Genomic DNA, 113,308 nt, shown 5'->3' with positions numbered 1-113,308 from the left:
AAGACCGCCCCCGGACAAAATCGATTGCCGGCGAAATCAGACGTTTCGCCCGTGGAGACGTTGAGAGATATGAACAAGGTCGATCGTGACATCGCCAACCTGCCCGACACGACGGTGTCGGTGAAGGAGAAATTCGGCTTCGAGTCCAAGATGGTGGTGCCGGCCTATTCGGTGACATCGGAGCATGTGCCGGACATCGATCCGGACTATCTGTTCGACAAGAACACGACGATGGCGATCCTTGCGGGCTTTGCCTACAACCGCCGCGTCATGGTGTCGGGCTATCACGGCACCGGCAAGTCGACCCATATCGAACAGGTCGCCGCCCGCCTCAACTGGCCTTGCGTGCGCGTCAACCTCGACAGCCATGTCAGCCGTATCGATCTCGTCGGCAAGGACGCGATCGTCGTCAAGGACGGTTTGCAGATCACCGAATTCCGCGACGGCATCCTGCCCTGGGCCTACCAGCACAATGTCGCGCTGTGCTTCGACGAGTACGATGCCGGGCGTCCGGATGTGATGTTCGTCATCCAGCGCGTGCTGGAATCGTCGGGCCGGCTGACGCTGCTCGACCAGAGCCGGGTCATCCGCCCGCATCCGGCCTTCCGGCTGTTCTCGACCGCCAACACGGTTGGCCTCGGCGACACCACCGGCCTCTATCACGGCACCCAGCAGATCAACCAGGCGCAGATGGACCGCTGGTCGATCGTCACCACGCTGAACTATTTGCCGCACGACAACGAAGTCGCCATCGTGCTGGCCAAGGCCAAGCACTATCGCGATGGCAAGGGCAAGGACATCGTCAACAAGATGGTGCGCGTCGCCGACATGACGCGCTCGGCCTTCATCAACGGCGATCTGTCGACCGTGATGAGCCCGCGCACGGTGATCACATGGGCCGAGAATGCCGAGATATTCGGCAATATCGGCATGGCGTTCCGGCTGACCTTCCTCAACAAATGCGACGAACTGGAGCGCTCGGTGGTGGCCGAGTTCTATCAGCGCGCCTTCGGCGAGGATCTGCCCGAGAGCGCCGCCAACGTGGTGCTGGGGTAAGCACAGTCTCGATGGCGGGTCCGGGCGACAACACGCGCAACAAGTCGAAGACGGGGTCTGAAGCCGACAGCTTCAAGCGCGCCGTCGCCGTCTGCATGCGCGCTATTGCCGGCGACAAGGAACTGGAGGTCGGTTTCGCCAAGGACCGGCCGGCGCTCGCCGGCAGCCGCGCGCGCTTGCCGGAGCTGCCCAAGAAGGCATCGAAGACCGATATTGCGATCACCCGCGGCCTCGGCGATTCCATGGCGCTGAAGCGCGCCTGCCATGATGTGCGCATCCACACCAAGCTGGCGCCGGAAGGCAAGGCGGCCCGCGCCATCTATGACGCGGTCGAGCAGGCTCGCGTCGAGGCGATAGGCTCACGCGCCATGCAGGGCGTCGCCGACAATATCGGCTCGATGCTGGAGGACAAATACGCCAAGGCCAACCTCGTCGACATCAAGGACAAGGCCGACGCGCCGATCGAGGAAGCTCTTGCCCTGATGGTGCGCGAGAAGCTGACCGGCCGCCCGGTCCCGAAAAGCGGCGAGCGGCTGGTCGAACTCTGGCGCCCCTGGGTCGAGGAGAAGGCCAAGGCCGACCTCGACGGATTGTCGGCCAAGCTCGGCGACCAGCAGGCGTTCGCCCGGGTCGTGCGCGAGATGCTCGCCTCCATGGAGATGGCCGAGGAACTTGGCGACGACCAGGAGACGGAAGATTCCGAGGACAATGACGACAACCAGCCGCAAGGCGAGGAGCAGAGCGAGGAGGGCGGCGAAGAGGATTCCGGCTCCGAGCAGTCGCAGTCCGAGGACGCCGAAGCTTCCGCCGATGACGAACAGTCGGCCGAGACGGAAGCCTCCGACGCCACCGCCGACGATCTGTCCGACGATGACGACGCCGATGCCGAAACACCCGGCGAGGCGCGCCGTAACGACAATCCCTTCACCAATCTGCCGAAGGAAATCGACTACAAGGTCTTCACCACCGCTTTCGACGAGACGGTCGGCGCCGAGGAGCTGTGCGAAGAGGAAGAACTCGACCGGCTGCGCGCCTTCCTCGACAAGCAGCTGGCCAATCTGTCCGGCGTCGTTGGGCGGCTGGCCAACCGGCTACAGCGCCGGCTGATGGCGCAGCAGAACCGCTCCTGGGATTTCGACCTGGAAGAAGGTTACCTCGACCCGGCAAGGCTGGTGCGGGTCGTCATCGACCCGATGCAGCCGCTGTCGTTCAAGCAGGAGCGCGACACCAAATTTCGCGACACGGTGGTGACGCTGGTGCTCGACAATTCCGGCTCCATGCGCGGCCGGCCGATCACGGTCGCGGCAACCTGCGCCGACATATTGGCGCGCACGCTGGAGCGTTGCGGCGTCTCGGTCGAGATTCTTGGTTTCACCACACGGGCCTGGAAGGGCGGGCAGGCGCGCGAGAAATGGCTGAAGGACGGCAAGCCGCCGAATCCTGGCCGGCTCAACGATCTGCGCCACATCATCTACAAGTCCGCCGACCATCCGTGGCGGCGGGCGCGGCGCAATCTCGGCCTGATGATGCGCGAAGGCCTGCTCAAGGAAAATATCGACGGCGAGGCGCTGCTGTGGGCGCACAACCGGCTGATCGCCCGGCCCGAGCAGCGCAAGATCCTGATGATGATCTCGGACGGCGCGCCGGTCGACGATTCAACGCTGTCGGTCAATCCGGGCAATTATCTCGAGCGCCATCTGCGCGCCGTCATCGAGCTGATCGAGACGCGTTCGCCGGTGGAACTGCTGGCCATCGGCATCGGCCACGACGTCACGCGCTACTACCGCCGCGCTGTCACCATCGTCGATGCCGAGGAGCTGGCCGGCGCCATGACCGAGCAGCTGGCTTCGCTGTTCGCCGAGGAAAGCGCGAAGGATACGCGACGCGGCGGTGGTATGCGGCGCGCCGGATGATTTCCAGGCGCGGCGGGTTTCGGCAGACGCTTTTCGCCGCCATCGTCCTGCTTTCCGGCGTGGCTTCGGCAGCAGCCGGTTCGGCTGACTCTGGTTCTGTCGAACCGGTTGAAATCTCGGCCCGCCCGATCACCCAATTTCAAGTTGGCCGTACCGACAAGCAGTTCGGCCCTTTCGAATTCGTCGGCGGGCTGGAGATGACCTCGCCGACACGCGATTTCGGCGCGCTATCGGCCTTCCGCTTCCTGAAAGCCGGCGGTGATTTCATCGGCGTTGCCGACACCGGCTTCTGGTTCTTCGGCACGGTGGTCCGCGACGCGGAAAAGCGACCCTCCGGCATCCAGAATTTCCGCATGCAGCAGATGGTCGACCAGACCGGCCGGCCGATCGACAGGAAATGGGAGGTCGATGCGGAAGGTCTCGCGGTCAAGGACGGCATCGCCACCGTCGGCTTCGAGCGCAGCCACCGCGTCGCCCAGTTCAAGATCGACCCCAACGACATGAAGGCGCCGTTCAAGCCGCTGGATTTCGTCGTGCCGGCCCGCGAGCTGCGCCAGAATCGCGGCTTCGAGACCGTCACCCACGCCAATGCCAACGGCCAGCATGAGGGCGGCCTGGTCGTGGTCTCCGAGAAGAGCCTGGACAAGGCCGGCAACATCTATGCCGCCATCATCGAAGGGCCGCACAAGGGCGTCTTCACCGTCAAGCGCAATGGCGATTTCGACATCACCGACGGCGCCTTCCTGCCCGATGGTGATCTGTTGCTTCTGGAGCGCAGTTTCTCGATGGCCAGCGGTCAAGATGCGGCTGCGGCGCATCTACGGCGAAAGCGTCGAGAAGGGCGCGGTCGCCGACGGGCCGGTGCTGCTGGAGGCCGACATGGACTACCAGATCGACAATATGGAAGGGCTCGACGTCTGGAGCCGCGACGACGGCGCGCTGATGGTGTCGCTGATCTCCGACGACAACCACTCGATCCTGCAGCGCAACCTCTATCTGGAATTCATTCTCCACCAGGATTGACCCGCCGGCTTTACGTCCTGGTGGCGATCCAGATGACATGGCGGGCGCCGCGCTTGCCGTTGGCGCGCGTACTGACCTCTTCGACCGCGAAGCCTGCCTGCTTCAGCCGCCGCGTGAAGCCGCTGTCGGGGCCTTGCGACCACACCGCCAGCACGCCGCCGGGTTTCAGGGCGCTGCGTGCGGCTGCGAGGCCTTGCACGCTGTAAAGTGCGTCGTTGGATTTGTGGACGATGCCTTCCGGGCCGTTGTCGACATCGAGCAGGATGGCGTCCCAGGCCGCGGGCCGCGACCGGATCAACTGCCCGACATCGGTTTCCTGGATGGTGACGCGAGGATCGTCGAGACAGCCGTCAAAGATTTCGGCCATCGGGCCACGTGCCCAGGCGACGACGGCGGGCACCAGTTCGGCGACGACAATTCCGGCATCATTGACCAATTCTGTGAGTGCGGCGCGCAAGGTAAAACCCATGCCAAGCCCACCGATCAGGATTGTGGGCCGGCTATGGCCGGCAATCCGCTCACAGGACAGTTTTGCCAGCGCTTCCTCGGAACCGCTGAGGCGGCTGTTCATGAGCTCGTTGGTGCCCAGCATGATCGAGAATTCGGTGCCGCGCCGCTTGAGGCGAAGTTCTTGTCCGCCGTCCGGGGTCTTTGCCGAATCGAGCTGAACCCACGGGATCATGATCTTTGTCCGACCATGATCTTTTCCGAAAATCGGGTCCCACTTTTCGGGATCATGGTTTAAGCCGCAACCGCGGGCTGGCTCCAGCGGGCCGCGAGCAGACGGTAGGGGATCAACGCCACCACGGCGATGATCAGCTTCACGCTGAGGTCGCCCAGCGCCCAGGAGATCCAACGCATCGCGTCGACATGGAAGACGCCCATCAAGGGTGCGTTTTCCAACGCAAAGCCGTCGCTGGGACCAGCGAAGGCAAAGGCGGCCGAGAACGCGACGGTGAAGAACACGGCTGTGTCGAACACCGACCCGACCAGCGTGCCGACGATCGGCGCCCGCCACCAGCTCTGGCGGCGCAGCCGGTTGAAGACAGTCACATCGAGCAATTGCGCGCTGAGGAACGCCGCTCCGGACGCGGCCGCGATGCGGACCAGCCGGTCGGCGGCGGTCTCGAATTCGATCAGGCCGTGACGGAACAGGAAGGGCGGGACAAGGATCGAGCAGATCACCGCCGTCATGAAGCCGACAAAGACGATCCGGCGCGCCACAGTGGGGCCGTAACGGCGGTTGGCGAGGTCGGTGACCAGAAACGAGAAGGGATAGGTGAAGGCCCCCCAGGTCAGAAGGTCGGCCAGCGAGAGGCCGCCGATCTGGCCCTGCATCGGGAATTGCACGAGAATGTTCGATGCCACGACGACAAGCGTCATGGCGGCCACGAAGGGCAAGTATCGCGAGAAGAAAGTCATTTTTTTATCCTGGGTAATGGAACCAGCGGAACGTATTCCTAAATCGGATTACGCTAGCTTCGGAATTTGAGCATCGGATTGCCGAAACCTTGCGGCTTCGATCCGATGCCTAGGCCAACAAGAAGTTGGCCAGAGGCCAACAACAAGAGGTTGGCCAGGGCGGTCGTCCCCCGCCTTTGAACTGTTTTAAGCGGCAGCCTGTTCGGCGGTCTTCTTGGCGATCTGCTTCTTCAGCAAACGGGCGCGCTGCGACAATTCCTTGACGTCGGCCTTGGCCAGGAAGGCGTCGAGGCCGCCGCGATGTTCGACCGAACGCAGCGCGTTGGCCGAAATGCGAAGACGCACGTTCTGGTTCAGCGCTTCCGAAATCAGCGTCACATTGACGAGGTTCGGCAGGAAGCGACGCTTGGTCTTGTTGTTGGCGTGGCTCACATTGTTGCCGGACATGACTGCCTTGGCAGTGAGTTCGCAGGTGCGGGACATTGTTCTAACCTTCAGTTCTCGGGGTCTGCCAAACACTCAAGCCCACGCCGGGTGGCGCGCGGTTCTGGTAAGGCGGCCTTATGGAAAAAGTTGGCGTTCCATAGTTGCATTTCGCCGAGGCGTCAAGCTCCAGCTTGCCTGCGGACACGCCCGGCATTTCATATTAAGGCCGGAATTCATCCTATAAGCGGTTCCATAGGGACATGCCAGACCGGAGTCGCCCGCCTCCGGCCGAAAATCAAGGACCCAATCCCGCCATGCTTCGTTCGCCACATGCCCTTGTTGCCATGCTTGCCATAGCTTTGCCGTCCGCCGCGTCTGCTGCCTCGCCGCAGTCGTTCAAGGGCGAGTACACGGTGTCGTTCCTCGGCCTTTCGATAGCGAAATCAACGTTTTCCAGCCGCTATGAGAACGGCGCCTACGCCATCCAAGGCAGTGTCACCGCAGCCGGCCTCGCCAAGCTGTTCGACGATACGCGCGGCACGATCTCATCCAAAGGCACGATTGCGGGCAAGAAGATGGTGCCGCAGGCATTCCGCGCCGATTACACCTCCGGCAAGAAAGCATCGGTGGTCGATATCCGCTTTGCCAATGGCAGGGTCACCTCGACGAAGGTCGTACCGGCACCGGGCAAACGCGACCCCAAGAACTGGGTGCCGCTCGGTGCCGGCGACCTGACATCGGTGCTCGATCCCATGGCCGCCACCGTCATTCATGCCGACAGTCTCGACCAGGTCTGCGGCCGCACGGTGAAGTTCTATGACGGCGAGATGCGTGCCGACCTGACGTTGACCTACGCGTCGAAAGGCACGATCTCGGTCCCGGGCTACAAGGGCGACACCGTCACCTGCCAGATGGGCTTCGAGCCGGTGGCGGGTTATCGCAAGGGCCGCAAGGCGCTCAACTATCTCAAGAACAAAAGCCGCATGATGGTGACGTTTGCACCGCTCGGCCAAACCGGCGTATATGCGCCGATCCGTGCCACGGTGGGCACGCAGATCGGCACCTTGACCATCAGCGCCGGGCGTTTCGAAGCAGTACAATAGCCAGGCGCGGAATTGGCGCGCCACTGGAGACAGAATGGGGCGCGCAACACTGATCGGCTTTTCGGCGGTCGCCATGTGGGCGCTGCTCGCACTGCTCACCGATGCGTCGGGCCAGGTGCCGCCGTTCCTCTTGTCGGCGATCACCTTCTCGATCGGCACCGGGGTCGGGCTCATCGCGCGGCTGTTCATGCCGGCACCCGACAAGAGCCAGAAGACGCCGCCGCAGGTGTGGCTGATCGGCATTGCCGGCCTGTTCGGCTACCACTTCTTCTATTTCACCGCGCTGCGCAATGCGCCGGCGGTGGAGGCGAGCCTGATCGCTTATCTGTGGCCGCTGCTGATCGTGCTCGGCTCGGCGCTGATGCCGGGCGAAAAACTGGCGTGGAACCATGTCGTCGGCGCGCTGCTCGGCCTTGCCGGCACCGTGCTGATCGTCACCAAGGGTGGCGGGCTGGCCTTCGACGCGCGCTATTCCTTCGGCTATGCCATGGCTGCCGTCTGCGCCGTCTTGTGGTCGTCCTATTCGTTGTTGTCGCGGCGCTTCCCGTCGGTGCCGACCAGCATCGTCACCTGGTTCTGTGCTGCCACCGCGGTGCTGTCGCTCGCCTGCCACCTGGCGCTGGAACAGACCGTTCTGCCCGTCGGCGCCGGCCAGTGGCTGGCGGTGCTTGGTCTTGGCCTGATGCCGGTGGGCGCTGCCTTCTATGCCTGGGACATCGGCGTCAAGCGCGGCAACATCCAGGTGTTGGGTGCCGCAAGCTACGCCGCACCGCTGTTGTCGACGCTGGTGCTGATCGCGGCCGGCGTCGCCGAGCCGTCGCTGCGCATCCTCGCCGCCTGCGTGCTCATCACCGGTGGCGCGGCGCTCGCCGCAAAATCCCTGTTCCTGCGCAAGCCTGCCGCGACCGAGAGCCGAGCCGGGTCATCCGAAGGCGGAGCCCGGGGCATCCAAAGGCGGAGCCGGGCATGACGATGCCGTTTGCGGGCGGCATCGACGCCAATGCCAATGCGACACTGATTTTTTCGCTGGCGGCGGCGATGATCTATGCGTTCACGCTAGGCATGCCGTCGACGCTCGCCCGCTCGGCGGCAAAGACGCTTGCCGTGGCGATGCTTGCCGTTCTGGCCGGGCTGCAGGGCGGCCCGCTGCTGCTGGTCGCCGCGCTCGCCCTCAGCGCCGCTGGCGACGCATTCCTGTCGCGCGACGGTGAAAAGGCGTTTCTCGGCGGTCTGGCCAGTTTTCTCGTCGCCCACATCGTCTATGTCGCGCTGTTCCTGCGCAGCGGTGGCGGATTGGGAGTGCTTGGTGCCGAGCCGTGGCGCGGTGCGATCGCGCTCGCCATGGCGCTGTTCGTGGTCATCATGCTGGCGGCGCTGTGGCGTCGCGTCGGTCCCAGCCTGCGTATCCCGATCACCGTCTATATCGCCGCGATCCTGGCAATGGGCATCTCGGCGCTGACAACAAGCAATATGTGGGCGATCGGTGGCGCCGTGCTGTTCATGGTATCGGACGGGCTGCTCGCCACCGAGAAATTCCTTGTCGCCGCCATCTCGCCCCACCGCGCCTGGATGCGCTTCGCCGTCTGGGCGCTGTACTACGCCGCGCAACTCGCGACGACACTTGGGTTCCTGCTAAATTTGGGTTCTTATTGAGTTAGGGTTGTTTCGGCTGCCAGCCGGGTTCGGCCAGCTCAAAGGCGGCAAACTCGAAGCCCGGCGCGACGGTGCAGCCGACCAGCGTCCATTCGCCCAGGCTGCGCGCCGACTGCCACCAGCCTGCGGGCACGACGATCTGAGGCCGCTCACCGGCTGCGAGATCGATGCCGAGGACTTGCTCCATAACGGCGCTGCCTTCCTCCCACATCGCCAGCGCCAGCGGGGCGCCGGCGTGGAAATGCCAGACCTCGGCGGCATCCTTGACCCGGTGCCAGGCCGAAACCTGCTGCTCCTCAAGCAGGAAATAGATGGCAGTCGAATGGCCGCGCGCGCCGCCGGTGCCATCGCGAAAGGTCTCGGCATACCAGCCGCCTTCCGGATGCGGCTTCAGCCCGAGCGTCGCGATAATTTCTGCGGAGCTGGTCATGGCGACGATACCACCGGGCCTAGAAATTGTCCTTGCGCTTGCGGATTTCGGCAAAGACCTCGGCGTCCGAAGCTTTCTCCAGCCCCAGATGCTTGCGGATCGCCGGATCGTGCCAGCGCAGGAAGGGATTGGTCGACAGCTCCTCGCCGATCGTCGTCGGCAGCGTCGGCTTGTCGGCGGCGCGCAGCTTTTCGATCCTGGCGGCGCGTTCCTTCAATGCCGAATTGGTCGGATCGACGGTCAGCGCGAAACGGGCGTTGGAGAGCGTATATTCGTGGCCGCAATAGATGGCCGTTTCAGCCGGAAGTGCAGCCAGCTTCTTCAGCGATTCATACATCACCGGCGGCTTGCATTCGAACAGCCGTCCGCAACCCAGCGCAAACAGCGTGTCGGCGGTGAACGCCACACCCGAAGCCGGCAAATAGTAGGAAACGTGGCCGGCGGTGTGGCCGGGCGTGGCGATGACTTCGATCTTTTCATCGCCAAGATGGAGAACCGAGCCGTCTTCGACGGTCTCGTCGATGCCGGGGATCTTGGCCTTTTCCGCTTCCGGGCCGACGATGCGCAGCTTGAAGCGCTCCTTCAGCGCCAGATTGGCCTCGACGTGATCCATGTGATGATGCGTGGTCAGGATCATCGTCGGCGTCCAGCCGGTGCGCTTTATCGCGGCCAGGATAGGCGCTTCCTCGGGCGCGTCGATGATCGCGGTCTGGCCGCTTTTGGGATCATGCACCAGCACGCCGAAATTGTCGCTGCGGCACATGAACTGTTCGATTTCGACCGGCATCGCATCTCTCCGTTTATGGCCGCAGACATAGGGCGCCGGCGCGTGGATGTCATCCCGGATGTCGAATGACATCTCGGAATGTCGGATGTCGCGGCCTTTTGTTGAAACCCGCCGATATCACGGCTACATCCCTGCCATGCATTCCGACATCGTCGATCTTCGCTCCTTCTATTCGACAACACTCGGCCGTTTCGCCGAGCGTTCGATCACCATGGCGTTGTCGTCGATATGGGCGGCCGTGCCCAACGAGCGGCTGGTTGGTCTGGGCTACACCTTGCCGTGGCTGGAGCGGTTCGGCTCCGACGCCGAGCGGGTCTTCGCCTTCATGCCGGCGACGCAGGGCGCCGTCGTCTGGCCGGCGACAGGGCCGACGGCGACGGCACTGGTCTTCGACGAGGAACTGCCGCTGGTCGATTCCTGCATCGACCGCATGCTGCTCGTCCATTCGCTCGAACATGTCGAGAACCCGCGTGAGACGCTGAACGAGATCTGGCGCGTGCTGTCGCCGGCCGGCCGGGTGGTCATCGTCGTGCCCAACCGGCGCGGTGTCTGGGCGCGCTTCGAGCACACCCCATTCGGCAATGGCCGGCCTTTTTCGCGCGGCCAGCTCACCGAATTGCTTCGCGAGGCCAATTTCACGCCCGCCGCCTGGTCCGATGCGCTGTTCTTTCCCCCGTCGAAGCGCCGTTTCATGATGCGCTTCCACAATGTGCTGGAGCGCGCCGGCCGCCGGCTGTGGCCGATCTTTTCCGGCGTCATCGTCGTCGAGGCGCAGAAACGGCTCTATCAAGGCGTGCCCGTGGTCCAGCGCGCCTCGCGCCGCGTCTTCGTGCCGGTGCTGTCGCCGCATGGCGCCACGCGGCTTGGCCGTCACAAAACCGATGCCAAGCCCTCGGCTGCGCGGGTGACGGCTTCGTGATCACGGCAAACGTGCCTGACCTCGTTTCCCTGCCTATCTGTCGCAAGCGGACCGGCAGCCCATACGAACGCCTGTCAAGTTTCTCCATCCGGTTTCAGCACTGACGCAAGGACCTCGGCCATGGCTGATCAACCGGACAATGCCGCCGCCGTTCATCCGGTTGCCGTGGCGGTCGAAGCCAGCAGCCTGCGCGATCAGGTGGCGACGATCCGGCGGGCACTGGCGGGATCGCCGGTTCGCAAATGGTTGCTGTGGACATCGGTCGGCATCATGGCCGTGATCATCGCAACGTCGATCGGCCAGGTTCTGCTCAACCGCTGGAACCAGCCTTTCTACGATGCGCTTGCGCGCCGCGACATGGCGGCCTTCCTGCACCAACTCCTCGTTTTCGCGATGATCGCCGGCGGGCTGCTGGTGCTCAATATCGGCCAGACCTGGCTCAACCAGATGATCAGGCTCAAACTGCGCGAGGCGCTGACGCTGGATCTGATCGATCAGTGGATGCGGCCGGCGCGCGCCTTCCGGTTGGCCAATGCCGGCGCCATCGGCGTCAATCCCGACCAGCGCATGCAGCAGGACGCCGCGCATCTGTCCGACCTGTCAACCGATCTCGGCGTCGGCCTGCTGCAGTCGTGCATCCTGCTCGTGTCCTTCGTCGGGGTGCTGTGGGAGCTGTCCTCGGGCTTCGTGTTCCACATCGGCGGGACCTCGCTGGCCATACCGGGCTACATGGTCTGGGCCGCTATCCTTTACGCCGGCATCGCCTCCTGGCTGAGCTGGCTGGTCGGGCGCCCGCTCATCCGCCTGAACAGCGACCGCTATACACGCGAAGCCGAGCTGCGCTCCTCGATGGTGCGCGTCAACGAGAATGTCGATGCCATTGCGTTGTATCATGGCGAGGCCGACGCAAGGCGGCGGCTCGAACTCGATCTCGGCACGGTGCTGGGTGCCATGCGGCGCATCTACACCGCCCAGATCAACCTGTCCTGGGTGACCGACACCTATGGCTGGATCACCGTCGTGGCGCCCATACTGGTCGCTTCGCCGGTCTATTTCTCAGGTGATATCAGCTTTGGCGGGCTGATGATGGCGGTCGGCGCCTTCAATCAGGTCCACTCTTCCTTGCGCTGGTTCATCAACAACATCGGCAGCATTGCCGATTGGCGCGCCACGCTGATGCGCGTGGCCGATTTCCGCATCGCGCTCGATGAAACCGATGCGCTGCACGACACGGAAAAGCGCATTGCCTTCGGCCAAAACGTCAATGGCAGCCTGACTTTCGAGAAGCTCGAAGTGACCTCGCCGGAGGGTTGCACCAGACTCGCCGACCCGCATGTCGAAATCCGCCCCGGCGAGCGCGTCATGATCACCGGCGACCCCGGTGCGGGCAAGACGCTGTTCTTTCGTGCCATTGCCGGCCTGTGGCCATGGGGAAGCGGCCGCATCGGCCTGCCGGCGGGAGAAACTCCTATATTCGTGCCGCGCGTGCCTTATTTTCCGGTCGGTACGTTGCGCGAAGTCCTCGATCACCCGAACGGGCCCGCGCCGGCGAACGATGCCGACATTTTGGCGGTGCTGGCCGAGGTCGGTCTGGGACGGCTTTCCTCATCGCTCGACCGCGCCGGGCGTTGGGACCATGAGTTGGGCGATGACGAACAACGCTCGCTGGCCTTCGCCAGGCTCGCATTGCGGCAGCCGAAATGGGTGATCATCGACGAGGCGCTGGATGCGTTCGACGGCCCATCGCTAAGACGCGTGCTGTCGATGCTCGAGAAGCGTTTGCCGGGGACAGCGATCCTCAACATCGGGCGCGGCCAGCACAACAACCACTTCTTCCCGCGCGCGTTGACGATCGTCAAGGATTCCGGTGCGCCAGCCCTGAAGCCCGCCCGCGTCAGGGCCGGCGCGATCGAACCGCCGCCAGCCGCCGCCCGCCGCAAGAAATGAGCTGATTTCCGGGCGAGGAAAGCAAAGCTTTATTTTGCCGCGATCGCGAGGGAAGCTCCTCGGGAGAAACAATCCTGGCGACGGCCATGCTTGATGCTCTGCGCCTGCTTGCCTGTCTTGCCTGCGCCCAGGCTGCCCCGGCCGCCTCGCCGCCGGATGCGCTCGCCGTCGACGTCGAGCTGGTGCTGGCGGTCGACATCTCGCTGTCGATGGACGAGAAGGAGTTCGCCCTGCAGCGGGCCGGCTATGTCGAGGCGCTGCGGCATCCCGACTTCATCAAGGCTGTCCGCGCCGGCGCCACGGGCCGCATAGCGCTGACCTATTTCGAATGGGCCGGCACGGTGCGCGACGACGCTGTCATCGGCTGGCAGATTATCGATAGCGCCGAGAGCGCCAACAGCTTTGCCGACAAGGTCGCGGCTCGTCCGTTCCGCAGCTTTCGCGGCACTTCGATTTCCGGCGCGCTGGCCTTCGGCACCGAGCTTTTCGACCGCACGTCTTTCCAGGGCGAACGCAGCGTCATCGACATTTCGGGCGACGGACCGAACAATATCGGGCCGCCGGTCACCGCGACGCGTGATGCGGCGACTGCCAAAGGCATCGTCGTCAACGGCCTGCCGATCCTGATCAGCCCGTCGCCCACCTTCAGCCATCTCGACCAGTATTATGCGCAGTGCGTGATCGGCGGACCCGGTTCCTTCGTGCTGCCTATCTATGCCGCCGCCGAGTTTTCGACAGCCATCCGGCGCAAGCTGCTCCTGGAAGTGAGCGGCATTCAGGACGAGGTGAGAAGCATCCCCATCGACGCGGCGACGCCGATAGACTGCCTGCAAGGCGAACGGGACAGGCGGTTTCTATCGGATCCGTATTTTCCCGAACTTGACCGTTGAGCTCTCGACAGAGGGGTTAACGCGATCCGGAGGGAGAATCGTTCCACATTCCCCGGAATCCCTCTCGGTTTAAGCGGGCCGGGCACCAAATTGATTGCGAAACTCGTTGGAGAGATCGCGGCGCCAGCGCCGGCCATGGACATAGCCTTGCATCAATTCCGGCAGCGAATAGCCAAGCGTTTTGGATGAACGGTTGGCCATGTAGCCCTGAAATGCCTCCGGTATCCTGCCTCGCAGGATGTCGGCGATGAGCTGCCGCGAGATCATGTAAGGCGGAATGTGCGGGTAGGCATGGGCAATATGCGGATGTTTGCCCATCAGGTTCGCATAGGCCTCGACATAGCCGTCACGGCGGCCGGAAATCGAGTTTTCCGAATTGTATTTCGTCCAGTCCAGATCCCTGGACAACTGCGCACCGAAGCGCCGGGCAAGGCGCAGCAGCAATTCGCGATCCTGCATGCGGGTGATGTCGCTGTCGTAGCCGCCGATGGCCAGCAAGGCTTCGCGGCGAGCCGTGATCGCAGAGCCGGCAATGAAGATGGTCTGCCCAACCAGCGTCCGCTCCAGCATTGCGGGGCTCACGAACGCCTCGGGGTTGACGCAGTTTGTGATGCGATTGCCTTTCAGGGACACGAACGAACTGATCAGCACTTGCAGTGCAGGATTTTCCTCGAACCAGGTCAGGGTTCGTTCAAGCCGGTGCGGCATGTAGATGTCGTCGGAATCGAGGAACGTCACCAACGGTGCCCGCGCGCGCTCGATGCCGGCATTCCTGGCTGCGTTGGCGCCTCGCCATTTCGCCCCGACATAGATCAGCCGCGGGTCCTGGATACGGGCAAGCGCCGCTTCGGTTCCATCGGTCGAACCATCGTCGACGACAATGTGCTCAAGCCTCGACATGCTCTGGGAGAGCACGCTTTCCACGGCGCGCAACACCGTTTCGCGCCGGTTGTGGGTCGGCGTAATGACCGTGATGAGAGGTATCGGTTCGATGGTTTTGCCCATTTTGACCATAGTGCTTCAGCTATGTCCCACGTAGAGGGGCACGTTTTCAACCTCGTCCCGAACCAGCCCAAGGGCCATGGCCGCTTGTGCACAAAAAACCAGCGCGCAAAAGGCCAATCCGACGATCAGTGCAAACGGGATCTGCCATGCCGGCATTCCGAGCCGAGTTGCATGCGTCAGAATACGCCCGCCCACTTTCCAGGATGTCGAAAACCAACGTCTTGTCGCCTTCAGCACTCGCGCGGCTTGGGATGGCGATGCCAGTGCCACATATTTCCGGTCCGCATCGCGCCCGGTGACCAGGGCACGCCAAAAGAAAAAGCGCCAACCGCGCGGAGGATAATGGCTGGCCCGGGCATCGACTCTGACAAAATCATGCCCGCTTGCTCGTAACTGGCTGGTGAGCAACGTGCAAGAAACCTTGAATCCATTGCTGGCCGGAAAGGGATGGCCGGCTAACCAGCTTCTGCGGAAGGCGCAATTGTTCGCGTTCATCGCGCGCTTGGAGGCAAAGCGTCGATCACCATCACGCAGCGGGAAGAACCACAGAAGCGCAAAGGTTCGCGAAGCGAAATCGTCACAGCCGAGATAGGTGTAACCGTTCACGGCGATCGTCTTCGGATCCTGGAGCGGTTTGAGAAGTGCCGACAGCCAGCCGTCTTCGATCACTGTATCGGAATCGCAGAAAATGACGATGTCGCCCTTGGCCAACGCGGCGCCTGCGTTCTTGACCTCATAGTACCGGCCGCCTGTGCAGGCGCTGAAGACCGTATTTGCTACCATGCCAAGTTGCGGAACAATTTCGGTGAGACGATGCCGCAGAAGCGGTGTGTCGGTATCTGGTCCGCTGTGAACGACGATGACCTCCGGTTTCAGGTATTGACCGGTTGTCGTCACGGCTTCTATTTCCCGTGCCAAAGCGCTGAACGAAACGCCGATCTCATCTTCATTGATGGACTTGGCGTTTTCCATTTCGACAACGATCGAATAGGTCAGGTTCCCCGCTCCGTGCTTCGCTCGGCATCGCGTCCGGCATGACGCTACGAAAAACATGCTCCCGTGTCATCATCTGGTTGCAGAGTTCAATCCGTCCGCAACCCCGAATTCGCAACCTTGCGTCTCAACGGCAACACCCTGAGGGCCGGAGACTGGAAACCGCCTCAGGATCGCGCAGGCCGATTCGTCTTGATCGCCTCATCTCATTCTTATTACTTTTGGGGTAATCGAATTCTGTCACGACCCTTGGCAATCTGTGCCTGTGGAGCCGGCAATCGGCCTCGATTGAAAGGGAGTGCACCTATGACCGCTTACGCCGTCGCCCATATGCGCCAAGCCACGATGGGCCCGCAGATCGTCGAATACCTGCACAAGATCGATGCCACGCTGGAACCTTTCGGCGGCCGTTTTCTGGTCCATGGCGGCGATGTCGAGGTGATCGAGAACAACTGGCCGGGCCATCTGATCATCATCGAATTTCCCGACAGGCAGCATGTGCATGGCTGGTACAATTCGCCCGCCTATCAAGCGATTCTGGCGCTGCGCACGGACAATTCGGAGGCCGACGTGGTGTTTGCCGACGGCGTCCAACATCCGCACAAGGCCACGGACATCCTCGAATAGCTTGCGGCTACTGCCGTTTCAGCAGGAACACTGCCTGCTGGCCGAAGAAGTTCCAGAACCACCACGGCATCGACAGGCCGATCTTCTGGCCGTTGGCGTCGAGAGCGGTTGCCTTCTCGACGGTCGCGCCGAGCTCGTCGCACAGATTGACGAAGTCGCGGATGGTGCAGAAGTGGATGTTGGGCGTGTCGTACCAGGAATAGGGCAGGTCCTTGGTCACTGGCATGCGGCCGTTGACGAACAGTGACAGACGCACACGCCAATGGCCGAAATTGGGGAAGGAGACGATGGCGCGATTGCCGATCCTGAGCAGTTCGTCGAGCACCAGCTTCGGGTTGCGGGTGGCCTGCAGCGTCTGCGAGAGGACGACGAAGTCAAAGCCCTTGTCGGGATAGAATTCGAGATCCTTGTCGGCATCGCCCTGGATGACCGAGAGGCCGCGCGCCACGCATTCGTTGACGCCGCGCTGCGACAGCTCGAGCCCACGGCCGTCGACCTGCTTGCTGTCCTGCAGCAATTCGAGCAGCGAGCCATCGCCCGAGCCGACATCGAGCACGCGCGACTGTGGTGGGATGAGGTTGGCGACGACTTCAAGGTCGACGCGCTGGTCGCGGTTGACGCTCATAGGCCCAGCCCTCTCGCCCTGGCGGCCGAGCCGATGAAGCCGTTGATGGCGGCAAACAGTTCCGGCTCGTCGAGCAGGAATGCGTCGTGGCCGCGGTCGGTCTCGATCTCGACGAAGGATACCGATGCTCCGGCGGCGTTGAGCGCATGCACGATCGAGCGGCTCTCCTCGGTCGGAAAAAGCCAGTCCGAGGTGAACGACACCAGGCAGAAGCGGGTTTTCGTGCCGGCGAAAGCATCGGCCAACCGGCCGCCATGGTCGGCGGCAAGGTCGAAATAGTCCATCGACCGCGTCATGTAGAGATAGGAATTGGCGTCGAAGCGATCGACGAAGGTCATGCCCTGGTGGCGCAGATAGCTTTCGATCTGGAAGTCGGCGTCAAAGCCGAAGGTCAGCGCTTCGCGATCCTGCAGATTGCGGCCGAACTTGCGGTGCAGGGCGGCTTCCGACAGGTAAGTGATGTGGGCGGCCATGCGCGCTACCGCCAGGCCCTTTTCCGGGCGTTTGCCGTGCTCGAAATATTTGCCGCCATGCCAGTCCGGATCGGCCATGACAGCCTGGCGGCCAACCTCATGAAAGGCTATGTTCTGCGAGGAATGGCGCGCGCCGGTGGCGATCGGCAGCGCCGAGAAGACGCGCTCCGGATAGCTCGACGCCCATTCCAGCACCTGCATGCCGCCCATCGAGCCGCCGAGCACGCAAAACAGTTTTTCGATGCCGAAATGGTCGATCAGCATCTGCTGCGCCCGCACCATGTCGCGAATGGTGATAATGGGCAGGTCAAGCCCATAGGGCTTGCCGGTGGCGGGATTGGTCGAGGCCGGACCGGTGGACCCAAGGCAACCGCCGATGACATTGGAGCAGATGACGAAGAAGCGATTGGTGTCGATGATCTTGCCGGGGCCGATCAGCACTTCCCACCAGCCAGGCTTGCCGGTCACCGGATTGGTGCTGGCGACGTGCTGGTCTCCGGTCAGTGCATGGCAGACGAGGATGGCGTTGGAGCGGGCATCGTTCAGCGTGCCGTAGGTCTGGTAGGCGATCTGGAACGGTGAAAGCAGCGTGCCGGCGTCCAGCTTGAGCGGCTTGTCGGATCCAAAACGCAAAACCGGGCTCGACGGTTGGTCGACCTCGTTGTTGGTTTTGCGGGCACGCAGAACGGCCATGACATCCATCTCACACTTTGAGCCCACGCATCGCGCTTGTCGAAAGTCGATGCCGATACGGGTGTCCGGCCGGCGCGGACAACAAAAAACCGGCATTGCGGTCGCAAAGCCGGTTACAGGATGCAAACGGCCCTTTAGCAAGTTGTTTAACGTGGCTGCAAGCCGACCGGCCAAATCACCACGGAAGTCGCACCCCTTCTAGGGCTGTGGCGCGCCGTCGTCAACGGCCAGCCCTGGGCGATGGCTGTCGCCTCTCGACATTGCAGGCCACGGCTTGTATTTCCGCTGCGGCTTCCCTCAGGAAGCGTTCTCGACGGATTTTGCGACATGAGCCAGACACCGGACCAGGCACGTCCAACCCCGCGTGCGGGCATCATGGACATCGACGCCTATGTGCCGGGCAAGAGCACGGCGCCCGCCGGCGTCGCCAAGGTCCACAAGCTGTCATCAAACGAGAATCCGCTAGGGCCCTCGCCGAAAGCGATCGAAGCCGCGCGCGAGATTGCCGGCAAGCTCGACATCTATCCCGACGGCACCGCCAGGCGGCTGCGCGAAGCGATCGCCGAGGTGCATGGCCTCAACCCTCAGAACATCATCTGTTCCAACGGTTCCGACGAGATTCTCGGCCTGCTGGCGCAGACCTATCTGGCGCCCGGCGACGAGGCCGTCATCACCGAACACGCCTTCATGGTCTACAAGATCTACATCCAGTCGGCGGGTGCCGTTCCGGTGACGATCAAGGAAAGAGACGAGCGCGCCGACATCGACGCCATCCTGGCCGCGGTCACGCCGCGCACCAAGATCGTGTTCCTCGCCAATCCCAACAACCCGACCGGCACCTATGTGCCGTTCCAGGAGGTTCGCCGGCTGCATGCCGCGCTGCCGAAGAACGTGCTTCTGGTGCTCGACGCGGCCTATGCCGAATATGTCCGCCGCAACGACTATGAGGCCGGCATCGAGCTGGTCGGCAGCACCGAGAACGTGGTGATGACCCGTACCTTCTCCAAGATCGGCCTGGGTGGCGCGCGGATCGGCTGGATGTATGCGCCGATGCATATCGTCGACGCCATCAACCGCGTGCGCGGTCCCTTCAACGTCAATGCGACGGCGATCGAGGCCGGTATCGCAGCCATCCGCGACCGCGCCCATGTCGAGCGCAGCGTGGCGCACAACGAGACCTGGCTTGCCTGGTTGAGCGAGGAATTCACAAAGCTCGGGCTGCGGGTAACGCCGAGCGTCGGCAATTTCGTCCTCATTCATTTTCCCGATGACCAGAAGCATTCGGCGGCGGCGGCGGACGACTATCTGACGGCGCGCGGCTATATATTGCGGCGCGTTTCGGGCTATGGCTTTCCCAACGCGTTGCGCATGACCGTCGGCACCGAAGAGGCCAATCGCGGCGTTGTCGCCGCTCTCACGACATTCCTGAAAAGCTAGAGACCATGACATCACCGATGTTTGAAAAGATCGCGCTGGTCGGCATCGGCCTGATCGGCTCGTCGCTGGCCCGCGTCATCCGCCGCGAAGGGCTGGCCCGTCACGTGGCCATATCAACGCGCAGTGCGACGACGCTGGCGCGAGCCGAGGAGCTTGGGCTGGGCGATAGCTATACCACCGATGCGAGAGAAGCTGTCCGCGATGCCGACCTGGTCATCATTTCGGTGCCGGTAGGCTCATCCGGCGCGGTGGCCGAGGAAATCGCGCCGGCGCTGAAGCCGGGTGTGATCCTCACCGATGTCGGCTCGACCAAGGCGTCTGTCATCGCGCAGATGCAGCCTTATGTGCCTGAAGGTGTCCATTTCATTCCCGGCCATCCGCTGGCGGGCACGGAAAAATCCGGCCCCGACGCCGGTTTCGCCGACCTGTTCGACAATCGCTGGTGCATCTTCACGCCGCTGCCCGACACCGACCCGGACGCGCTGGAGAGGCTGTCGGAGTTCTGGCGCCGCTGCGGCGCCAACATCGACACGATGGACCCGCAGCATCACGACATGACGCTGGCCATCGTCTCGCATTTGCCGCACATCATCGCCTACAACATCGTCGGCACCGCCGATGATCTGCAGTCGGTGACCAAGTCCGAAGTGATCAAATATTCGGCTTCCGGCTTCCGCGACTTCACCCGCCTTGCCGCCTCCGACCCGACCATGTGGCGGGATGTCTGCCTGCACAACAAGGACGCCATTCTCGAAATGCTGGCGCGGTTCTCGGAAGACCTGGCGTCGCTGCAACGCGCGATCCGCTGGGGCGACGGCGAAAAGCTTTTCGACCTGTTCACCCGCACCCGCGCGGTGCGCCGCTCGATCATCGAGGCCGGCCAGGACATCGACGTGCCCGATTTTGGCCGCCAGGCTGTCGAACATCCGGCAAAGAGCTAAACTGATTTTCAGGCAGGCCAGGTCTGCGCAACCATGGCCAGCGTCTCGGCCCGGTTCGGCGCACCGAGCCTGCCGCCGAAGCGCAGGCATTTGAGCGCGGCGGCCGCACTGGCAAAGCGCAAAGCCTGCTCGACCGGCATGGCTTCCGCCAACCCGACGGCGAAGGCGCCGTGGAAGACATCGCCGGCGGCGAGCGTATCCACTGCCTTGATCCTCGGCGCCGCGACATGGCGCACACAGCCTGCGCGACGGTCGTGCCACCAACAGCCCGCCGCGCCGCCGGTTACCGCGACAAAGGCGTCGGTGCGGCTGGCGAGATCGGCGCAAGCCGCTTCCGGATCGAGCGCCTGGCCGCAGACGATGCGCGCCGCCGTTTCCGAAGCGACGATGTGCGTGGCGAGCGGCAACAGCTGTTCCAGAAATTCCAGCGGTGCGGTGTCGGCATCGAGGATCGCCGGACGCCCAACGGCGCGTGCCGCCTTGAGTGCCAACGCTGCCGCGCCCGGCCAGCGGACATCGACCAGCACGGCGTCGAATGCCGTGAGGTCGGCGACCGGCAAGGCTTCGGGATCGGCCTGGGCAAGCCCGTCATAGAACGGCACGATGATGCGCTCGCCATGCGCGTCGACCAGGATCGAGGCCAGCGCCGAGCGGGCGCCTCTGACGCGGCGCACAAAGGTGCAATCGACGCCTTCGGCCTCGATGCCGGCGATGAGCTGGTCGGCGACGGCATCGTCACCCGCACTCGCCCACAGCGATACCTCGGCACCCAGGCGATGCGCGGCGCAGGCAGCACTGGTGGCCATGCCCGAGGCGATCTGGACGCCGTCGGAGGCAATGAACTTGCCTTGATGCACAGGCAGTGTCTCGACGCGCAGGATGGTGTCCAGCGTCAAGGCGCCAACGCTCAGCAGCTTCACGGGTTTTGCCATGGTTGAGCTATTCGACCGGCTTGATCTTGCCCAGCGGAATGAAGCCGAGCGAGGCCTTGCCCCTGACCACCTTCAGCGGCATCGACGGTTCGTTGCCGAGCACCGCCAAGGCAGAAAAACCCTGCTCGATCTGGCTTTTCTGCTCGGGTATGGCGGCGCCAAGGATGGCCGCCACCGCCTTCGGGTCCTTCAGCCTGATCATCAGGTCGGCGTTGACCAGGCCCTCGGCATCGACCGAGAGCGGTCCCGAAACGGTAATGCGCGCCGTGCCCGACGACAGGTCAAGGTTGCGGATTTCGATCGTCTGGCCACGAAGGCTCTTCACCTGCGTGCCGATCAGTGCGACGCCGTTCTTCAATGTCACATCGCCGCTGGCATCGAGCGCCGGAAGCACGCGCCCTCCAATTGCGTCGGGGTCGATCTCGAGATCGCCGAAACTGCCGAGATAGTCGATATCCTCGCCGTTGGGCTGCAGCTGACCCGATGCCTTGCCGGCGCTAAACAGTTGCACCGGATCGGTGTCGTCGGCCGGATCGGTCTGGCCGGACAGGCCCTCCGCCTCCAGCGAGATCCGCTGCGGCAGCGGCCACCACAATTTGAAATTGGCCTGCAGATTGTCCCAGTCGATCCACAGCGGCACCATGTCCGGAACGGCGGTCCTGAGCGGGCCGCGCAGATTGGCAACCGGCGACAGAGGCTGGATGATCTGGGCGGCCGCGTTGAAACTGCCGACTGAAGCCGCAATGTTCTTGGCATCGTCCTCATAGGCGAGGTTGTCGCAGGAGACGGTAAAGCTCAAGGGATAGCCGCTGACCTGGAGATTGGCACAGCCGGCCTCGACGCCATTCTTGTTGAGCGTGGCAACCGCCTTGTCGGCCTCACTCCTGACGCGGTCGGCCAGATAAAACCAGCCGCCGCTGTAAAGGGCGAACAGCACGACGATGAACGCTGCAAGCCAGAACAGGCGGCGACGGTTACTTGGCTGGCGTTCGTCACTTGACGTCATGCTTTGGCTCTCGTTAACGCATGGGTGTTGCGGACGGGTGGTCGATTCCGCCAGGCAGACAGACGAATAGTTAGACGGGACGGGCGGGAAAAACACCGGTCCGGGTGCGGTGTTGGCATCTTTTGCAATCAGGCGCGGCGATATGGGCGATTTTTGGGTGTTTGGCTATGGCTCGCTGATCTGGCGGCCGGGATTCGCGCATGTCGAGACACAGCGTGCCCGCCTGCATGGCTATCGGCGCTCGCTCTGCGTCTATTCCTTCGTGCATCGCGGAACGCGCGAGCGGCCGGGGCTGGTGCTCGGCCTCGACCGTGGCGGGTCCTGCGTCGGCCTCGCATTCCGCGTCCCCGGCGACTTGCGCGACGAGGTCATGGCCTATCTTCGCGAGCGCGAACTGGTCACCAATGTCTATCTGGAGCGCATGCTCAAGATTCGCCTCGACGGGGGCGGTACGGTCGACGCGGTGGTCTACATCGTCGACCGCCAGCACGAGCAATATGCCGGAGCGCTCGACGCGGCGGATGCAGCGGCCGTGGTGCGCGGCGCGGTCGGCCAGTCCGGCAACAACGAGGACTATGTGCTGAGCACGCTTGAGCATCTCGAGGCACTGGGCATAAGCGACCACTGGCTGGAGGATGTCGCCAGCCAGGTCGCGCCTTTGTGAAGCTGGCTCTGCGGAAAAAGGCGGCCAGGCCTTTGACCTCGTTCAGGCAAGACCTAGGTTAGGCTCCGACCCTCAGCCCGCGGCGCCCTTTGCTCGCCCAATCATCCCGGAGATCCGCCTTGCAGAAACGTCGTCTCGGTCGCACCGACCTGTCCATCGCGCCGCTGGTTCTGGGCGGCAATGTCTTCGGCTGGACCGCCGACGAGAAAACCTCGTTCGACCTGCTCGACCGCTTCGTCGGCGCCGGCCTCAACGCCATCGATACGGCGGATGCCTATTCGCGCTGGGTTCCCGGCCACAAGGGCGGTGAATCGGAAACCATCATCGGCAAATGGATGAAAGACCGTGGCAATCGCGACAAGGTCGTGGTGATCACGAAGGTCGGTTCGGATATGGGGCAGGGGCACAAGGACCTGTCCGCCGCATACATCGAAAAGGCCGTCGACGCATCGCTGAAGCGGCTGCAGACCGAAGTCATCGACCTCTATCTGTCGCACTGGCCGGACCCTGCAACCCCCTATGAAGAAACGCTTGGCGCCTACGAGAAGCTGCTCGCCAAGGGCAAAATCCGCTATGCTGGCTGTTCGAATCTCGACGCCGGCCAGTTGCGTGCCGCACTCGATGTGGCGAGCTTGCGCAGTCTGCCGCGCTACGAGGTGCTGCAGCCGGAATACAATCTCTACGATCGCTCGTCCTTCGATGGGCCGTTGCGCGATCTATGCGTGGCCGAGGACATCGGCGTCATCACCTATTTCAGCCTGGCCAAGGGTTTCCTCAGCGGCAAATACCGCAGCGAAGCCGACCTCGGTCAAAGCCCGCGTGGCGGCGGGGTGAAGGACTATCTCAATGCGCGCGGCATGCGCATCCTTGCGGCACTCGACGCGGTTTCATCAAGGCATTCGGCCAAGCAGGCGGAAGTCGCGCTTGCCTGGGTTATCGCTCGGCCGGGCGTCACCGCGCCGATCGCCAGCGCCACCAAGCCTGAACAGATGGACAGCTTGATCAGGGCGGCGTCGCTGAAACTGACCGCCGCCGACATGACCGAACTCGATAGAGCGAGCGGCTGAAGCTTCAGGCGCGACGCCTCGCACGAACGTCCAAGACGCCACTCTGGTCCTGCCATACCGTCTCTTCGCGAGGCAGGACAGAGGAGAGATGACTGAGCCGCTTCTTTCGCAGCCGGATCTTTGGGGGCAACTTCTCGCGCTGATGCTTGCCGCCCTGGTGATCATGGGCAGCCCGGGTCCGGCAACGATAAGCGTTACCGCCGTTGGGGCCGCCTTCGGTTTGCGCCACTCGCTGGGCTATGCCTGGGGAATCATCCTGGGCACGATCGCCGTGCTTCTGGTTGTCGCGACCGGGGTCATGGCGGTGCTTACCTCGATGCCGAAGCTGGCGCCGTTGCTGGCTTTCGCCTCGGCGGCCTACATCCTCTATCTCGCCTTCAAGATCGCCACGGCGCCGCCCATGGCAGCACGCGCCGCCGAGGCTTCGTGTCCAACATGGCTGGCTGGTTTCTTTCTCGCGGTCGCCAATCCGAAGGCCTATGTGGCAATCGCCGCCGTGTTCGCCGGTGTTTCGCCCAAACAGGGTAACACTGAGCTTGGTCTATGGCTGAAGCTGACGATTCTCGCCGTCATGATCGTTGCCATCCACGCCGTGTGGCTTGTCTTGGGAGTGGCATTCGCGCGCTTCCTGCGCCGGCCGGCGGCCTCGCGGATCGTCAACCTGGTCTTTGCCGCGACGCTGGTGTTGACCACCGCGCTGGCCGTGTTCGGCTGAGAACTGCCGGTAGGAGACTTCCGGTTCAGGCTTTGTGTCTTGCGGCGTTGTCCAGCTCTTGCAGTCTTTTCACCGCTGTCGGCGGCAAGGCAGGCGGGTTTGGGCCGCGCGCGGCATCAATCAGGAACTGGTCGCAGGCAGCCTCGGTCTCGCCGATCAGCCGGGCCATGAATTCGTCCTTGCTCAGTCCCGGTGGGATCGGCGGCAGGAACCGCGCCTTGATGGTGCCGGGGTAGCGCAGGAATTTGCGGCGCGGCCAATAGAGGCCGGCGACATGGGCAACCGGCACTACTGGTACGCCAAGCTGCGTATAGATTTCGACGATGCCGTATTTGTAGGCGGGTTCGTCGCCCGGCGCGCGTCTTGTCCCTTCGGGGTAGATGATGAGCTGGCGAGGATTGCGCGCCATCTCCGCCTTGGTCGCGGCGACCACGGCCTTCAGCGCTTTCGAACGGCTGCCGCGATGAACCGGAATCATGCGCATCTTCATGATGTACCAGCCGAAGAACGGGATCCAGGTGAGCTCACGCTTCAGGATGTAGAGCGGGTCCTGAAGGAAGGGGAAGAAGGCGATCGCGTCCCAGAACGACTGGTGCTTTGGTGCCAGGATGAAGGAGCCTTGGGGCAGGTTTTCCCGGCCGGTGATCTCGTTCTTCGTCCCGGCGATCTTGTCGTAAAGCCACATCGAGGTGCGCGACCAGAATTTCGGTACGAACCAGGCGCGGTGCCGGGGCGACAGGAAATAGTAGGGGGTCCAGAGGATCATCTGGACGATCAAGTTGACGTAAAACACGAAATTGAACGTCAGCGATCTGATGTAGAGCATTTGGGGGGAGCCCGGTGAGGAGGTGAGCGTTGGTTACACCAAGCGCGGGAAAAAAGGAAATGGCCGCAGGGCGCTTTGGTTGGCAACGAAGAACGGTCGCCAACGGGAGATTGGCCTGGTTCCGCTACATCAGCTGTGCCAGCCGCTCCTTCAGGCGCGGGGCGGCAAAATCGAGGAATGCGCGCAGCTTGACCGGCAGCAGGCCGTGGCCCGCATGCACCAGGCTTACAGGCCATGGCGCCGGCTCGAACTCCTGCAGCAGGATGCGCAGCGTGCCGGACCGCAGCGCGGCTTCGATCTGGTAGGAAAGCACGCGTGTCAGCCCGACGCCGGCAATCGCCGCATCGATGGCCGCTTCGGCGGTGTTGACCTGAAGCCGCGAGCGGACCCGAACCGGGATTTCGGCCTTGCCCCTGATGAAGCTCCAACTGGCGGCGGAGGCAAGTCCCTCGAAGGTGATGCAATCGTGTGTTTCCAGATCCTCCGGGGCCGTTGGCGTGCCGTGTTCGGCCAGATAGGCAGGGCTGGCGCAAACGACGCGGCGGATTGCGCCGACGCCGATGGCGACCAGGCTCGAATCGGGTAACTGGCCGATGCGGATGGCGAGATCGAAATGGTCCTCGACCAGCTGGGTTATGCGGTCGGCCAATGTCAGGCGGATGTCCACGTCGGGATAGACGGCGAGAAAGCCGGTGACGACCGGCAGCACGTGCAGGCGGCCAAAGACGACCGGCGCGGTGATGGCCAGTTCGCCGGTCGGAGCACTGTATTCGCCGGCTGCCGTGCGTTCGGCCTCGCCGACGTCGTCGAGGATGCGGCGGCAGGCGGCAAGATAGGTCTGGCCGGCATCGGTCGGTGTTAGCCGTCGCGTCGAGCGATTCAAGAGGCGTGTGTTCAGATGGCGCTCGAGATCGGAAATCTTGCGGCTGACCGTCGCCAGCGGAATGCCGAAACGGCGGCTGGCTGCTGAAAGGCTGCCGGCCTCCACCGCGGCGACAAAGAGCGACATGGCTTCGAGACGATCCATAGCTTCTTCCGGAAAATGGAAGGACAGGTTGCGAATATGTCATCTCCATTTGAATGATGGAAGGCTCTATATTGTGTCTGTCGGCCTGCCCGCAGCATGGCCCACAAAGGAGTTGCCATGTCCGAAGCCCGCCCGCCGCTGCCGCCGTTTACCGCCGAGACATCAGCACAGAAGGCGCGCATGGCCGAGGATGCCTGGAATTCACGCGATCCGGCGCGGGTTGCGCTCGCCTATACCAAGGACAGCCGCTGGCGCAACCGCGCCGAATTCCTGCAAGGCCGCGACGCCATCCAGGCCTTCCTGACGCGCAAATGGAGTCGCGAGCTCGACTACCGGCTGATCAAGGAGGTCTGGGCCTTCCACGGCAACCGCATCGCCGTGCGTTTCGCTTACGAATGGCGCGACGACAGCGGTTCATGGTTCCGCAGCTACGGCAACGAGAACTGGGAATTCGATGAACACGGGCTGATGCGCCTGCGCATCGCCAGCATCAACGACCTGCCGATCAGCGAGGCCGATCGTAAGTATCACTGGCCGCTCGGCCGGCGACCGGACGACCACCCGACGCTGTCGGAGCTCGGACTTTAGCATCTTGCCGTAAGGAAGCTTTCAATGAACGCGCATGCTTTCACCAGCGACGTCGCCTTCACGCCGACCGTCAAGGCGATCCAGGCCCGCAAGGGCTCACGTCAGTCCTATGCCCGCGTCGAGGAGCGTGGCGGCTGGCAGGCCGGCATCACCCCGGACCTTGCCGCCTTCATCGAAATGCAGACCAGCGTCTTCCTGTCGACCGCCAACGGCGAGGGGCAGCCCTATGTCCAGCATCGCGGCGGGCCGGCCGGCTTCCTCAAGGTGCTGGATGAACATACGATCGGCTTCGCAGATTTTTCCGGCAACCGGCAGTTCATCACGCAGGGCAATCTGGCCGACAATCCAAGGGCATTCCTGTTCCTGATCGACTATATGCACCGCCAGCGCATCAAGATCTGGGGCACGGCGCGGGTCGTCGAGAGTGACGCCGAACTGATGGCGAAACTGATGCCGCAAGACTACAAGGCGCGCCCCGAGCAGGTCATCCTGTTCACCGTCTCGGCCTGGGATGCCAATTGCCCGCAGCATATTCCGCAACGGTTCGAGGCGGCCGACGTGGCGGAGGCACTCGGCGAGCGGGACAAGCGGATCGAGCGCCTTGAACAGGAGATCGCACGGCTCAGGGGAAATACGGGCGCGGCCGCAGCGGAATAATCAGCCGCCGGCCGCTGTTTCGGCCAGCGCTATGCCATTGGGCGTCGGCTTGACCGGCACGATGCCCCGCGCCAGCGCCAGCAAATATTTGTTGTATTCGGTGAACAGCACGCGCAATGCCCGCGGCTTGGTCAGCCAGCCGCCATTGTCGAGGTTGGAATTGACCACCGGATAGGGCTCGAGCTTGGCGCCATGCAGCAGCCTGCCCATTTCCAGCAGGCTGCGCGGCATATGATAATTGTTGGTGACAAGGATCACCGTGCCATAGGCGTGGCTCTCGACCCATTTGGCGCTTTCTTCCGCATTGCCGATCGTATCGAGCGCGGCGCGGTCGATGTCGACGCAGCAGGAGAACAGCTTCTTGTCGCCGCCGGTCGCCGCCTGCAACTGGCGGCGGCTGGCCGAGGGATGGACGCCGCTGATCAGCAGCCGCTCGCCCTTGCCGGACGCCAGCAGATCCATCGCCGCATCGAGGCGGGACTGACCGCCGGTCAGCACGATGATCGCGTCCGCCTTGGCCGGATTGGCAGGCGTGGTCAGGTGACTGACCTTATTGGCGAACCAGCCGAAGCCGCCGGCAAACAATGTAGTGAGGATGAGGACAGAGAGAGCGGACAGGCGCAACGCGGCTCTTAGACGGCTCACAGTGGAGCGGCCATGCGAACGGGCAACCACCACTGGCATCTGTCCAGCCGTACCGGTCGAATCCCGCGCGTCCATCGCCATATGGTTAATCCTGAAATGCGGCTTTGGGTAGGTAAAAGACGCACTTTGCGTTACGTGAATTCTCCATCCGTGATCACCCTGTCCTGTCTATGTCGTTGTCCCAAAACCGGTTCCCACTTTTGAGCGACATGAATTAGCCTGCATCCGGCTGGCGGACATCGATGTCGCTGAGATAGGCGACGACGGTGGCGTGGGACGTGGCAGCCGTCAGTCCGCCGATCACCAGCACCATCAACACGACACCGAGATAGCCTGCCGAACCGATGGCGAAATTGCCGAACAGGGCGGTCGCCTGATCGGCCTGCGGCGTCGCCATATTGCGCGACGACCACCAGGAAAAGACGATGAAGACGAGCACTGCCGCGGCACCGCCAGCCGCCGCTCCCTTCATGCCGGTGACCAGGAAATGCCGGCGGAATTCGCGCGCGATGAAGCGTGCTTCGGCGCCGACGAAATGCAGCACTTCGATGATGTGACCGTTGCCGGCCATGGCGCCGCGCGTCGCGAACACCACGGTCAGCACGGTCGCCGACAGCATCAATGCCAGCACGGCAATGCCGATGGTCACCGTGGTGCGGGCCATCGCTACCAGCCGGTCGACCCAGGTGCGGTGATCGTCGAGCGATGCGCTCGGCAGTTTCGGCGTGATCGCGGCGCGCATGGCAGCGAAATCGGGCGGGCTGTTCTCGTCGATGGTGACGATGATCAGGCGCGGCACGGGTAATTCATCGATGTTGAGCCCCGAGCCCAGCCAGGGCTCAAGGAGCCTCGCGGTCGCCTCGCGGTCGATGATCCGGGTCGTCTTGACGCCAGGGAATTCCCCGGCGATCTGCGAGGCCTGGGTAAGGGCCGCTTCCATGTCGAGGCCGTCGACCGGCTTGATCTGGATGGTCGCCTCGCGTGAAATCTGGTTCTCCCAGACGGACGCCGTGTCGCGCACCAGCGTCACCGCGCCGAAAGTCAGGCAGGACAGGAAGGTCATGATGGCGATCACTAGGACCAGTGCCCGGCCGGCGATGTTCTGCGCCGGCACGATCGGCGCCATCCTGCGCTGGGCGCGGGGCTTTGCCTCGGTCGCCTCGGCGTCCTGCTCCCGTTCCACAAAATGTTCGGCGGACAGTTCAGTCATAGATGTCCAGCCTTCCGCCGGCCAGGATCATGCGGCGCGCGTCGACCTGTTCCATCAGGCCAAGGTCGTGGGTGGCGATCACCACCGCGGTGCCGAGCCGGTTGAGTTCGATGAACAGCCGCAGCAGGCGTCGCGCCAGCGGCGGATCGACATTGCCGGTCGGTTCGTCGGCGAGCAGGATTTCCGGCTGCTCGATCAGCGCCCGCGCGATCGCCGCGCGCTGCTTCTCGCCGCCGGACAGAACCGGCGGCAGCACGTGCATGCGCTCGCCCAGCCCGACCCACTTCAACAGTTCGGTGACATCGGTGCGGTAGCTCGCCTCCTCGCGCCCGCGCACGCGCAGCGGCAGCGCGACGTTCTCGTAGGTGGTCATGTGGTCGAGCAGGCGAAAATCCTGGAACACCACGCCGATGCGGCGGCGCAGATGCGGCAATTCGGTGCGCGAGATGCGCGAACGGTCCTTGCCAAAGATGGTGATCAGCCCGCGCGTCGGCTTCAGCGACATGAACAGCAGGCGCAGCAAGGTCGTCTTGCCGGCGCCCGAAGGCCCGCTGAGGAACTGGAAGGAGCGCTCCGGGATGTGCAGGGAGATGTCGCGGAGGATTTCCGGACCCATGCCATAGCGGAGGCCGACATTTTCGAAACGAATCAATTTCGACGACCTGAATTTCGGCACGGCGGCGAGCCGGCCTGTTCTGGGTAAAGACCATCGGCCGGCATGGTTAACCGGCGGTTAATTTCTCGGCTCTTTCGGCTCGTCACGAGGGCTCCGGTGGGGAAGCGTTAACCATTTGTGTTTACGCAAAAGAAACGAAAAGCGAACACGTGCTGCAATGCTGGGGCCATGATGGCTGACGATCGAACCGCGCGCCCGGTTTCCGGCGAAATCATGACCGATCCGGCGGCAATTGCCGCAGCGGACCGGTTCATGCGTGGTTCGGCCGCCGACATCGTCGATGCCGACTACGTGGTGATGCCGCGCCTTGCGCCTGCCGTGGAGAGCGTTTCGCCGCTGCCGCGCGCGATCGTCATGCCACCCGTCGCGGGCATGGACATGCTGCGCAAGCCCGAGGCCCCGCCGGAGCGGCTACCAGCCTCGCGCGGCGGGCCGATCTTCTGGGTCGCTGGTATCGGCGCTGCCTTGGCCGCGTTCTGGGTCTCCGGCGGGCACGCGCTGGTGCGCCAGGCGCCGTTCCTATCCAGCGCGCAGGCGTCGGCGCTCAGCATTTCGGGCGTCACGTCACGCGTCGACGCTACCGGGCCGAACGCCGCACTGTTCGTCGATGGCGAGGCCGCCAATGACGGTGCGAAACCGGTGCAGTTGCCGCCGCTCGAAATCCGAGTGACGGGAAATGATGGGCGCACAACCCGCTATACGTTGGGGACATCCGGCCGCTCGCTGGCGTCTGGCGAAAGATTCGGCTTTGCCAGCCGGCTCGACGTGCCTAGAAACGGTGTGAAGACCGTGTTGGTCACTTTCGCCGAATAGGCGATCACCGGGGAAGACCATCAATGCCCATCGTACGCGGCAAGGACATCGAAGTCCTGTTTTCGGCATCGGCGATCGCGCGGCGCAATCTCGAACTCGCCAAGGAGATTGCCGGACACGATTATCACGATCTGCTGGTGATCTCGGTGCTGAAGGGCTCGTTTATCTTCGCCGCCGATCTTATCCGGGCCATGCACGATGTCGGCCTGTCGCCGGAGGTCGAATTCATCTTCATCTCCAGCTATGGCGCCGGCACCAGCAGCGCCGAGGTGAGGGTGCTGCGCGACATCGACAATGAGGTCGCCGGCCGCGACGTGCTGCTGATCGACGACATTCTCGAATCGGGCAAGACGCTGAGCTTTACCCGCGAGCTGATGCTGTCGCGGGGCGCCAAGAGCTGTTCGATCGCCGTGCTGCTCGACAAGCGCATGCGCCGCCAGACCGAGCTCGATGCCGATTATGTCGGCTTCGACTGCCCCGACTATTTCGTCGTCGGCTACGGCATGGATGTAGCCCATGATTTTCGCGAGTTGCCGTTTGTCGGTGTCGTCAAAGGGGATGTCTGAGCGGCATCAAAAAGGTTTGCTGATGCTTAGAGCGGTTCGCCGCTTCACGAAAACGCCGAACCGCTCGAGTTTATTGTTTTGACGCAATTCCCAAGGGAAAGCGCTATGCGCTTTTCCCGGAAAACCGTCTCACACTTTTCCTGAATTGCTCGGGGGCTTTCAGGAAAAGTCAACTTTTGGCGGCCAAATATGCCGGCCATGGCAAAGCTTCTGATCGTCGAGGACGATGAGTCCGTCCGCACCCTGGCCGCCCGCGCGCTTGAACGCGCCGGGCACACAATCGATATCGCGGCGGACGGCGCGCAGGGGCTTTCGCTGATCCAGGCGGCGCGTGGCGGCTATGATCTCGTCGTCTCCGATATCCGCATGCCGGAGATGGACGGCATCGAGATGGCGATCGCGGCTGCTGCATTGTTTCCGTCGATCAGGATCGTGCTGATGACCGGCTATGCCGACCAGCGCGAGCGCGCCGAGGAATTGAACGGCATCATCCTCGATGTCGTGCAGAAGCCCTTCACGCTGGCCGAAATCCGTTCGCGAGTCGAGCGGGCGCTGATCTGCTTCGCCTGATCAGGCTGGGTCGGCGGCAGCGAGCACGGGTGGAACATTCTTGCGCCGTTCGGTGTTGAGCGCCAGCAGACCGGCGCCGATGATCAAGGCAGCACCGATCACCGTCGTCGACCGCGGCACCTCGGCGAAGAACAGGAAACCCCACAGCGGCGACCACAGGATGCCGGTGTATTCGAAGGTGGCAACGCGGTTGGCCGGCGCCATCCGGTAGGCCTGCGACAGCAGGATCATGCCGGCGGAGGCGACGAAACCGCAGGCCGCCATCTTGAGAAAATCCGGCAGCGTCGGCCAAATCCATGGCCGCACCAGGAATTCCAGGCTCGGGTGAACGGCGTGTGTGATGCCGGCCAGGTGAAACGCCCCGGCAACCACGGCGGCGCCGACCAGATAGGCGCCGTTCTGATAGAAGGCCATGACGGTGGACGATTCAGTATCGCCGATCTTGCGGGCCATCAGCTGCGAAAAACCATAGAGCGCCGCCGAGCCCAGCGACAGCAGCGCTGCCCAGTCGAACAGCCCTGCGCCGGGGCGCAGCATCACGAGGACGCCGAACAAGCCGATCAGCACGGTTGCCAGTGTCTGCCAGGAGACGCGCTCGCCAAGGTACGGTCCGGCCAGGACCATGATGAACAGCGGCGCCATGAAATAAAGCGCCACCGCATCGGCGAGCGGCAAAGCGGCGATGGCCAGGTAGTACATCGTATAGGAGGTGAACTGGATGAAGGCGCGCACCGTCAGCATGCCGAATCGCTTCGACAGGATCGCCCGCAAGCCGACATCGGCATGGACCAGAACGATCAGGATCGGCAGGGCGACGATCGAGCGGATCGCCATCACCTCGGTCACCGGATAGCCGCTCGACACGGCTTTGACGAGCGGATCCTGCAGCGAAAAGACCAGCACGCCGAGGCACAGGCTCAGGATGCCGCCCACCATCCGATTCTGCATCTGCATCCAGGCTCCTGCGCGTACGACCCGAAGCTGCCGCCTGCGGGGTAAAAAGAACCCGCCACCGTTTCGGGCAGCGGGCACGAGTGAGGACTCTTGATTGGTCCGCGGCTGATTTCGCAGCCGCATATCCAATGGGTATGGCGACTATCGTCCGCCGTTTGACATGTTGCAAACGAATTGGAATGATGCCAGCAATCAAATTCTCTTATGGCGGATTCCATGCGGCCGACCCTCGACAGCGACCTCCTGCGAACCTTCGTGGCGATTGCCGAGACCGGCAATTTCACCAAGGCGGCGGAGCAGGCCGGCCGCACCCAATCCGCGGTGTCGATGCAGATGAAGAAGCTCGAAGAGTTGATCGGCGCTAGTCTGTTCGAGCGCGGTTCGCGCGGCGTCGCGTTGACGCGGCGCGGCGGCGAACTCATCGTCAACGCCCGCCGCATTGTCTCGCTGCTCGACGAGACGTCGGCATCGATGGCGGCAGCGCCGCTTGGCGGGCCGGTGCGCATCGGCATTCCGGAGGAATATGGCCACGCCATCCTGTCGCGCGCGCTCGGCGCCTTCTCGAAGCGTCATACACAGGTCGAGGTCACCGTGCGCTATGCCCATTCCGGGGCACAGATGGCGGCGCTCGCTGCCGGCGAACTCGATCTGTGCGTGGTGTTCGAATGGCAGGATCCCGCCGGCGGCGAAGTGCTGATGCACGACCCGACCGTGTGGGTGACGTCGACCCTGCATCACATGCATGAGGAACAGCCGGTGCCGATCGCGCTCTACAACCGGGCCGGCTGGTGCAAGGACTTCGCCATCAAATCACTGGAGCAGCGCGATCTTGCCTATCGTGTCGCCTATACCAGCGACACCACCGGCGGCCTCAAGCTCGCCGTCACCTCCGGACTGGCGATCGCGCCGATTTCGCGCAGCAACATTCCGGACGGCTGTCGTGAACTGACCACCGCGGACGGATTCGGCGCCATCGATTCCTCCAACGTGGTGATGCACCGCAACCCCAATGCGTCAGGTGAGGCGATCGACGGCATGCAGGATGCGATCCGCGAAGCCTTCGTCAACAGGCTCAGTCAGCCGGCGGCATCCTCGTAGAAATGCAGCCTGTTGCCGAACGGATCGGCGACCGACACCTCGCGGGTCTTCCAAGGCGTATCTTCCACGCCCGGCCTGGCGAAGCGGTAGTTTTTGCCGATCAGTTCGCCATGAAGAGCGGTGATGTCCTCGACCTCGATGCGCAGGGCGATGCCGGGTGCACCGTCGCCATGATGTTCGCTGAGATGCAGAACGCAGCCGTCGCGGCCGACCGCCATGTAAAGCGGCACGTCGTCGGCGAAGCGATGTTCCCACTGCACCTCGAAGCCGAGGAAGCGGACATAGAATTCACGCGCCTTGGCAATGTCGAAGATGCGCAGGATGGGTGTGACGGCGCCAAGTCTGGGCATGGTGGTGCAACCGTGCGAGAGGGTCTTTAGGTGGGATGGACGCGGGCGGCAATCCCTTTGTTTTTTCGCGATTCCGGACGGAAAACCGCTTCACACTTTTCCTGGAATTGCTCTATTTCAGCTCGAGCAGCCGTTCCAGATAGCTGCGTTCGATGTCAGGGCTGAGCGCATTGCCGAGCCGCTTGCGGATCGCTTCCAGTATCTGGCGGGCACGCTGCACGTCGATCTCGTCGGGCACCTTCACCGAATCGCCGAAGTCGGGACCCTGGCTGGCGCGCGGCCGGCCTAGCGGATCACGATCGGCGTTCTGCTGCCGGCCGCCTTCCTCGCCGCCGCCCTGGTCGCCCTGCATGGCCTGCATCTGCTTCATCATGTCCTTGGCGCCCTTGCGCAGCGCTTCCAGCGCCCGGCCCTGATGACCGACGGCCGCATCGCCTTCACCCTCGCCGAGTGCCTGTTCGGCATTGCCCATGGACTTGCCGGCCTCGCCAAATCCTTCATTGGGCTCCATACCCATGCCTTCGAGGCCCTTCTTCAGCTGATCGAGGTCGCTTTGCAGCTGGCCCTGGCCCTGCTGCAGCTGTTTCAGCGCATCGGCGAATTCCTGGGGTGTCATCGGCTTTTGCCGGGCGAGCGGATCGCGGTCTTCGCCGACGCCGGGTCTGTCCTCATCCTGGCCGCCTTCGCCGAGCTGCTCGTCACGGTTCTGCCCGCGCTGGCGCTCGCCGCGTTGCATCTGATCCATGCGGAAGGTGTCGTTCATCATCTCCTGCTGACGCCGCAGGATCTCACCCAGCTTGTCCATCTGCTGGCGCATCTCGCTGTCCTGCTGGCCGCCTTGCTGCTGACGGCCGGCTTGCAGATTGTTCATCATGTCCTGCAGTTGCGACAGCAATTGCTGGGCCTTGTCGCGATCACCGGACTTCGCCAGGTTTTCGATCTGGTCCATCATGCGATCGATGTCGCTCTGGCGCAGTTCCTGGCCGTTCTGCTGCATCTGCGGGGCGTTGGGATTCTGCTTGGCGCGCTCCGCGAATTCCTGCAGGAACTGGTTCATCGCCTCGCGCAGTTCCTTCATCGCCTTTTCGATTTCAGCGTCGCTGGCGCCATTCTTGATGGCGTCCTGCAGCGCCTGTTGCGCCTGGCGCAGCCGCTTTTCGGCGGCCGAAAGATTGCCTTCCTCGATGCCGAGCGCGATTTCCCAGAGATAGGAGACCTCGCTGCGCAATTGATCGTCGCTCTCGGCCATCTTCAGCCGGGTGCGGGCGCTCATGATGGCGAGATAGTGGGACATGTTGTCGAACGTATCTTCCGGCCGAAGTGTGATGGCGTCCATCAGGTCGAGCACGCGCGGCTTGGCGTTGGCGTCGAGCGCCAGCAGGCGGCGCTGTTCGATCACGGCGCGTGCCAGCGGATTGGCGAAAGGCCGCTCCGGCATCAGCAGCGTCTTGGTTTCGCTCGATGCGGTGTGCCCGGCATCATCGGTGGCGACCAGCGTCAGCTTGATGCTGCTGCCGGCCCAGACATGCTCGGTCAGGTCCTTGGAGGTCTTGGCGGCGTTCGACTTGCCGCCGCGGCGCGGCAGCGTCAGCGGCATTTCAGGTGCACCGTACAGCGGGCGCGCATTGGGCGCCTGCGGATCGGCGAGCGCGAACACCGCTTTGGCGGTGGCGGCGCCATAGTCGTCGTCGATCTGGTAGTTTAGCTCGAAGGCGCCGTTTGCGGCGCGCTTGGGCTCGCCGACGAAGCGGATCTGCGGCGGCTTGTCCGATATGACCGCGAAGGCCCAGCGGCCGAGCTGGTCCTCGCCCGAGGTCAGCGTCAGCGTGCCGTCGCCGGTCAGCTTGCTGGTGAACTGGCGCACCTTGGACGGCGGCGCCGGGCTTGCAGCCGGCTTGGCGGCGGCCTGCGGCGCAGCGGGGTCGATGACGCGGGCGTTGCCATTCTTGTCGGCATAGCCGAGCGTTTCCTCGCCTGAACCGCCCGTCACGCGCAGCGAAACGTCACTGCCTTCGGGAACGGTAAAGGTCGGGATCGCCTGGTTGGCGTCGGCGGTCAGGAAGATCGGCGGCTTGCCGGTATAGGCCGGTGGCGTCACCCATGCATCGATGCGCGGCGGCACGATATCGCGCGCGCCATGGGCAGTGAAGCCGTCGCTGATCCTGCCGCCCGTCGGCCCGAAGGAGAAGGCGAAGGCGGTAACGAGCAAAAGGGCCGCCACCGCGCGCAGCCCCCAGGGGTCGCGCTCCGGCACGCGCGTGCGCGGCAGGTCGGCGCCAAGGCTGTCGAGCTTTCCGGCCATGCGCTTCTGGTGTTCACGCCACAGCGCCTGCGAGAAGCTGCTTTCCCGACCGCTGGGCCGGTCGGTCTGCACCAGCACCGGGCTGTGCAACAGTTGATTGGCGGCCTCGATGCGGCGGTCGATTTCGCCGGCGCCCGGCAGGCGGAAGAAGCGCAGAGGATAGAGCGCCGCCAGTGCCCCGATGGCAAAAGCAGCGATCAGGCCGATGCGCGCCATATCCGGCAGCCGGGAGAACAGCCCGAGCCAGGAGATGCTGAGGAACAGGCTGGCGACGATGACGAGCGGAAGCAGCAACGGCCAGCCGCGCTCGACCATCATCGAGACCCGCGTCGCCAACCGGCTCAAGGCCAGGCGCCCGGCCAGGCCGCGATCGCTGCTGAAGGTGGGTCGTTGCGTCATCGGCCCTTCCTTGAGCCTATCCCGAAAACCGGGATGCGGCCCTATCCCTTTGAGCATGATCTGTTCCGAAAGGGATTTCACTTTTCGGGATCATGCTGTGGAGCGGGCAGGATAGCCCGACGCCTCACGACTCAAAGAATACCAGCAAACACGGCAAAGGCGAGGCAGTTCGGAAAAACGTGAAGTGGACCGTTATAGTTCCATCCTGCATACCCTTTAGAAGGCAGCAGGCCCTTTAGAAGGCAGCAGGCCCTTTAGAAGGTAGCGGGGTCCGCATTCGCTCCGCAGACCAGTACGGCGACCCGTTCGCCCGCCGCCGGCGCATAGCGGCCCGACAGGACCGCGGCAAAGGCGGCGGCGCCACCCGGCTCGGAGATGATGCGGGCCCGGTTCCACAGCGCCTTCTGCGCGGCGATGATGTCGTCGTCACTGACCAGGATCGAGCGTTCGATAAAGGCTTCGGCAATCGGGAACATCATTTCGCCGACGCGCTTTGGCGCCAGCGAATCGGCGGCGATACCCTCGGCCGGCGCGTCGACGGGGTGTCCGGCCTCGAAGGCGCGATGAAGCGTCGGCGCTCCTTCCGGCTCGACGGCGATGATACGGATGCGGCCGGCAAACCAGGCAGCGATGCCGCCGATCAGGCCGCCGCCGCCGACAGCGACCAGCAGCGTGTCGATCTTCGGCAAATCGCTCTCGATTTCGAGCCCGAGCGTGCCCTGGCCGACGAGCGTTTCCTCCTGGTTGAAGGCATGGATCTGCAAGGCGCCAGTCTCCTCGGCGAACCGTTCGCTGGCCGCCAGCGCCTCGGCGTAGCGGGCGCCGCCGACGATCAGTTCGGCGCCGTAGGAGCGGATTCGCTCCAGTTTGGCTGGCGGGCTCACTTCGGGAACGAAGATGGTCGCCTTGTGGCCGAGCCGCATGGCGGCATAGGCGACGGCCGCGCCATGGTTGCCGCCCGATGCCGCGACGACACCGGCGTCGGGAACCGGCCGCTCCAGGAGATTGGTGAAGGCGCCGCGCGCCTTGAACGAGCCGGAATGCTGCAGGCATTCGAGCTTCAGGTCGACGGCCAGCGGCGGCCGATCGAAGTCGGCCATGTCGACGCGCAGCACTGGCGTGTGCCTGATATAGGGGCGGATGCGCGGTTCCATCGCGGCAATGCGCTCGCGTGTGACGGTGATGCCGTTCGTCATGATTGCTCCCTGTGACGGGTAGGTGTGTTTCCGGCGCTTCTATGCAAGCCAGTCGGGCATGGAATCCAGCCCGATCAGGTCGTCATAGGTCGGGCGTGGGCGCACGACGTGGAACCGGTCGCCGTCGACCAGCACCTCCGGCACCAGCAGGCGGGTGTTGTAGGTGCCGGCCTGCACCGCGCCATAGGCGCCGGCGGTGGAGACGGCAATCAGGTCGCCGGCCTTCAGCCTGGGCAGATCGCGGTCCAGGCCGATATAGTCGCCGGTCTCGCAGACCGGGCCTACCACGTCGACCATCATGCGCGGCGTGTCGGCCGGCGGCTGCACGACCGGACGGATGTCGTGGAAGGCGTCGTAGAGCGTCGGCCGGATGAGATCGTTCATGGCGGCATCAACGACGAGGAAGTTCTTGGCGTCGCCTTCCTTCACGAAGATCACTTCCGAGACGAGGATGCCGGCATTGCCCGATATCAGCCGGCCAGGCTCGAACATCACCTTCAGCCCGAGCTTGGTGACATGCTTCCTGACGATCTGGGCATAGGCGTCGGGCAGCGGCGGCGGGTTGTTGTCGATGCGGTAGGGAATGCCGAGCCCGCCGCCGACATCGATATGCTCGATGGCATGGCCGTCCGCCCGCAGCGCGCCGACGAGATCGACAAGCAGGGCGAAGGCATCGTCGAAGGGCTGCAGCTCGGTGATCTGGCTGCCGATATGGGTATCGATGCCGGTGATCCTGATGCCGGGAAGCTTTGCCGCGCGGGCATAAACCTGCCGCGCCCGCTGCCACGGGATGCCGAACTTGTTCTCGGCCTTGCCGGTGGAGATCTTCTTGTGGGTCTTGGCGTCGACGTCGGGATTGATGCGCAGCGAGATCGACGCCACCTTGCCAAGGGCGGTGGCTCGCGCCGACAACAGCTCGAGTTCAGGCTCGGATTCGACGTTGAAGCAAAGGATGCCGGCAGCAAGGGCAAAGTCCATTTCGCGCGCGGTCTTGCCGACGCCCGAAAACAGGATCTTGCCGGCCGGAATGCCGGCGGCCAGCGCCCGGCGCAATTCACCTTCCGAAACCACGTCGGCGCCGGCGCCGAGCTTGGCCAGCGTCCGCAGCACGGCCTGGTTGGAATTGGCCTTCATGGCGTAGCAGACCAGCGCGTCGAGCCCGGCAAAGGACTGGGCAAACACCCGGTAGTGCCTGGTCAGGGTCGCCGTCGAATAGCAGTAGAATGGCGTGCCGATCTGTGCGGCGATGTCGGGGATCGCCACGTCCTCGGCATGGAGCACGCCGTCGCGGTAGTCGAAATGGTTCACGAGAGTGGTTCCGGAAGTTGGGGCGCGATGAGATCGGGTTGAAAGGCCCGGCTCTCGTCGGCTCTAGATCAGCGGGTCGAGGATGAATTTCTTGTCCTTGACCGGTTTTTCCGGCTCCGGCGGCACGGGCTGGTGGGCCTTCGAGGCATCCTTGCGCGCCTGCACGGCCGCCTCATAGGGCGTGTCGAGAGCGCCCCTCCTGCCGCAGGCCGAAACGGCCGCGATCGCAACCAGCAGCGTCAGTGTCACCAAAATCCTGCTTCCGGTCATCGATCCATCCGTCCGAAACGTTTGTCAGCCGCCGCTTTTAGCCGAGTTCTCGGCGCATTGCACCCCGAGATATTGCCCGTCGCAATATCCGGGATATTACTGCTCGCAATATCCGGCATTACGCTTTCGCCAGCCGCTTTTTCCAGGCACGGATCTGCTTCCTCACTTCCGACGGCGCCGTGCCGCCGAAACTGGTGCGGCTCTTGACCGAGTTCTGCACCGCCAGCACCGAAAATATGTCGGCCGTGATGCCGGAATTGATCGACTGCAAATCCTCCAGTGAAAGCTTCTCCAGCCCCACCTTCCTGTCTTCGGCCAGCGCCACCGCCCGGCCGGTGACATGATGCGCCTCGCGGAACGGCAGGCCGAGCGTGCGCACCAGCCAGTCGGCAAGGTCGGTTGCTGTCGCGTGGCCGGAGCCGGCGGCCTTCTTCATCGCGGCAGCGTTGACCGTCATGTCCGAGACCATGCCGGTCATCGCCGCCAGCATCAGGTCGAGCGTCTCGGCGGCGTCGAACACCGATTCCTTGTCTTCCTGCATATCCTTGCCATAGGTCAAAGGCATGCCCTTCATCACCGTCAGCAGGCCGACCAGATGACCGGTGACGCGGCCGGTCTTGCCGCGCACCAGTTCGGCGGCATCGGGGTTCTTCTTCTGCGGCATGATGGAGGAGCCGGTGGAAAACGAGTCCGACAGCCTGACGAAGCCGAACTGCGGCGTCGACCAGAAGATGATCTCTTCGGCCAGCCGTGACAGATGCGTGGCGCAGATCGCCGCCACGCCGAGGAACTCGAGCGCGAAATCGCGATCCGAGACGCTGTCGAGCGAATTGCGCATCGGCTCGCGGAAGCCGAGCGCCTTGGCGGTCCGGTGGCGGTCGATCGGGAAGCTGGTGCCGGCAAGTGCGGCGGCACCGAGCGGGCTTTCATCCATCCGCTCGATCGCATCGCGCACGCGCGACAGGTCGCGCGAAAACATCTCGACATAGGCCATGCAGTGATGGCCGAAGGTCACCGGCTGGGCCGCCTGCATATGGGTAAAGCCCGGCATCACGGTCGCGGCATGCTCCTCGGCCCGCTCCAGCAGCGCCTCGATCAGCCCTTTCAACGCCTCGGCGACGCGAAAGCATTCATCCTTGACCCACAGCCGCAAATCGACCGCGACTTGATCATTGCGCGAGCGGGCGGTGTGCAGCCGGCCGGCCGCCGGGCCGATCAGATCGGCGAGGCGCGCCTCGATGTTCATGTGGATGTCTTCGAGCCGTGTCGAAAACTCGAAGCTGCCGGCCTCGATCTCTTTCAGGATCGTGTTCAGCCCGTCAGCGATTTTTTCTTGGTCGGCCGCCGAAATAATGCCCGTTTGCGCCAGCATCTCGCTATGGGCGATCGAGCCTTTGATGTCCTGCGCATAGAGTTTGCGGTCGAAGGAGATAGACGCGTTGATCGCTTCCATGATCGCGGCCGGACCCGAGGCAAAACGTCCGCCCCACATCTGGTTGCTGGTTTTCTTGTCGCTCATGGCTATAACCCGTGCTTCGGAGCAGTTTTGAGAAAATGGCAGACGGTAGTAGATTCTTCCCGGCCCCGCGCCTGATCCTCGCCGCCTTGGTGGCGGGCGCGCTGGCGGGCGCGGTCGCGGTATATGTCAGCGAGAGCCGGTCTGGCAACAATGCACCGGCACAAGCTGCCGTGGGTGAGAGCAGGGACGACGTGACCTGCGCGGCCAAGAGCGACCGCGCCAAGAAAGTCGCGGCGTCGGCCACCGGTGAGGTTGCGGCACTTTTGCCGGCCGATCCGCCTCAATCCCTGAAGAGCCTTGCCTTCAATGGTCCGGACGGCAAGCCGATGACGCTTGCCGATCATGCCGGCAAGACGGTGCTGCTCAATCTGTGGGCGACATGGTGCGCGCCGTGCCGTGCCGAAATGCCGGCGCTCGATGCGCTGCAGAAGGAAAAGGGCAGCGACTCCTTTGAAGTGGTCGCCGTCAACGTCGATGCCGGCGACGATGTGAAGCCGAAGAAGTTCCTCAGCGATACCGGCGTCGCGACGCTCGGCTATTACCGGGATTCGACGATGGCGCTGTTCAACGACCTCAAGAAGCGCGGGCTGGCGCTAGGCCTTCCCGTCACCATGCTGATCGACGGCGAAGGCTGCCTGATCGCCCATATGAACGGCCCGGCCGAGTGGTCGGGGCCGGACGCCAGGCGGCTGGTCGAGACGGCACTCAAGCCCGAGAGTCTTTAAGCCCTATTCAGGCCAAGGACAGGCGCGGGCGCGAAGGCCAGAACGCTTCTGTCGCGCAGACTGGCGGGTTTGCTGCCGACAGCGGGTGCGACGACGCCGGTCAGATCGCCGAATTCCTCGATGAGAGCCGGCTTGCCGATATAGTAGCCCTGGCCGATCTCGCAGGCTTCGGCGTCCAGGAACTTCAGTTCGCCGAGCGTCTCGACACCCTCCGCCAGAACCGGCAGGCCAAGCCCGCGTCCAAGTCCCAGGACGGCGCGCACGATCGCCGCGACCTGGCCGTTCTTGTCGACGGACTTGATGAATGAGCCATCGATCTTGATCTTGTCGAAGGGAAAGGCGCGAAGGTTGGAGAGCGAGGAATAGCCGGTTCCAAAATCGTCCATGGCGACGCGCACGCCCAGCGCCTTGACCTGCCGCAAGGTGGCCAATGCCCGCGGCATGTCCTTGACAAGCGCCGTCTCGGTGATCTCAAGCTCGAGCCTGCCGGGCGCCAGGCCGGAATTCAGCAAGGTTTCGTGGACCTTGCGGCTGAAATTCGTGTTGTGGAGCTGCACCGCCGAAACGTTGACGGCCACCGTCAGCGGATTTTCCCAGCGGGCGGCTTCCTCGCAGGCGGCCGTCAGCACCCATTCGCCAATCTGGCCAATGGCGCCGCTGTCTTCGGCGACCGGGATGAATATGCTCGGCGAGACGTCGCCGCGCGTCGGATGCCGCCAGCGGACCAGCGCTTCGAAACCGACCATCTTCCCGCTGCTGATCTCCTTCTGCGGCTGGTAGACGAGGTAGAACTCCTGGCGCGCGACTGCCTGGCGCAGTTCGTGCTCCATCACGCGCTTGTCGCGGGCCTCGGCCCCCATCGAAGCTTCGAAAAAGCGGTAGGTGTCCTTGCCTTCGGTCTTGGCCCGGTAGAGCGCGGTATCGGCGTGGCTTATCAGGCTGGCCTGGTTTTCGGCATCCGATGGATAAAGCGCAATGCCGATGCTGGCCGACACCAGGCCGCCGCCGACCGAGAGCCGGTTTTCCTCGCGCATGGCGGTCAGCACGGCGTTGGCGATACGGCCCGCCTCCAACGGGTCGGTCAGGTTCGGCGCGATGATGGCGAACTCATCGCCGCCCAGCCGCGCCACCATCTGCCCTTGGCGAAGAATGCCGGTAACGCAGTGCGCAACCTTCTGCAGCATGGCGTCGCCCGCGCCGTGCCCATACAGGTCGTTGACCTCCTTGAACCGGTCGAGATCGAGCAGCAGAAGCGCAAGCTGGCCGCCTTTCCTGGTCCGGCCCATCGCAGCAATTTCCGTCTCCAGCCGGCCGGAAAAGCTGCGGCGATTGGCCAGTCCGGTCAATGGATCGAAATGGGCAAGCCGCAGGATCTCCTGTTCCGCCTTCTTGCGCTCGCGAATGTCGCGGACCGCGACCACGTTGTGAGGCTTGCCACAATAGTCGATGCTCCTGGCGATCAGCTCGACAGGAATGCTCGTGCCATCGCGGCCGCTCAATTCGGCCTCCTGCGGCTGTTCGCCGAAGCCCGACATGTCGGATCCGAAGAGATCACCAAGCTGCATTCCGTTCAGCGTCGCTGTTGCGATGCCCGTCAATGTCGCCATGCTGTCATTGGCACTGATGATGCGGTGGCCGTCGCAGACGATCAGCCCCTCCACGGCGGCATTGGCCAGGCCGTGCATGCGGTCGACCTCGAGCTTCTGGCGACGGAAGCGCAAATCGATCCACAGCGCCGATGCCGACAGAACCAGGATCACCACTGTGGCGGCGGCGGCGGCGAAAGCCTGCGAGGTCGGCTCGATCGTGTATTCGGATATGACGATCGAGGGATCGGGGAAGATCGAGACAGCACCCATACCGATGAAATGCAAGGTGCAGATTGCCAGCGTCAGCAGCACCGCGCCGCCGGATGTCGCCTTCAAGGAGGGACGGCGCTGCACGACACGCAGCGCCAGCGCCGCGAGCGTCACGCCGGCCAGAAGGGAAACGGCGACAAGCAACAGGTTCCACTCGATGCGGCCCTGAACCTCGAACGCCGCCATACCGATGTAGTGCATGGCCGCGATGCCGCCGCCCAGCACGGCGCCGCCGACGAGATGATAATCGAACTCATTCCGCAAGGTGGCGATCCACATGCCGGCTGCCGTCAGAGTGACCGAAGCAGCGAGCGAAAGCACGGAAAGTGCGGGATCGTAAGCACTGGGTATGCCGGGTGTGAATGCGAGCATGGCGATGAAGTGCGTTGCCCAGATGCCGAAGCCGGTCGAAGTGGCCGCGGTCATCAGCCAGGCAAGCCGGTTCCGATCGGTGGAGCGGCTTATGTGATGAAGCAGGTTGACGGCAGAGAAACAGGAAATTCCGCAGATCAGCGCGGCGAGTGCGACCAGTCTCAGATCGTGTTCGTTGACGATACAATTGTAGACCGTCAGCATTTTATTTCACCTGATCTTTGGAAATAAACAGGGCAGCAGGATTGAGTAGCGCGTTGCCGTTGAGGGATCGATAAAGTCGCCTGCAACCTTGGCGTGTCTCTTCGGGTTGCAGCGGCTGCAATCAGCGCTGACACGCCGAAAGCCAGCTTGGCAGTCCCGACGGTGGTTCCTGGCGCTTGTCGTCGCGCTAAGCCGGCTAACCGTGTGGCTTTCCATGCGTCCAAGCGGAGGCGAGGTGGCGTGAGGTAAAGGGGTGAAGTTCGTCGATCTGCAACAAAACCGTTGTCTGATTGTCATGAGCGACACATATTGCCTCTGCGGGAGTGCCCCTTTCGCCAATGACAAACGGGAGATGAAACATGAAGTCCTTCGGCTTCGCGGCCGGTGTTGCCGCCACCTTTATGCTGCTTTCCTCAACCTCCGCTTTTGCTGTCACGCAGATCAGTTGGTGGCACGCCATGACTGGCGCCAATGCCGAAGTTGTCGATAAGATCTCCAAAGATTTCAACGCCAGCCAGAGCGACTATGAACTCGTTCCGGTGTTCAAAGGCACGTATCCCGAGACGCTGAATGCCGGCATCGCCGCCTACCGCGCCGGCCAGGCGCCCGACATCATGCAGGTGTTCGACGTCGGCACCGGCGTGATGATGGCAGCCGAAGGCGCAATCAAGCCGGCAGCCGATGTGTTGACCAGCGCTGGAATGACCTTCGACAAGAGCCAGTATCTGCCAGGCATAGTCGGCTATTATTCGAAGCCTGACGGCACCATGCTCTCTTTCCCCTATAACTCCTCCTCGCCGATCCTTTATTACAACAAGGATATCTTCAAGAAGGCTGGTCTCGACGTCGACAGCCCACCCAAGACCTGGAATGAGGTGTGGGAAGACGCCAAGAAGATCAAGGCGAGCGGCGCGGCCGCCTGCGGCTACACCTCGACCTGGCTGACCTGGATCCATCTGGAGAATTTCGCGGCCTGGAATGACGTGTCATGGGCCACCCAGCAGAACGGTCTGGCCGGCGGCGATGTCGAGCTCAAGATCAATGCGCCGATTTTCGTCAACCACTTCCAGGCGCTGGCGGACCTCGCCAAGGACGGCACTTTCAAATATGGCGGCCGCACCTCCGAAACCAAGCAGATCTTCCTCGCTGGCGAATGCGGGATCATGACCGAATCCTCCGGTGGACTCGGCGATATCGTCAAGTCCGGCATGGATTACGGCATCGGCCAATTGCCCTATGACAGCGACGCCAAGGGCGCACCGCAGAACACGACGCCGGGTGGCGCCAGCCTGTGGGTTTTCGCTGATAAATCCGACGAGGAATACAAGGGCGTCGCGGCCTTCTTCGCCTACCTGTCGAAGACCGAGGTGCAAGAATACCTGCACCAGAAGTCGGGTTATCTGCCGGTAACGCTTGCCGCCTATGAAGCGACCAAGAAGTCCGGTTTCTATGACAAGAACGTGGGTCGCGAGACCCCGATCCTGCAGATGACGGGTAAGGCGCCGACCGACAATTCCAAGGGCGTACGTCTGCCGAACCTGCCGCAGGTGCGCGATATCCAGAACGAGGAGTTCGAAAAGATGCTCGCCGGCCAGCAAACCGCGCAGCAGGCGCTCGACAATGCGGTTACGCGTGGCAATGCGGCGATCAAGGAAGCGCTGGGGAATTAGAGCGAGCGCAGGTCTTTGCTCTACGGCGCATCCACCTGTCCTGCCAGGCATCTCCCCTCGGCGAGGGGAGTTTTGCCGTCCCTTGCGATTTCGCCAACGGTCGATGATGCCCAATCCGAAACGCTCGTCAAAGCCATCTTGGCGAAGAGGGATGCCGCATCGTGCCGCCCGCCTCATCACCTCGGAGTGGCTCCATGACCCCTCGCGTCGTGTTTCCCAACAAGATCCTTCCCTACCTGCTGGTGGCGCCGCAACTGGCCATCACGCTCGTGTTTTTCTACTGGCCGGCCGGTCAGGCGTTCTACCAATCCATGCTCAGGCAGGATCCGTTCGGACTGAGGACCAAGTTCGTCTGGTTCGCCAATTTCAGGAAAGTGCTTGCTGATCCGGCCTACCTGAACTCGATCAAGGTCACGGTGGTGTTTTCCCTTGCGACCGCCATCGTTGCCATGTGCGTGGCGCTCTTGCTCGCGGTCATGGCAGAGAAGGTGGTGCGCGGCAAAGGTCTCTACCGCACGCTCTTGATCTGGCCCTACGCAGTGGCGCCGGCGATCGCCGGTATGTTGTGGCTGTTCCTCTTCAATCCGTCGATCGGGTCGCTGGCCTACATGCTGAGAAGTTTCGGCATCGCCTGGGATCCACTGCTCAACGGCACCCACGCCATGATCCTGCTGGTGTCCGCCGCTGCCTGGAAGCAGATCAGCTACAATTTCCTGTTCTTCGTCGCCGGCCTGCAGGCGGTGCCGAAAGCCTTGATCGAGGCGGCGGCCATGGACGGCGCCGGCGAGACCAAGCGATTCTGGACCATCGTCTTCCCGCTGCTTGCGCCGACGACCTTCTTCCTGCTGGTCGTCAACACCGTCTATGCCCTGTTCGACACGTTCGGCATCGTCCATGCCGTCACCGGGGGCGGTCCGGGCAAGACGACTGAAACGCTGGTCTACAAGGTCTACAATGACGGCTTCGTCAATCTGATCCTCGGTGACTCGGCGGCGCAGTCGGTCATCCTGATGGTCATCGTCATCTCGCTCACGGCCATCCAGTTCCGCTATGTGGAACGCAAAGTCCATTACGGCTGAGGGCGAGCGATGATCGGCCAGTCACCGCTCCGCACCGTCATCGCCCACGCCGTGCTGATCCTCGGCATATTGATCGTTGCTTTCCCGATCTACTACACGTTCGTTGCCTCGACGCAGACGCTGCAAACGATCCTCAGGCCGCCATTGCCGCTCCTGCCCGGCGATCAGTTCTGGAACAATTACACCGAAGCGCTGTTCGGCGGTGTCGGCCGTATCGGCGGCGTCAGCGTCGGCAGGCTGCTGTTCAACACGACGATCATGGCGCTCGGCATCGCGGTGGGAAAGATCTTCATCTCGATCCTGTCGGCCTACGCGATCGTATTTTTCCGCTTTCCGCTGCGCATGACCTTCTTCTGGCTGATCTTCATCACCTTGATGCTTCCCGTCGAGGTGCGCATCCTGCCGACCTACAAGGTGATGGTCGATCTCGGCATGATCGACACCTATGCCGGCCTGATCATCCCGCTGATCGCCTCCGCCACCGCCACATTGCTGTTTCGACAGTTTTTCATGACCATTCCAGGTGAACTGGTGGAGGCGGCGCGTGTCGACGGTGCGGGGCCGTGGCGCTTCTTCTTCGATATCCTGTTGCCGCTGTCGCGGACAAACATCGCGGCGCTGTTCGTCATCCTCTTCATTTATGGCTGGACACAGTATCTGTGGCCGTTGCTCGTCACCAACAGCAGCAACATGAACACGATCGTCATCGCGCTCAGAAAGATGGTCTCCTTCGCCGATGCCGATACGCAATGGCACCTGGTCATGGTCACAGCGATGCTGGCCATCGTGCCGCCGATCCTGGTCGTGGTGCTGATGCAACGCTGGTTCGTTCGCGGCCTGGTCGATTCCGAAAAGTGAGAAGCTGATGGCCACCGTCGATCTGAAGGATGTGAAGAAGGTCTACCCCAGCGGTTTCGAGGCCGTGAAGGGCGTTTCAATCGCAGTTCCCGACAGGCAGCTTTGCGTGCTGGTCGGCCCATCGGGCTGCGGCAAGTCCACGCTGCTCAGAATGATCGCCGGGCTCGAAACCATCTCCTCGGGAACAGTTGCGATCGACGGCAAGATCGTAAACTCAATCGGTCCGACCGAGCGGGACATCGCCATGGTGTTCCAGAACTATGCGCTCTATCCGCATATGAAAGTCTACGACAACATGGCCTATGGGCTGCGCAACCGCGGCACGCCGAAAGATGAGATCGACAGCCGGGTCCGCGCGACGGCGAAAATACTCGAACTTTCGGCGCTGCTCGACCGCCGCCCGCGCGAGCTTTCCGGCGGCCAGCGCCAGCGTGTCGCCATGGGTCGTGCCATTGTGCGCAACCCGAGGGTTTTCCTGTTCGACGAGCCGCTCTCCAATCTCGATGCCAAATTGCGTGGCCAGATGCGCGTCGAGATAAAGAACCTGCAACGCTCGCTTGGCGTCACGTCGGTCTATGTCACGCATGACCAGCTCGAGGCGATGACGTTGGCCGACATCCTCGTCGTCATGAACGGCGGACTGGTCGAGCAAATGGGGGCGCCGCTCGACATCTATGAAAGGCCGGCCTCGACCTTCGTCGCTTCCTTCATTGGCGCGCCGCCGATGAATCTCCTGGCACTGACCGAAAGCGCCTCGGGCGCGGTGCTCGCAGACGGCACGGCGATCGCTTTCGCACCTCGGGAGGCAAGAGCTGCGACCCTCGGTTTTCGGCCCGAGGATGCCGACGTCACCTTCAATGCGGAGGCGCCGCCCGGCGCCCTCGTCCTGCCGGCGCTGGTCGAGGCAGTCGAACCGGTAGGCGCCGAAAGTTTCCTTCACTGTGCGGCAGGCGGCAACCGTATCGTCGTGCGTGTCGCGGGTCGCGCCACCGCCACGGTTGGCAACCAATTGCGCGTGGTTGCCAAGGCAGAAAAGCTGCACTGGTTCGATCAGGCAGGAAAGCGCGTCGGCTAATCCAAAAGATATGCCCAGAGCGTTTCACCGTTTCACGGAAACGGCGAGCTGCTCTAACTCTTTGTTTTGACGCAATTCCAGACGGAAAACCGCTTCACAGTTTCCTAGAATTGCTCCAGCATACGGTGTTCAGGCGAAGACATGCGCCTTTCCCGATACGGTCAGCCGGACGATCTCGCCGACCGCCGGCGCGTCCATGCCCGGTTTGCGCAGGACCAGCGGCGTGTTACCGATCGCTGCCGCATCGGGTGGATCGGCATTGTTCAAGAGCCGCACCGCGACCGTGCACATCGAGCCGGCGAATTCGGATTCCGTCACTTCGCCGAACAGCATGTCCGAGGTGCCGGACATGCCCTCGCGCGACGTTCTCTTCAGCGCGATCTGCTCCGGGCGAAGCATGATGCGGGCGACATCGCGGCTGTCATTGGTGTCGACCGCGATGCGGCCGAGCGGCGAGTTGGCGAAGCCATCCGATATCTTGGCCGGCAGGATGATGGCGTCGCCAAGGAATTCGGCGATCATCCTGTCCTTCGGCTTGAGATAGAGCTCGCGCGGCGTGCCGATTTGCGAGAACTTGCCGTCGCGCATCACCGCGACCTGGCTGGCGAAGGACAGCGCCTCGGCCTGGTCGTGCGTCACCAGGATGGTGGTGATGCCGGCAGCTTCCAGAAGCTCGGCCACCGCCTTGCGCATCGAAGCGCGCAGGCCGGTATCGAGCGCCGAGAACGGCTCGTCGAGAAGCATCAGCCTGGGCTTCATCGCCATGGCGCGAGCCAGCGCCACGCGCTGCTGCTGGCCGCCGGAGAGCTCGTGCGGGCGGCGCTTGAGGATCGCCTTGTCGAGGCCGACGATATAGGCGAGCTCGACGATGCGCTCAGTGCGCTTGTCCTCGCCGCGACCCATGCCGAAACCGATATTGTCGCCAATGGTCAGATGCGGAAACAGGGCGCCATCCTGCGCCACCACGCCGATGCCTCGCCGATATGCCGGCACCGCAGCGCCGCCATTGGCCAATATCGTACCGTCGAGCGTGATGTGCCCCTGGTCCGGCGCCTCGAAGCCGGCAATCAGCCGCAGCAGGGTCGTCTTGCCGCAGCCGGAAGGACCGACAATCGCCGTGCGGCTGCCGCTGGCGACGTTCAGGTCGACGCCGGCAAGGGCGGCCACCGGGCCGTACTGCTTGTGCAAGCCGCCGATTTCGAGAAAGCTCATCGTCCGGCCATCCGTTTCGACTGGACATAGAGCAGCCAGGTCAAGGGCAGCGACATCGCCACCATGATGAAGGCGTAAGGTGCCGCGGAGGCATAATCAATCTCGCCGCTGTAGGACCAGAACGCCATCGCCAGCGTGCGGGTGCCGTTCGGCGCCAGCATCTGGGTGGCAGTCAGTTCGTTCATGATGCCGAGCGCCACCAGCGCCATGCCGGCCGCGGCACCCGGCGCCGACAGGCGGATCGTCGTCGACCACAGCGCCTGCAGCGGCGGGCGGCCGAGGCTGGAAGCGGCGCGTTCGAGCTCGACCGGTGCCTGCGCGATCGACGCCCGCAGGCTGACCAGCGCGCGTGGCAGGAACATCAGCGCATAGGCCACCAGGATGGTGAACAGGGTCTGGTAGAGCGGCAGCGCAATGCGCACCGTGATGGTGACCAGCGCCAGCGCAATGACAACCCCCGGCAACGAGCCGACGATGTAGTTGCAGCCCTCCAGCAGGCGCTGCAATGGCCCGGGGGCGCGGATCGAGATCCAGGCCATCGGCATGGCGGCGACGGTGGCGAGCAAGGCGCCGGCGAGCGCCAGGAACAGCGTCTGCCCAAGCGCCAGGCCGATCTCGTCCAGGCGCCAGACAGCGGCGCCGCCGGCGACAAGCCAGCCGCCGATGGTGACGAACGGCACGCCGAGCGCCAAAAGCGTGGTGACGACAAGCAAGAGCAGGCTCGGAATGGTGGCGCGCCCGAGGCTTGCGCGTTGCTGATGGCGCGCCGCACCCGAGCCGACGCGGGCATAGCGCTCCTCGCCGCGCACCAGCACTTCGAGGCCGAGCAGCACGAAGCAGCAGCTGACCAGCACGCCGGCCAGCATGTTGGCGGCCGGTCCATTGAAGGTCGACTGGAACTGGTCGACGATCGCCGTGGTGAAGGTGTCGAAGCGGATGAAGACATAGAGGCCGTACTCGGCCAGCAGATGCAGGCCGACCAGCAGCGAGCCGCCGCAGATGGCGAGCCGCAATTGCGGCAGCACGACCCGCCAGAACACGCGTCGGGGTCCAAGGCCGAGTGCGGCGGCGGCGTCCTCGAGGGCGGGATCGAGACGGCGCAATGCCGCCGATACCGGCAGATACAGGAACGGGAAATAGGCGATAACGGAAACCAGCACGCCGGCCCACAGGCCGTGCAGTCCCGGCACCATGGTGATCCAGGCGTAGCTGTGGACGAAGGCGGGGATGGCGAGCGGCGCCACGCACAGCCAGGACCAGATCCGGTCGCCCGGCAGGTCGCTGCGCTCGGTCAGCCAGGCCAGCGCAACCGACAGCACGATGGTGATCGGCACCGAGAGCGCGACCAGCAGGACAGTGTTGACCAGAAGCTCGCCGACACGCGGCCGGAAGACCAGCGCCGAGACGGTTTCCCAGCCGGTCTGCACCGCGATCCAGACGATGAAGGCGAGCGGCACCAGCGCCAGCAGCGCAACGAAGATGGCGGCGAGGACCAGCCAAAGCGGTGCGCGTCGCCGGGCCCTTCGACCTGTGCCCGAAGGCAGGCCCGAACGCGCGAGATCGACCGCGGACTGCATCAGGTCAGACGCCGTGCCGTTGCCGTCCAGCGGCAGCAATTGAAGGACCGCGATCGCGGTCGGGAACACAGCGTGTCGTCATCGACGAATGCCATCTCGAAAAACAAAATCACTCCCGCGGAAGGCGAATTCCCGCGGGAGCGCGGTCGGGTGTCCTTTTAGGACGAATGGCAACTAAAGCAAGCCGGCTGCCGTCATCAGGTCGGTGACCTTCTTGGAGTTCAGCGTCGTGGCATCGACCTTCGGCGCCTGCAGATCGGCGAGCGGCACCAGCTTCGGGTTGGAGTCCGCACCCTTGCCGACCGCGTATTCGAAGGAATCGCCTGTTTTCAGCACGTCCTGACCGCCCTTGCCGGTCAGCCATTTCAGGAACGCCTGGGCTTCCTTGGGATGCTTGCTGGAGGCCAGCACGCCGCCGCCGGAGATCGAGACGAAGGCGCCCGGATCCTGGTTCTTGAAATAGTGCAGCTCGACATTCTTGCTGTTTTCGCCGGTCTTGGCCTGATCGCCGAAGTAGTAATAGTGATAGATGACGCCGCCTTCGATCTCGCCGGCATTGACCGCCTTCATCACCGTGCTGTTGCCCTTGTAGGCGGTGAAGTTGGTTTTCATCGCCTTCAGCCAGTCGGCGGTAGCGGCTTCGCCCTTGAGCTGGAGCAGGGCGCTGACGATGGCCTGGAAATCGGCGCCCGACGGGGAGGCGGCCCAACGGCCTTTCCAGCTCGGATCGGCGAGGTCAAGCATCGACTTGGGCAGCTGGTCGGCGGTCAGCTTGGTTTTGTTGTAGGCAAAGACCGTGCTGCGCGCGGCGACGCCGACCCATTTGCCGCTGGCCGGTTGATAATCCTGCGGAACCTGTGCCAACGTGTCGGCATCGACCGGCGCGAACAGGCCGGCGCTCTCGACCAGCGCCATGGCCGGTGAGTTTTCCGTCAGGAACACGTCTGCGGGTGAAGCAGTGCCCTCGGCGACGATCTGATTGGAGAAGTCGCTGTCGCCGCCATTGCGCACCGTGACCTTGATGCCCGTTTCCTTGGTGAAGCCTTCGGCCCACGCCTTGGTCAGGCTTTCGTGCTGGGCGTTATAGACAATGATGCCGGCATCCTCGGCCATCGATGGGCTGGCGATCAGCATGATTGCCAGCGCCGTGGCGCCGGCGAGGGTGGAAAGAGCATATTTCATGACATTGTCCTAAAGTTCGGGTTGGCACCGGCTCACCTACCGATACCTGACAGGCTTAGTCAACATTGGTGATCTGCTTCAATCGGTCGCTGAAGCACAAACGCTTGATATCGGGCTCACAATTCCAAGCATGAAGGGACCCGAATGGCGTGCCGAATTCAAACCGATGGTTGATCCGCGGGCCGGATGAATGGGGCGGCTTGCAGACCGTGGAAAAGCACCGAATGCCGCCTGACGACCCTGGGAAGGTCCAAGCACCAGCCTTTGGCCTGCGTGAACAAGGCCTCCAGCAGTACAGCTATTTCTAACCGGGCGACGTGTTGACCCAGACAGGCATGCAGTCCGGTGCCAAAGGCAAGGGCCGACGAAATGCCGGAACCCAAATCCAACCGGTCGCCCGCCGGAAAAACAGAAATGTCTCGATTGGCGCTCGCTAGCACGGGTACGACGGCCTGCCCGGCTTTTATGGTTGCGCCACCAAATTGCAAATCTTCCGCGGCGATGCGCGCTCCGGCATAGTGAACCGGAGCGCAAAAACGGAGCAGCTCTTCGGCTGCTGAAAACCAACTGACTTTCCTATCTTCAAGCAGCGAAAGCTGTTCTGGGAAGCGTGCAAGCGCGACCAGCGCATTGCCGAAGGTATCGACGACTGTCGCCTGCCCGGCAAAGAGCAGGAATACGATGTTTGCAATGGCATCGTCTCTCAGCCAGCGGCCAGCCTCGACTTCGGCAAGCATCTGAGCTGAAATACCGTTTGGGCGCACAGTACCGTGTTCTATCACGCTGGATACCCATGCCTCCAACCGGCGGCAGGCATCGTTTGCGTCTTCGTCTACGCCGCCGGCCCTTATTTCCAGGGCGTTGGCCATAAGCTGTGCGTCGGCGCCAATCCGCCAGGGATCGTCCATGTCGATACCAAGGATCTGTTCCAGGGCTGAAAACGATAGCGGCAGGCCTATATCACGAACCGCGTCGAACTCCGGTTTTTGTACAGCTGCCTGCGTAAGTTCCGACGCTTTGGCCGCAAGCCGGTCGAACAGCCCGTTGCTGGAGGAAAAGCTTAGCGAACCAGCCAATGGGCGGCGCAGGCGCATGTGCCGCGGCGGGTCGGACAGCAGCATGGAACGGGTCAACAGGTCCAGGGCCGGATTGGCGCTGATCTTTTGCCTGACCTCCTGATAGGCGCCCGGCGGTGCCTGCAGCAACAGCGGGTGTTTCAAGGCCTGGGAAACAAGCGCATGGCTGAACACGTAGAAGGCTTCACCGACCTCGGGATAAGGAGGTTTGCCCCAACTGGCGCCTCCTGAACTCCGACGACGGGCGAATTCGGGAAACGCATCGCTGCCATGGGCGATGGGGTCAAATAGATCAGCCTGATCTGTCATCGGGCAAGATCGACAGCAAAGATAACGCGAAATCCGCCGGAACTCATGTCTTCAGGTAGAAAATCGGACGCGAGATGTAGAAATTCGCACCGGAGAACACGGTTATAGAACCGCAGTAGCGGATCCCTCGTTATGGATTCCACCGAAGGCATGACACCGGTCCGATGCCAGTCGTCGATGGTCCGACGAAATTCCGGATCCGGCCGAACCTTGTCGGGCAACTCGTCCTGTGCTCCCGCGTAGGACGGGCAACGTCCGTCGCCGACCAACCAACGCGCACCGACCTGCCGTCCATAGTCAGACATTTGCGACAATAGGCGGCGTGCCATGTCGGTGCCGCGGAATTCGGGTCGCACACCAAGATTGTACACGTAGAGTGACCGTGCAGGTTGGCTCCTGGCAAGCGAAGAGTAGGCGGAGAAGGTCTTGGGGAACCTTCCCGTATCGTGCGGATCTTGGCTGGTTTCCACGAAGCAGATCGCGCCGGCAACAAGGTTCTCAATCATGGCCAGGATCATTGTATGCCCGAGCGAAAGCCGGTGGTGAATTGTTTTTTCGCTGGCACCGAGTCGTCCCCAGGCCGCGGCCTCCATCGCGGCCATGCCCGGAACGTCGTCTGCCATAAGCTGTTGAAATACGATCATCTTCATCGTCGAAAGGCGGCTCGTAATTGCGATATCGAATCGATAATTTTCTGATACCAGCTGTTGATGAGTGCATGAGTAGGGGCGGGTTGTCTCATGATCTTCTATGTTTGCCATCGCTTGCATGCCTATACCCTGGCAAGCCTGCTACTCTATTTTCGAACGGATTTGCAGGGTTCTGTGCGCTTTGTTCCCTATGACGAACGGGCGCATCTGCTTGAGATTTCCAGAGGCACCGTTCTTTGGACGGATTTGGACCGACTGAGCGAAGCAGAGATTGAAGCATGCTCCAATCTCAGCCAGCGGATGAAGTCGCAGCAGTCTGATCTGTTTCAACTCAACCATCCCCGAAAAAGCCTTCAGCGTTTCGATCTATTGCGTATGCTGTTCGCGGACGGCATCAATGATTTCAATGTATACAGACCCGAAAGTCTGCCGGCGGGAATGCGTTTCCCTGTCTTTCTGCGTGACGAGACGGGCGCCGCTTATAAAGTGCCGCCGCTGTTGCAATCGCCGGTGGAACTCGGCCAGGCGCTCTCTGACCTGGGTACGATGAATTTTGTTCGCCCCATGGTGGTGGAGTTTGGAGCAAAGGCAGGTGCCGATGGCAGCTACCGGAAATACTCGGCATATCGGATCGGCGCGCGCAGTTATGCGCAACACTGCTTCGCCAGCAAGGAGTGGTTCATAAAGGTACAGGGAGGCGGCATGTCGGGGCAACATCGGGTCGAGCATACCGCCTTTGTGCGCGACAATCCGCATGCGGTAGAGCTGATGCCGATTTTCGAGAAGGCGGGGATCTCATATGGCAGGATCGACTACACCATTGTCGATGGTCGTATCCAGGTTTTCGAGATCAACACCAATCCCACTGTATTGAACGACCCGCCCACACCCTTCGACAGATACGATTCGTTGCCTTACGCCAACATGCATGCAGATGCCTTGGCACAGCTGCCATATGCTAACGATCCCCTATCCACTCCGGTTATCGATGAGACACATTTCCAGATATTGGGCCGCCTGAGAAACAAGTACCGTCGCAGACGGATGAAGCTGACCGTTCGAAAGGGCTTCAGGTCTTTCCGGGACGCCATGTTCGGCGCCAAGCCTTGAGTTCTCGAACAAGAGCGCGGGGCAATATCGCACTGGCGATCGGCGCGCGGTGTGCCGCAAACTTTCGTGATTTGCCGATAGTTTGGCTTGGACATTATTTCGCCGGCCACGTAACAAATCAGCGCCGAGACGCGAAATTCGGGGGAGTGAACTCTTGTGAGCGGCAAGGACGAGGCCGAACTTTCCCGGCTGATGCGGGCCGCGATCGCGGGAGATGAAAGGGCTTACGCCGACTTTCTGCACCGGATTGCCGCGCTGGTTCGCGGTTTTGCCAGGCGCAAGATCGTGCAGGGCGGGGTCGATCCCGAGGATGTCGTGCAGGAAACCTTGCTGGCCATTCATGTAAAACGACATACCTGGCGCCAGGATGCGCCGGTGTTGCCGTGGATCTACGCGATCGCCCGCTTCAAGCTGATCGATGCGTTCCGGCGGCGAGGACGGCGCATCGAGATCGATGTCGACGATATCGCCGAGACGTTCGCCGAGCCGGAAACCGAGACCGTCAGCGAGCGAGACATCAACCGGGCATTGGACAGCCTGTCGCCGGCACAGCGCTCCGTGGTCTCGGCCGTGTCGGTGGAAGGGCGGTCCATCGGTGAGACGGCGGCGAAGTTCGGCATCAGCGAGACGGCGGTGCGTGTGTCGCTGCATCGCGGACTTGCCGCGATAGCCAAGCGATTCGGGCAGGGGCGGTTCGGGCGGGAATGACATGAGGACGGATGATCTCATCAAGGCGCTGGACGCCGACGCAAGCAGCAAGGCAATCCCGCTGCTATCGGCCTGGTGGCTGGCCGCCGGTGCGGGGGCGGTGATCGCGGCCGTCGTATTCCTGCTGACCATCGGCCCGCGCCCGGACTTCATGGCGGCCGCTCACACGATGCGCTTCCTCTCCAAATTCGTCTTCACCATCGTGCTGGCCGTCAGCGCCTTCGCCCTGATCCGCGCCTTGTCGACGCCGGGCGCCTCGACGGGCCGGGCAATGGCCTGGATGGCTGCGGCGCCGGTGCTGGTCGCCGTGGCGGTGCTTCTTGAGCTTTTCATGGTGCCGGAGGCGCTGTGGGGTACACGGATGGTCGGCTCCAACATGATGCTCTGCATGGGCTTCATCCCGCTGATCGGTATTGGCCCGCTTGCCATCTTCCTGTGGATGCTGCGCTATGGCGCGCCGACACGGCCGGTGCTTGCCGGTGCGGTGGCGGGTCTGCTCGCCGGCGGGCTGGCGGCAACCTTCTATGCCGCGCACTGCTTCGACGACTCGCCGCTTTTCGTCGCCACCTGGTACACGGCAGCGATCGCAGGGCTCGCATTGCTCGGTGCGCTCGGCGGACGGTTTTTCATACGCTGGTAGCGTTTCGTAACGATCGCGGACCCGTGCACCGATCCTTAATCATGCCGGCAATTGTTTGCCGGTTAGCGACCACGCCGGCATGCCGGACGCAACCTTTCCTTAAAATCGATCCGCCAAGGTTGATGCGAGAACATGCGTTTGCGCACGGGGGTGGCACGTATCGTGATGTGGCGAGGATTGACCAGCCGAAAATCTCTTGCGTATGCAGGGCTGGCGTTGCTCGTCGCCGGCCTGGGCGTGCTGGCGACCTCGATCCTGCTGTCGAGCCTGGATTTCGGCACCGAAGCGTTGAGGCTCTGCCTGCAGATCGCGGTGGCGGTGGCGGCGGGCGCGCTGTTCCTCGCCGCCCTGTCTATCCGCAGGATCAGCAGGGATCGCCAGCAGATCGCCGAGAGCGAACTGCGCTTCCGCCGCGCCATGGAGGATTCGGCGATCGGCATCGTGGTTGTCGGTCTCGACGGTCGCATCCGCCAAACCAATCCAGCCTTCGCCGCCATGCTTGGCTACACAAGCGAAGAGATCGAGGCGCTGACTTTCTTCCAGATCACGCATCCCGACGATCTGCTGATCGGGCGGGAGACGATGGACGATCTGAAGGCGGGCACGGTCAATTCCTTCCACTTCGAGAAGCGTTATCTCAGGAAGGACGGAACGCCCGTCTGGGCCCATCTTGCCGGTTCGGTCATTCGCGATGAGACCAGCGGCCGCCCGCTCTATCTCGTCTCGCAAATCGAGAACATCGACGCGCGCAAGCAGGCCGAGGCGCGCATTGCCGAAGCGGAGACGCGTTGGAATTTCGCGCTCGCCGGTGCCGGCCAAGGCGTCTGGGACCTCGACATGCGCAAGGGCGGCACGACCTATTCCTCGACCTGGGTCAAGATGCTGGGCTATGCGGATAGCGAGCTCGATGGCGACACCGATCGCTGGCTGACGATGATTCATCCCGACGATCGCGAGACTGTCGCCGAAGCGGATCGCGCTCATCTCGAGGGCAAGACACCGTTCTTTGAGGCCGAGTTCAGGATGCGCCACAAGGATGGCCACTGGATGTGGATACTCGACCGCGGCAAGGCCATCGAACGCGACGAGAATGGACGGCTGATCAGGGCCATCGGCAGCCTGACCGACATCACCCGTCGCAAGGAGGCCGAAGAGCGCCTTACTGTGTCGGCGGCAATGCTTGCCGACGAAAAGGAGCGGCTGAGGGTGACGCTGCAATCGATCGGCGATGCCGTCATCTGCACCGATGCCGCAAACCGTATCACCTTCATGAACCCGGTCGCCGAAAAGCTGACCGGGATTGCCGGCGGCGAGGCTCTCGGCAAGATGCTTGGCCATGTCTACTGGGCGGTCGACGAGGAGACGGGGCACAGGATCGGCGTCACCCGGCCCGCAGTTGGCGTTCATGCGCCCGCCGACCAGAACAGCCGCGCCGTCCTGATCCGGCGCGACGACACGCGCTGCAGCATCCGCCAGGTGGTGTCGCCGATCATCAACGAACGGAACGAATTCTGCGGGCTGGTCATCGTCTTCCAGGACTTTACCGATGCGCGCGCGCTGCAGCGCCAGCTGGCGCACGCCGCGGCACACGATGCGCTGACCGGCCTTGCCAACCGCTCCAGCTTCATCCGCGCCATGGAAGACCTGGTCGGCCAGGCGCGCAAGGACGGCACCGCCGACACGACGAAGTCGGTCGGAGGCGCCGGACATCAGTTCATGTTCATCGATCTCGACCACTTCAAACTGGTCAACGACACCGGCGGACACGCGGCGGGAGACGGGCTGCTGAAGCGGGTTGCCGAGGCGATTCGCGGCGTGCTTGGTCCAGACGATATCGTCGCTCGCCTCGGCGGCGACGAATTCGCGGTCATTCTGAAATCGGGTTCGGCAGCCGGCGCCAAGATCGCGGCACGCTCCATCATCGATGCGATCGGCGGGCTGGACTTCACCTGGGACGGCCGTCCTCACGTGATCGGCGCCAGCATCGGACTGGCTGCGATCAATGCCAATTGCGGCGAGGTCGACGAGATCATCGCGAGAGCCGATGCGGCCTGCTATGCGGCCAAGGCGGCCGGCCGCGGCTGTGTCTCCATGGCGTCCGACGCACGGATCGTGGAGGGCCGGACAGAGCCGCTGGCGGCGGCCTCCTGATCGAGCCTGTCAACCGCCGATCCGAAGGCTTGTCCCTGATTTGCGTCGACGATGCGCTCAGCGCGTCGGAACGGGATGCTCGCCACGATAGTCGTAGAAGCCGCGCCCGGTCTTGCGGCCGAGCCAGCCGGCCTCGACATATTTCACCAGCAGCGGGCAAGGGCGGTACTTGGAGTCCGACAGGCCGTCATGCAGCACCTGCATGATCGACAGGCAGGTATCGAGCCCGATGAAATCGGCCAACTGCAGCGGCCCCATCGGATGGTTGGCGCCGAGCCGCATGGCGGTGTCGATGGCGTCGACCGAGCCGACACCCTCATAGAGCGTGTAGATCGCCTCGTTGATCATCGGCAACAGGATGCGGTTGACGATGAAGGCCGGAAAATCCTCCGAGACCGTGATCGTCTTGTCGAGCTGCTTCACATAGGTCTTGGCAGCCTCGAAGGTCTGGTCCTCGGTGGCGATGCCGCGCACCAGCTCGACCAGCTTCATCAGCGGCACCGGGTTCATGAAATGTATGCCGATGAACCGCTCAGGCCGGTCGGTCTGCGCGGCAAGCCGCGTGATCGAGATCGACGAGGTGTTGGTCGCCAGGATGGCTTCGGGATTGAGCTGCGGACAAAGCTGGGCGTAGATCTTGCGCTTGACCGTCTCGTCCTCTGTCGCCGCCTCGATCACCAGATCCGCGCCGGCAAGATCGGCCATCGCGGGCGCGGCCGAAATGCGGCCCATCGCGTCGTTGCGCACCTTCTCGTCGAGCTTGCCGGACCCCACCTGGCGGGCCATGTTGCCGCTGATTGTGGCGATGCCTTTCTCGATGCGGTCGGGCGAAATATCGTAGATCAGCACCTTGTAGCCCGAAAGCGCGGAGACATGGGCGATGCCGCCGCCCATCTGGCCCGCGCCGATGATGCCGATCGTCTCGATCTTGCTCATTACACCGATCCCGTCAAAAGGCCTTTGCGGCCTGCTTTTTGTGCGGTGCAAACTAAAAGGGCGGGGCGACTTCGTCTACCCCACCCTCACCATTTAATACGCTTTGGCAGAAAGCGTCAAAGCGCCTTTTGCAGCTCCGGCAGAATGACGAAGAGATCGCCGACGAGGCCGTAGTCGGCAACCTGGAAAATCGGCGCCTCCTCGTCCTTGTTGATGGCGACGATGACCTTCGAATCCTTCATGCCGGCGAGATGCTGGATGGCGCCGGAGATGCCCACCGCAATGTAGAGATCAGGGGCGACGACCTTGCCGGTCTGGCCGACCTGCCAGTCGTTCGGCGCATAGCCGGCATCGACCGCGGCGCGGGAGGCGCCGACGGCGGCACCGAGCTTGTCGGCGACCGGCAGGATGACCTCCTGGAACTTCTCCGCCGAACCCAGCGCACGACCCCCCGAGATGATGATCTTGGCCGAGGTCAGCTCCGGACGGTCGGTCTCGGAAAGCTTGTTCTCGACGAAGGTGGACAGGCCGGGATTGGCCGCGGCCTTGACGGTCTCGACCGCCGCCGAGCCGCCCTCGGGGGCTGCCTGGAACGAGGCTGTGCGCACCGTGATCACCTTCTTGGCGTCGCTCGACTGCACCGTCTGGATGGCGTTGCCGGCATAGATCGGCCGCTTGAAGGTGTCGGGCGATACGACTTCGATGATCTCGGACACCTGCGCGACATCGAGCAGCGCTGCGACGCGCGGCGCGACATTCTTGCCCGACGAGGTCGCCGGCGCGATGATGGTGTCGTAGGTGCCCGCCAGCGACACAATGAGCGCTGCCGTCGGTTCGGCCAGGCGCTCGGCAAGTTCGTCTGCCTCGGCCAGCAGCACCTTGCTCACGCCCTTGAGCTTGGCGGCAGCGTCGGCTGCCGGCTTGGCGCCCTTGCCGGCAACCAGCACATGCACGTCCGAGCCGATCTGCAGCGCCGCCGACAGCGCCTTGGCGGTCTGGTCGGAAAGCGTTGCGTTGTCGTGTTCTGCGATGAGGAGAATAGCCATTTTTCTGTTCCTTTCCCGATCGCTTACAACACGCCGGCTTCGTTCTTGAGCTTGTCGACCAGTTCGGCCACCGACTTGACCTTGACGCCTGCCTTGCGGCCACTCGGCTCCTCGGTCTTGATGACCTTCAGCCGCGGCTTGACGTCGGCGCCGTAGTCGGCCGGGGTCTTCTCGTCGAGCTGCTTCTTCTTGGCCTTCATGATGTTGGGCAACGAGGCATAGCGCGGCTGGTTGAGGCGAAGGTCGGCGGTGACGATCACCGGCATCTTCAGTTCCACGGTCTGCAGGCCGCCGTCGACCTCGCGCGTCACCTTGGCCTTGTCGCCGTCGAGCACGATCTTGGAAGCGAAGGTGCCCTGCGCCCAGCCAAGCAGTGCCGCCAGCATCTGGCCGGTCTGGTTGGAGTCGTCGTCGATCGCCTGCTTGCCGAGAATGACGAGGCCGGGCTGCTCGGCGTCGACGACGCCTTTCAGTACCTTGGCGACGCCGAGCGGCTCGGTCTGTTCGTCGGTCTTAACCAGGATGGCGCGGTCGGCGCCCATGGCGAGCGCGGTGCGCAGTGTTTCCTGCGCCTGCTGCGGGCCGATCGAGACGACGATGATTTCTTCAGCCTTGCCGGCTTCCTTCAGCCGGATTGCTTCTTCCACCGCGATTTCGTCAAACGGGTTCATCGCCATCTTGACGTTGGCGAGCTCCACCGCCGAACCATCAGCCTTCACGCGAACCTTGACGTTCGCATCCACAACCCGCTTCACGGGCACAAGGATCTTCATTTGCCTGTCACCTCTTCACGCTAGTTGGGCGCGCTATAACAGCCTGCGCCCGTTCTGAGTTGTCGAAAGCCGACATTTCGGATGGAAATTCTGGTCTTTGCCCGCCTTAGGTTGCGGCGGTGACGTTTCCGTAGTTGCGGCAACCCTGCACGTCAATACGCTGCAAGCGGCTCAAATCGGTTCAGTCCGAACTGGAAGCGTTTCCTCGCCCCCAGCGCGGCGTCGCGGCGGGCGGGTCGGGGATCAGCGGTTCCGTGGCAACCGGCGGTTGGTCGGGAGCGGTGGGCGCGACGTCCTCGTCGGCGCCGGCAAACAGCGGCACGCCGCGGCTGCGCAGGACGAGCACAAGAACGGCTCCGGCAATGATGCCGCCGATATGGCAGGCCCACGAAATCTGGTCCTCGCCGCCGGCGGCAAACATCACCACCTGGAACAGCACCCACAAGATGAGCGGGATGAAGGCCGGAATCCGCAGCGGGATGCGGGCGAAGGCCAGCACCCAGACCTTCACCCTGGGATAAAGGATCAGATAGGCGACGACCACGCCGGCGATGGCGCCGGAGGCACCGATCAGCGGCGCCTGCGAATCCCAGGCGACGAGGCCCTGGAAAGCGGCGCCGGCGATCGCGCACAACAGGTAGAAGATGAGGTAGCGGATGTGGCCGAGCGCATCCTCGACATTGTCGCCGAACACCCACAGGAACAGCATGTTGCCGCCGAGATGGAAGATGTCTGCATGCAGGAAGGAATAGGTGAGGTAGCTCAGGCTTTCGGGGATGACGATGAAACGGGGATCGAGCTCGGCGGTGTCATGGACGACCGACGGGATGAAGCCGAGACCAAGCACGGCGGCATTGGAGAAACTCTCGCCGCCGAGCGCGGTGGCGAGGTAGACCAGGGCATTGACCACGATCAGCCCGATCGTCACATATTGCAGCCTGATGTGCCGCAGCCTGTTGGTGTCGTAAAGCGGGATGAACATTGCCCCAGGCCCTCTTCCGCTTTCGACAATCAGCGGTTCTTGCCGGGAACCCATAGCACGTCGGCGTTTCCGTTGTCATTGACCGCCCGGGCGGCGACAAACAGGAAATCCGAGACTCGGTTGATGTATTTCAGACCGTCGCGGTTGACGTGCTCGTCCGGATACTGGGCAAGGGCCACGATCAGCCTTTCGGCCCGCCGCGCCACGGTGCGGGCAAGGTGAAGTGCCGCCGCTGCCGGCGTGCCGCCATTGAGCACGAAGGATTTGAGCGGCTGAAGCTCCTTGTTGAGAAGGTCGATGTCCTTTTCGACCCGGTCAGTCTGCACGGCGACGATGCGAAGCGGCTCATAGCCGAGCGGCTTGCCGTCGTCGGGCACGGCGAGATCGGCGCCGAGGTCGAACAGATCGTTCTGGATGCGGGAAAGCATGGCGTCGATCGCGGGATGGGTCGCGGCCGTGTGGACCCGGGCGATGCCGATGCAGGCATTGGCTTCGTCGACCGTGCCGTAGGCGTCTACCCGCAGGTCGGATTTCAGCCGCCTCTCGCCGGTGCCGAGACCCGTGGTGCCATCATCGCCGGTGCGGGTGTAGATCTTGTTGAGCTTGACCATTTCGCCTCCCCGCCGACATCCCTCACTTGCGGGTGAAATACACCGCAAGCAGGATCAGCACCAGCGCCACGGCCTGCAGCATGACGCGCGCCTGCATCAGCTTGTTCGATGTGACGCCGGAGCCGCCGCGCATCATATTGATGAGGCCACGAACAAGCACGACCGCAACGGCGACCATGACCAGAATGGCGAGAATGTTGAAGACGGTTGCCATTGTTTCGTTCCAGTTGTTTTGGCGTTCAGGCGCGTTTGGCCATCAGGCGGTAAAGCATCGATGCCGGCAGGACGCGTTTGAGCACCGCACCGATCCTGGCCGGCACTGTTACCACATAGTGCGGGCGCGGGCGCCGCGACAGAAGTGCATGGCGAAGCGCCGCATGAACGACTTCCGGCCCTGGCTTCAAGGCCGATTGGCTGCCGCCGGCCCGCAGCCGCTCGAGTTGCGCCGCATAGTCCGCGCGGTGCACGGAATTCTCGTGGTCGATGTTGCTGAGAAACCAAATGAGGCCATTGCTGGCGATCTTCGACTTCACCGGCCCCGGCTCGATCAGCGAAACGTGGACGCCGCTGCCGGCCAGTTCCTGGCGCTGGCAGAGCATCAAGGCCTCCAGTGCATGCTTCGACGCGGAATAGGCGCCGCGAAAGCGCACCGGGACGAGGCCAAGGATCGACGAGCAATGGACGATGCGGCCCTGACCCTGGCGGCGCATCACCGGCACCAGCCGGCGGGTCAAATCATGCCATCCGAAGAAATTCGCCTCGAACTGCTGCTTGAGCGCCGCAACGGGCAGATCCTCGACTGCGCCCGGCTGCGCATAGGCGCCGTTGTTGAAAAGGGCGTCGAGCCGGCCGCCGGTGCGGTCGAGCACCGCCGCCACCAGCGAGGCGATGGAGTCCGGCTCGCAATAATCGAGATAGAAGGCCTCGATGCCATCGGCTTCGAGCGCGGCGATGTCCTGCGGCTTGCGCGCCGTTGCGAACACCCGCCAGCCTTCTGCCTTCAACGCGCGGGCGCAGTACGCGCCTATTCCCGAAGACGCACCGGTGATGATAATCGAGCGCAACTTCTGCGCCGGACTGTTCGTGGTTTCGCCAAGGGTTGCCATTTGCCGCAATCCCTTCCCATATTCCCGGCGTGGAGACAATTGGAGGGTGCGGTTCTTGTTGCGGAAGATCGTAGCCCTCAAGCGGGTCCTCTACGACGCGCTTGGTCATTTCAATACCGATGACGGCTGGGCGATGGCCAGCCATCTGGCGATCACATCGCTGATGGCGCTGTTCCCGTTCCTGATCTTCGCGACGACGCTGGCGAGCTTCCTCGGCGCGCAGGCGTTCTCCGACACCGCCGTCCATCTGGTCTTCGACACCTGGCCCGAACAGATCGCCAAGCCGATCGCGCGCGAAGTGCTCAATGTGCTGACCGTCCGGCGCACCGACCTTTTGACCTATGGTGTGGTGCTTGCTGCCTATTTTGCGTCGAACGGCATCGAGGCGCTGCGCACGTCGCTCAACCGCGCCTATCGCGTTTCGGAAACGCGCGGCATCATCTACCGCCGGGTGCAGAGCATCATCTTCGTTCTCATCGCCACGGCCGGTTTCCTGGCGATCAGCGTGCTCCTGGTGTTCGCGCCGCTGCTGGCGCGGATCGCCGAAGCCCATATCGACTGGATAAAGCCCTATATGGGCACCATCACGCTGTGGCGTTACGTAATCGCTTCGGCGGTCATTGTCGGCGGATTGTTTGCCGTGCATTTCTGGCTGCCGGCGGGCAAGCGCCGCTTCGTCTCGCTGGTGCCGGGCATCGTCTTCACGCTGGCGGCATGGCTTATCGGCTCGACCATCTTCGCCACCTATCTCGACCACTTTTCGTCCTACGTGACGACCTATGCCGGCCTGGCCTCGATCATGATCGCCGTGGTCTTCCTCTACATGGTATCGGCGATCTTTATCCTTGGCGGCGAGCTCAATGCCGCGATCAGCCGCTATCTGGAGGCACGTGCGCGGGTGGGATGACAGGTAGAATTGAGGAATTGAAGAACTGAAGAATTGGAGAAAAAGCGGGCCATATCCGGCGCTGTCTGTGCTTCTTCCTCAATTCCTCAATTCCTCAATTCCTCAATTCCTCAATTCCTCAATTCCTCAATTCCACAGTTCTTCCCTTCGTCTGCCGTGCTGTTGCCAGGCCAACGCCGAATGTGGTGATGGCCATGCCGGCAATCTGCAGCGCGTTGAGCTGTTCGTCGAAGAGTGCCCAGGCGATGACCGCCGTCACCGCCGGCACCAGATAGAACAGCGACGCCACCTTCGACATCTCGCCGTCGCGGATCATGACCATCAGCAGGAAGATGGCGCCGAGCGACAGCACCAGCACCAGCCAGGCCATGGCGAAGATCAGCTCGCCATTGATAACGACGGTGTGGGTTTCGAAAGCGAGCGAGGCGAGGAGCATCAGCGAACCACCGCCGACATATTGCCACATGGTCGCCGCGACGAGGTCGCCGCCGGAGGCGAAGCGCTTCTGCCAGATGGTGCCGGCGCTCATGCCGAGCACCGAGACCAGCGAGGCGGTCAATGTCGCCGCGGTCACGCCGCCGCCCAGCGCGCCGAGCTTCGGCCACAGCACGATGACGATACCGATGAGGCCGATGCCAAGGCCAAGCCAGTGGCGCGGCAGGATCGCCTCGCCGAGAAACTTACCGGCAAGCACCGCCGTGATCAGTGGCTGCAGGCCGACGATGAGGGCTGAAAAGCCGGCCGGCATGCCCCTGTGGATGGCCCAGAAGACGGCGCCGAGATAGACGCCATGCATCAGGATGCCGGCGCCGGTGGCATGCAGCGCCTCCTCGCGGGTGGCTCTTTTCGAACCCAGCACAAGCATCAGGACAGCCAGCAGGATGGCAGCGAGGACGAAACGCGCGGCGAGGAAGGTGAACGGTTCCGCCCACGGCATGGCGTAGCGCGCACCGATGAAGCCGGTGGCCCACAGGACGACGAAGGTGGCGGGAATGAACCGCTTGATGCTGTGCATGTTCCGCAGACGCCGCACTGGAGGGAGTTGACCGTGGCGCTGCTTTACTGCGCTTCAACCCGGCGTGCAAAACGAAACCATTGATCCATGCATCACCGGAATTCAACGGGCGTCAAGTTCGACATGCGTTACCTTGGCCGCGCCGCGCTCAAAGCCCGACCATCCCCCTGATGTCGCCCGGTGATGCGCCGGCGTGACGCAGCGCGGCGAGGCCGGTATCGCCGAGGCTCTTCGACAGCTTTCGTCCGTCGGGTCCGAGGATGAGGCGATGATGGAAATAGGCCGGTTGCGGCAGCCCCAGGAGTTGCTGCAGCAGGCGCTGCACGCCGGTGGCGGAAAACAGGTCCTGGCCGCGCACGACGTGGCTGACGCCTTGCAGCGCATCGTCCATGACGACGGCGAGGTGGTAACTGGTCGGGATGTCACGGCGCGCCAAGATCACGTCGCCCCACTCCTGCGGGCGGGCTTCCACGGAGCGCGTCGCGGAGCGCGTCTCGTCGGAATACTCCGTCCAGGACAGGTCCTTGCCGACACGCGCCATGGCGGCCTCGACATCCAGACGCCAGGCGAAGGGCGCATTCTCGACTATCCGCCGCTGACGTTCCTTCAGCGGCAGCGCCTTGTCCGCGGCGGGGTAGAGCGGCACGCCATCGGGATCGCGCGGCCAGTCGCGCCCACGCTTTTCGCTGTCGGTGATGAAGGCGCGGATCTCGCCACGGCTCATGAAGGCGGGGTAGACGAGTTCCTCCCGGACCAGCCGCTCGAGCATCGCCTGGTATTCGGCGAAATGCTCGGACTGGCGGCGCACCGGCTCTTCCCAGCCAAGCCCCAGCCATTTCAGGTCGGCAAGCACGCCGGCCTCGAATTGCGGCGTGCAGCGCGTCGTGTCGATATCCTCGATGCGCAGCAGCAGGCGTCCGTCCGCCCGTGCCGCCAGCTTCTGGTTGAGCAGCGCCGAATAGGCGTGGCCGAGATGCAGGTCGCCGTTGGGGCTGGGCGCGAAGCGGAATGTCAGGAGTGTCATCTCTCAGGCGGCAATCATGTTTTGCGGCGCTTCGCCAATTGCTACCCTGTCGACGGTCGAGGAACAAGAAAGCATGCGCCGTATCGTGACATCAGACGACATTGCCCGGGGGCTCGATGCGCTTTGCGTGATCGACCCGCGCCTGGAAAAGGTGCGCGGCATGGCCGGCGAGGTGCCGCTGCGGCTGTCCGAGCCGGGGTTTCGAAGCCTGGCGTCGATCGTCGTCTCGCAGCAAGTGTCCCGCGCCAGTGCCGATGCCATCTTCGGCCGGCTGACCAAGCTTGTCGATCCGCTGACGCCGCAGGCGATCCTGGCCGCCGGCGAGGACATCTTTCGCGAAGCCGGCCTGTCGCGGCCCAAACAGCGCGGCCTGATCGCTGTTGCCCAGGCCGTGGTCGACGGCCTCGACCTTCATCACCTCTGTTCGCTCGATGCCGAGGAGGCGATCACGACGATGACGGCGGTGTCCGGCATCGGTCCGTGGACGGCGGAAGTGTATCTCTTATTCGCCGCCGGGCATCCCGACATCTTCCCCGCGCGCGACGTCGCGCTGCAGAGCGCGGTCGGCCACGCGCTCGGCATCGAGCCGCGTCCGCCGGAGAAAACCCTGATCGCATTGGCCGAATCATGGAGCCCGTGGCGAGGTGTCGCATCACGGCTTTTCTGGTCCTATTATCGCGAAACCAGAGGGCGGGACGCCGCGCCGCCGGCCTCAATCCGCAAAAAATCATAAAAATCATGCATTTTTGGCGCTTAGGCGACGCGACAATCCGCTTCACATCCCTGTCATGTCGGGCTTACAGTATCCGCGCCGTTCGGGTCTAGAACCAAGGAGGTGAACACGTGACGGTTGCCGTATCTCCGGATGGGCTTCCAGCACTGGTGCTGAATGCGGATTACCGTCCGCTCAGCTATTACCCCTTGTCGCTCTGGTCGTGGCAGGATGCCATCAAGGCGGTGTTCCTCGACCGGGTGAACATCGTCGCCGAATACGAGCACGCCGTCTCCTCGCCGACCTTCTCGATGAAGCTGCCGAGCGTGGTCAGCCTGAAGGCCTATGTGAAGCCGTCCAGGCACCCGGCCTTCACCCGCTTCAATGTCTTCCTGCGCGATCGCTTCCAGTGCCAGTATTGCGGCACGCCGGAGGATCTGACCTTCGATCACGTCATCCCCCGCCATCGCGGCGGCGCGACGACATGGGAGAATGTCGTTGCCGCCTGCTCGCCCTGCAATTTGAGGAAGGGCGGCATGATGCCCGCGCATGCCAAGATGTGGCCGCTGCAGAAGCCTTTCCAGCCGACGGTGCACGATCTGCACAACAATGGCCGCCTGTTCCCGCCCAACCATCTGCATGAGAGCTGGATGGATTATCTGTACTGGGATGTCGAACTCGAACCCTGAGATCGTTCGAGAATTCGGGAGGCTGGCCGTCTGGAGCAATTGTCTGCGCTTCCGATGCTCACGGACCAAATGTCCGCTCCGCTTCGGTTCTCGACAATCACTCCATACGACTCAGCCTGCGAATTCTTTGAACGATCTCGCGTCGGCGCCATCGCGCTGCTCAATCAGTCGCGGGTGAGGGCGCCGCGGAAGGCGACGGCGGCGAGGATCAGGCTGGCGATGGCGTTCCAGCCGGCCAGGGACAGGCCAAGGATGCGCAAGGCGGCTTTGTCGCAGGACGGCGGCACGAATTTGTCGAGCGCGTCGAGCACGCCCTTGCCGCCGGTGTCGACCGGCCCGGCGCCTGCGGTACAATCGGTCGGGCCGGCCCACCACTGCCATTCGACGCCGGAGTGGTAGACGCCGAGATAGAGGCCGTAGAGCATCAGGATGCCGCCGACGGCCAGCAGGCCGCGCGTCAGCCAGCTGGGTGCGTGCAGCATCGACGCAATCACCGCCAGCACCATGAGCGGCACGCCGATATAGTAGGGCGTGCGCTGTTCGAGGCAGAGGTGGCAGGGGATGTAGCCGCCGAGATACTGGACGCCGAGCGCCGAGCCGACGGTGGCGGCCATGGCGACGGCGAGGAACAAGGCGGTCAGCGTGCGCTGGCGTCCGGTGTCGGCATTCATGGTCGCTGTCATTTCAATCGGTCCGTCCGGCTCGCAATGGTTCTGTTCAGAACGCGTATTTGACCAGGATATAGAGCAAAATCAGGGCAGCCGCGCCGGCGCCGGCGATGAGGCCGAGGCGCTTTTCGATGAATTCGCGGATCGGTTCGCCATAATGGCGCAGCAGCCAGGCGAGCAGCAGGAAACGGCCACCGCGGGCCACGATCGCCAGCACCACGAACAACAGCAAATTGACGCCGATGACGCCGGACAGGATCGTCACCACCTTGATCGGCGGCAGGTGGGCAGCGCCCGACGTGATCAGCATCAGGACGATGAAGCCGACGCCTGCCCCTGCGCGCAGCGCTTCGAACTCGTCGTACTTGCCGTAGAATTCGAGGATCGGCCTCGCCACCGCGTCATAGGCGTAGTGGCCGATGAACCAGCCGGCGATGCCGCCCAGCACCGAGGCGACGGTGGCGATCAGCGCATAGCGGTAGGCGCGATCCGGCCGCGACAGCGCCATCGGCAGATAGAGCACGTCGGCCGGCACCAGGAACACCGAGCTTTCGACGAAGGCGATGAAGGCCAGCCACCATTCGGCGGATTTGCGGGCCGCCAGCGACAAGGTCCAGTCGTAAAGTCCGCGAAGCATCGGCACTCCTAATGCGTGTCGTTCCATTGCGCAGGCAGGTTGGGGTTTAACGGCATGCACGCAACAAAGACCCAGAGCACGCCATCCGTCCCCGCAGACGTGCCGCGCTTTGATGCGCCGCCTGTCTAGAAAGATTTTCCGCGCTGCACAATGGCAGTCCCCTCACGAAATCGAAAGGCGCAGTTTGGTCGCATCTTGAGGGCGCCGGAGAATTGGCCAGTTGACGAACAGCCCTCCAACCGTATAGTCCCGCGCCATCCAGGCCGCCCGGCCTGAGCCCCTATGGCGGAATTGGTAGACGCGCTCGACTCAAAATCGAGTTCCGCAAGGAGTGCTGGTTCGATTCCGGCTAGGGGCACCATCCTTCACTCTTCGAGCTTCGGGTGGGACAATTTAGCCTGTGTTTGTTTTGGGATCCGCTTGTGCGCGGCAGCGCCGGCGTTGCGTTCCCGGTTGGCCTTTTGGTGTATCGTGGTCTGCTGTTTCCCATGCTAACGCTTGCCGGCCCTTGTTCGCCTGCAAGTGCCCCTTCAGGCTGATCGGCGCTTTTCGCTCAACAAAACTCGCAGATGCGGTAACGCCGCATGCGCCACCGCCTTGGGTGGTTGTGTGAACATGCAAGGCGGTTCCGCAGCGCCTTGAAGGCAGGTCTTTTGCCAATCCAATGTAAGAGACCAACAACCGCCGCAGACACGCGGGGCAATATTGATATTGTTCGGGTAGGCGTAATAGCCGATCGGCGTTGGACCGAAAACGACACAACACGGCGTCCCTACACAGCTTGCGATATGAACAAGCCCTCCCTCCATGTCGAAATGCATGGACGAGTTCGCAAGAACGGAGGTGATTTGCGGCTGTGTTGTCTTGGAAGAAAGGTTGTAGTCGGCCGAACTGAGGGTGCCTCCTACCACGCCGACTTGAACAACCGGAAGATCCGGCAACTGCGCCTTCACCTCTTTCACGACATCATCCAAGAACGGATAATCTCGCGTAGCTCGAGGGCGACCCGACTCCTCGCTGAAGGAATTATGGACGGTAATGTAGGGTTTATGGTCCAGTCCCAAGCTTTGAACCAAGGACGCATCCTCAGGTAACGGATATTGATGGCCGCCAAAGGGCACACCGCTGACATGGTTCAGAAAGGTGTCTCGCCTCACGTTCTGAAATTGGGCTACAAGTGCTGGATGGAAGTCCAAATGAGGATGCGCATCGATCGCATGCGAAAACATCTTCCGATACGGTGCGATGCTTTGCAGCATTGCTGAAAGCGCCGGCCACCGTTCGGCAGCGGCAGAACTCATGTGCACAAGATCTACGGTGTGTGTGAGCTGCAGGACAAGAAGATATCGATGCGTGACCCACGTAAATACGCGTTTCGGAGCTTCAATGAAAGTTACATCCGGGAGAGGCTCGTAGAGCCAGCCCATTCCGCCCGTTACGGAATAGACGTCGATCTTTGCGCGGCCAAAGTGGCTCAGCAGATCGCGAATAAACCGGACGGCCACGATATGGTCGCCCATGCCGCCTGTTACACGAATGGCAATGCTGTCTCGTCGTTCTACGTTGATCGCTAAATGAAGTGCTAACGCCGCATTCTTGAAGCCGTTGCGCGTCCTGCGTGAGAAGCGCGTAAGGCCCCGATCTTGCCTACTCATGGCGATTCCTAAGCTTTGACGTTGAACATTCTTCCAAACGGTATCTACGCCGCCGCCGCTCCAGATGCTATCCAAGGGCATGGAGCGCTCGGCGATGCAATGATCGAGCCGGGACTGATGGCGAGGAGACCTGCGGCAGCCATTTCATTTTTCATGGCTCGGAATCCTCGCTCTGGCAGGGATCAAGACGCTTGCTGAGGGCATCCACAGACACGACAACCGTTGGAATGCACTCGACGTTTCGACGGCCTCGAGTTCGGTGTGCCAGAAGGGCGGCGACGTCATGCCGATCACCAACACGTCCGTCGGCTCGACGTGGCCACCTGCGTACCGATACATCTGAGCAGGCGGTCAAGACGCTTTGCGCGTCCCGCCGGTGGGGCCGCCGTCATTGGCCGCGCCGATCTCGCCAGCCGCCAGCAATTCGTCGAATGTCCGCTCGAGATCGGCATTGTCATCGGCTGCCGGTCCGCTGGGGGGATCCTGGCGTGTCAGCGTTTCCAGCCTTTGGTGAAGCTGGCGGTTTTCATCGCGGCAACGGGCATGCGCGAGTTCGTCGGTCATGCCGCGCAAGCGGAGATCGGCGAGTTGGACCTTCACCGCGCCATAGTCTCGGCGCGCCGCGTCGCGCTCCTGGCGCAACGTCGCGATCTCGGCTTCCGAGGTTTGGCCCCGATACTCGGCCACGTCCTCGGCGCGCTGCCCGACCCTCGGCGTTGCGCGGACCACGCTTTGATCGGCGGCGCTGCGCTGGAGCGAGCGCAACCTCTTTTCAAGTTCGACGGCCCGCTCCTGCGCGGCGGCGGCGCAATCGCCGAGAACGCCGCGCTGATGCTCAAGCGTGGACAGCCGCGCCTGCAGGTCCTGCCGCACCAGCATCTGCGCAGACAGTTTGCCGGTCAGTCTTTCGTTGTGGAGCTGGTAGTCCGCGACCTTGGAACGAAGCAGCATGGCGGCCTGTTGCAAGCTGGCGAGCCGCGATGCAACGTCCTCACGCGCCTGCTCGGCGGCTTGCCTGGCGATGATCTCGTCGCGAAGTTGCCCCGACACGCGCGCCAGGTTCCGGCCCAGACGCTCGACCTCGACATTCGCTTCGAGGAACCGTGTTGCGCGCTGGCCGGCATGCCTGTCCGCTTGCGCAATGGTCTGCCGTGCCCTGTCGAGTTGGACCTCCAGGTCGGCGATGGTCTTGCTCGCGATCGATAGCTCGCGCGATTTTCGCCCAAGCTCTTTCGAGGTACGATCCTGCAAGCGTTGCAGCTTCGCCACCTCTTCCTGCAATTCCCATTTGTCGGTATCGGGAGCGTCGGCATCGTGCGTTTGCGCATCAAGCCTGCCCACATCGTGGTCAACCAGCGACCACGCCAAGTCGTCAACGGCACGTGGATCCAGCCTGTCGTTGGACAAGGGCGAGGAGCCGCGCATGGCGCGGGCCTGGCTCGAGCCCGTCCGGGCCGAAGTCGAGCCGAGGGAGGCGGCCAGCGTGTCTGACTGGGCCAATCCGGTCACGGGCTCCTCTTCGAAGAGAGGCAAAGCTTGATACGTTGCGGCTCGAATGCTTCGAATCAGTTCGTCGAAGTCTTCGTCGGCCCTTCGGACAACGGCGCTATCCTCCGCACTGATGTGCCGGGCGCCGTTGGCCTCATGATTCAGCGACATTTCTCTCTCATCGCTACCGAATCACTAGATTATCGTGAATTAAGAACAAGAATGCGAGTAGGTTTTATCGGCTTTCACTGGAATTTTCTGCGAGAAATCTCGTTTTTTTATAAGCAGAGATCAATATTCGCGTTTGCCTGCTGGCAACCGAAGTAAACTCCCGGTCACCCACCCGTCAAATATTGCAGCGAAGATGTGCCATTCTCCAGAACCGCACCCTGCCTTTTCTCAGCGCCGCCCCAACAGGCTCTTCATGCGGTTGCGCAGCAGGCGGGCCATGTTGCGGGTCTCGCGGTAGAGGTGCAGTTGCGAGGCGGCCTGGCGGGTGAGGCGATCGGCGTCCGGCGCCAGGCCGATCACCAGCGTGCCCATCGGCTTGCGCTCCGCCCAGAGCCGGCTCATCACCGGGTGGTCGGGCACCGCGCAGGAATCGGTCATCATGATGTTGGGATCGTCGAGATGCTGCCTGGTCACCTCGATCATCAGCAGCGTGCCGGGCGAATAGCTGGCCAGCGTCTCGTCATAGGCGGTCTTCCAGGTGTAGGCGATGCCGGCTTCGACGAAGACGATCAGGCATGCGATGGTGCGGCCGTCGAGCGTCAGCGAATGGATGCGGCACATGTCCTGTTCGGCCAGCCGGTGCACGGCTTCGCGGGCGAAGGCGGCGCGGAAGCGGTCGATCGCCATGGCGGTGCGTTCGCGGCCTTTCCAGCCGGCCGCTTCCAGCGACAGGAAGCCTTCGATGGCATGGCGGATGTCTTCGGGGCCGCGCGCCACGACATGCTCAAGCTTGCCAAGGTCGCCAAGGCGCCGCTTCAGGCGGCGGAACTCGCGATAATGGTGCGCGCGCAGCGAGGCCTTCAGATAATCGTCTCCATCGAGCTCGCTCTCCAGCGCCGGGCGCTGGATCTGGCCGGTGGTGACCAGCGTCAGGCCGCGCGCCTCGGCCACGGTGGCAAGCAGGCTCGCCACCGGGCCATCGAGCCGGACATCGGCCAGGACGAAGACTTTCGGCAGCTTGAGGTGCGGGCGCGACAGCATCGAGAAGAAGTCTTCGACGACGCCGACAGGATCGTCGCGGTCGACCAGCGGCGTGCCGAGCGGACCGAACGGGCTCGACCATGTGCGCATGACCGGCACGCCGAGCGGCACCACCGGCCGTTCCACCGAGAACGGCACCAGAAGGCGCAGCCGGTTGCGGTATTCGTCGCCGTCGCGGATGACCGCCAGCCGCACCTCGCGGTCCTCCAGCCGCGGCATGGCGGGCGCCAGGAAACGCGGGTTGAAGAACACGTTGGGCTCGACCGTGCGGGCGCAGAGATAATCCAGCTCCTCGACCAGGTCGAAGCCGGCCGATGCCGGATAGATGGCGAGCTTGCGCTCGGGCCGGTTGTTGGCGAGGATTTCGATATGGGCGGGGTCGGCGTCGCGGGTCAGCCCGGCAAGGCCCGACACCATGGCGCCGGCGGTGCCGCCGCTGGTTTCCTCAAGCAACGGGATGGCAGCCATCACGCGGCTCCTTTCGGGGCTAAGAAGATGAGCATGGTGATGCCGAGCTTGCGCCACACCGTGAAGGAGAGCGCGCCGGCTTCGAAGATCATGGCAAAGGCGGTGGCCATTGCTGCGCCCCACAGGCCGAACATCGGGATGAGCACCACATTGAGGGCGATGTTGAAGGCCAGCGTCATGGCATAGACGGCAGCACAGATGTTCTGGTTGCCGCTCATCGTCAGCAGGCTTTCGCAGGGGCCGACGGCGGCCCGCGCCACGACGCCGAAGACAAGCAGGAACAGCAACGGATAGCCTGATGTGAATTCAGGGCCGAACAGCACCAGCATCGGCTCGCCGAGCGCCAGCACCAGTAGTGCCATCAAGAGCGATGGCCAGAACGTCCACGACACCGTCTCGCGGGCGAAGGCGGCAAGCCTTTGCGGGTCGCCATGGGTGAACTGCGCATAGCGCTGGGCAACGCCGGCCTTGACGGCGAAGTAGACGAAATGCACCAGCGCCAGCGTCTTCACGGTGGCGAAATAAACGGCGACGTCGTTGGGATCCATATAGGCGCCGACCATCAGCACATCGGCATTGGTCAGCAGGAAGAAGAAGCTCTCGACCAGGAAGATCGGCAGCGAGACGACGAACCATTGCGCGAAATGGACCTTTATCGGCCCCGCCGGGATCTGCCGTTCCATGCGCTGGGTGACACCGACCAGTTGTCCCAGCGTAGTGACGTAAGTGGCGGCGATCGAGGCGAAGATGGCGGTCCTGGCATCGGGTGCGTAGCCCACGAACAGCATCAGCGCCATGAACAGCAGGATCAGCACGGGCCGCACCAGATAGGTCGGCGACAGGGCAAACAACGCCCAGCTGTTGGCGCGTGCCAGGCCCGACAGAAGGTCGGACATGGCAATCATCGGCAGGCAGATGACGCCGAGGATGAACGGGATCACATAATAGTTCTCGATCCAGGGTGCCGCCAGCCAGACGCCGAGCGCGCCGAGCCCGGCAATCAGCGTGGAGGCGATCAGCACGAACAGACGGCTGGCTAGCACGATGCCGCGCAGTTCGTCCATCAAGCCGCGCTCGCGATATTCGGGAATGTAGCGGATGACTGAGGTGTGGAAGCCCAGGCAGGCGAGGTTTCCGACGATGACCATCGTCACCCAGACGAGGACGAAGATGCCGTACTCGAACGAGCCCATCCAGCGTGCCATCAGCACCTGGCTGACGAAGGCGATGACGGCGCTAACGATGCGGACCGAGAAGGCGATGACCGACATGCGGCCGGCCTCGCCGCGCTCGTCGGCGGTGAACAGCACGGCATCGATGCGGCCAAGCAACGGCCCCATGCGCAGCGCCCAACGCTGCGGCAAGAACCGCCCGGCTGTCGTGGCCGCGGAAAAGCGCACCCCGATTTCTCTCCGTTTTCCGCTTCTTTTTCAGGCGCTGGTGTAGCGGAGACACATTAAGAAACGGTTGGGTGAGGAGCGTCCTTCGCCCCGTCCCTATACGGGGAGAAGGTGCCGGCAGGCGGATGAGGGGCGGCGCAGGCGGTGGGAGATCGGGCAGTGCGCGACAAGACGCGCTATGCGCGACTTCGCGCGGGCAAATGGTGGGTCGAGCCGACAAGGGCGTGTTTGCGGTCGCCGGCGAAGCGGCCTTCGCCGGATTTTAGCGGCCCGCAAACGCCGGCGCCGCCCCTCATCCGGCCCTGCGGGCCACCTTCTCCCCGTGAACGGGGAGAAGGGAAGGAAGAAGCGCCCTTACGCGAACGCCCCGTGGCAGTGCTTGTACTTCTTCCCCGAACCGCAGGGGCAGGCTTCGTTGCGGCCGACTTTGCCCCAGGTGGCCTGGTTGTTGGGGTCGCGGTCCTCGGGAGCGACGACGGCGGTTGTCTCCGGGCGGACCAGGAGGGCGGTTTCGCCGCCTTCGAAGTCGTTCTCGCCGGTGGTGCCGTCGATGTGGGTGCCGAACATGTCGGGGGCTTCCGGGGGCGGCGCTTCGGCGGCCTGGCGGACCAGTTCGACGCGCATCAGCTGCGCGGTGACGGCCTGGCGCAGATTGCCCAGCATGGCCTGGAACAGCTCGAATGCCTCGCCCTTGTACTCCTGCAGCGGATCGCGCTGGGCGTAGCCGCGGAAGCCGACGACCGAACGCAGATGGTCGAGATTGACGATGTGCTCGCGCCACAGATGATCGAGCGTCTGCAGCACAACCGAGCGCTCGACATAGTTCATCACCTCGGGGCCAAAACGCTCGGCGCGCTCCTTGGCGGCGGCTTCGGCGGCCTGCCCGATGCGCTCGCGGATGTCGTCCTCGGCGATGCCCTCTTCCTTGGCCCAGTCCTCGACCGGCAGGTCGAGGTTCAGGAACTCGGCGATCTCGGCCTTCAGCCCGGCAACGTTCCACTGCTCGGCATAGGCGTTTTCGGGAATGGCCTTGGCGACGATCTCGTCGATGACGCCTTCGCGCATCTCGGCGATCGTTTCGGAAAGGCCTTCGCCGTCCATCAGTTCGATGCGCTGCTCGAAAACCACCTTGCGTTGGTCGTTGGAGACGTCGTCATATTTCAAAAGGTTCTTGCGGATGTCGAAGTTGCGCGCCTCGACCTTCTTCTGCGCCTTTTCCAGCGCCTTGTTGATCCACGGATGGATGATCGCCTCGTCTTCCTTGAGGCCGAGCTTCTGCAGCATGCCGTCCATGCGCTCGGAACCGAAGATGCGCATCAGGTCATCCTGCAGCGACAGGAAGAATTTCGAGCGGCCGGGGTCGCCCTGTCTTCCTGAACGACCTCTAAGCTGGTTGTCGATGCGGCGCGATTCGTGGCGTTCGGTGGCCAGCACGTAGAGGCCGCCGGCGGCCAGCGCCTTTTCCTTCAGCCGCTCGATGTCGGCAATGATTTCCTTTTCCCGCGCCTCGCGCTCGGGTCCGGCCGGCATGTCGCCGAGCTCTTCCTCGATGCGCATCTCGGCATTGCCCCCGAGCTTGATGTCGGTGCCGCGGCCGGCCATGTTGGTGGCGATGGTGATGGCGCCTGGCTTGCCGGCCTGGGCGACGATCGCCGCCTCGCGCTCGTGATGGCGGGCGTTCAGCACTTCGAAATCGGTAAAACCTTCCTTGCGCAGGCGCTCGGCCAGCTGCTCGGACTTTTCGATGGACGTGGTGCCGACCAGCGTCGGCTGGCCCTTGGCGCTGGCTTCGCGGATCTCCCTGACGATCGCCTTGTATTTCTCTTCGACCGTCCGATAGACCTCGTCGTCCTCGTCGATGCGCACGACCGGCAGATTGGTCGGGATCTCGGTGACTTCGAGGCCGTAGATGTTGCCGAATTCCTCGGCCTCGGTCAGCGCCGTGCCGGTCATGCCGGAGAGCTTCTTGTAGAGGCGGAAATAGTTCTGGAAGGTGACGGAGGCCAGCGTCTGGTTCTCCGGCTGGATCGCCACATGCTCCTTGGCTTCGAGCGCCTGGTGCAGGCCTTCCGAATAGCGGCGGCCCGGCATCATGCGGCCGGTGAACTCGTCGATGATGACGATCTCGCCGTTGCGGACGATGTAGTCCTTGTCCTTCTGGAACAGCCGGTGCGCCTTCAGCGCGTTGTTGACGTGGTGGACGATGGCGACGTTCTCGACGTCGTAGAGCGACTCGCCCTTGAGCAGGCCGGCGTCGCGCAAAAGGTTCTCGAGCTTCTCGGTGCCTTCCTCGGTGAAGATCGAGGTCTTCTGCTTCTCGTCGATCTCATAATCCTGCGGCTGCAGCTGGATGATGAAGGTGTCGATGGTGTTGTACATTTCCGAACGGTCCTCGAGCGGACCGGAAATGATCAGCGGCGTGCGCGCCTCGTCGACCAGGATGGAATCGACTTCGTCGACGATCGCGTAATTGTGACCGCGCTGCACCATCTGGGCGCGCTCGTATTTCATGTTGTCGCGCAGATAGTCGAAGCCAAGCTCGTTGTTGGTGGCGTAGGTGACATCGGCTGCGTAGGCGGCGCTTCGCTCCTCGTCGGACAGGCCATGGACGATGACGCCGACCGAGAGGCCGAGGAACTTGTAGACGCGGCCCATCCATTCGGAGTCGCGGGTGGCCAGGTAATCGTTGACGGTGACGACGTGGACGCCCTTGCCGGCAAGCGCATTGAGGTAGACCGGCAGCGTCGCGACCAGGGTCTTGCCCTCGCCGGTGCGCATCTCGGCAATACCGCCATTGTGCAGCACCATGCCGCCGATTAGCTGGACATCGAAGGGGCGCATGCCGAGCACGCGGCGCGCTGCCTCGCGGGCGGTGGCGAAGGCCGGTACCAACAGGTCGTCGAGTGTGGCGCCGTTGGCGATGTCCTGGCGGAATTTCGCGGTGCGGCCGACCAACTCCTCGTCGGAGAGCGCCCGCATCTCGTTTTCCATGGCGTTGATCGCCTCGACACGGGGCCGGGTCGATTTGACCCGACGGTCGTTGGAGGAACCGAAAACCTTACGGGCGAGACCGCCGAGACTGACCATCCAATGGTCCTTTCGATAGAATTCTCAATCTTGAGATGAGCGCCGGCCGGCCCCATCAATTCCACGTGAACACTGGCGAACACATTAGTGAACACTGGCAAACACAAAAAGCGCCCGGAAAACGGTTCTGGACGCAAAGTCGTTGGACAGATAAGAGGGGGCTCAACTGATGTCAACGCCGCGCTGGCCCTGCTGGCTGCGCCAAATTCCGCCACAATCTGGCCGATCTGGAAGCACCCTCTTAACAATCCCCACCGGAGTCCACCCTATGTCCCTGTTGTTCCGCCGTGCGTCGCTCGCCAGCCTTGGCTTGGCCGTCGGCCTGTCGGCCCTTTCGCTCTCGCCGCTGATGGCGCAGCAAACCGCTCCCGCCCCGGCGGATGCAGCAGCGCCAGCCGCGGCACCGGTCGATCCGAATAAGGTTATCGCCACGGTCAACGGCCAGCCCCTGACCGAAGCCGATCTGGTGCTTGCCGAAGGGGAGTTGTCACAGCAGTTCGCGCAATTGCCGCCAGAGCAGCGCCGTGCCGCAGCGCTCTCGGCGGCCATCGAGATCCGCGTCATGGCCGCCCAGGCGGTCACCACAGGGCTCGACAAGGATCCCGACTTCCAGCGCCGCATGGCCTTCCTGCAGCAGCGCGCGCTGCATGGCGAGATGGTCGAGAAGGGCGTCGTCGACAAGGTCACCGACGCCGAGGTCCGCGCCCGCTACGACCAGGAAATCGCCAACACGCCGCCCACCAACGAGCTGCATGCCCGTCACATCCTCGTGAAGACGAAGGAAGAAGCCGAGGCCATCATCAAGCAACTCGACGGCGGCGCCGACTTCCAGAAGCTCGCCACCGAGCACACCAGCGATCCCTCGGGCAAGACCAGCGGCGGCGATCTCGGCTGGTTCGGACCTGGCCAGATGGTGCCGGAGTTCGACAAGGCGGCCTCCGCGCTCGAGGTCGGCAAGTACACCGAGCAGCCGGTGCAAACGCAGTTCGGCTGGCATGTCATCAAGCTCGAGGACAAGCGCACCAAGCAGCCGCCGGCCTTCGACGACGTCAAGGACCAGGCCAAGCAGGCGGTCATCCGCGACAAATATTTCGCGCTGGTCAAGTCGCTGCGCGCCGGCGCCAAGATCGAGATCCCCGACGCGAACCTGAAGAAGACGGTCGATACGCTGGAAAGCGCCAAGTAAGACCGATAGGTCTTCGAAAAGGGCGCGGCAGCCAGGGGTTGCCGCGCGCCCTTTTTGATTGCCGTGTTTTAGGGGGCGGGCGCCGCTATGCCTCGCATCACGTAGTTGACCGCCTTGCCGATGGTGGCTTCGTTCTCGTCGAGCCGGTTGGTCAACAGATGTCTCCAGGCGAAGGAGGCGATCAGGTCTGCGACAACGGCTGAATCGATTTCGGCCGGGATTTCGCCCCTTGCCTTGGCGCGTTCGATGATCTGGCCGGTATGGGAGCGTCGGCCCAGCGAGTAGTCGGCAAGGGCCGCGGCAGCGGTCTCGTCCGACTGTGCCTCGGCGATCAGCGACCGGAACACGCTTCCCGACGATGTCTCGCGCCAGTGAGCGAACAGGTTTTTCAGGAAGCCGACGAGATCCTCCTCCAGCCGCCCGGTATCGGGAACCTCGACGCGCTTCTGGCGCTGGTAGACCTCAAGCAGCAACGCCGCCTTGCTCGGCCACCAGCGATAGATGGTGGGTTTGCCGGCGCGAGCCCGCCGCGCCACCGCCTCGATCGAGAAACCGGCATAACCGCCTTCGACCAGCACGTCCTCGGCGGCTTGGAGAATGGCCTCGGCGCTGTCAGGGTTGCGCCGCGCACCGATCGATCTGCGCGCCGCATCGGCGTCCTCGGCCATCTCTGTCGTCCTCGCCAACACTTCGCCGGCAATATAGGTGACCCGACGCTCAAACGAAACGGCGCGTTTTCAAGCTTTAGGAACGGATGGTAGCGGCAGGGGTTAAGTTTATTCCCTGGAGTCGACCGGCGTGTCGGTTGCGAAGCCCCAAAAGCAAAACCCGCCGGGGCGGCGGGGTCACTGGCTCAAATCAGCACCATGGGCAAAAATGTAGCATAGCTGCCCTCACCGAGTCAAGAATAAATTCCTACCAATATGCGACCGGCACAAACTTACTGACACCGCCGGACCGGTCGTCGGACGATGTCTACTGCAGGGCTTGCGATGTCTCGGATTCGATACGCCAGCCGCCGTCGACCTTGACCAGCCCAAGCGTAACGCGCGCCTTGCCGGTCAGGCGTGCCGCCGACTTGTCCTTTGGAAGATAGTCGTAGCGCATCGCAAAGACTGCCTCGGCGCGATCTTCGCCCTGTGGAGTGACCTCCAAGCTGCCGGCCTCCATGCTTAGCGACCAGGAGGCCCACTGCGCGAACCAGTCGGCCTTGACCTTGACGATGGCGTCGGCGTCGTAGCGGGTTCCGAAGATGGTCGCCGACGGGCCGTAGAGCCGTTTGACGGTCTCACTCATCGCCTTGGCGTCCGGCGCCAGATAGTCCTGGCGCAGGAAGTTTTCGATCGATCCCTTGTCGTCGCCTACGGAGCGTTCAAGTGCGGCCACTTCCGTTGAAGGCGCCGGCGCCGCGGCCGGCCTTTGTGGCTCTGCGGGTTGTCCGTCCGAGACGAATTCGAAGCGTTCGAGCAGCGATCCCTGCTCCCAGGGGCGCTGGGTTTCGCGGGTTTGCGAAACCACGTCGCGGCGCACCGCGATCATCATGTCGTTGATGCTCTGGCCGGGCTCGGCGATGTGGCGCAGCAGGGCGGCGGCGAAGGGCGAGTTGCGTCCGCTGCCGTCCATGGCGACAGCGCCAGGTGCCGTCGAGAAGGCGATGAACGAGCCGCGCGTCGAATTGAACTGCGCCAGCCCGGCCAGCGCCTTCGCCGAGCGCGTGGTGGCGGTGCGGCTGAGACTGCGGGCAAACGGATTGTTGCGGCAGGCATCGAGAAACACCAGGCTGACCTTGGTCTGCTGTTCCATGATGTCGAGGACTTCGTCGATCGGCACTGCTTCGAGCTGCAACTTGACGGGCACGTCCAGCCTGGCGTCGACCGGCACGATGTAGTTGCGCCCGTCGACCTGCAGGCCGTGGCCGGCATAGTAGAAAAGCCCGACGCCGGCGCCCTGGAGCGCATCGGAAAACGCGCCGATGCTGCGTTCGAGTTCACGCTTGCCGAGATCATTGCCCTCGATCACCTCGAAGCCGACCGAGCGCAGCTTGTCGGCGATGTCGAGGGCGTCGTTGACCGGGTTGGCCAGCGTGCCGGCTTCGGCGTAAGTGCCGTTGCCGATGACAAGCGCCACGCGCCGTTGCGGCTGCGCATCCGCGCTCAGCAGCAAAAGTCCCAGAAATGCCCATGCAAGGATCGCAAGCCTGCCCATGGGGCAGATCATAACGCCATCGGCCCCGGTGACGCCACCGGATTTGAAATGCAGGCCTAACCACGAGCGGGTTCGAGCTCCCGGGCAAGAGCGACGAAAACGCCCTTGCGCCCGCGCGGTCTATCGGGCAAACCGGCCTTCCCCTGCGATTTTTCCCGCCCGAGGCCTCCATGTCCACGACGATTTCGCCGCTCGCGCCGAAGAAATACCCGAAAATGCCGGAAATCGATGGGGTGCGCATCGCCACCGCCGAGGCAGGGATAAAGTACAAGAGCCGCACCGATCTTTTGACCATGGTCTTCGATGAAGGCACCGCGGTCGCCGGCGTGTTCACGAAATCGAAATGCCCTTCGGCGCCGGTCGATTTCTGCCGGCAGAATCTCGGTGCAGGCAAGGCCCGGGTGCTGGTCGTCAATTCCGGGAACGCCAACGCCTTCACCGGCAGGAAAGGCCGCGAGTCGACCGCGCTGACCGGCGAGGCGGCGGCGAAGGCGGCCGGCTGCACGGCAGCGGAGGTTTTCCTGGCCTCGACGGGCGTCATCGGCGAGCCGCTCGACACCAGCAAATTCAGCCACCTGCTGGCCGGGCTGGTCAGCAATGGCAAGCCTGGGCTCTGGACCGAAGCGGCAAAGGCGATCATGACCACGGATACCTATCCGAAACTGGCGACTGCGACCGTCAAGCTCGGCGACGCCGATGTCACCATCAACGGCATTTCCAAGGGCGCCGGCATGATCGCGCCCGACATGGCGACGATGCTCTCCTTCATCGCCACCGATGCGCCGATCGCCGCCCCCGTCCTGCAGGATCTGTTGTCGCGCGGCACGGCCAAGACCTTCAACGCGGTCACCGTCGACAGCGACACGTCGACCAGCGACACGCTGCTGATCTTCGCCACCGGCAAGGCCGCCAAGCGCGGCGCGCCCGAGATAACCGATCCCAGGGATGCCCGTCTCGGCGCGTTCCGCCGGGCGCTCGGCAAGGTGCTGAAATCGCTGGCGCTGCAAGTGGTGCGCGACGGCGAGGGCGCCCGCAAGCAGGTCGAAGTCACCGTCACCGGCGCCAAATCGGCGCGCTCGGCCAAGCGCATCGCGCTGTCCATTGCCAATTCGCCGCTGGTCAAGACGGCGGTCGCCGGCGAGGACGCCAATTGGGGCCGCGTCGTCATGGCCGTCGGCAAGGCCGGCGAACCCGCCGATCGCGACCGGCTGTCGATCTGGTTCGGCGACAACAGGCTGGCGCATGAAGGCGAGCGCGACCCCGGCTACTCCGAGGCCGCGACGTCGGCCTACATGAAGCGCGACGACATCCGCATCCGTGCCGATATCGGCATCGGCCGCGGCAAGGCGACGGTGTGGACCTGCGATCTCACCAAGGAATATGTCGCCATCAATGGCGATTATCGGAGCTGACGGTTTTGAGCTCCAGGCATCCGGCAAGCATGCTCGCGATCGTACGCCGCTACGAGGCTGCCGGCTTTCGCGCCTGGCCGGCAGCCGCCGTCCACTATGACGGCACCTGGGTGGTGCGGCTGACCGCCGGCCATCCGGCCAAGCGGCTGAACTCCGTCAATCCGCTCGATCCCGGCGATATCATGCACATGGCCGACCGTATCGGCCGGGCCAGCCGCCGTTTCGATGCCTATGGAAGGCCGCTGACGTTCCGCATGTCGCCGCTGTCGGGCCCCGATCTCGCCAGCCATCTCGACCGCGAGGGCTGGAGCCGGTTCGACGAGTCGCTGGTCATGCGGCTGCCGCTGGCCGGCGCGCAGCTCGACGCCGCCATGGACCAGATTCCGCTCAAGGACATCAGCCGCTTCATCGGTGCGTTGCTCAAGGTCAGCGGTTCGGATGTTTCGCTGCGGCCCGGCCTGTCGGAGATCATCGGTGCCATCCAGCCCGAAGCCGGGCTGTTCGCGCTCGAAGATGGAGCCGAGGCACTGGCAACGCTTATCTGCGTGCATGACGGCGATCTCGCCGGCTTGTTCGAGGTCGCCACCGACAGATCGGCGCGCAACAGGGGCCATGGCCGCAACCTGATCCTGTCGGCGCTCAAATGGGCGCGGCTGCGGGGCGCGCGGGAAGCATGGCTGCAGGTCGAGGCCAACAACGTGCCGGCGCTGGCGCTCTACCATTCGCTCGGCTTCGAGGAAGTCTATCGCTACCACTACCGCCGGCCGCCGGGTCATGAATGATGTCGTGACCGCCGGCAAACGCCTGCTCCTGGTCGCCGCCTGCGCGCTGGTCGATGCCGACGGCCGGGTGCTTCTGGCGCAGCGGCCTCAGGGCAAGCAACTTGCCGGATTGTGGGAATTTCCCGGCGGCAAGGTCGAGCCCGGCGAGACGCCCGAACAGTGCATCATTCGCGAACTGCATGAAGAAATCGGCATCGAAACCGACATTCCATGCCTGGCGCCGCTTACTTTCGCCAGTCATTCCTACGACGATTTCCACCTGCTGATGCCGCTGTTCATCTGCCGCCGCTTTCGCGGCATAGCCCAGCCCAGGGAAGGGCAGACGCTGAAATGGGTGCGGCCGAAGCAGATGCGCGACTATCCGATGCCGCCGGCCGATGCGCCGCTGATCCCGTTCCTCATCGATCTTCTCTGAGGTTCGCGTCCGGTCGCTTCCTGCCGAGGCGTGTATCAGCCAGCGTTAATGGAAGATTTATCTCGTCGTGAAAAATTGAAGCATGGCCGTTCGCGGCCGAGCCGTCGATTTGCCGGGGAGCGATAGCATGAGCCTAGACAGGGATTGGGACTCGATCCGGCCCGAGCGCGGTTTTCGCGCCGCCGATGCGGGCATGGGCATATTGCGCATCACGCTGCTGTTCGGTTCGGCCGCGGTGGCGCTGGCGCTGATCGCAACCCCTTTCCTCGACAGCCAGACACACTCGCTGTCGGCCCGTGATGGTTTCGGCGGGCTTGACATGGCGGCGACAGGCTCGATCGGCCATCGCGAAACCTACACGCTGCGCCGCAGCGTGCTGCAGCCGCAACCGAGCTCGGTCTGCATCATCAGGTCCAATGGCAGGAGCAGCGGCGACTGCTGACATGGTTAAGAGATTTCGGAAAGGCGGCAGCTTCATCGCCTGTTAAGCCTTTGCCGTTAACCTTTCTTAACAGGTCGGCTGTAAGGTCCCGGACAGAGGGGTTAAGGCCATGAAAGCAGTGCTGCTGCGTTTTCTGAACGACGAGACCGGCGCCACGGCCGTCGAATATGGCTTGATCGTCGCCGTTCTGTCACTGGCCATCGTCGGCGGCATCGGCCGGGTCTTCGACTCGCTCATCTGGCTGTTCAGCGACAACAGCAGCAAGCTTGCGAACGCTTTCGCACCCACGCCCTGATCCGGCTTTCCGCGCCTGCGGGCAGGATCATTGCCCGCCGGGCGCCTCCAGGATTGTTTTCAGCGAGACCTTGGCCGACCCTGGCTTAAGCGGTTTTTGCTGCGATGCGTCGGGCGCCCAGCCGGACATCCAGACAATCGAGAAACTTGCCCTCACGCGGCCGTCGGGGTCGGAAAACCGATCGGCGTAGATTTCCGCCGCGCGGGCAAACAGCTTGCGCGAGCCCGGCCGCCGGCTGCGATCGGTGAGCGCAGAGGTTTCGCCCATGGCCCGCAGATCCGCCATCAGGTTGAACAGGCTGGCATAGCGCACCGTCACCGTCTCGACGTCGGCGACCGGCAGAGCGAGACCGGCGCGCTGCAGCAGCGCACCGGCATCGCGCACGTCGGTGAACGGGGCGACACGCGGGCTGGCGCCGCCGTAAAGCTCGGTCTCGGCCGAAAGCAGGCTTTCGCGCAACTCGTAAAGCGTACCGGCGCCGGCAAAGGCGCCGAGGAAAAGCCCATCCGGCCGCAACGCACGGCGGATCTGGATCAGCATGCCGGGAATGTCGTTCATGGCCTGCAGCGACAGAAGCGACACCGCCAGATCGAGGCTTTCCGCTTCGAACGGCACGGTTTCGAGCGGTGCGATCAAGCCGGCGCCGCCACTGCTCAGGAAGGCCGTGTCCGCCTCGACGCGGACGATGTCGGCGACCTTGCCGCTTTCGGCGAGCGTTTCGGCTGCTGCCGGCGTTTGGCAAAACAGCACAGCCGCCTTGCCGAACCTGCGCTCGACGGCACCCAGCCGGTCGGCAAGGTCCTCGGCCGTGCGGCGCATGAGGAAGTCCGCACCGTCGACCGGATGGGCAAGCGCGCGCCGCTTGTGCGCCAGCCATAGAGAGGTATCCATTATCGGCTGCAACGGGCAGATCCTTTGTTTGTCCACGCTCCGGGATCGTTGATATAGTGGCGCGCAGGAGCAACCACGTGGCCGATCCGATGCCCAAGATCAAGTCCATCGCGATCACGAACCTGGCCCGGTCGGTTGTCGGCTGGCCGGCGCGTATGCTGTTTCCGCCGGTCTGCGCCGGTTGCCGCCGGCATGTCTCGCAGCCAGGCGTGCTGTGCGGCGCCTGCTGGCCGAAGCTCAGGCTGCTGGAGCGGCCATGGTGCCCGGTCATGGGCACGCCGTTCACCCATCATATGGGCGAAGGCTTTCTGTCGGCCGAGGCGATTGCCGATCCGCCGCCTTTCGAGCGGGCGCGGGCGGCGGTCGCCTATTCCGGCGTTGCCCGCCAGATGGTGCAAGGGTTGAAATACCAGGATCGCACGGATCTGGCACCATGGATGGCGCGCTGGATGGTGCGTGCGGGTGCCGATCTCATCGCCGAGGCGGATGTGGTGGTGCCGGTGCCGCTGCACTGGCGGCGCTTTTTCAGGCGGCGCTTCAACCAATCGGCGGAACTGGCGAGGGCGGTCTCGGTGCTCAGCGAACTGCCCTTCGCCCCCTCGGCGGTGCGGCGCGTGAAACTCACCCGCCAGCAGGTCGGGCTGGAGCGCGGGGAACGCGAGGAAAATGTGCGGGCTGCCTTTCGGGTACCCGCCGAGGCGGAAATCGAGATCGCCGGCCGCAGGGTGCTTTTGATCGACGATGTCTACACCACCGGCGCCACGGTGCGTTCCGCCACCAAGGCGCTGAAAAGGGGAGGTGCGGCCGCCGTCGACGTGCTGACCTTTGCGCGTGTGTTGCCGGGGGACTTCCGGGCGGACGAGTCCGCGACTATATAAGTCGGCAACGAACAGCGGAAATTCGTCATGGCCGATGTCACGATCTATACCCGCATGATGTGCGGCTATTGCACGGCAGCCAAGCGGCTGCTCGAGCGCAAGGGCGTCGCCTTTACCGAGCACGATGCCTCCTTCTCGCCGGAACTGCGCCAGGAGATGATCTCCCGGGCGCATGGCCGCACGACCTTTCCGCAGATTTTCATCGGCGATACGCATATCGGCGGCTGTGACGACCTCCACGAGCTAGAAGCCGAAGGCCGGCTGGACAAACTGCTCGCCAACGGCGCGACGAATTGAGGGAATGACGATGGGTGTTTTCAAAGCCGCTGCGATCCAGATGCGCTCAGGTGAGAGTCCCGAGCGCAACGCCGTGGATCTCGAACGGCTGGTGCGCGAAGCAGCCAGCCTGGGTGCCACCTATATCCAGACGCCGGAAATGACCGGCGCGCTGATCCGCGACAGGCAAGCCCGCGCAGCCTCCTTCACCTCCGAGGACAAGGACATCGTCGTCGCGACCGCGCGCAGGCTGGCCAGGGAACTCGGCGTCTTCCTGCATATCGGCTCGACCGCCATTTTACGCGCCGACGGCAAGCTCGCCAACCGGGCGCTGCTGTTCGGGCCGGATGGTGCTGCGCTCGCCACCTACGACAAGATCCATATGTTCGACGTTGACCTCGACAATGGCGAATCCTGGCGTGAATCCGCCGCTTACGAACCGGGCACCGAGGCCGTCGTCACCGAGATCGAGGGTGCAAAGCTCGGCTTCGCCGTTTGCTACGATTTGCGCTTTCCGCAATTGTTCCGCGCCGAGGCGCTTGCCGGCGCCGACCTGCTTTCGGTACCGGCCGCCTTCACCCGCCAGACCGGCGAGGCGCACTGGCACGTGCTGCTCAGGGCCCGCGCCATCGAGAATGGCGCCTATGTCGTTGCCGCCGCGCAAGGCGGCCTGCATGAGGATGGCCGCGAGACCTACGGTCATTCGCTGATCGTCGATCCGTGGGGCCGTATCATCGCGGAAGCCGCGCATGACGAACCGGCGGTGATCGTCGCCGAGATCGACCCGGCGCAGTCGCTTGCCGCGCGCAAGAAGATCCCCAATCTCAGAAATGCACGGGATTTCGCCGTCAATGCCGGTTCGGGCGAGGCGCCGCGGCTCAGGGGTGCAGCCTCTTGATCCGCTTTGCCCTGATCTGCGAGCACGAGCACGAATTCGAAGGCTGGTTCCGCAGCAACGACGATTTCGACACCCAGAAGAAGCGCGGCTTTGTCGATTGCCCCACCTGCGGATCGCACAAGGTGCAGAAGGCGCTGATGGCGCCGGCTGTCTCCACGGCGCGCAAGCAGGAAACCATAGCGCTCGCCATGGGCGAGGCGCAGAAGCAGGCTTTGGCACAGCTCAAGGCGATGGCCGAGAAGGTGCGCGAGAATGCCGACTATGTCGGCGACAAGTTCGCCGAGGAAGCGCGAAAGATCCATTTCGGCGAGAGCGACCCGCGCGGCATCTATGGCGAGGCGACGCTGGACGAAGCCAAGAGCTTGGCCGAGGACGGCGTCGAGTTCATGCCGATCCCGGTGTTCCCGGACGATCGCAACTGAATTCCGAGGGAGCTTTGCGCGACCCAGAAGCGATTGAGCCGGAACGCAGCATAAGAGCCGTCGTTGGCCGATTAGCCCGCTGGGCCGCCGTGAAGCTTAGCGGTACCCGAACGGTCGACGGATTGCTCATCATAAGCGACAAGGGCACTGACAAGATCGTCGAGGCGCTTCAGCTTATTCGTGATTTTGATCCAGTGCGCTACAGACGGCTGCTTGGTGACGTAAGACAGGTATTCGTCACAACCCTTCCTGCTTCGGTCGCGCAATGGGCGAACTCCTCCAAGGCGTGCGAATTGGACGAGCGCCATATCATCAGCGAAGAGACGACGCCGGAATTGGTCGCTTCGATTATCGTCCATGAGGCCACCCACGCGCGGCTTATGCGATGCGGTATCGGCTACGAAGAGGCGTTGCGGGATCGCGTCGAGCAGGTCTGTCTGCGTCGAGAAATAGCCTTTGCGGCCAGATTGCCGACAGGAAAGGGCCGGGGCCAGCAAGCTGAAGCGACACTTGAGGCCATGCCGGACTTTTCCGACAAGGCGATGAGTGAGCGAAATCTCAGTGGTTTGCGAGATGCTCTGCTCTACCTCAACATGCCGACCCGGCTTGTCCACCTCACCGTATCATACCAGCGCTGGAAACACCGGCGCCGGTTCTCGCGGCAGCCTATGAACTGACCGGCTAGAGCATTTCACCGTTTCACGGAGAGGGGGCTCTAACTCTTTGTTTGACGCAATTCCAGGCGGAAAACTTTTCCTGGAGTTGCTCTAGCCCACACTCCCGATCAATTTCTCAAGCAGCCGAGAGAGCGTCTCCTGTTCCGCCGGCGTCAAGCCCGAGAGAACCTCGTGTTCGTTGGCCACGTGGGCGGTAACGGCTTCATCGATCAAGGCCAGGCCCTTGTCGGTCAGCCGCACGACAATGCCGCGCCTATCGTTGGGATGCGGCCCGCGCAGGATCAATCCGGACGTTTCGAGCCGGTCTAGCCTGTTGGTCATGGCGCCGGACGTCACCATCGTCGCCTCGTAGAGAGCGGTCGGCGTCAGCGCGTAGGGAGAGCCTGAACGGCGCAGCGTTGCCAGCACGTCAAATTCCCCGGACTGCAATCCATAACGGGCAAACAACGGCGCCAGGCGCTCGCGGGCGATCAGCGAGGAGGCCTCGTTCAGCCGCCCGAGCACACCCATTGGCGAGACATCCAGATCGGGCCGCTCCCGCTTCCATTGCTCGATCGCTCTTGCTGCCCTGTCCAATTGTCTCACCATCATATATCTTGACGTTAAGAATCTTTCCATTATCTTATCTTAACATGCAATGCCGGCCAAGGGCCGCGCTACAGGATTCGGTCAATGAAACGTCTTTGGGATTCGGCGCTCGGCCTGCTGGTCGTCACCGGCGGCCTGCTCGGCCTGACGCTGCCATTCGGCAAGCTCGCCACGGCTGCCGGCGTGCCGGCCATGGTCTGGGCCTTCGTCATCTCGCTCGGCGCCGGCGGCGTCTTGCTGTGCGTGCTCCTGGCTCGCGGCCAGCGGGTCCGGCTCACCGCGCACAAATTCCGCTATTTCTTCGTCACCGCCGCGGTGTCCTATGCCGTCCCCAACCTCCTGATGTTCTCGGCCATCCCGCATCTGGGCGCCGGCTACACCGGCATCATGTTCACCCTGTCGCCTGTCATCACACTGGTGTTCTCGATCCTGTTGCGTGTCCGGCGCCCCAACATGCTGGGCATTGTCGGCATCGCCGTCGGCTTCGTCGGCGCCGTCATGGTCGCGGTGACGCGCGGCGAGGCCGGCCAGCCGGCCGATTTGTTCTGGGTGGTGATGGGTTTGCTCATCCCGGTCAGCCTTGCCGTCGGCAACATCTATCGTACGGTCGACTGGCCGGACGGCACCGGCCCGATCGAGCTTGCCGTCGGCAGCCATCTGGCGTCGGCGGCGATGCTGCTTGCCGGCATTCTCCTCCTGTTCGGCGGCGAGGCTTTCGCGCCACTCGGCGGCGTGCCGCTGGTGGTCATCGCGCAGGTCGCGTCGGCGTCGGCTATGTTCGCCTTCTTCTTCAGGCTGCAAGCGGTTGGCGGCCCGGTCTATCTCAGCCAGATCGGTTATGTCGCGGCGGCCGTCGGCCTGTTTGCCGGAACCATCTTCCTCGGCGAGCACTATCAGCTGCTGACCTGGGCAGGCGCGCTCATCATCACCGCCGGCGTGTTCATCACCACCAGGGCACAAAGCCAGAAGGCGTGAGCGGTCGCAGGGGATCCGAATCACCTTCGCGCCTGGAGCCGATTTCACCTGAATTTGTATCCAGATCTGCTTTATCTTCCTGTTTGAGCGTGATCTTTTCCGAGGACCGTTCCCTTTTTGGAATCGTGCTCTGGAGCAAGCCATGAACGAACCGAAGACATCAGAGGCGACTGCTGTCGATGTAGCTGATTTTCGCGCCGCGATGCGGCTGATCGTCGGCAATGTCAGCGTCATCACCGCTGGCACCGGCGAGGATCGCTCCGGCCTGGTGGTCATTTCGGTCGTCTCGCTGTCGGCCGAGCCGCCCAAGGTGATCGCCTGCGTCAACAGGTCGTCGTCGACCTGGCCGGTGATCGAACGCTACCGGCATTTCGGCGTCAATTCGCTTGGCCCCCAGCATCAGCGCGTGGCCGAGCGGTTGTCCGGCTTTGGCGGCATCAAGGGAAGGACCGCTATGAGGGCGCCGAATGGATGACGCTCAAGACCGGAGCTTTACTGCTTTCGGACGCGGTGGCCGCGTTCGACTGCAGCCTCGACGAGATGATCGATCGCGGCACGCATTCCATCGTCATCGGCTCGGTCGAGGCCGTGCGCACCCACGATGCCGGCCAGGCGCTGATCTACTGGCGCGGCGGCTACAGGCCGCTGAAATCTGAATAAGGCCAGAATTCAGAATAAGATCAGACCGAGCCTTTTTCCGCCAGGACCATGTAGTTGACGTCCATGTCCTTCGACCGCGCCCAGCGGTCGGCCAGCGGGTTGTAGGTGACGCCGGTGCGGTCGATGATGGTCAGGCCGGCGCCGCCCAGCGCCTTTTCGAGTTCTTCCGGGCGCACCAGCTTGCCGAACTGGTGGGTGCCGCGCGGTAGCCAGCGCAGTACATATTCGGCGCCGATGATGGCTAAGCCCAGCGCCTTCAGGGTGCGGTTGATGGTGGCCACGAACATGATGCCGCCGGGCCGCACCATCTCGCCGCATTTGGCGACGAACAGGTCGATGTCGGCGACATGCTCGACCACTTCCATGTTGAGGATGACGTCGAATTTCTCGCCGGCGTCGGCAAGGTCCTCGGCCGTCGTGGCGCGATAGTCGACGCTGACATTGCCCTCGGCGGCGTGCAGCTTGGCCACTTCGATGTTGGTTTCGGAGGCATCCGCGCCCACGACTTCGGCGCCAAGCCGCGCCATCGGCTCGCACAGAAGTCCGCCGCCACAGCCGATGTCGAGGATGCGCAGGCCCTCGAAAGGCCTTGCAGCGCGTGGGTCACGGCCGAAGCGCGTCGCTATCTGGTCGCGGATATAGGCCAACCGGACCGGATTGAATTTGTGCAGGGGACGGAACTTGCCGTTCGGGTTCCACCATTCGGCGGCAAGGGCGGAAAAGCGTTCCACTTCTCCGGCATCGATTGTCGATCGTCGGGGCTCTGGCATGGGTTGGTCTCCTCGACACTACAGCGCCGCACGTCCTCTTGGACGCGCAAAGGACGCTGTAGCACTTTAGATTCTGCGCATGATCCTTTCCGAAATCGACTTCGATTTCGGGGTCGTGCGCTAGGAAGTCGGGCGTGAGGCCGCGAATGTCAAGGCAACAATTTTCCTCTGCCGGCAGGGACCCGGATTCTGTCAGGGCATGTCAGCTGAAGCGCGCCGCGGTGAAACACAATTGGCCTGGCGGGCGAAGGAATACATCATCGTTTTGAATTCGAAGGAGGTGACGATGACAGCAATGACGGCTTCGATCCTCTGGCATCGGCTGGACGTGGAGGGGCATGATGCCTGTCTGCTTTCGCAGAACGATGGCGGGCACAGCCTCAAGGGACAAGCCATCTTCATCCAGGACGGCAAGCCGTGCTGCCTCGCCTACGAGGTGAATTGCGATGCCGGCTGGCACACACGGGCGGCGCTTATCGAAGGCTTTCTCGGCACGCGCCAGCTGCACTATGCGATCGAACGCGATTCCAACGGCCAGTGGATGCTGAACGGCGAAGTCCAGCAGGGTGTCGACGGCCTTGTCGATGTCGATCTTGGCTTCACACCGGCATCGAACCTGTTGGCGATCCGCCGGTTCGACCTAGGCATCGGCGAGGCGGCGCCTGCTCCGGCCGCCTACCTGACTTTCCCTGAACTGAGCCTGGTGCGCCTCGATCAGAGCTATCGGCGTCTCGACACCGTTCGCTACGCCTATGCCGCGCCGGTGTTCGGCTATGACGAGACGCTCAACGTCTCGCCGCACGGCTTCGTTGTCGATTATCCCGGCCTGTGGAGAAGTGCGGCTGCGTCAGGCTGAAGCGATTGTGATCAATCCGCTGCGACCTGCGTCGTGCCGAGCACGTCACGCAGTTTCGCCGCCAGTTGCTCGATGGTGAAGGGCTTGGCGAGGAAATGCACTTCGTGGTCGAGCACGCCGTTGTGGACCACCGCGTTCCTGGTGAAGCCGGTGGTGAAGATCACCTTCAGCAGCGGCATGCGGGCAACGGCCTCTTCCGCCAGCTTGCGGCCGTTCATGACGGGCATGACGATGTCGGTGAACAGCAGGGCGACGTTCGGGTTCTCCGCCAGTTTCTGCAACGCTTCCTCGCCGCTCGCTGCATGAATGACGGTGTATCCGAGTTCGCGTATGGCCTCAGTCGTGGAGACCCGCACGCGGGCATCATCCTCAACGACAAGGATCGTTTCGGTGACCGGTGCGGCGGTGTTGTCGCCTCGCCCCGTGGTCACGGCCGGCTCTTCGGCGCCGAAATACCGCGGCAAGTAGATCTTGATCGTCGTGCCTTCGCCGGGTTCGGAATAGATGTTGACATGCCCACCCGACTGTTTGACGAAGCCGAACACCTGGCTCAACCCCAGGCCGGTGCCCTTGTTGACCGCCTTGGTGGTGAAGAAGGGTTCGAAGGCCTTGGCGATGACATCGGGGGTCATGCCCGAACCGGTATCGCTGACGGCGATCATCACATACTGGCCGGCCGCGACTTCGGCATGGGCGGCGGCGTAGCTGTCGTCGAGATGGCTGTTGGCGGTCTCGATGGTCAGCTTGCCATCATCGCCCATGGCGTCGCGGGCGTTGACGGCCAGGTTGAGAACGGCGTTCTCGATCTGGCTCGGGTCGGCATGGGTTTTCCACAAGTCTCCCGCCAGCACCGTTTCGATGCGGATGGTTTCGCCGAGTGCCCGCCGGATCAGGTCGGACATCCCGGTCAGCAGGCGGTTGGCGTCGACGATCTGCGGCGCCAGCGGCTGCTGACGCGAGAAGGCGAGCAGCCGGGCCGTCAGATTGGCGGCGCGGGTCGCGGCATCGATCGCCGCGTCGATGAATTGTGCGATGTCGTGCTCGCCGCGCGCCAGCTTGCGCTGGGCGAGGTTCATGGCGCTGATGATCACCGCCAGCATGTTGTTGAAGTCGTGGGCGATGCCGCCTGTAAGCTGGCCGACCGCCTCCATCTTGTGCATCTGGCGGATTTGGGATTCGGCCTTTTCGCGAGTCTCGATCTCCTTACCGAGGGCGACGTTCTTGCGCACCAACTCATCCTGGGCGACGGCCACCTCACGGAAGCGGCGGCGCGATTCCCTGATCGCGTAGCCGGCAAGCAGGAAGATCGCCAGCAGCGCCGTCAGCGAACCGATGCGTAGCCAGGCCTCGACCTGGTCGGTATGCGCGTCGCGCGCGGCGACGGCTGCGGCACTGATGCGTCGGACCGTATCCATGCTGGTCCGGATTTCGTCCATGACGGCCTTGCCCTGGCCGCTGCGAACCAGATCCAGGGCATTCGTCGCATTGCCCTGGTCGTACAGGGCAATCGTCTCGGCCAGTTCAGCCTGCTTTTGCGAAAGCGCGTCCTTGATATGGTTGATCGGCTGGACGAGCTGGTCGTCGGGGGCGGTCAAGCTGTCGATGCGGGCAAGTTGGCCCGGAATGGCGCGGACAGAGCTCCGATAGGGTTCGAGATAGGATTTCTCGCCGGTCAGCAGGTAGCCACGCTGGCCGTTCTCGGCTTCCTGTGCCAGAGAAAGCAGACCCGAAAGCAATTGCTGATATTCGATTGCCTCGCGCGCGGCGGCGCGGTTGGCCCGCTGTTCCTCGACCAGCATGGCGCGGCTGCCGACAATCAGCGCCAGCACGGCGAAGCCGGCGACAAGCGGGAGCGATTGCCATCGCATGGCACGTCGAAGACGAGCAATCATCATCTGTTATGCCGAACCAAAAGAATTCCCCGCAGGCTGCATTTCGTAGGCGGCGGCGGGGCGGAAGGCAATATGCCGAGTTCTGGCGCCGCAATCGGCCGCCAGCCTTGCGAAACCTTCATCATTTGGCTAAGGAGGCCGCGCATTCAGCGGCCGGCGTCAGCCGGCCTTCCGCTTTTCGGGATTCCGGCTTTTGGCCGGGATCCGGCTTTAGGCAAAGGCATTTCGCTCCCATGGCGCGCATCGTGATGAAATTCGGCGGAACCTCGGTCGCCGACATCGCCCGCATCCGCAACGTGGCGCGTCACGTCAAACGCGAGGTCGACGCCGGCCATGAGGTGGCGGTGGTCGTTTCGGCGATGGCCGGGAAAACCAATGAACTGGTCGGCTGGACGCGTGAGGCCTCGCCGATGCATGACGCACGCGAATATGACGCGGTCGTCGCTTCCGGCGAGCAGGTCACGGCCGGCCTTCTGGCCATCACCTTGCAGAACATGGGCGTGCATGCCCGCTCCTGGCAGGGCTGGCAGATCCCGATCAAGACCGACAATGCGCATGGAGCGGCGCGCATCCTCGACATCGACGGCGCGTTCCTGATCAAGCGCTTCGGCGAGGGCCAGGTGGCGGTGATCGCCGGGTTCCAGGGCATTGGCCCGGACAATCGTATCGCCACGCTCGGCCGCGGCGGCTCCGATACCAGTGCTGTCGCCATAGCCGCGGCGGTCAAGGCTGATCGCTGCGACATCTATACCGACGTCGACGGGGTCTACACCACCGATCCGCGCATCGAGCCCAAGGCGCGGCGGCTGGCCAAGATATCGTTCGAGGAAATGCTTGAAATGGCTTCGCTCGGCGCCAAGGTTCTGCAGGTGCGTTCGGTCGAGCTTGCCATGGTGCACAGGGTGCGTACCTTCGTGCGGTCGTCCTTCGACGATCCCGACGCGCCCGGAATGGGGGATTTGCTCAATCCGCCCGGAACGCTCATTTGCGACGAGGAAGAGATCGTGGAACAGCAGGTCGTCACCGGAATTGCCTACGCCAAGGATGAAGCGCAGATTTCGCTGCGCCGGGTCGGCGACCGGCCGGGCGTTGCCGCCGGCATCTTCGGGCCGCTGGCCGAGGCCAACATCAATGTCGACATGATCGTCCAGAACATTTCCGAGGACGGCAAGTTCACCGACATGACCTTCACCGTGCCGTCGGGCGATGTCGACAAGGCGCTGGCCGTGCTTGAACGCCTCAAGGCTTCGATCGGCTACGATGTCGTGCAGTCGGAAGCCGGCATGTCGAAGGTTTCGGTCATCGGCATCGGCATGAGGAGCCATGCCGGCGTCGCCGCCACCGCTTTCAAGGCGCTGGCCGACAAATCGATCAACATCCGCGCCATCACGACCTCCGAGATCAAGATTTCGATCCTGATCGACGGTCCGTATACGGAACTTGCGGTTCGTACTTTGCATTCCGTCTACGGTCTGGATAAGCAGTAGCGAGAACGATTTGAGTTGTTGCGTGTGCGCCGGTCGCGGTGGAAACTGCGGCGGGCAGAATGCCCATTGGAGAAGAAGCCGCGATGCGTGATCAGGCCAGTGGCCCGCGCGTTTTGCTCAAACGGCTCCGCGAGCTCATGCAGGAGCCGCTGGAGCCGCAGGAGCGGCTTGACCGGATTGTGCGCGACATCGCCTCCAACATGGTCGCGGAAGTCTGCTCGCTCTATGTGCTGCGCGCCGATTCGGTGCTCGAACTCTACGCCACCGAAGGTCTGAACCCGAACGCCGTCCATTTGGCGCAGTTGCGGCTGGGCCAAGGCCTGGTCGGCACGATCGCCGCCAGCGCGCGGCCGCTCAACCTGTCCAATGCGCAGGAACACCCTGCCTTTGCCTATCTGCCGGAGACCGGGGAAGAGATCTACAACTCGTTCCTCGGCGTGCCGGTGCTGCGGGCAGGGCGCACGCTGGGCGTGCTGGTGGTGCAGAACAAAACCATGCGCCACTACCGCGACGACGAGGTCGAGGCGCTGGAAACCACGGCGATGGTGATCGCCGAGATGATCGCCACCGGCGATCTGGCGCGGCTGACCCGGCCCGGCCTCGAACTCGATCTGCGCCGCCCTGTCAGCTTCACCGGCCTGTCCTTCAATGAGGGCGTCGGGCTTGGCCATGTCGTGCTGCACGAGCCGCGCATCGTGGTCACCAATCTGTTCAACGAAGACAGCGAGGAAGAGGTCCGCCGGCTCGAGACCTCACTCAGCTCGCTCAGGCTGTCCATCGACGACATGCTGGAGCGCCGCGACGTCGCCTTCGAAGGCGAGCATCGCCAGGTGCTGGAAGCCTATCGCATGTTCGCCAACGATCGCGGCTGGGTGCGGCGGCTGGAAGAGGCCATCCGCAACGGCCTGACGGCCGAAGCGGCGGTGGAAAAGGTGCAGAGCGACATGCGCGCCCGCATGCTGCACATGACCGATCCCTATCTGCGCGAGCGGATGAGCGATTTCGACGACCTCGCCAACCGCCTGCTGCGCCAGCTGATGGGGCGCGGGCCGGAAGATGTCGCCGCATCCTTGCCGAAGGACGCCATCATCGTTGCCCGTTCGATGGGGGCCGCCGAGCTGCTCGACTATCCCAGGGACAAGATGCGCGGGCTGGTGCTCGAGGATGGTGCCGCGACCAGCCACGTCGTCATTGTCGCGCGCGCCATGGGCATTCCCGTCGCCGGACAGATGAAGGGCGCCGTCTCCATGGCGGAAAACGGCGACGCCATCATCGTCGACGGCGAAGAGGGCGTGATCCATTTGCGGCCGCAGCCCGATCTCGAAGCCGCCTATGCCGAAAAGGTGCGTTTCAGGGCGCGCCGGCAAGAGGTCTACCGCGAACTGCGCAAGAAGCCGTCGACGACCAGGGACGGTGTCCAGGTCGACCTGTTGATGAATGCCGGTCTCGCCGTCGACCTGCCGCAGCTTGCCGAAGCGGGTGCGGCCGGTATCGGCCTGTTCCGCACCGAACTTCAATTCATGGTCGCCTCGACATTTCCTCGGGCCGAAGCCCAGGAAAAGCTGTACCGCGACGTGCTCGAAGCGGCGCGCGGCAAGCCGGTCACTTTCCGCACCATCGACATTGGCGGCGACAAGGTGCTGCCCTATTTCAAGGGTGCGATCCAGGAAGAGAACCCGGCGCTTGGCTGGCGGGCGATTCGCCTGACGCTTGACCGGCCGGGGTTGTTGCGCACCCAGATCCGCGCTTTGCTCAAGGCCAGCGGCGGCCGCGAATTGAAGCTGATGCTGCCGATGGTGACCGAGCTGGGCGAGATCGCCCAGGCACGCGAGATCATCGATCGCGAGGTGCGGCATTTGTCGCGCTTTGCCCATCATTTGCCGACCAGCCTGAAGCTGGGCGCGATGTTGGAAGTTCCGTCGCTATTGTTCCAGCTCGATGAATTGATGAAGGCGGTCGATTTCGTCTCTGTCGGTTCGAACGACCTGTTCCAGTTCGTCATGGCCGTCGACCGTGGCAACACGCAATTGGCAAACCGCTTCGACACGCTGTCGGCGCCGTTCCTGCGTGTGCTCAAGCAGATCGCCGATGCCGGCGTCCGCAACAATACGCCGGTGACGCTGTGCGGCGAACTCGCCGGCAAGCCGATCTCGGCGATGGCGCTGATCGGCCTCGGTTTCCGTTCGATCTCGATGTCGCCGGCCTCGATCGGTCCGGTCAAGGCGATGCTGACGGAACTGCCGCTGGACGAGTTGAAGGCGTTTTTCGACGACAATCTGATGGCTCCGGCACAGGGCTTGCCGATGCGGGCGCTGCTGCAGGCCTTTGCCGACGACCGTTCGATCCCATTGTAGCAGCCTCATCATGGTCAATTTGCCCCGCGATCGTATGGATCAAGTCGTCAAGCGTTTCGAGATGCTCGAAGCGCAGATGTCGGCTGGTCCGGCGCCGGATGCCTATGTGCGCATGGCGTCCGAATATGCCGAAATCCAGGATATGGTGGCCAAGGTCAGGGCACTGCGCCTGGCCGAGCGTGAACAGGCCGATCTGGAAGCCATGCTTGCCGACAAGGGCACCGATGCCGAGATGCGGGCGCTCGCCGAGGCCGAGCTGCCGGAGATCGAGGAGCGCATCGAGGCGTTGCAGAAGGATATCCAGATCCTGCTGTTGCCCAGGGATGCCGCCGACGACAAGAACGCCATTCTCGAAATCCGCGCCGGCACCGGCGGTGACGAGGCCGCGCTGTTCGCCGGCGACCTGTTTCGCATGTATGAGCGCTACGCCGCCGAACGCGGCTGGCGTTTCGAAACCGCCTCGGCCAGCGATGGCGACGCCGGCGGCTTCAAGGAAATCATCGCCACCGTGTCGGGCAAAGGCGTCTTTGCGCATCTGAAATTCGAATCCGGCGTGCACCGCGTGCAGCGTGTGCCGGCAACGGAGGCCAGCGGGCGCATTCACACCTCGGCCGCAACCGTCGCGGTGCTGCCCGAAGCCGAAGAGGTCGACATCGACATCAGGGCCGAAGACATCCGCATCGACACGATGCGCGCCTCGGGTTCGGGCGGCCAGCACGTCAACACCACCGATTCGGCCGTCCGCATCACCCATCTGCCGACTGGCATCATGGTCGTGCAGGCGGAGAAATCGCAGCATCAGAACCGCGCCAAGGCCATGCAGATCCTGCGTGCCCGGCTCTATGATCTGGAGCGCGGCAAGGCCGACGAGGAGCGTTCCGAATCGCGCAAGTCGCAGGTCGGTTCCGGTGACCGCTCGGAGCGCATCCGAACCTATAATTTCCCGCAAGGCCGCGTCACCGACCATCGCATCAATTTGACGCTCTACAAGCTCGACCGGGTGATGATGGGCGAACTCGACGAGATCATCAACGCGCTGATTGCCGATCACCAGTCGAAATTGCTCGCCGACATCGGCATCGATGACTGACCTGCCCGACGCACTCGGCCCGCTGCTGCGGGAAGCGCGGGCCCGGCTTGGCACCACTGTCGACGACCCGGCGCTCGATGCGAGGCTGATCGTCGAGCATTTTTCGGGCACTACGCGCACGCAAGCCATTGCGGACCCCGAACGCAGGCTCGGCGCCGGCGTTGTTGCCGAAATCGATGCCGCCTTGAGACGCCGCGCTGGCGGCGAACCGGTGCATCGCATCCTCGGCTATCGTGAATTCTACGGTTTGCGCCTGTCGCTGTCGCCGGAAACGCTGGAGCCGCGGCCGGATACCGAAACGCTGGTCGAGGCGATATTGCCCTTCGTCAAGGCAGTTGCGGCGCGGGAAGGCAGGTGCCGCATCCTCGATCTTGGCACCGGCACCGGCGCCATTGCGCTGGCGCTGCTCAGCGTCGTACCGACGGCTAGCGCCACCGGCGTCGATCTGTCCGCAGGTGCGCTGGCGACGGCGGCCAGTAATGCCGGGAAACTGGGTCTTGCAGACCGGTTCACGGCGCTGCAGTCGGACTGGTTCGAAAAAGTTTTCGGCCGGTACCATGTAATCGCCGCAAACCCTCCCTATATAACCACCGAAGACATTGGAAATCTGCAGGACGAAGTCCGCAATTTCGACCCGCGCCTGGCCCTGGATGGCGGCGCGGACGGTCTGAACCCCTACAGAACCATCGCTGCGGAAGCGGCAAGGTTTTTGGAAACTGAAGGCAGGATTGCGGTCGAGATCGGCCATACGCAACGCAACGAGGTCTGCGAGATATTCGCTGCAGCCGGCTACGTGTCGGGCGGTGCTTTTCGTGACCTCGGCGGAAACGACAGGGTTATTGTCTTTGAAAGGATAAAGCCTTGACGCAGTGCAAAAAAGCGCTTGGCAATGCCGGGGAATGCGGCTAGGGTCGCCTTAACCGGATGAGACGAAGCAGGCAGTGCTCTTAGCGATTCGGTTTTCCTTGGAAATAGCTGCCTTCTTGCGCAAACGATGCCCAAGCTTCGTGCGGGAATCGTCCGGCAAGTGATGTAACCGGAACAGGATGGCACGTGGCGCCAACGCAATCGATGCGGGCGAACGCCGGTGAAGAGACGAAACGGCTGGCTGCATGAGCGCCTCCGTTCGTGAAGAGTTTTTCGAAAATTTCAAAATGAAGAGAGTTTGATGAGGCCACAACAGCAGAACAGGCGCATGCGCGGTCGCAATAATAATGGCGGCGGCGGTGGTAACAATAACAACAACAATAACAACAACAACCGCAAGGGGCCTAATCCCCTGACGCGCAACTACGAGAGCAATGGCCCGGATGTGAAGATCCGCGGTTCGGCTCAGCAGATCGCCGAAAAGTACGCCACCCTTGCCCGCGATTCTCACAGCTCCGGCGACCGGGTCATGGCGGAGAACTATCTCCAGCACGCCGAGCACTACAATCGCATCATCGCGGCCGCACAGGCGCAGATGCCGATCCAGAACGCGCAGCAGAATCGTGATGATTTCGACGATGACGGCGACGAGGACCGCGACGATTTCGACAATGGCGGCAACAACAGCAACACTGTTTCCGATGCCCAGATCCCGGTGATCAACCATGGCGCGGGCCCGCAGCCGGTCATCGAAGGGACGCCGGCCGAGGTTGCGCTCAACCGGGAAGGTGGCCGTGAGGCCCGTGATAATAATGGCGGGCGCAACAATGGTGGCCGCGACAACAATGGCGGGCGCCATCGCGATCGTCGCCCCAATGGCGGTTATGGCCAGAACGGCCAGCGCGACTTTGGTTCGTCTGTGGAGCAAGGTGGTCAACCGCAGGGCAACGAGGCTCCGAGCGAGGCCGAAGCCGCCGCGCCGACCGAATCCGTTGCTGCGGCCGAACCGGCTCCGTCGTTCGAGAATCTTTCGCCGGCAGGCCTTGCGGCCCAGGCCGAACTCAACGAGGCGGCCGCCGAAAGCGGTGCTGCCCGTCGTCCGAGGCGGCCGCGCCGCCCGCGCGTCAACGCCGATCAGGTTGATGGCGGTAGTGACAATGCCAATTCCGTGGCCAACGCCGGCGAGGCGGCTGCGGCCCCGGTCGACAGCGGCAACGCCCAACCGGTCAATGTCGATATCGACAACTGATCGAACGGCATTTCAAGGCATTGAACGGCGGAGAGAAATCTCCGCCTTTTTCGTTTGCGCGGCCGTGCAATATTATGAAGTTGCCGATATCGAGACGTCTTGAGGGTTCGGAGCTTGTGCACCATATCAGCCTCAACTGGACCCGGCTCGAATGGGAGGGTCCGTCACCGCAATCGGATCCGGTGCCGCAAAGCGGGCCGGTGATGGAAGGAGACAGATATGAACCTTGAGAAATACTCAGAGCGCGTGCGCGGTTTTATCCAGTCCGCGCAGACTATGGCGCTTTCCCGCAACCATCAGCAATTCACCCCTGAGCATATCCTGAAAGTGCTCGTCGACGACGATGAGGGCCTGGCCGCGTCGCTGATCGAACGCGCCGGCGGCAACGTTCGCGACGTCAAGCTTGGCGTCGAGACGGCGCTCGAAGCGATGCCCAAGGTCGAGGGCGGCAATGGCCAGCTCTATCTGGCCCAGCCGCTGGCAAAAGCGTTTTCGACCGCCGAGGAACTGGCCAAGAAAGCCGGCGACAGCTTTGTCACGGTGGAGCGGCTCTTGCAGGCGCTGGCCATGGAGAAGTCGGCCAAGACCGCCGACATACTGGCCAAGGCCGGCGTCACCCCGCAGGCGCTCAACCAGGTCATCAATGACGTCCGCAAGGGCCGCACCGCCGATTCGGCGAGTGCCGAACAGGGCTACGACGCGCTGAAGAAATACGCGCGCGACCTGACCGCGGATGCCCGTGCCGGCAAGCTGGACCCCGTGATCGGCCGTGACGACGAGATCCGCCGCACCATTCAGGTGCTGTCGCGCCGCACCAAGAACAATCCGGTGCTGATCGGCGAACCGGGCGTCGGCAAGACGGCGATCGCCGAAGGCCTGGCGCTGCGCATCGTCAATGGCGACGTGCCGGAATCGCTGAAGGACAAGCAATTGATGGCGCTCGACATGGGCGCGCTGATTGCCGGCGCCAAATATCGCGGCGAGTTCGAGGAGCGGCTGAAGGCCGTGCTCTCCGAAGTCACTTCGGCCAGCGGCAACATCATCCTGTTCATCGATGAGATGCACACGCTGGTCGGTGCCGGCAAGGCGGATGGCGCCATGGATGCGTCGAACCTTCTGAAGCCGGCGCTGGCGCGCGGCGAGCTGCACTGCGTCGGCGCCACCACGCTCGATGAGTATCGCAAGCATGTCGAGAAGGATGCAGCGCTTGCCCGCCGCTTCCAGCCGGTGTTTGTCGACGAGCCGACGGTGGAAGACACCGTCTCGATCCTGCGCGGCCTGAAGGAAAAATACGAGCAGCACCACAAGGTGCGCATTTCGGATTCGGCGCTGGTGGCGGCGGCGACGCTGTCCAACCGCTACATCGCCGATCGCTTCCTGCCGGACAAGGCGATCGATCTGGTCGACGAAGCCGCATCGCGGCTGCGCATGCAGGTCGATTCCAAGCCCGAGGCGCTGGACGAGATCGATCGCCGCATCATGCAGCTCAAGATCGAACGCGAGGCGCTCAAGGTCGAGACGGACGACGCCTCGAAGGATCGGCTTGCCCGCCTGGAAAAGGAACTCGTCGGCCTCGAGGAGGAATCGACCGAGATCACCGCCAAATGGCAGGCCGAGAAGCAGAAGCTCGGGCTGGCCGCCGATCTGAAGAAGCAGCTTGACGAGGCGCGCAACGAGCTCGCCATTGCGCAGCGCAAGGGTGAATTCCAGCGCGCCGGCGAGCTTGCCTATGGCAAGATCCCGGAACTGGAAAAGAAGCTGAAGGAGGCCGAAACCCAGGACGGCAAGGCCGGCATGGTCGAAGAGGTGGTCACGCCGGATCACGTGGCCCATATCGTCTCGCGCTGGACCGGCATTCCGGTCGACAAGATGCTGCAGGGCGAGCGCGACAAGCTGCTGCGCATGGAAGACGAGATCGGCAAGCGTGTCGTCGGCCAGGGCGAGGCGGTGCAGGCTGTTTCCAAAGCGGTGCGGCGCGCTCGCGCGGGCCTGCAGGACCCGAACCGGCCGATCGGCTCGTTCATGTTCCTCGGGCCGACGGGCGTCGGCAAGACCGAACTGACCAAGGCGCTGGCAAGCTTCCTGTTCGACGACGAGGGCGCGATGGTGCGCATCGACATGTCGGAGTTCATGGAAAAGCACTCGGTCGCCCGGCTGATCGGCGCACCTCCCGGCTATGTCGGCTATGAGGAAGGCGGCGCGTTGACCGAAGCGGTGCGGCGCCGGCCCTATCAGGTCGTGCTGTTCGACGAAATCGAGAAGGCGCATCCCGATGTGTTCAACGTGCTGTTGCAGGTGCTCGATGACGGCCGCCTGACCGACGGGCAGGGCCGCACAATGGACTTCCGCAACACGCTGATCATCATGACGTCGAACCTGGGCGCCGAATATCTCGTCAATCTCACCGAGGATCAGGACGTCGATCTGGTTCGCGACGAGGTGATGGGTGTCGTCAGGGCGTCGTTCCGGCCGGAGTTCCTCAATCGCGTCGACGAGGTGATCCTGTTCCACCGGCTGCGCCGGCAGGATATGGGCCGCATCGTCGAGATCCAGCTCAAGCGGCTGGAGAGCCTGCTTGTCGACCGCAAGATCACGCTGTCGCTGGACCAGGAGGCGGTCGACTGGCTAGCGGCCAAGGGCTACGATCCGGCCTATGGCGCGCGGCCGCTGAAGCGGGTGATCCAGAAGGAATTGCAGGACCCGCTGGCGGAGAAGATCCTGCTCGGCGACATCCTCGACGGCTCGACCGTCAAGGTGACAGCCGGTTCCGACCGGCTGAACTTCCGCTCGAAGCCGGCGATCGTCGCGGCGGAAGTGGCAGCCTGATCCTACGCCGCGCGTCCTTCCCGGACGCGCGGCGTTTTAGGTCTTTGTCATATGCATGTCGTTTTCCCAAAACCGGGGCCACTTTTGGGCGACGTGCGCAAAAAAAGGGGGCGGGATGACGCTGGACGACTACAACGGCTTCTGCGCCTCGCTGCCCGCGACGAACCACGTTGTCCAATGGGGCGGCGCCCATGTCTGGAAGGTCGGAAACAAGGTCTTCGCGGTTGGCGGCTGGGATCAGGGCCAGCAGCTCTTCGTCACCTTCAAATGTTCCGATATCGCCTATGATGTGCTCAAGGAGCAGCCGGGCCTGCGGCCCGCGCCCTATCTTGCCTCGCGCGGCATGACATGGATCCAGCGTCGGACAAGCCAGAGCATGGATGATGCTGCGCTGAAGGACTATCTGCGCGAGAGCCATCGCCTTGTAGCCCTGAAACTGACCAGACAGGCGCGCAAGGAATTGGGACTTGCCGCAAGCTAGTCTATATTCCTCGAGGCGCTGGAAAACCGCCATCTTCATGCCCGGTTCATGTTGGAACCATATGGTGGGTAACTGGTTTGCTGACGAGGGGCTTCGCCAGAGAACAATGCCGGGCGGCGGCAATTACGGACCGGAGAGTTTCGCCACTATGCTGCGTACGATCTTCACCCTTTCGGTACTTGCCGGCGGGCTTTTGTCTGCCAATGCAATCGCAGCCCCGACGCAGGACAGCGCACCACCGATTGTCCGTGCCGCCGATACCGGTGGCATCCTTATCGCCCAGGACGGCAATCTCGACATCTACTACGACGCCAGGGGCAACCGCGTGATCGTCGATGCCGATACCGGCAAGGTCATCGCCATCCAGCCGCCGCAGACCCGGCTCGACCGCCGCGCCTTGCGCCGCGAGACACGACTGCGCGAACTGGGCCGCGCCCCCGACGGCGACGACCGCTACTATCTCGACGATCCGGAAGACATGGCGCGGTTCCGCCGCCAGCAGTTGGAAGAGGAAGGCCGCGTTATCCCGCCGCCGGCGGACGAGTACGATCCCTATGGGGACAATGCCGTCGAAGCCTATCCGCCGGCACCGCAGGACGATGGCAGCTACGATGACAATTATCCCGACGCGCCGCAGCCGGCAAAGCCGGGTACTATCAAGCGCCAGCCGCTGAACGAGGCCTCGATAGACCCTGCCCAGCCGGCGACGTCAGCCGATCAGGCAGCACTGCCGCCAAAGGCTGAGGGCAAGACCACTGTTGCCCCGGCACTTTCGCTGGGAGCGCGCCAGGATGTCGCCGCCCTTCAGGTGCTGCTCGACCGGGGTGGCGCTTCGCCTGGCGTCATCGACGGGCGTTTCGGTTCGAATGTCGACAAGGCGCTCGCCGCCTACAACCAGATCACCGGCGCCAATCTGCGATCGACCGACGCGGTCGCCATCCAGGCGGCACTTGCGCAATCCGGCGGCGATGCCTTCGCCAACTACACGATCACAGCGGAGGATGCGGCCGGTCCCTATGTCGCGTCGATCCCGGAAGACTACAGCCAGAAGGCGCAACTCGATCGCATGGGTTATACGTCGGTGACCGAGGCGCTCGCAGAGCGCTTCCACATGGATGAGAATTATCTCAAAGCGCTCAACCCGGACGTCGATTTCAATCGTCCCGGCACGACCATCAAGGTCGCCAATTTCGGCAAACTGGTTTCGACGCCGGTGGCCCGCATCGTCGCCGACAAGGACAAGAAAGAGGTTTTCGCCTATGATGCCGGCGGCGGACTGGTCGCGGCCTATCCCGCAACCATCGGCTCATCGGACACGCCGTCACCGTCCGGCATTCACACGGTGTCGCGCGTCGCGCTCGATCCGAACTACACCTACAATCCCAGCATCAATTTCAAGCAGGGCCAGAACGACAAGGTCCTGACCATTCCGCCTGGGCCGAACGGTCCCGTCGGCTCGGTCTGGATCGCCCTGGACAAGCCGACCTATGGCATCCACGGCACGCCGGATCCGTCGAAGATCGGCAAGACCGAAAGCCATGGCTGCGTACGCCTGACCAACTGGGATGCGCGGGAGTTGGCCAAGCTGGTTTCGCCGGGTGTCACGGTGGAGTTTGTCGGCGGACCTTCAGCCGATAACCTTGCGCAGCAGTGAACTGTGACGTGCGGCGCCATAGACCAGCTGCATGATCAGGATGAAGCCGAGCTCTCAAGTGGTCGCCTCATCGAGATCCCCGCCGGCTGCACGTAACCGGGCTGGCATGACTGTGCCATTTGCACCCTGACAGGGTGCAACCCTGGCCAAACGGCTGGTTTCAATGACTGCAAGCCACTGGCCGGTTGTTGCCGATGCGCTAGGGGTTTAAGCAAGGTTTCATGCATTCACCGAGCAAAGCTGCCGCGGTCCCGCTGACCAGCCCGGTCACGCATGGAACGTTTTGTCCGCAGTCGCAGCGGCGATTTGTGCTGATCGCGGCAATTCTGGCCTCGGCGCTTGGCTTCATAGACGGCTCGATCCTGGCCATCGCCACACCGGCGATTCGCGTCAACCTCGGCGCCAGCCTTGCCGAGGCGCAGTGGATTTCCAATGCCTATGCATTGACGCTGTCGGCGCTGATCCTGGCCGGGGGTGCCGCCGGCGACCGATTCGGTCTGCGCCGCGCCTTCGTGTCCGGCATTGCGCTGTTCATCGTCGCTTCGCTGGCCTGTGCGCTGGCGCCGAATGCCATTGTGCTGATCGCATTTCGCGCGTTGCAGGGCATCGGTGCGGCAATCATGGTGCCCGGCAGCCTCGCCATCATCGCCAAGGCCTACCCGAAGAAAGAACGCGGTCGCGCGATTGGGATCTGGGCGGCGGCTTCAGCGCTGACCACGGCACTTGGCCCGGTGTTCGGCGGTTTCGTGCTGTCGGCCTTCGGCGACGGGATCTGGCGGGCGATCTTCGCCATCAACCTGCCGCTGGGCTTGATCTCGATCTGGCTTCTGCTGGCCAAGGTTCCTGCCGATACGCCGACGGAGAAACGCAGCCTGGATCTCGGTGGTGCAGCGCTCGCGACATTGGCCTTCGGCGCGCTTGCCTATGGGCTGACCTCGATGAGCGCCAGCGGCGAGGGCCTCATGGCAGGGCCGAGCATTGCCGCAGGCGTCGTACTGCTGGCTGTCTTCATCGTTTTCGAGCTTCGGCAGCGCGAGCCGATGATCGACCTCAACCTGTTTCGCTTCGGTGCTTTCGCCGGCGCCAATGTGGCGACATTCTTCCTCTATTTTGCGCTATCGGCCAACCTTTTCTATCTGCCGATGCTGCTGATCGCCGGCTGGGATCTGAGCACGGCCGAGGTCGGCTTCATCTTCCTGCCCTTGTCGGCATTGATCGCGCTTTTGTCGGGACCGGTCGGCAAGCTGTCGGACCGGATCGGACCCCGTTTTCCGATCGCCTGCGGCAGCTTGGTCGTGGCTTTCGCGTTTGCCGGGCTGGCCTTGCTCACCTACGCCGGTATCCACAATTTCTGGATCGGAATATTCCCGCTAATGGGGCTGATGGGGCTCGGCATGGCTCTGGTCGTGTCGCCTTTGTCGACCGCGATCATGACGGCGGTGGAAGACAAGGACACGGGGGCCGCCTCCGGCATCAACAATGCCGTCTCACGCATCGGCGGTCTGATCGCGGTGGCGGCGATGGGCTCGCTTGCCGCATGGGTTTACGCGAATGCGCTGGACGCGAGCGCAACGTCCGCCATCCCAGGATTTGGTGAACCGGCGCCAGCCGGGCTTGCGCCGGCCATCGATGCGGCGAGGCTCGCCGCCAGCGATGCCGCTTTTGCCGCGGTTTCTTCGGTGACCGCGCTGCTTTGCCTGACTGCGGCTGTCATCGCCTGGACGACCATTCCCGGTGAGCGATTGCCATGGCCGCGACAGGCCGAAGATCGGCAAGGCTGAAGCGGGTCAACCGTCGATCTTGGCGCTCGCAACCTTCAGCGAATCGCTGTCTTCCTGCTTCAGCAGTTCGTCGATGCGCTCGCGCTCGCGCTTGAAGGCGACGAGGTCATCGCCCTTCAGCACCTTGCCGACCGGCAGGCGGACACGCATCGGATCAACCTTGGTGCCGTTGACGATCAGCTCGTAGTGAAGATGCGGGCCGGTGGCGAGGCCGGTCTGGCCGAGGAAGCCGATGGTCTGGCCCTGGCGGACGTGCACGCCCGGTTCGATGCCTTTGGCAAAGGCGCTCTGGTGATTGTATGATGTCTCATAGCCATTGGCATGGCGGATGATGATCTGCTTGCCGTAGCCGCCGGCCCAGCCGACCTTCTCGACCGTGCCGTTGCCGGCGGCGATGATCGGCGTGCCGATCGGCGCGGACCAATCGACGCCGGTGTGCATGCGGACATAGCCGAGGATCGGATGCCTGCGGGCGCCGAAACCGGAGCGGAATTTCCCGGCGGGCAGGGGATTGCGCAACAGGAACTGCTCGGCGCTCGAGCCGTCCTCATCAAAATAATCGGTGCCGCCGTCCTGCATCTGGAAGCGGTAGAAGTTGCGGGTCTGGCCGCCGAACGTCGCCGAGACGTAAAGAAGCTCGGAGCTGTCCGAGGTCTGGTCGTCACCGTCGGGCTGCGAGAACAGGACTTCGATGCGGTCGGCGGGGCTGAGGCGGGATTGGAAGTCTACGTCGGACGCCAGCAACTTGATCAACCGCTGCGTCATCGCCTTGGACATGCCGTAGGAATAGGCGGCGCGGTAGATGCCGTCATAGACGTTGGGCAGGTTGCCGCGCACCACCACGGGCGCCGACGAATCATCGAAGGCCGTCAGCAATTCGGGGTTCGGATCGGGTTCCTGCGCCGGCACATACTGGCCGCGATCGTTGAGCGCGATGGTGACGATGTGCTGGGTCCGGTCATAGACGCTGGTGCGCACGACCTTGGCGGCATCGCCGTGAACCTCGAGGCCGACACGCAGCACGGTTCCAGCTTTGAGCGCTGTTGCGTTGAGCAACTTGGCGATAGCTTCGGCCATTCCGGTGGCATCTTCACCCGTGTAGCCCGAATTGGCAAAAGCCTCGGTGACGTCGAGATCCTTGGTGAAGGGGATGATTTCCTCGGCGAAAGCCGGCGCCTGGTCGTCAACAGTGGCACGGGGCGCCACCGAGACATTTTCCGGCACGATCTTGACGTCGTAGGAGCCCGCCATGCTCTCGGCAAAAGCTTCGCCGAATCGCTGCGGGTCGACATAGTGCAGTGAAGCGACCTGCACGGCGCCGTCGCTGAGGTCGGTGCCGGCTTCGCGCACCACTTTTTCCACCTCGTCGGCAGAGAGGTCGCTCTTTTCGTCGAAGGAAGCTGTTTCGATCGGAAAATCGACGGTCTTCAGGCTCATCTCGCTTTCGACCTTGGCGCCGTAGATCTGGCCGGAAGCGGCAGAGGCCGTCGCCGGCTGGGCATTGTCGTCGCTGTCGTCGCCGAACACCTGCATCGGGTCGAAGGGTGGGTAGGCGCGGCTGGTGGTGTGGCCGGCGGCAAGGGCCATCTTGATCTGGACGAAAGGCATGGTGTGGATGACGTCGCGGTCGCCGACCTTGGTGACCATCGACACTTCCATGCGGCGGCGGTCCTTGGCCTTTGCGATCTGACGCGGCGCCACCAGCCTGGTGGTCTTGGCGACTTCGCCGGAATCCCCGTTGCCGGCAAGGCTGATCAACTCGGCGATCTCGGGTGGGGTGGCCAGTTGCTGGCGGCCGTCAAGGGCGGCGAACAGCGCCACGCCCATCAGCACGCTCGAGGTGACGCCAGTGAGAAATGTTCCCGACAGCCAGCGTGCAGAAACCTCGCGCCGGTCGGGCGGGCCGCTGCGGCCATCCGCGATAAGCGGCGGCTCGTTGCCGAGTTCGGCTATGACATCTTCCGTGTCTGGCATCCAGAAAGGCTGCTTCTTCCCCGGGCGGAACGGCTTGTCGCTTTTGTTGTGGCCGTGACATTTGCCTGTCATGGCAGGTGAAGTCAACGAAGCGCCAGGCTCCGAACGAATTGCCCCCAAGCACTTCTCTTATAGAGCGCTCTGCCAGGCGGGGCGGTGTACCTTCTCTGCAAGGCCCATCGCACACTCCTATATAGAGGGCTCGTAAGACAGGCGCTGCTCCGTCGGCGGCGCCCACTTTCGTTGGCTTTGGTGTCGAACGGCAATGCGGCGGCAATAGGGCTCCTTCCCTGCCGTCCAATCGGTATTGCCAGCGTTCCCCTGGGGCAGTCGGCTATCGGCAGATCGGGTCCGAAATTTCTGTCGCAAAAACTTCAAAAACATTGTCGATGTGTGTTGACAGTTGTCGTTGGTGGCGACTATATACGCCT

Annotated in this window: 106 protein-coding genes, 1 tRNA gene, 2 pseudogenes and 1 riboswitch; of the genes and pseudogenes, 57 read left to right on the top strand and 52 right to left on the bottom strand. The window is 63.2% G+C overall.

All coding sequences use genetic code 11. The features are described from left to right. The first annotated feature begins 69 nt into the window (after positions 1-69). From cobS to EOB49_RS02315, 3 genes and pseudogenes are all read left to right on the top strand, one after another. Complete coding sequence (gene cobS / locus EOB49_RS02325; protein ID WP_013529367.1) at positions 70-1,056, top strand: cobaltochelatase subunit CobS; 987 nt, start codon at positions 70-72, stop codon at positions 1,054-1,056. Between the two features lie 11 nt (positions 1,057-1,067). Beyond that, the gene (gene cobT, locus EOB49_RS02320; RefSeq protein WP_127380026.1) at positions 1,068-2,969 is read left to right on the top strand and encodes a cobaltochelatase subunit CobT; all 1,902 of its coding nucleotides are present in this window, start codon (positions 1,068-1,070) and stop codon (positions 2,967-2,969) included. Further along, positions 2,966-3,992 (top strand): annotated as a pseudogene (locus EOB49_RS02315) (esterase-like activity of phytase family protein). Before cobT ends, EOB49_RS02315 begins: the two are co-directional and overlap by 4 nt. 10 nt (positions 3,993-4,002) lie before the next feature. Here the strand turns inward: EOB49_RS02315 and EOB49_RS02310 are convergent. The 3 genes from EOB49_RS02310 to rpmB all read right to left on the bottom strand — a co-directional run bounded on the left by EOB49_RS02310 (position 4,003) and on the right by rpmB (position 5,897). Next, positions 4,003-4,674 carry a hypothetical protein gene (locus EOB49_RS02310; RefSeq protein WP_127380025.1) on the bottom strand — a complete coding sequence of 224 codons (672 nt, stop codon included), beginning with the start codon at positions 4,672-4,674 and terminating at the stop codon, positions 4,003-4,005. 59 nt (positions 4,675-4,733) lie between these two features. Then, on the bottom strand, positions 4,734-5,414 hold the full coding sequence (locus tag EOB49_RS02305) for a queuosine precursor transporter (protein WP_127380024.1): 681 nt from the start codon (positions 5,412-5,414) through the stop codon (positions 4,734-4,736). 186 nt (positions 5,415-5,600) lie between these two features. Continuing rightward, on the bottom strand, positions 5,601-5,897 hold the full coding sequence (gene rpmB, locus EOB49_RS02300; RefSeq protein ID WP_013529373.1) for a 50S ribosomal protein L28: 297 nt from the start codon (positions 5,895-5,897) through the stop codon (positions 5,601-5,603). 257 nt (positions 5,898-6,154) lie between these two features. Here rpmB and EOB49_RS02295 point away from each other — a divergent pair, with 257 nt between their 5' ends. Genes EOB49_RS02295 through EOB49_RS02285 form a run of 3 tightly spaced genes read left to right on the top strand, consistent with a single transcriptional unit; the run spans position 6,155 to position 8,596 of the window. After that, entirely contained in the window at positions 6,155-6,943 is a 789-nt protein-coding gene (locus EOB49_RS02295; protein WP_127266960.1) for a DUF3108 domain-containing protein, read from the top strand. Between the two features lie 34 nt (positions 6,944-6,977). After that, a complete protein-coding gene (locus EOB49_RS02290; protein WP_127380023.1) occupies positions 6,978-7,913 on the top strand; it encodes an EamA family transporter in 936 nt (311 codons plus the stop codon). Continuing rightward, entirely contained in the window at positions 7,910-8,596 is a 687-nt protein-coding gene (locus EOB49_RS02285; protein ID WP_127380022.1) for a lysoplasmalogenase family protein, read from the top strand. The genes EOB49_RS02290 and EOB49_RS02285 overlap by 4 nt, the downstream gene beginning before the upstream one ends. A gap of 1 nt (position 8,597) precedes the next feature. Here the strand turns inward: EOB49_RS02285 and EOB49_RS02280 are convergent, their stop codons facing one another. Then, positions 8,598-9,026, bottom strand: coding sequence for a cupin domain-containing protein (locus tag EOB49_RS02280; protein ID WP_127380021.1), 429 nt, complete (start codon positions 9,024-9,026; stop codon positions 8,598-8,600). A gap of 19 nt (positions 9,027-9,045) precedes the next feature. Then, on the bottom strand, positions 9,046-9,813 hold the full coding sequence (gene gloB, locus EOB49_RS02275; protein WP_027038100.1) for a hydroxyacylglutathione hydrolase: 768 nt from the start codon (positions 9,811-9,813) through the stop codon (positions 9,046-9,048). Between the two features lie 136 nt (positions 9,814-9,949). Here gloB and EOB49_RS02270 point away from each other — a divergent pair, with 136 nt between their 5' ends. The 3 genes from EOB49_RS02270 (at position 9,950) to EOB49_RS02260 (ending at position 13,569) form a co-directional block, all read left to right on the top strand. After that, positions 9,950-10,732, top strand: coding sequence for a methyltransferase domain-containing protein (locus EOB49_RS02270; protein ID WP_127380039.1), 783 nt, complete (start codon positions 9,950-9,952; stop codon positions 10,730-10,732). A gap of 120 nt (positions 10,733-10,852) precedes the next feature. Next, positions 10,853-12,679, top strand: a complete 1,827-nt coding sequence (locus EOB49_RS02265) for an ABC transporter ATP-binding protein/permease (protein ID WP_127380020.1) — start codon at positions 10,853-10,855, stop codon at positions 12,677-12,679. Between the two features lie 86 nt (positions 12,680-12,765). Further along, positions 12,766-13,569 carry a DUF1194 domain-containing protein gene (locus EOB49_RS02260; RefSeq protein WP_127380019.1) on the top strand — a complete coding sequence of 268 codons (804 nt, stop codon included), beginning with the start codon at positions 12,766-12,768 and terminating at the stop codon, positions 13,567-13,569. 69 nt (positions 13,570-13,638) lie between these two features. Here EOB49_RS02260 and EOB49_RS02255 read toward each other — a convergent pair whose 3' ends face one another. Both EOB49_RS02255 and EOB49_RS02250 read right to left on the bottom strand, forming a co-directional pair. Continuing rightward, complete coding sequence (locus EOB49_RS02255) at positions 13,639-14,574, bottom strand: glycosyltransferase family 2 protein (protein WP_127380018.1); 936 nt, start codon at positions 14,572-14,574, stop codon at positions 13,639-13,641. A 15-nt stretch (positions 14,575-14,589) separates the two neighbouring features. After that, positions 14,590-15,546 carry a glycosyltransferase gene (locus EOB49_RS02250; RefSeq protein WP_245465742.1) on the bottom strand — a complete coding sequence of 319 codons (957 nt, stop codon included), beginning with the start codon at positions 15,544-15,546 and terminating at the stop codon, positions 14,590-14,592. Between the two features lie 327 nt (positions 15,547-15,873). On the opposite strand from EOB49_RS02250, the gene EOB49_RS02245 reads away from it, so the two are divergent. Next, positions 15,874-16,194 (top strand): DUF1330 domain-containing protein, encoded by a 321-nt coding sequence (locus tag EOB49_RS02245; RefSeq protein WP_127329955.1) that lies wholly within the window; start codon positions 15,874-15,876, stop codon positions 16,192-16,194. A 7-nt stretch (positions 16,195-16,201) separates the two neighbouring features. On the opposite strand, the gene metW is transcribed toward EOB49_RS02245, so the two are convergent. Both metW and EOB49_RS02235 read right to left on the bottom strand, forming a co-directional pair. After that, on the bottom strand, positions 16,202-16,819 hold the full coding sequence (gene metW, locus EOB49_RS02240) for a methionine biosynthesis protein MetW (protein WP_127268377.1): 618 nt from the start codon (positions 16,817-16,819) through the stop codon (positions 16,202-16,204). Further along, positions 16,816-17,985 carry a homoserine O-acetyltransferase gene (locus EOB49_RS02235; protein ID WP_127271091.1) on the bottom strand — a complete coding sequence of 390 codons (1,170 nt, stop codon included), beginning with the start codon at positions 17,983-17,985 and terminating at the stop codon, positions 16,816-16,818. Before EOB49_RS02235 ends, metW begins: the two co-directional genes overlap by 4 nt. A 114-nt stretch (positions 17,986-18,099) precedes the next feature. After that, positions 18,100-18,177, bottom strand: a riboswitch (SAM riboswitch). Between the two features lie 135 nt (positions 18,178-18,312). On the opposite strand from EOB49_RS02235, the gene hisC reads away from it, so the two are divergent. Together hisC and EOB49_RS02225 are read left to right on the top strand one after the other, a co-directional pair. Continuing rightward, positions 18,313-19,422: a histidinol-phosphate transaminase gene (gene hisC / locus EOB49_RS02230; RefSeq protein ID WP_127380017.1), complete on the top strand. Its 1,110-nt coding sequence runs from the start codon at positions 18,313-18,315 to the stop codon at positions 19,420-19,422. Between the two features lie 5 nt (positions 19,423-19,427). Beyond that, positions 19,428-20,363, top strand: coding sequence for a prephenate/arogenate dehydrogenase family protein (locus EOB49_RS02225; protein ID WP_206526080.1), 936 nt, complete (start codon positions 19,428-19,430; stop codon positions 20,361-20,363). A gap of 8 nt (positions 20,364-20,371) precedes the next feature. Here the strand turns inward: EOB49_RS02225 and EOB49_RS02220 are convergent, their stop codons facing one another. Then, positions 20,372-21,295, bottom strand: coding sequence for a sugar kinase (locus EOB49_RS02220; RefSeq protein WP_127380015.1), 924 nt, complete (start codon positions 21,293-21,295; stop codon positions 20,372-20,374). Between the two features lie 7 nt (positions 21,296-21,302). Continuing rightward, entirely contained in the window at positions 21,303-22,301 is a 999-nt protein-coding gene (locus EOB49_RS02215; RefSeq protein ID WP_127329947.1) for a DUF2125 domain-containing protein, read from the bottom strand. 142 nt (positions 22,302-22,443) lie between these two features. On the opposite strand from EOB49_RS02215, the gene EOB49_RS02210 reads away from it, so the two are divergent. From EOB49_RS02210 to EOB49_RS02200, 3 genes are all read left to right on the top strand, one after another. Continuing rightward, positions 22,444-22,965 (top strand): gamma-glutamylcyclotransferase, encoded by a 522-nt coding sequence (locus EOB49_RS02210; RefSeq protein ID WP_127268943.1) that lies wholly within the window; start codon positions 22,444-22,446, stop codon positions 22,963-22,965. 119 nt (positions 22,966-23,084) lie between these two features. Beyond that, the gene (locus tag EOB49_RS02205) at positions 23,085-24,032 is read left to right on the top strand and encodes an aldo/keto reductase (RefSeq protein WP_127329945.1); all 948 of its coding nucleotides are present in this window, start codon (positions 23,085-23,087) and stop codon (positions 24,030-24,032) included. 88 nt (positions 24,033-24,120) lie between these two features. Then, the gene (locus EOB49_RS02200) at positions 24,121-24,747 is read left to right on the top strand and encodes a LysE family translocator (protein WP_127329943.1); all 627 of its coding nucleotides are present in this window, start codon (positions 24,121-24,123) and stop codon (positions 24,745-24,747) included. Between the two features lie 25 nt (positions 24,748-24,772). Here the strand turns inward: EOB49_RS02200 and EOB49_RS02195 are convergent, their stop codons facing one another. Both EOB49_RS02195 and EOB49_RS02190 read right to left on the bottom strand, forming a co-directional pair. Beyond that, positions 24,773-25,573, bottom strand: coding sequence for a 1-acyl-sn-glycerol-3-phosphate acyltransferase (locus EOB49_RS02195; RefSeq protein WP_127329941.1), 801 nt, complete (start codon positions 25,571-25,573; stop codon positions 24,773-24,775). A 124-nt stretch (positions 25,574-25,697) separates the two neighbouring features. Beyond that, entirely contained in the window at positions 25,698-26,600 is a 903-nt protein-coding gene (locus tag EOB49_RS02190) for a LysR family transcriptional regulator (protein WP_127329939.1), read from the bottom strand. Between the two features lie 117 nt (positions 26,601-26,717). On the opposite strand from EOB49_RS02190, the gene EOB49_RS02185 reads away from it, so the two are divergent. Together EOB49_RS02185 and EOB49_RS02180 are read left to right on the top strand one after the other, a co-directional pair. Further along, complete coding sequence (locus tag EOB49_RS02185; RefSeq protein ID WP_127329937.1) at positions 26,718-27,188, top strand: DUF1348 family protein; 471 nt, start codon at positions 26,718-26,720, stop codon at positions 27,186-27,188. Positions 27,189-27,212: 24 nt separating this feature from the next. Beyond that, positions 27,213-27,845, top strand: a complete 633-nt coding sequence (locus tag EOB49_RS02180; RefSeq protein WP_127329935.1) for a pyridoxamine 5'-phosphate oxidase family protein — start codon at positions 27,213-27,215, stop codon at positions 27,843-27,845. On the opposite strand, the gene EOB49_RS02175 is transcribed toward EOB49_RS02180, so the two are convergent. The 3 genes from EOB49_RS02175 to ftsE all read right to left on the bottom strand — a co-directional run bounded on the left by EOB49_RS02175 (position 27,846) and on the right by ftsE (position 30,352). Beyond that, entirely contained in the window at positions 27,846-28,571 is a 726-nt protein-coding gene (locus EOB49_RS02175; RefSeq protein ID WP_127329933.1) for a YdcF family protein, read from the bottom strand. A 133-nt stretch (positions 28,572-28,704) separates the two neighbouring features. Then, the gene (locus tag EOB49_RS02170) at positions 28,705-29,700 is read right to left on the bottom strand and encodes an ABC transporter permease (protein ID WP_027038121.1); all 996 of its coding nucleotides are present in this window, start codon (positions 29,698-29,700) and stop codon (positions 28,705-28,707) included. Then, complete coding sequence (ftsE, locus tag EOB49_RS02165) at positions 29,693-30,352, bottom strand: cell division ATP-binding protein FtsE (protein ID WP_010911739.1); 660 nt, start codon at positions 30,350-30,352, stop codon at positions 29,693-29,695. The genes EOB49_RS02170 and ftsE overlap by 8 nt, the downstream gene beginning before the upstream one ends. A gap of 192 nt (positions 30,353-30,544) precedes the next feature. On the opposite strand from ftsE, the gene EOB49_RS02160 reads away from it, so the two are divergent. The 3 genes from EOB49_RS02160 to EOB49_RS02150 all read left to right on the top strand — a co-directional run bounded on the left by EOB49_RS02160 (position 30,545) and on the right by EOB49_RS02150 (position 32,325). Then, on the top strand, positions 30,545-31,189 hold the full coding sequence (locus EOB49_RS02160; RefSeq protein ID WP_127380014.1) for a hypothetical protein: 645 nt from the start codon (positions 30,545-30,547) through the stop codon (positions 31,187-31,189). 23 nt (positions 31,190-31,212) lie between these two features. Then, positions 31,213-31,755, top strand: coding sequence for a hypoxanthine phosphoribosyltransferase (hpt, locus tag EOB49_RS02155; RefSeq protein WP_127380013.1), 543 nt, complete (start codon positions 31,213-31,215; stop codon positions 31,753-31,755). A gap of 198 nt (positions 31,756-31,953) precedes the next feature. Next, positions 31,954-32,325, top strand: a complete 372-nt coding sequence (locus EOB49_RS02150; protein ID WP_164781562.1) for a response regulator — start codon at positions 31,954-31,956, stop codon at positions 32,323-32,325. Here the strand turns inward: EOB49_RS02150 and EOB49_RS02145 are convergent, their stop codons facing one another. Then, positions 32,326-33,273: a DMT family transporter gene (locus tag EOB49_RS02145; RefSeq protein WP_164762775.1), complete on the bottom strand. Its 948-nt coding sequence runs from the start codon at positions 33,271-33,273 to the stop codon at positions 32,326-32,328. Positions 33,274-33,495: 222 nt separating this feature from the next. Between EOB49_RS02145 and EOB49_RS02140 the strand changes: the two genes are divergently transcribed. After that, positions 33,496-34,377 (top strand): LysR family transcriptional regulator, encoded by an 882-nt coding sequence (locus EOB49_RS02140; RefSeq protein WP_127269182.1) that lies wholly within the window; start codon positions 33,496-33,498, stop codon positions 34,375-34,377. On the opposite strand, the gene EOB49_RS02135 is transcribed toward EOB49_RS02140, so the two are convergent. From EOB49_RS02135 to argH, 6 genes are all read right to left on the bottom strand, one after another. Further along, complete coding sequence (locus EOB49_RS02135; protein WP_127380011.1) at positions 34,356-34,727, bottom strand: glyoxalase superfamily protein; 372 nt, start codon at positions 34,725-34,727, stop codon at positions 34,356-34,358. The two genes, EOB49_RS02140 and EOB49_RS02135, sit on opposite strands and share 22 nt — an antisense overlap. Positions 34,728-34,839: 112 nt before the next feature. After that, on the bottom strand, positions 34,840-37,428 hold the full coding sequence (locus EOB49_RS02130; protein WP_127380010.1) for a TIGR02302 family protein: 2,589 nt from the start codon (positions 37,426-37,428) through the stop codon (positions 34,840-34,842). A gap of 254 nt (positions 37,429-37,682) precedes the next feature. Then, positions 37,683-38,624: a threonine/serine dehydratase gene (locus EOB49_RS02125; RefSeq protein WP_127380009.1), complete on the bottom strand. Its 942-nt coding sequence runs from the start codon at positions 38,622-38,624 to the stop codon at positions 37,683-37,685. Positions 38,625-38,663: 39 nt separating this feature from the next. Next, entirely contained in the window at positions 38,664-39,932 is a 1,269-nt protein-coding gene (lysA, locus tag EOB49_RS02120; RefSeq protein ID WP_127380008.1) for a diaminopimelate decarboxylase, read from the bottom strand. A 63-nt stretch (positions 39,933-39,995) separates the two neighbouring features. Then, on the bottom strand, positions 39,996-40,202 hold the full coding sequence (locus tag EOB49_RS02115; RefSeq protein ID WP_023811112.1) for a lipoprotein: 207 nt from the start codon (positions 40,200-40,202) through the stop codon (positions 39,996-39,998). Between the two features lie 118 nt (positions 40,203-40,320). Then, positions 40,321-41,721 carry an argininosuccinate lyase gene (gene argH / locus EOB49_RS02110; RefSeq protein WP_127380007.1) on the bottom strand — a complete coding sequence of 467 codons (1,401 nt, stop codon included), beginning with the start codon at positions 41,719-41,721 and terminating at the stop codon, positions 40,321-40,323. Positions 41,722-41,756: 35 nt separating this feature from the next. Here argH and EOB49_RS02105 point away from each other — a divergent pair, with 35 nt between their 5' ends. Then, a complete protein-coding gene (locus EOB49_RS02105; protein ID WP_127380006.1) occupies positions 41,757-42,446 on the top strand; it encodes a TlpA disulfide reductase family protein in 690 nt (229 codons plus the stop codon). Here EOB49_RS02105 and EOB49_RS02100 read toward each other — a convergent pair. Then, entirely contained in the window at positions 42,443-44,881 is a 2,439-nt protein-coding gene (locus EOB49_RS02100; protein WP_127380005.1) for an EAL domain-containing protein, read from the bottom strand. The genes EOB49_RS02105 and EOB49_RS02100 overlap by 4 nt on opposite strands. A gap of 359 nt (positions 44,882-45,240) precedes the next feature. Here EOB49_RS02100 and ugpB point away from each other — a divergent pair, with 359 nt between their 5' ends. From ugpB to EOB49_RS02080, 4 genes are all read left to right on the top strand, one after another. Beyond that, complete coding sequence (gene ugpB / locus EOB49_RS02095) at positions 45,241-46,551, top strand: sn-glycerol-3-phosphate ABC transporter substrate-binding protein UgpB (RefSeq protein WP_127380004.1); 1,311 nt, start codon at positions 45,241-45,243, stop codon at positions 46,549-46,551. A gap of 194 nt (positions 46,552-46,745) precedes the next feature. Next, on the top strand, positions 46,746-47,630 hold the full coding sequence (gene ugpA, locus EOB49_RS02090; RefSeq protein ID WP_023811118.1) for a sn-glycerol-3-phosphate ABC transporter permease UgpA: 885 nt from the start codon (positions 46,746-46,748) through the stop codon (positions 47,628-47,630). 9 nt (positions 47,631-47,639) lie between these two features. Further along, complete coding sequence (ugpE, locus tag EOB49_RS02085) at positions 47,640-48,488, top strand: sn-glycerol-3-phosphate ABC transporter permease UgpE (RefSeq protein ID WP_127380003.1); 849 nt, start codon at positions 47,640-47,642, stop codon at positions 48,486-48,488. A 7-nt stretch (positions 48,489-48,495) separates the two neighbouring features. Continuing rightward, positions 48,496-49,563: a sn-glycerol-3-phosphate import ATP-binding protein UgpC gene (locus tag EOB49_RS02080; protein ID WP_127268505.1), complete on the top strand. Its 1,068-nt coding sequence runs from the start codon at positions 48,496-48,498 to the stop codon at positions 49,561-49,563. 129 nt (positions 49,564-49,692) lie between these two features. Here EOB49_RS02080 and EOB49_RS02075 read toward each other — a convergent pair whose 3' ends face one another. From EOB49_RS02075 to EOB49_RS02055, 5 genes are all read right to left on the bottom strand, one after another. Next, positions 49,693-50,775, bottom strand: a complete 1,083-nt coding sequence (locus tag EOB49_RS02075) for an ABC transporter ATP-binding protein (protein WP_127318804.1) — start codon at positions 50,773-50,775, stop codon at positions 49,693-49,695. Continuing rightward, positions 50,772-52,352 (bottom strand): iron ABC transporter permease, encoded by a 1,581-nt coding sequence (locus EOB49_RS02070; protein ID WP_164761595.1) that lies wholly within the window; start codon positions 52,350-52,352, stop codon positions 50,772-50,774. Before EOB49_RS02070 ends, EOB49_RS02075 begins: the two co-directional genes overlap by 4 nt. A gap of 174 nt (positions 52,353-52,526) precedes the next feature. Continuing rightward, positions 52,527-53,534, bottom strand: coding sequence for an iron ABC transporter substrate-binding protein (locus EOB49_RS02065; RefSeq protein ID WP_127268508.1), 1,008 nt, complete (start codon positions 53,532-53,534; stop codon positions 52,527-52,529). Positions 53,535-53,692: 158 nt separating this feature from the next. Beyond that, positions 53,693-54,919, bottom strand: a complete 1,227-nt coding sequence (locus EOB49_RS02060; protein WP_127380002.1) for a cytochrome P450 — start codon at positions 54,917-54,919, stop codon at positions 53,693-53,695. After that, positions 54,916-55,569 carry an N-acetyltransferase gene (locus EOB49_RS02055; protein ID WP_127380001.1) on the bottom strand — a complete coding sequence of 218 codons (654 nt, stop codon included), beginning with the start codon at positions 55,567-55,569 and terminating at the stop codon, positions 54,916-54,918. Before EOB49_RS02055 ends, EOB49_RS02060 begins: the two co-directional genes overlap by 4 nt. 90 nt (positions 55,570-55,659) lie before the next feature. Between EOB49_RS02055 and EOB49_RS02050 the strand changes: the two genes are divergently transcribed. The 4 genes from EOB49_RS02050 (at position 55,660) to EOB49_RS02035 (ending at position 60,178) form a co-directional block, all read left to right on the top strand. Continuing rightward, positions 55,660-56,679: a hypothetical protein gene (locus EOB49_RS02050; RefSeq protein ID WP_127380000.1), complete on the top strand. Its 1,020-nt coding sequence runs from the start codon at positions 55,660-55,662 to the stop codon at positions 56,677-56,679. Positions 56,680-56,835: 156 nt separating this feature from the next. Then, the gene (locus EOB49_RS02045; RefSeq protein ID WP_127379999.1) at positions 56,836-57,387 is read left to right on the top strand and encodes a sigma-70 family RNA polymerase sigma factor; all 552 of its coding nucleotides are present in this window, start codon (positions 56,836-56,838) and stop codon (positions 57,385-57,387) included. A 1-nt stretch (position 57,388) separates the two neighbouring features. After that, complete coding sequence (locus tag EOB49_RS02040; protein WP_127331580.1) at positions 57,389-58,027, top strand: NrsF family protein; 639 nt, start codon at positions 57,389-57,391, stop codon at positions 58,025-58,027. A 132-nt stretch (positions 58,028-58,159) separates the two neighbouring features. Further along, complete coding sequence (locus tag EOB49_RS02035; RefSeq protein ID WP_127379998.1) at positions 58,160-60,178, top strand: PAS domain S-box protein; 2,019 nt, start codon at positions 58,160-58,162, stop codon at positions 60,176-60,178. Positions 60,179-60,235: 57 nt separating this feature from the next. Here EOB49_RS02035 and EOB49_RS02030 read toward each other — a convergent pair whose 3' ends face one another. From EOB49_RS02030 to EOB49_RS02000, 7 genes are all read right to left on the bottom strand, one after another. Then, positions 60,236-61,114 carry a 3-hydroxybutyryl-CoA dehydrogenase gene (locus EOB49_RS02030; protein ID WP_013529423.1) on the bottom strand — a complete coding sequence of 293 codons (879 nt, stop codon included), beginning with the start codon at positions 61,112-61,114 and terminating at the stop codon, positions 60,236-60,238. Between the two features lie 116 nt (positions 61,115-61,230). Further along, on the bottom strand, positions 61,231-62,160 hold the full coding sequence (locus EOB49_RS02025) for an electron transfer flavoprotein subunit alpha/FixB family protein (RefSeq protein WP_127379997.1): 930 nt from the start codon (positions 62,158-62,160) through the stop codon (positions 61,231-61,233). Positions 62,161-62,183: 23 nt separating this feature from the next. Further along, the gene (locus tag EOB49_RS02020) at positions 62,184-62,933 is read right to left on the bottom strand and encodes an electron transfer flavoprotein subunit beta/FixA family protein (protein WP_027038146.1); all 750 of its coding nucleotides are present in this window, start codon (positions 62,931-62,933) and stop codon (positions 62,184-62,186) included. 181 nt (positions 62,934-63,114) lie between these two features. Further along, on the bottom strand, positions 63,115-63,915 hold the full coding sequence (locus EOB49_RS02015) for a rhomboid family intramembrane serine protease (protein WP_127379996.1): 801 nt from the start codon (positions 63,913-63,915) through the stop codon (positions 63,115-63,117). A gap of 29 nt (positions 63,916-63,944) precedes the next feature. Beyond that, a complete protein-coding gene (locus tag EOB49_RS02010; RefSeq protein WP_127323053.1) occupies positions 63,945-64,526 on the bottom strand; it encodes a cob(I)yrinic acid a,c-diamide adenosyltransferase in 582 nt (193 codons plus the stop codon). Between the two features lie 22 nt (positions 64,527-64,548). Next, positions 64,549-64,740 (bottom strand): twin transmembrane helix small protein, encoded by a 192-nt coding sequence (locus EOB49_RS02005; protein WP_013529428.1) that lies wholly within the window; start codon positions 64,738-64,740, stop codon positions 64,549-64,551. Positions 64,741-64,765: 25 nt separating this feature from the next. Then, complete coding sequence (locus EOB49_RS02000; RefSeq protein WP_127379995.1) at positions 64,766-65,632, bottom strand: SDR family oxidoreductase; 867 nt, start codon at positions 65,630-65,632, stop codon at positions 64,766-64,768. Between the two features lie 55 nt (positions 65,633-65,687). On the opposite strand from EOB49_RS02000, the gene EOB49_RS01995 reads away from it, so the two are divergent. Further along, a complete protein-coding gene (locus EOB49_RS01995) occupies positions 65,688-66,539 on the top strand; it encodes a YihY/virulence factor BrkB family protein (protein WP_127270626.1) in 852 nt (283 codons plus the stop codon). Positions 66,540-66,657: 118 nt separating this feature from the next. Here the strand turns inward: EOB49_RS01995 and EOB49_RS01990 are convergent, their stop codons facing one another. Both EOB49_RS01990 and gluQRS read right to left on the bottom strand, forming a co-directional pair. Then, positions 66,658-67,554: a DMT family transporter gene (locus EOB49_RS01990; RefSeq protein ID WP_127379994.1), complete on the bottom strand. Its 897-nt coding sequence runs from the start codon at positions 67,552-67,554 to the stop codon at positions 66,658-66,660. A 148-nt stretch (positions 67,555-67,702) separates the two neighbouring features. After that, positions 67,703-68,578: a tRNA glutamyl-Q(34) synthetase GluQRS gene (gene gluQRS, locus EOB49_RS01985; RefSeq protein WP_127379993.1), complete on the bottom strand. Its 876-nt coding sequence runs from the start codon at positions 68,576-68,578 to the stop codon at positions 67,703-67,705. Positions 68,579-68,651: 73 nt separating this feature from the next. Here gluQRS and EOB49_RS01980 point away from each other — a divergent pair, with 73 nt between their 5' ends. Then, complete coding sequence (locus tag EOB49_RS01980) at positions 68,652-69,311, top strand: DNA-3-methyladenine glycosylase (protein WP_127379992.1); 660 nt, start codon at positions 68,652-68,654, stop codon at positions 69,309-69,311. A gap of 110 nt (positions 69,312-69,421) precedes the next feature. Beyond that, on the top strand, positions 69,422-69,979 hold the full coding sequence (locus EOB49_RS01975) for an HNH endonuclease (protein ID WP_006328497.1): 558 nt from the start codon (positions 69,422-69,424) through the stop codon (positions 69,977-69,979). A 164-nt stretch (positions 69,980-70,143) separates the two neighbouring features. On the opposite strand, the gene EOB49_RS01970 is transcribed toward EOB49_RS01975, so the two are convergent. Both EOB49_RS01970 and EOB49_RS01965 read right to left on the bottom strand, forming a co-directional pair. Continuing rightward, positions 70,144-70,662, bottom strand: a complete 519-nt coding sequence (locus EOB49_RS01970; protein WP_127379991.1) for a disulfide bond formation protein B — start codon at positions 70,660-70,662, stop codon at positions 70,144-70,146. Positions 70,663-70,696: 34 nt separating this feature from the next. After that, a complete protein-coding gene (locus tag EOB49_RS01965) occupies positions 70,697-71,284 on the bottom strand; it encodes a YqaA family protein (protein ID WP_023811139.1) in 588 nt (195 codons plus the stop codon). 276 nt (positions 71,285-71,560) lie between these two features. On the opposite strand from EOB49_RS01965, the gene EOB49_RS01960 reads away from it, so the two are divergent. Then, positions 71,561-71,645 (top strand) — tRNA-Leu (locus EOB49_RS01960). Between the two features lie 169 nt (positions 71,646-71,814). On the opposite strand, the gene EOB49_RS01955 is transcribed toward EOB49_RS01960, so the two are convergent. From EOB49_RS01955 to secA, 5 genes are all read right to left on the bottom strand, one after another. Beyond that, positions 71,815-73,020, bottom strand: coding sequence for a hypothetical protein (locus EOB49_RS01955; RefSeq protein WP_127379990.1), 1,206 nt, complete (start codon positions 73,018-73,020; stop codon positions 71,815-71,817). Between the two features lie 270 nt (positions 73,021-73,290). Next, positions 73,291-74,598, bottom strand: coding sequence for a hypothetical protein (locus EOB49_RS01950; RefSeq protein WP_127379989.1), 1,308 nt, complete (start codon positions 74,596-74,598; stop codon positions 73,291-73,293). 228 nt (positions 74,599-74,826) lie between these two features. Then, complete coding sequence (locus EOB49_RS01945) at positions 74,827-76,107, bottom strand: GNAT family N-acetyltransferase (protein ID WP_127272362.1); 1,281 nt, start codon at positions 76,105-76,107, stop codon at positions 74,827-74,829. Continuing rightward, complete coding sequence (locus tag EOB49_RS01940) at positions 76,107-77,507, bottom strand: lipopolysaccharide biosynthesis protein (protein WP_127379988.1); 1,401 nt, start codon at positions 77,505-77,507, stop codon at positions 76,107-76,109. Before EOB49_RS01940 ends, EOB49_RS01945 begins: the two co-directional genes overlap by 1 nt. A 354-nt stretch (positions 77,508-77,861) precedes the next feature. After that, positions 77,862-80,594, bottom strand: a complete 2,733-nt coding sequence (secA, locus tag EOB49_RS01935) for a preprotein translocase subunit SecA (protein ID WP_127269308.1) — start codon at positions 80,592-80,594, stop codon at positions 77,862-77,864. 268 nt (positions 80,595-80,862) lie between these two features. Here secA and EOB49_RS01930 point away from each other — a divergent pair, with 268 nt between their 5' ends. Further along, positions 80,863-81,780, top strand: a complete 918-nt coding sequence (locus EOB49_RS01930) for a peptidylprolyl isomerase (RefSeq protein WP_127379987.1) — start codon at positions 80,863-80,865, stop codon at positions 81,778-81,780. 68 nt (positions 81,781-81,848) lie between these two features. Here EOB49_RS01930 and EOB49_RS01925 read toward each other — a convergent pair whose 3' ends face one another. Together EOB49_RS01925 and EOB49_RS01920 are read right to left on the bottom strand one after the other, a co-directional pair. After that, positions 81,849-82,448: a TetR/AcrR family transcriptional regulator gene (locus EOB49_RS01925; protein ID WP_127379986.1), complete on the bottom strand. Its 600-nt coding sequence runs from the start codon at positions 82,446-82,448 to the stop codon at positions 81,849-81,851. Between the two features lie 307 nt (positions 82,449-82,755). Beyond that, a complete protein-coding gene (locus EOB49_RS01920; RefSeq protein WP_127379985.1) occupies positions 82,756-83,985 on the bottom strand; it encodes a caspase domain-containing protein in 1,230 nt (409 codons plus the stop codon). Between the two features lie 170 nt (positions 83,986-84,155). Here EOB49_RS01920 and argJ point away from each other — a divergent pair, with 170 nt between their 5' ends. The 5 genes from argJ to EOB49_RS01895 all read left to right on the top strand — a co-directional run bounded on the left by argJ (position 84,156) and on the right by EOB49_RS01895 (position 87,331). After that, entirely contained in the window at positions 84,156-85,397 is a 1,242-nt protein-coding gene (argJ, locus tag EOB49_RS01915) for a bifunctional glutamate N-acetyltransferase/amino-acid acetyltransferase ArgJ (protein WP_127379984.1), read from the top strand. Between the two features lie 29 nt (positions 85,398-85,426). Further along, the gene (locus EOB49_RS01910; RefSeq protein WP_127322230.1) at positions 85,427-86,179 is read left to right on the top strand and encodes a GNAT family N-acetyltransferase; all 753 of its coding nucleotides are present in this window, start codon (positions 85,427-85,429) and stop codon (positions 86,177-86,179) included. After that, positions 86,172-86,594: an 8-oxo-dGTP diphosphatase MutT gene (gene mutT, locus EOB49_RS01905; RefSeq protein ID WP_127322229.1), complete on the top strand. Its 423-nt coding sequence runs from the start codon at positions 86,172-86,174 to the stop codon at positions 86,592-86,594. The genes EOB49_RS01910 and mutT overlap by 8 nt, the downstream gene beginning before the upstream one ends. 127 nt (positions 86,595-86,721) lie before the next feature. After that, positions 86,722-87,036 (top strand): hypothetical protein, encoded by a 315-nt coding sequence (locus EOB49_RS01900; protein WP_127379983.1) that lies wholly within the window; start codon positions 86,722-86,724, stop codon positions 87,034-87,036. Positions 87,037-87,145: 109 nt separating this feature from the next. Next, on the top strand, positions 87,146-87,331 hold the full coding sequence (locus EOB49_RS01895) for a Flp family type IVb pilin (protein WP_127379982.1): 186 nt from the start codon (positions 87,146-87,148) through the stop codon (positions 87,329-87,331). A 27-nt stretch (positions 87,332-87,358) separates the two neighbouring features. Here EOB49_RS01895 and EOB49_RS01890 read toward each other — a convergent pair whose 3' ends face one another. Then, positions 87,359-88,234, bottom strand: coding sequence for a methyltransferase domain-containing protein (locus EOB49_RS01890; protein ID WP_127379981.1), 876 nt, complete (start codon positions 88,232-88,234; stop codon positions 87,359-87,361). A gap of 65 nt (positions 88,235-88,299) precedes the next feature. Between EOB49_RS01890 and EOB49_RS01885 the strand changes: the two genes are divergently transcribed. The 5 genes from EOB49_RS01885 to EOB49_RS01865 are packed head-to-tail and all read left to right on the top strand — an operon-like array spanning position 88,300 to position 91,373. After that, complete coding sequence (locus EOB49_RS01885; RefSeq protein WP_127379980.1) at positions 88,300-89,100, top strand: ComF family protein; 801 nt, start codon at positions 88,300-88,302, stop codon at positions 89,098-89,100. Between the two features lie 27 nt (positions 89,101-89,127). Further along, positions 89,128-89,397 (top strand): glutaredoxin 3, encoded by a 270-nt coding sequence (gene grxC, locus EOB49_RS01880; protein ID WP_127379979.1) that lies wholly within the window; start codon positions 89,128-89,130, stop codon positions 89,395-89,397. Between the two features lie 10 nt (positions 89,398-89,407). Then, the gene (locus EOB49_RS01875) at positions 89,408-90,274 is read left to right on the top strand and encodes a carbon-nitrogen hydrolase family protein (protein ID WP_127331757.1); all 867 of its coding nucleotides are present in this window, start codon (positions 89,408-89,410) and stop codon (positions 90,272-90,274) included. After that, complete coding sequence (locus EOB49_RS01870) at positions 90,271-90,696, top strand: DUF1178 family protein (protein ID WP_023811158.1); 426 nt, start codon at positions 90,271-90,273, stop codon at positions 90,694-90,696. The genes EOB49_RS01875 and EOB49_RS01870 overlap by 4 nt, the downstream gene beginning before the upstream one ends. A 14-nt stretch (positions 90,697-90,710) precedes the next feature. Then, positions 90,711-91,373, top strand: a complete 663-nt coding sequence (locus tag EOB49_RS01865; protein WP_127322210.1) for a hypothetical protein — start codon at positions 90,711-90,713, stop codon at positions 91,371-91,373. A 90-nt stretch (positions 91,374-91,463) separates the two neighbouring features. Here EOB49_RS01865 and EOB49_RS01860 read toward each other — a convergent pair whose 3' ends face one another. After that, positions 91,464-91,949 (bottom strand): MarR family transcriptional regulator, encoded by a 486-nt coding sequence (locus EOB49_RS01860; RefSeq protein WP_127322214.1) that lies wholly within the window; start codon positions 91,947-91,949, stop codon positions 91,464-91,466. Between the two features lie 96 nt (positions 91,950-92,045). Here EOB49_RS01860 and EOB49_RS01855 point away from each other — a divergent pair, with 96 nt between their 5' ends. Together EOB49_RS01855 and EOB49_RS01850 are read left to right on the top strand one after the other, a co-directional pair. Beyond that, the gene (locus EOB49_RS01855; RefSeq protein WP_127379978.1) at positions 92,046-92,936 is read left to right on the top strand and encodes a DMT family transporter; all 891 of its coding nucleotides are present in this window, start codon (positions 92,046-92,048) and stop codon (positions 92,934-92,936) included. A 142-nt stretch (positions 92,937-93,078) separates the two neighbouring features. Further along, positions 93,079-93,596: pseudogene (locus EOB49_RS01850) on the top strand (flavin reductase family protein). Positions 93,597-93,616: 20 nt separating this feature from the next. Here the strand turns inward: EOB49_RS01850 and ubiG are convergent. Beyond that, positions 93,617-94,366, bottom strand: coding sequence for a bifunctional 2-polyprenyl-6-hydroxyphenol methylase/3-demethylubiquinol 3-O-methyltransferase UbiG (ubiG, locus tag EOB49_RS01845; protein ID WP_023811162.1), 750 nt, complete (start codon positions 94,364-94,366; stop codon positions 93,617-93,619). A gap of 286 nt (positions 94,367-94,652) precedes the next feature. On the opposite strand from ubiG, the gene EOB49_RS01840 reads away from it, so the two are divergent. Next, positions 94,653-95,222 (top strand): putative glycolipid-binding domain-containing protein, encoded by a 570-nt coding sequence (locus EOB49_RS01840; protein ID WP_127379977.1) that lies wholly within the window; start codon positions 94,653-94,655, stop codon positions 95,220-95,222. Positions 95,223-95,233: 11 nt separating this feature from the next. On the opposite strand, the gene EOB49_RS01835 is transcribed toward EOB49_RS01840, so the two are convergent. Then, positions 95,234-97,090: a CHASE3 domain-containing protein gene (locus EOB49_RS01835; RefSeq protein ID WP_127379976.1), complete on the bottom strand. Its 1,857-nt coding sequence runs from the start codon at positions 97,088-97,090 to the stop codon at positions 95,234-95,236. A 257-nt stretch (positions 97,091-97,347) separates the two neighbouring features. Here EOB49_RS01835 and EOB49_RS01830 point away from each other — a divergent pair, with 257 nt between their 5' ends. The 9 genes from EOB49_RS01830 to EOB49_RS01790 all read left to right on the top strand — a co-directional run bounded on the left by EOB49_RS01830 (position 97,348) and on the right by EOB49_RS01790 (position 110,903). Continuing rightward, the gene (locus EOB49_RS01830; protein WP_013529459.1) at positions 97,348-98,601 is read left to right on the top strand and encodes an aspartate kinase; all 1,254 of its coding nucleotides are present in this window, start codon (positions 97,348-97,350) and stop codon (positions 98,599-98,601) included. 83 nt (positions 98,602-98,684) lie between these two features. After that, the gene (gene ptsP / locus EOB49_RS01825) at positions 98,685-100,955 is read left to right on the top strand and encodes a phosphoenolpyruvate--protein phosphotransferase (protein ID WP_027038177.1); all 2,271 of its coding nucleotides are present in this window, start codon (positions 98,685-98,687) and stop codon (positions 100,953-100,955) included. Between the two features lie 10 nt (positions 100,956-100,965). Beyond that, the gene (gene prfA / locus EOB49_RS01820; RefSeq protein ID WP_127266723.1) at positions 100,966-102,045 is read left to right on the top strand and encodes a peptide chain release factor 1; all 1,080 of its coding nucleotides are present in this window, start codon (positions 100,966-100,968) and stop codon (positions 102,043-102,045) included. Continuing rightward, positions 102,038-102,910 (top strand): peptide chain release factor N(5)-glutamine methyltransferase, encoded by an 873-nt coding sequence (gene prmC, locus EOB49_RS01815; RefSeq protein WP_127379975.1) that lies wholly within the window; start codon positions 102,038-102,040, stop codon positions 102,908-102,910. Before prfA ends, prmC begins: the two co-directional genes overlap by 8 nt. 303 nt (positions 102,911-103,213) lie before the next feature. Then, positions 103,214-104,161: a DUF4167 domain-containing protein gene (locus EOB49_RS01810; RefSeq protein ID WP_127379974.1), complete on the top strand. Its 948-nt coding sequence runs from the start codon at positions 103,214-103,216 to the stop codon at positions 104,159-104,161. Between the two features lie 219 nt (positions 104,162-104,380). Further along, entirely contained in the window at positions 104,381-106,987 is a 2,607-nt protein-coding gene (gene clpB / locus EOB49_RS01805; protein ID WP_127379973.1) for an ATP-dependent chaperone ClpB, read from the top strand. A 115-nt stretch (positions 106,988-107,102) separates the two neighbouring features. After that, positions 107,103-107,468, top strand: a complete 366-nt coding sequence (locus tag EOB49_RS01800; protein WP_127379972.1) for an MmcQ/YjbR family DNA-binding protein — start codon at positions 107,103-107,105, stop codon at positions 107,466-107,468. A 148-nt stretch (positions 107,469-107,616) separates the two neighbouring features. Then, positions 107,617-109,122 (top strand): L,D-transpeptidase family protein, encoded by a 1,506-nt coding sequence (locus EOB49_RS01795; RefSeq protein ID WP_127380038.1) that lies wholly within the window; start codon positions 107,617-107,619, stop codon positions 109,120-109,122. A gap of 221 nt (positions 109,123-109,343) precedes the next feature. Next, positions 109,344-110,903: an MFS transporter gene (locus tag EOB49_RS01790; protein WP_127379971.1), complete on the top strand. Its 1,560-nt coding sequence runs from the start codon at positions 109,344-109,346 to the stop codon at positions 110,901-110,903. A gap of 6 nt (positions 110,904-110,909) precedes the next feature. Here EOB49_RS01790 and EOB49_RS01785 read toward each other — a convergent pair whose 3' ends face one another. Further along, positions 110,910-112,877 carry a M23 family metallopeptidase gene (locus EOB49_RS01785; RefSeq protein ID WP_164748944.1) on the bottom strand — a complete coding sequence of 656 codons (1,968 nt, stop codon included), beginning with the start codon at positions 112,875-112,877 and terminating at the stop codon, positions 110,910-110,912. Positions 112,878-113,308: the final 431 nt, after the last annotated feature.

Source organism: Mesorhizobium sp. M7A.F.Ca.MR.148.00.0.0 (assembly GCF_003997735.1).
GTDB lineage: Bacteria > Pseudomonadota > Alphaproteobacteria > Rhizobiales > Rhizobiaceae > Mesorhizobium.
The sequence above is the reverse complement of the archived record's forward strand: the minus strand, read 5'-3'. Positions and strand labels throughout refer to the sequence as shown.

Coding starts and splice junctions, on each gene's coding strand:
- cobS (WP_013529367.1), top strand. CDS start 70: ATGAACAAGGTCGATCGTGACATCGCCAACCTGCCCGACACGACGGTG.
- cobT (WP_127380026.1), top strand. CDS start 1,068: ATGGCGGGTCCGGGCGACAACACGCGCAACAAGTCGAAGACGGGGTCT.
- EOB49_RS02310 (WP_127380025.1), bottom strand. CDS start 4,674: ATGATCCCGTGGGTTCAGCTCGATTCGGCAAAGACCCCGGACGGCGGA.
- EOB49_RS02305 (WP_127380024.1), bottom strand. CDS start 5,414: ATGACTTTCTTCTCGCGATACTTGCCCTTCGTGGCCGCCATGACGCTT.
- rpmB (WP_013529373.1), bottom strand. CDS start 5,897: ATGTCCCGCACCTGCGAACTCACTGCCAAGGCAGTCATGTCCGGCAAC.
- EOB49_RS02295 (WP_127266960.1), top strand. CDS start 6,155: ATGCTTCGTTCGCCACATGCCCTTGTTGCCATGCTTGCCATAGCTTTG.
- EOB49_RS02290 (WP_127380023.1), top strand. CDS start 6,978: ATGGGGCGCGCAACACTGATCGGCTTTTCGGCGGTCGCCATGTGGGCG.
- EOB49_RS02285 (WP_127380022.1), top strand. CDS start 7,910: ATGACGATGCCGTTTGCGGGCGGCATCGACGCCAATGCCAATGCGACA.
- EOB49_RS02280 (WP_127380021.1), bottom strand. CDS start 9,026: ATGACCAGCTCCGCAGAAATTATCGCGACGCTCGGGCTGAAGCCGCAT.
- gloB (WP_027038100.1), bottom strand. CDS start 9,813: ATGCCGGTCGAAATCGAACAGTTCATGTGCCGCAGCGACAATTTCGGC.
- EOB49_RS02270 (WP_127380039.1), top strand. CDS start 9,950: ATGCATTCCGACATCGTCGATCTTCGCTCCTTCTATTCGACAACACTC.
- EOB49_RS02265 (WP_127380020.1), top strand. CDS start 10,853: ATGGCTGATCAACCGGACAATGCCGCCGCCGTTCATCCGGTTGCCGTG.
- EOB49_RS02260 (WP_127380019.1), top strand. CDS start 12,766: ATGCTTGATGCTCTGCGCCTGCTTGCCTGTCTTGCCTGCGCCCAGGCT.
- EOB49_RS02255 (WP_127380018.1), bottom strand. CDS start 14,574: ATGGGCAAAACCATCGAACCGATACCTCTCATCACGGTCATTACGCCG.
- EOB49_RS02250 (WP_245465742.1), bottom strand. CDS start 15,546: ATGGAAAACGCCAAGTCCATCAATGAAGATGAGATCGGCGTTTCGTTC.
- EOB49_RS02245 (WP_127329955.1), top strand. CDS start 15,874: ATGACCGCTTACGCCGTCGCCCATATGCGCCAAGCCACGATGGGCCCG.
- metW (WP_127268377.1), bottom strand. CDS start 16,819: ATGAGCGTCAACCGCGACCAGCGCGTCGACCTTGAAGTCGTCGCCAAC.
- EOB49_RS02235 (WP_127271091.1), bottom strand. CDS start 17,985: ATGGCCGTTCTGCGTGCCCGCAAAACCAACAACGAGGTCGACCAACCG.
- hisC (WP_127380017.1), top strand. CDS start 18,313: ATGAGCCAGACACCGGACCAGGCACGTCCAACCCCGCGTGCGGGCATC.
- EOB49_RS02225 (WP_206526080.1), top strand. CDS start 19,428: ATGACATCACCGATGTTTGAAAAGATCGCGCTGGTCGGCATCGGCCTG.
- EOB49_RS02220 (WP_127380015.1), bottom strand. CDS start 21,295: ATGGCAAAACCCGTGAAGCTGCTGAGCGTTGGCGCCTTGACGCTGGAC.
- EOB49_RS02215 (WP_127329947.1), bottom strand. CDS start 22,301: ATGACGTCAAGTGACGAACGCCAGCCAAGTAACCGTCGCCGCCTGTTC.
- EOB49_RS02210 (WP_127268943.1), top strand. CDS start 22,444: ATGGGCGATTTTTGGGTGTTTGGCTATGGCTCGCTGATCTGGCGGCCG.
- EOB49_RS02200 (WP_127329943.1), top strand. CDS start 24,121: ATGACTGAGCCGCTTCTTTCGCAGCCGGATCTTTGGGGGCAACTTCTC.
- EOB49_RS02195 (WP_127329941.1), bottom strand. CDS start 25,573: ATGCTCTACATCAGATCGCTGACGTTCAATTTCGTGTTTTACGTCAAC.
- EOB49_RS02190 (WP_127329939.1), bottom strand. CDS start 26,600: ATGGATCGTCTCGAAGCCATGTCGCTCTTTGTCGCCGCGGTGGAGGCC.
- EOB49_RS02185 (WP_127329937.1), top strand. CDS start 26,718: ATGTCCGAAGCCCGCCCGCCGCTGCCGCCGTTTACCGCCGAGACATCA.
- EOB49_RS02180 (WP_127329935.1), top strand. CDS start 27,213: ATGAACGCGCATGCTTTCACCAGCGACGTCGCCTTCACGCCGACCGTC.
- EOB49_RS02175 (WP_127329933.1), bottom strand. CDS start 28,571: ATGGCGATGGACGCGCGGGATTCGACCGGTACGGCTGGACAGATGCCA.
- EOB49_RS02170 (WP_027038121.1), bottom strand. CDS start 29,700: ATGACTGAACTGTCCGCCGAACATTTTGTGGAACGGGAGCAGGACGCC.
- EOB49_RS02160 (WP_127380014.1), top strand. CDS start 30,545: ATGATGGCTGACGATCGAACCGCGCGCCCGGTTTCCGGCGAAATCATG.
- hpt (WP_127380013.1), top strand. CDS start 31,213: ATGCCCATCGTACGCGGCAAGGACATCGAAGTCCTGTTTTCGGCATCG.
- EOB49_RS02150 (WP_164781562.1), top strand. CDS start 31,954: ATGGCAAAGCTTCTGATCGTCGAGGACGATGAGTCCGTCCGCACCCTG.
- EOB49_RS02145 (WP_164762775.1), bottom strand. CDS start 33,273: ATGCAGAATCGGATGGTGGGCGGCATCCTGAGCCTGTGCCTCGGCGTG.
- EOB49_RS02140 (WP_127269182.1), top strand. CDS start 33,496: ATGCGGCCGACCCTCGACAGCGACCTCCTGCGAACCTTCGTGGCGATT.
- EOB49_RS02135 (WP_127380011.1), bottom strand. CDS start 34,727: ATGCCCAGACTTGGCGCCGTCACACCCATCCTGCGCATCTTCGACATT.
- EOB49_RS02130 (WP_127380010.1), bottom strand. CDS start 37,428: ATGACGCAACGACCCACCTTCAGCAGCGATCGCGGCCTGGCCGGGCGC.
- EOB49_RS02125 (WP_127380009.1), bottom strand. CDS start 38,624: ATGACGAACGGCATCACCGTCACACGCGAGCGCATTGCCGCGATGGAA.
- EOB49_RS02115 (WP_023811112.1), bottom strand. CDS start 40,202: ATGACCGGAAGCAGGATTTTGGTGACACTGACGCTGCTGGTTGCGATC.
- argH (WP_127380007.1), bottom strand. CDS start 41,721: ATGAGCGACAAGAAAACCAGCAACCAGATGTGGGGCGGACGTTTTGCC.
- EOB49_RS02105 (WP_127380006.1), top strand. CDS start 41,757: ATGGCAGACGGTAGTAGATTCTTCCCGGCCCCGCGCCTGATCCTCGCC.
- EOB49_RS02100 (WP_127380005.1), bottom strand. CDS start 44,881: ATGCTGACGGTCTACAATTGTATCGTCAACGAACACGATCTGAGACTG.
- ugpB (WP_127380004.1), top strand. CDS start 45,241: ATGAAGTCCTTCGGCTTCGCGGCCGGTGTTGCCGCCACCTTTATGCTG.
- ugpA (WP_023811118.1), top strand. CDS start 46,746: ATGACCCCTCGCGTCGTGTTTCCCAACAAGATCCTTCCCTACCTGCTG.
- ugpE (WP_127380003.1), top strand. CDS start 47,640: ATGATCGGCCAGTCACCGCTCCGCACCGTCATCGCCCACGCCGTGCTG.
- EOB49_RS02080 (WP_127268505.1), top strand. CDS start 48,496: ATGGCCACCGTCGATCTGAAGGATGTGAAGAAGGTCTACCCCAGCGGT.
- EOB49_RS02075 (WP_127318804.1), bottom strand. CDS start 50,775: ATGAGCTTTCTCGAAATCGGCGGCTTGCACAAGCAGTACGGCCCGGTG.
- EOB49_RS02070 (WP_164761595.1), bottom strand. CDS start 52,352: ATGCAGTCCGCGGTCGATCTCGCGCGTTCGGGCCTGCCTTCGGGCACA.
- EOB49_RS02065 (WP_127268508.1), bottom strand. CDS start 53,534: ATGAAATATGCTCTTTCCACCCTCGCCGGCGCCACGGCGCTGGCAATC.
- EOB49_RS02060 (WP_127380002.1), bottom strand. CDS start 54,919: ATGACAGATCAGGCTGATCTATTTGACCCCATCGCCCATGGCAGCGAT.
- EOB49_RS02055 (WP_127380001.1), bottom strand. CDS start 55,569: ATGAAGATGATCGTATTTCAACAGCTTATGGCAGACGACGTTCCGGGC.
- EOB49_RS02050 (WP_127380000.1), top strand. CDS start 55,660: ATGATCTTCTATGTTTGCCATCGCTTGCATGCCTATACCCTGGCAAGC.
- EOB49_RS02040 (WP_127331580.1), top strand. CDS start 57,389: ATGAGGACGGATGATCTCATCAAGGCGCTGGACGCCGACGCAAGCAGC.
- EOB49_RS02035 (WP_127379998.1), top strand. CDS start 58,160: ATGCGTTTGCGCACGGGGGTGGCACGTATCGTGATGTGGCGAGGATTG.
- EOB49_RS02030 (WP_013529423.1), bottom strand. CDS start 61,114: ATGAGCAAGATCGAGACGATCGGCATCATCGGCGCGGGCCAGATGGGC.
- EOB49_RS02025 (WP_127379997.1), bottom strand. CDS start 62,160: ATGGCTATTCTCCTCATCGCAGAACACGACAACGCAACGCTTTCCGAC.
- EOB49_RS02020 (WP_027038146.1), bottom strand. CDS start 62,933: ATGAAGATCCTTGTGCCCGTGAAGCGGGTTGTGGATGCGAACGTCAAG.
- EOB49_RS02015 (WP_127379996.1), bottom strand. CDS start 63,915: ATGTTCATCCCGCTTTACGACACCAACAGGCTGCGGCACATCAGGCTG.
- EOB49_RS02010 (WP_127323053.1), bottom strand. CDS start 64,526: ATGGTCAAGCTCAACAAGATCTACACCCGCACCGGCGATGATGGCACC.
- EOB49_RS02005 (WP_013529428.1), bottom strand. CDS start 64,740: ATGGCAACCGTCTTCAACATTCTCGCCATTCTGGTCATGGTCGCCGTT.
- EOB49_RS02000 (WP_127379995.1), bottom strand. CDS start 65,632: ATGGCAACCCTTGGCGAAACCACGAACAGTCCGGCGCAGAAGTTGCGC.
- EOB49_RS01990 (WP_127379994.1), bottom strand. CDS start 67,554: ATGCACAGCATCAAGCGGTTCATTCCCGCCACCTTCGTCGTCCTGTGG.
- gluQRS (WP_127379993.1), bottom strand. CDS start 68,578: ATGACACTCCTGACATTCCGCTTCGCGCCCAGCCCCAACGGCGACCTG.
- EOB49_RS01980 (WP_127379992.1), top strand. CDS start 68,652: ATGCGCCGTATCGTGACATCAGACGACATTGCCCGGGGGCTCGATGCG.
- EOB49_RS01970 (WP_127379991.1), bottom strand. CDS start 70,662: ATGACAGCGACCATGAATGCCGACACCGGACGCCAGCGCACGCTGACC.
- EOB49_RS01965 (WP_023811139.1), bottom strand. CDS start 71,284: ATGCTTCGCGGACTTTACGACTGGACCTTGTCGCTGGCGGCCCGCAAA.
- EOB49_RS01955 (WP_127379990.1), bottom strand. CDS start 73,020: ATGCCCTTGGATAGCATCTGGAGCGGCGGCGGCGTAGATACCGTTTGG.
- EOB49_RS01950 (WP_127379989.1), bottom strand. CDS start 74,598: ATGTCGCTGAATCATGAGGCCAACGGCGCCCGGCACATCAGTGCGGAG.
- EOB49_RS01945 (WP_127272362.1), bottom strand. CDS start 76,107: ATGGCTGCCATCCCGTTGCTTGAGGAAACCAGCGGCGGCACCGCCGGC.
- secA (WP_127269308.1), bottom strand. CDS start 80,594: ATGGTCAGTCTCGGCGGTCTCGCCCGTAAGGTTTTCGGTTCCTCCAAC.
- EOB49_RS01930 (WP_127379987.1), top strand. CDS start 80,863: ATGTCCCTGTTGTTCCGCCGTGCGTCGCTCGCCAGCCTTGGCTTGGCC.
- EOB49_RS01925 (WP_127379986.1), bottom strand. CDS start 82,448: ATGGCCGAGGACGCCGATGCGGCGCGCAGATCGATCGGTGCGCGGCGC.
- EOB49_RS01920 (WP_127379985.1), bottom strand. CDS start 83,985: ATGGGCAGGCTTGCGATCCTTGCATGGGCATTTCTGGGACTTTTGCTG.
- argJ (WP_127379984.1), top strand. CDS start 84,156: ATGTCCACGACGATTTCGCCGCTCGCGCCGAAGAAATACCCGAAAATG.
- EOB49_RS01910 (WP_127322230.1), top strand. CDS start 85,427: ATGCTCGCGATCGTACGCCGCTACGAGGCTGCCGGCTTTCGCGCCTGG.
- mutT (WP_127322229.1), top strand. CDS start 86,172: ATGAATGATGTCGTGACCGCCGGCAAACGCCTGCTCCTGGTCGCCGCC.
- EOB49_RS01900 (WP_127379983.1), top strand. CDS start 86,722: ATGAGCCTAGACAGGGATTGGGACTCGATCCGGCCCGAGCGCGGTTTT.
- EOB49_RS01895 (WP_127379982.1), top strand. CDS start 87,146: ATGAAAGCAGTGCTGCTGCGTTTTCTGAACGACGAGACCGGCGCCACG.
- grxC (WP_127379979.1), top strand. CDS start 89,128: ATGGCCGATGTCACGATCTATACCCGCATGATGTGCGGCTATTGCACG.
- EOB49_RS01875 (WP_127331757.1), top strand. CDS start 89,408: ATGGGTGTTTTCAAAGCCGCTGCGATCCAGATGCGCTCAGGTGAGAGT.
- EOB49_RS01855 (WP_127379978.1), top strand. CDS start 92,046: ATGAAACGTCTTTGGGATTCGGCGCTCGGCCTGCTGGTCGTCACCGGC.
- ubiG (WP_023811162.1), bottom strand. CDS start 94,366: ATGCCAGAGCCCCGACGATCGACAATCGATGCCGGAGAAGTGGAACGC.
- EOB49_RS01840 (WP_127379977.1), top strand. CDS start 94,653: ATGACAGCAATGACGGCTTCGATCCTCTGGCATCGGCTGGACGTGGAG.
- EOB49_RS01835 (WP_127379976.1), bottom strand. CDS start 97,090: ATGCGATGGCAATCGCTCCCGCTTGTCGCCGGCTTCGCCGTGCTGGCG.
- EOB49_RS01830 (WP_013529459.1), top strand. CDS start 97,348: ATGGCGCGCATCGTGATGAAATTCGGCGGAACCTCGGTCGCCGACATC.
- ptsP (WP_027038177.1), top strand. CDS start 98,685: ATGCGTGATCAGGCCAGTGGCCCGCGCGTTTTGCTCAAACGGCTCCGC.
- prfA (WP_127266723.1), top strand. CDS start 100,966: ATGGTCAATTTGCCCCGCGATCGTATGGATCAAGTCGTCAAGCGTTTC.
- prmC (WP_127379975.1), top strand. CDS start 102,038: ATGACTGACCTGCCCGACGCACTCGGCCCGCTGCTGCGGGAAGCGCGG.
- EOB49_RS01810 (WP_127379974.1), top strand. CDS start 103,214: ATGAGGCCACAACAGCAGAACAGGCGCATGCGCGGTCGCAATAATAAT.
- clpB (WP_127379973.1), top strand. CDS start 104,381: ATGAACCTTGAGAAATACTCAGAGCGCGTGCGCGGTTTTATCCAGTCC.
- EOB49_RS01800 (WP_127379972.1), top strand. CDS start 107,103: ATGACGCTGGACGACTACAACGGCTTCTGCGCCTCGCTGCCCGCGACG.
- EOB49_RS01795 (WP_127380038.1), top strand. CDS start 107,617: ATGCTGCGTACGATCTTCACCCTTTCGGTACTTGCCGGCGGGCTTTTG.
- EOB49_RS01790 (WP_127379971.1), top strand. CDS start 109,344: ATGCATTCACCGAGCAAAGCTGCCGCGGTCCCGCTGACCAGCCCGGTC.
- EOB49_RS01785 (WP_164748944.1), bottom strand. CDS start 112,877: ATGCCAGACACGGAAGATGTCATAGCCGAACTCGGCAACGAGCCGCCG.